Source organism: Actinoplanes sp. NPDC023936, assembly GCF_040639325.1.
Taxonomy (GTDB): Bacteria; Actinomycetota; Actinomycetes; order Mycobacteriales; family Micromonosporaceae; genus Actinoplanes.
This window is the reverse complement of sequence record NZ_JBEZZR010000001.1, coordinates 408271-523613: the sequence shown is the minus strand read 5'-3', so window position 1 is coordinate 523613 and position 115343 is coordinate 408271. Positions and strand designations below refer to the sequence as shown.

Sequence of the window (115343 nt, the reverse complement as noted above, 5' to 3'; positions counted from 1 at the left end):
CACCGTTGCTGAGTGTGACCTCGTGGCCGGGCAGCAAGGGGGCGAACTCCTCGCCGTGGATGCCGAGCACGTTCTTGAAGGCGCCCGGGTAGCCGCCGAGGCGGATCCGGTCCCGCTCGTCGACGATCCCGGAGAAGAAGGTGACGACGATGCTGCCGCCGTTTTCGACATATGCCGCTATTTGCTCGGCGTCCTTGTCACTGACCATGTAGAGGCACGGCACCACCACCAGTTTGTATTTGTCGAGGTCAGCGCCCGGGGCGACCACATCGGTGGTGACGCCGAGCTCGCGCAGCGCCCGGTGCGCGCGGTGCACCTGGTCGAGATAGGTGACCGCCTGTGACGGGCGGGCCTCACCCTCCGCCGACCACCAGGACTCCCAGCTGAACACCAGCGCGACGTCCGACTCGACCTCGGTGCCGGCCACCTCGCCGATCCGGTCGAGGATCTCGGAAAGGCGCAGCACCTCCCGCCAGGCGGCGGTGTCGGTGCCGGCGTGCGGCAGCAGCGCGGAGTGGAACTTCTCGGCGCCCTGCGCGGAGGCCCGCCACTGGAAGAAGCAGAGCGAGTCGGCGCCCCGGGCCACGTGGGTCAGCGAGTTGCGGATCATCTCGCCCGGCGCCTTGGTCAGGTTGTGCGGCTGCCAGTTCACCGCGCCGGCCGCCTGTTCCATCAGCATCCACGGTTTGCCGGCGGCCAGGCCACGGGTCAGGTCGGCGGCGAAGGAGAGCTCCGCGACCGGGTCGCCGAGGCGGTGGTCCAGGTAGTGGTCGTTCGCGACGACGTCCATCTCCGGCGCCCAGGACCAATAGTCGAGGTTGCGGATGTGCGCGGTGACCATGAAGTTCGTCGTTATCTTGATGTCCGAGTGGCGGCGCAGGATCTCCGCCTCGGCGCGGTAGTAGCCGAGCAGTTCGTCGGAACTGAACCGGTGGAAGTCGACGATCTGAGCCGGGTTGCGCAGCGAGAGCGCCAGCCGCGGCGGCTGGATCTCCGACCAGTCGCCGTACCGCTGGCTCCAGAACGACGTGCCCCAGGCCTCGTTCAACGTCTCGATCTTGCGGTACCGCTCGCGCAGCCAGGCCCGGAAGGCCTCGGCGCTGGCGTCGCAGTAGCAGAGCGCGTTGTGGCAGCCCAGCTCGTTCGAGACGTGCCAGAGCGCGACGGCGGGGTGGCTGCCGTAGCGCTGCGCGACGCGCTCGACCAGGGCGAACGCCTTCTCCCGGAAGACCGGCGAACTCGGGCACCAGGCCTGCCGTCCGCCGGGGAAGCGGATCGTCCCGTCGGCCGCGGCCGGCAGGATCTCCGGGTGCAGGGTGCTGAGCCACGGCGGCGGGCTGCTCGTCCCGGTACCGAGATTGACCTGGATCCCGTTCTCGTGCAGCAGGCCGATGACCTCGTCGAGGTCGTCGAACTCGTACCGGCCGGGGCTGGGCTCCAGGTTCGACCAGCCGAAGATGTTGACGGCCACCAGGTCGACGCCGGCCTGACGCATGAGCGCGACATCCTCGCGCCACACGCCGGGCGACCATTGTTCCGGGTTGTAGTCACAGCCGAGGCTGATCCCGGTCTTCCGCTTAAACATAAAACTCCTGGTCACAGGTGTGTGCACGTGCACACATTTCCGGGGACCTAAGTGTCCGTTACGGATGTGTGAACGTGCACACAGTAGGACTGGCCTGGCACTCGGTCAATAGGCCCGGCGCTACATTGATCGCATGTCGAGGCCTCCGAAGCGCGCCACGGTCCATGACATCGCCGCCGCGGCCGGTGTCTCCCGCGGCACCGTGAGCCGCGTGCTGAACGGCGGGTACGTCTCCGCCGAGGCCCGCGCCGCGATCGAGGCGGCCATTCTCGAAGTCGGCTACGTGCCGAACAACGCGGCCCGGACACTGAAGATGCGCCGCTCGCAGGCGGTCGCCTTCGTCGCGCTGGAGCCGCATTCACTCTTCCTCGACGACCCGAACATCGGCTCGATCATGCTCGGCGCGAACGCCGCGCTCTCCCTCGCCGACCACCAGATGGTCAGCCTGGTGGTGGAGTCCCAACGCGACACCGAGCGGGTCGCGCGGTACCTCAGCGGAGGTTTCGTCGACGGCGCCATCGTCGTGTCGGCCCGGACCCGGGACCCGATCATCAAGGTAATCTCCGACCTCAGTCTTCCGGCGGCCTTCGTCGGCCATCCACCCGAGTTGAGCGACAACATCCCATTCGTCGGGATAGACAACGTCGGCTCGGCCCGGGCGATCACGTCCCGCCTCGCCTCCAGCGGCCGCCGCCGGATCGGCATGATCGCCGCAGCGCTCGACCGGGACTCCGGCATCGACCGATTGACAGGCTTCAAAACCGCATTGGGTACGGGCTACGACCCCGCCCTCGTCGCCGACGTGCCGCACTACGACTACGGGTCGGGCGTCAAGGGGATGCGCCTGCTGCTCGAACGCGAACCGTCGATCGACGGCGTCTTCGCGGCGTCCGACGCCATCGCGGCCGGGGCCCTGGAGACGCTGCGGGAAGCCGGGCGCAGCGTGCCGGGCGACGTCGGTGTCGTGGGGTTCGACGACAGCACGTGGGCGGTGCGGTGCCAGCCGCAGCTGTCGACCGTGCACCAGCCGGCGAAGGAGCTGGGGTCGTGCGCGGCGCAGCTGGTGCTGCGGCAGCTGCGTGGGGAGACGCTGGAGCCGGGCGGGCAGATGCTGCCGACGCCGATCGTTTGGCGGGACTCGGCCTAGGGAGCGGCCAGCGCCTACGCCCATGGCGCACGCTCACGGCGTATGCCCATGGCGCACGCCCACGGCGTATGCCCATGGCGCACGCCCACGGCGCACGCCCACGGCGCACGCCCACGGCCCGCCCTCCCTAGGGGGCTCCCCCACTGGCCAGTGTGGCGCGGATTGTCGATCTTCGGCGGGCGGCCTGTGGACAACCCGCGGCTGTGGACAGCCGGCGGAGCCGCCCGCCCGCCGCTAGCCCCGGAAGCTCGACCGGAGACGGTCGGCCAGCGTCGTCGGCGGCGGAGGCGGGAGCGGGCGTTGCACGGCGGGCCGCTCCGACCTGCCGATCGGGCGATCGTAATTGGTCGCCGCGATCGTCTCGATGGCCTGCTCCTCGGTGAAGTGCTCGGAGCCGGGGATCGTCTCGACGAAGCCGACGAGCACACCGTTGCGCATGACCTGGGCCTGCAACCCGGCGGCGCCGACCTCCCACTCCGCCTCGCGGCCGTCGACGAGCACGACCCGGATGCCATAACCCGCACCACCGGCGCGCGGAAGCCGCACATGGGCGAAAACGTTGCGGTCCCGCAGGATCTGGACCATGCGGCGGGCCCGGTTCTCTTCCATGAAAACGACCGTAACCCGCGGATCTGAAGACACGCTGAAGATCGGCTCCACGGCCGCCGAGGCTCTCGTCACTATGAGCACACGTAACATGACTCGCGGCCATAACCCCAGGTCACATCGATGAATGTTACTACTATGTAATAGGAATGTCACCGGATTCCTTTTCTCGGTACCTTGACTTACTGTGCGGTAACCGAAGCGCTTCGGGCCCTGAAGTCCCCACGTGGATATCGGAGGCCACCGATGAGAGCGGCTACCGTCCTCGCCAGTCTCGTCACGTCCGCACTGAGCCTCGTCCTGCTCGCCGCGCCCGCCCAGGCAGCGAGCACCGTCGACTACGTCGCCCTCGGCGACTCCTACTCCTCCGGCGTCGGCGCACCCGGTCAATCCGGCACGTGCCTGCGCAGCAACAACAGCTACGCGGCGCAGTGGGCCGCGCGGAACTCGCCGGCGTCGTTCCAGTTCCTGGCGTGCGGCGGCGCCGTCACCGACGACATCGTGAACACCCAGGCACCGGCCATGCGCAGCGGCGCCGACCTGGTCAGCATCACGATCGGCGGCAACGACGCGGGCTTCGCGCCGACCCTTCTCACCTGCCTCACGTCAAGTGACTCGGCCTGCGCCGCCAAGGTCGATTCAGGCAAGGCGTACGTGCGGAACACGCTCCCCGGCAAACTGGACGCGGCCTACCAGGCGATCCGGGCGAAGGCTCCGGGAGCCCGGGTGGTCGTCCTCTCGTACCCGCTGATCTTCGACACCTCGTCGCTGCTCTGCGAGATGAGCGTCGCGAAGCGGCGGTCGCTGAACAGCGGCGCGCAGGCCCTCGACGACATGATCAGAAACCGCGCCGAGGCGAACGGATTCGTCTACTCCGAGGTGCGTGACGAGTTCAGCGGGCACGGGGTGTGCTCGGCACGGCCCTACCTCAACGGGCTCACCGTGATCCCGCCGCAGAATTCCTACCACCCCAACACCAACGGATATACGTACGGTTATCTGCCCGCCCTCACCTCCGCCGCCTAACACCCGTTGCCGGTCTTGGCGATCCGCTCCGGTCGTGATTCGCGGCGTTGATCGCGGCGTGATCGCGTCGCTGGTCACGGCGTGATCGCAGGGTGATCGCCAAGATCGGCTACTCAGTGGCAACGCCGGGGGAACCCGGGGCGCTTCCGAGTACCGGCAGCATCTATCCGCATGGCCCGACTGAACACGCTGCTCTTCCTCGTCATCGTCGCGCTCAGCGTGGTCGCTCTGATCGACTGCCTGATCACCGACCGGGCGCGCCTGCGGTCCTTCCCGCGCGGCGCCTGGATCGTGCTGATCCTGCTCTGCCCGGTGGCGGGGGCGATCGCCTGGTTCCACGCGGGCCGCGCAACATCACCGCGCGGCGCGCACCTGCCGCGGTACGGGGCAGCCAGCGCGCCCGGCCCGGACGCCTCGTTCGGCTCGGGCAGCTCGAACGACCTCGGCGGCTCGGGCGGCCGGGGCTACTCGGGCAGCCCGGGCAACTCGGGCAGCCGGGACACCTCGGGCAGCCGGGACACCTCGGGCGGCCGGGGCTACTCGGGCGGCCCCATCGGACCCGAGGACGACCCGGAGTTCGTCGAGCGACTGGCTGAGGCCCTTCGCAATCGGTGACGCGCCCCGCCCGCGTCGTCCGAGCCAGATCTTGGTAACTTCAGCCCACCGAGCGGCCCAGGCGTCACTCGGTGTGCCGGCATCCGGGGTAAAGCCGGCGCTTCGCGGAAAGCCGCGGACGCCCCGCGCCCCACAGAATGACGCAAAGCCGCCAACGCTCCGCCGCTGCAGTGACGCGTCGTGACAGCAGGGCGGCTCGGCGAGGTTTCCGAGATCCTGGGTGCGGCGATTCGTACTCGCATCAGACCAGCGAGCGCGGTAGTCGCGATAAATACGACAGATCCGTCGTCGGCGATACCGGACTCGAGATCTGCTAAGGCGAAGTGGCATTCCCTGTTTGTCAGCCGTAGCCCAGACCTGTGATCACGCCCCGATAACCGGCCTCGGCTACGGCTCGCGCCCGCCACGCGCCCGCCACGCGCCCGCCAGCCGTAGCTCAGGCATGTGATCACGCCCCGAAAACCGGGCTCCGCTACGGCTCGCAACCGCCAGCCGTCGCTCAGACACGTGATCACGCTCAGATAACCCGCCTGCGCTACGGCTCGCGACCGCCAGCCGTCGCTCAGGCATGTGATCACGGCCGGATTACCGGGCTGGGCTACGGCTCGCGCGCTGGCCGGTCGGGCGGCTACCAGCGAGGGCGGCTGCCCCCGGGCTGGCGGCCGGCGCGAGAGGGCTGCCGCGGGCTGGCGGCCGCGCGAGGGCGGCTGCGCGAGGGCGGCTGCGCGAGGGCGGCTGCCCTTGGGCTGGTGGCCGGCGCGCGAGGGCTGGCCCCGGGCCGGCGGCCGTGAGAGAGGCTGACCCCGGGCCGGCGGCCATGTGGGAGAGGGCTGACCTCGACCGGGTTACCAGCGGAACGGGCGGCCTCGGGTGGTGCTGGTGGCGGCTCGGCCGTGGCGGACGTAACGGTAGGTCATCACCACTGCGTACTGGCGGCCTCGGCGGGGCTCGGCCACCAGGGGGCCGCACTCCCGGGTGATCGCGCGGCGGGTGAAGGAGAGGTCGTCGCAGGTTCGGGGGCCGGCCACGGTGCGGCCGGTTCGGGTGTCCTGGAGGGCCACCTCGATGCGGCCTCGGCCGCCGGCCGGGGCGGTGAGCGCCGCCTGGACGTGGACGTCCTGGCCTAGTTGGTGGCATGGGCGCCGGCTGAGCGGGGCGCGGGTGCGCAGGTCGAAGACCAGGTCGGGTGAGCACTGCCATCGCCCCTGCGCCGCTGCTTTGCCCTCGGGCAGGGGCGACCGGCCGCCAGTCCTGGTCGAGGCGGGGCGCGTAGCCCGTACATGTGGCTTTTTGGTCTTGGGGGACGGATGCGCGACGCCCGTCGCGGCCTTGCGGGCAGGCGTGGGCCGGGTGGTTTTCGGGTGGGTCGGCGGTGGCTGCGCGGCAATGACCGAGGCGGCCGGGGAGGTCGGCGCGCTCAGCTGGGGTGCGGTGATCACCGTGGGTACCTCGGCGGGGGTGCTGCCGGAGCGGCCGAGGTGCCAGCCGGTCGCCGCGATGCCTGAGGCGAGCATGGCTCCGGCGATCACGACGGCGGTCGCGCCGGGGCGTGACCAGCGATGAGACCGCGTGGCATCGGCCTGCGGCCGGCGCGGGGACAGAGACCACCGGGGCCGCAAAAGCTCAGAAAAGCCCTGAGGACCAGAAAAGCGCTGAGGACCAGAAAAGCCCGGAAGCCCAGAAAAACCGGAAAAGCCCGGACGGCGAGGCCCGGCCGGGCGCGGGACGGCCTGACGGGGTACGGGCAACCGCGACGCCGAATCGAAGACGATCGACTCGCTCGGCGGGCTGCCGGGGCGGGAGAGCGCCGGCGTGTCCGCGAGATTGCGGGCCAGGAACCGCAGGTCGGTGACGAGGTCGGCGGCACTCGGGCGCTGGCGCGGCTTGGCCGCCAGGCACATCATGATGATCCGCCAGAGCGGGTCGGGAATGCCGGGGCGGCGCTCGGGCCGGCCCTCGGCGTGCAGGCGCATGAGCTCGGGGATGGAGTCGCTGCGGAACGGCGGCTGGCCGCTGACCAGCTCGTAGAGGAGCACACCGAGCGAGTAGACGTCGGTGGCCGGGCTCGGTGTGACGCCGTGGAACGCCTCCGGCGCCATGTAGTGCGGGGTGCCGACGACCGCGTTCGGCGTGGTCATGCTCGGCAGGGTGAGTATCCGGGCGATGCCGAAGTCGGTGAGCCGGGCCTCGGCGGACTCGCTGAGCAGGATGTTGTCCGGTTTCAGGTCGCGGTGGATGATGCCGAGGTCGTGCGCCTCGGCGAGGGCGGACGCCACCTGACCGGCGAGCCGGACCGCCTCGGCGGGCGGCACGGTGCCGCGCTTGTGCAGCAGGTCGCGCAGGTTGCCGCCGGCCACCAGGTCCATCACCAGGCCGAGGGTCTCCCCCACGCTGAACAGGTCACGGACCCGCACCACGTGGCGGTGCCGCAGCATCTGCAGGATGGTGCGCTCCTGGACGAACCGGGTGACGAGCTTCGGCTGCCGCAGCAGGCTGTCGTGCAGGAGTTTGATCGCGACGGGTTCGCCGGTGGAGCGGTCCTCGCCCCGCCAGACGGTGCCGGTGGCGCCCTGTCCGATCGGGCGGACCATGATGTAGGAATTCCCGACACACCGCCCGGCAAGGGGCGTGTCCGAGTCGTCGGGGTCGTTTGTCATTCCGGGCCCTTCCGACGACGACGGCAGCAATGCCCCGGAATGATGCTTTTTGTCCAGACGGTCTGGCAAGCCCAATGCGGAGTTTCGCACCGAAAGGTCGGTTTTGCGTTACTGCCGTGGCGGCTCCTCGTTCTGACGGATGGGCTGGGGACCACACAGCGACCGGATCGCGCCGAGCAACGTCGACCGGGTGAACGGCTTCTCCAGCAACATGCTGTTGTCGTCCAGGTGCAGCTGCGGGCCGAGCGACGCCGCCGAGTACCCGGACATGTAGAGCACCGGCAGATCCGGCTGGTGCGTGCGCAGCGCGCTGGCCAGCTCCGGGCCGGTCATCGTCGGCATCACCACGTCGGTGATCAGCAGGTCCGGGCGCGCTCCCGAGGCGACCTGCGTGACGGCCGTCAGCGCGTCCGTGGCGACCGCGATCTCGTACCCGGCCGGCGCGATCAGCCGTTGCACCAGCTGCGCCACGTCCGGCTGGTCCTCCACGATCAGGACCCGGCCGATCACCGCCTGCTTGGTCCGGCCCTCGCCGGACGGCGCCGGCCGTTCCTCGGCGGCCGGCAGGTAGATGTGCACCGTGGTGCCCATCCTCGGCTGCGACTCAAGCTCGATGTGGCCGCCCAGGTTGCTCACGATCCCGGCCGTGGTGGCCAGGCCCAGACCGGCCGCCGTCGGACGGGTGGTGAAGAACGGCTCCAGGGCCCGCTTGCGGACCTCCTCCTCCATGCCGACGCCGGTGTCCGTGACCACCAGATGCACCAGCTTGCCGGCCGGGGCGTTCTCGGCGGCGAACTGGCCGGGCTCGACCACCTCGTTGGTGGCGGTCACCCGGACCATGCCGCCGTGCAGCATCGCGTCCCGGGCGTTCGCGGCCAGGTTGACCAGCGCCTGCTCCAGGGGACCGCGCTCGGCCTTCACCGGCCAGACGTCCGGCCCGAACGTCAGGTCCAGGCCGATCCGCTCGCCGAGCGTGCGGCTGAACAGCGACTGCACGTCGGTGAGCAGGTCCGGGATCGGGATCACCTCGGGCCGGTTGCCCTCGCTGCGGCCGAACGCGAGCAGCTGGTGGGTCAGCGTCCGGCCGGTGGCGACCGCGTCCAGGATGTCCTTCGCCAGCTGGTGCGCCGGGGCGTCCTCCTCGGTCCCGGTCAGGATCATGTCGGCCGAGCCGGCCACCACCGTCATCAGGTTGTTGAAGTCGTGCGACAGGCCGCCGATCAGCTGGCCCAGGCTGTCCAGCCGGCGCAGGTGGTCGAGCTGCCGCTTGAGGCCCCGGGCGTCGATGTGGTCGGTCGTGTCGGTGATCATGCAGAGCACGCCGGCGAACTCGCCGTGGTCGTCGCGGATCGGCATCATGCTGATCCGCACGCTGCGCCGCGAGCCGTCGGCCCGCATCAGGCGGGTGGCGCCGACCGTGGATCGGCCGGTCTTGCACTCGGCGATCCGGCGGTCCAGCTCCTTCTGCCCGACGTTGTCCAGGAAGCCGCGCAGCGAGACCCCGATCAGCTCGGCGCGGGGCATGCCGAGCACCACGCCGATCGGCTCGTTCGCGTACGTGGCAACCCCGTCCGGGTCGAGCTGGAGCACACCCTCCGGGATCGTCTCGAGGACCCGGTGGTACCGCTCCTCGGCGGCCTTCAGCCGTTCCTGGGCCCGCGACGCCGAGACCGCGAGGCAGAGCTCACCGGCGATGTCCCGGGCCAGCTCCACCTCGGGTGTGGAGTAGAAGGCGTCCGGGCTGTGCCGGGTCAAAATCAGAAAGCCCGCGTACGTGTTGTCCACGATCACCGGGCACAGCACGGCGGCCGTGATGCTCAGCTCCGGAGCGGCCAGCTCGGCCGCCGAGTCACCGGCGAGCACGATCGGCCGGCGGCTCGCGGCCAGCGTGGTGGAGTACTTGTCGTCGGGCGTCTCCCCGACGCGGTCCAGGGCGCGGGCCAGCGGACCGGACCGCTCGTTGTCGAGGTGGTGGTAGGAGATCTCCTCGTACCGGCCGTCGTCGCGGAGCAGTTGCACACCCGCGCCGTCACCGATCATGTCGGCGGCGGCGCGGGCGGCCGTGGAGCGCACCTCGGCCGGATTGGCCCCGGCTCGGCTGAGAGCGAGGGCGAGGTCGGCGAGCGCGTACCGGAGGGGGTAAGCCATGACACCCATGTGGGTCATGATTCGCGTTTGGTTGGGGTTGTGCGGGCGGTTCGCGGGATTTTTATCCGAACAACGCACTCACTGATTCGCCGTTGTGGATGCGGCGCATCGCCTCGGCGAGCGCCGGGGCCACCGACAGGATGGTCAGCTTGTCGGTGCGGTTGTGCTGCGGGATCGGCACCGTGTTGGTGCAGACGATCTCCTCGATCTCCTTCTCCGCGGAGAGCCGCTGCACCGCGTCGGCCGCGAAGAGCCCGTGCGTGCAGGCCACCCGCACGCTGCGGACGTTGCGCTCGCGGAGCCGGGCCAGCAGCTCGAAGACCGTGCTGCCCTTGGCGATCTCGTCGTCCAGCACGATCACGTCCCGGTCGGCGACCTCACCGATCACCGAGCTGATCACCACCTTGTCGTCGGCGTACCGCTGCTTCGCGCCGGCCGCCACCTCGATGCCGAGCATCCGGGCGAACGCGGCCGCCTCCTTGGCGTTGCCGAGGTCCGGGGAGACCACCACGGCGTTGTCCAAGTTGTAGCGACGGAAGTGATCGGCCAGCTCGCGCAGCGCGTGCAGGTGGTCGACCGGGATGTTGAAGAAGCCGTGCACCTGGGGTGAGTGCAGGGTCATCGCGAGGACCCGGTCGGCGCCGGCGGTGGTGAGCAGGTCGGCGACGAGGCGGCCGCCTATCGAGATGCGCGGCGCGTCCTTCTTGTCGCTGCGGGCGTACGCGTAGTGCGGCAGGACCACGGTGATCCGGCCGGCCGACGCGCCCCGGGCGGCGTTGAGCATGAAGAGCAGCTCGGCGAGGTGCTCCTGGGTCGGCGGGGAGAGCGGCTGGATCAGGAACACGTCCTTCTCCCGGCAGTTGCCCTGCAGCTGGACCTCGATGCAGTCGTTGGCGAACCGGGAGATCCGGGCCGGCAGCAGCGGCACGGCCAGCTGCTCGCAGATCTCGGCAGCCAGTTCGGGATGAGCGGATCCGGTGAAAACGGCGATGTCACGCACGGGGACACCCTATTCACTGAGCCTTCTTCAACGTGGCGAGGGCCTCGCATGCCGGCGCCGGACGACGGCCCGCGGTTTCAGGCCCAATGCCAGGTTGAAGATTGCTCACAGCGGCGCGCGTTGATTAGTTTGGGCGTCATGAACGGACTGGCTGTGGCCTGCCGCCGAGTGGTGCACATCTATCGCGCCGAGGCCGGCGACGTGGTGGCGCTCGCCGGTGTCGATCTCTCCATCGCTCCGGGCGAGACACTCGCCCTGGTCGGGCCGTCGGGATCCGGCAAGTCGACGCTCATCGCCCTGCTCTCCGGGCTGATGCGCCCGTCCGCCGGGCGGATCAACGTGGGCACCTATGACATGGGCAAACTCTCCGACGGCGAGATCTCCCGGCTGCGCGGCACCGAGATCGGCGTCGTTCTTCAGGGCGCGGCGCGCAACCTCCTGCCGTACGCGTCGCTGCACCGCAACATCTGGCTGGCCCAGCGCCGCGCCGCGCACACCCGCGGCATCCAGCTCGACGACCCGGACCGCATCCTCGACCTGGTCGGGCTGCCCGGTCAGGGCCGCCGCCGGCTCGCCGACCTCACCCCGGGCGGGCGTCAGCGGGCCGCGCTCGCGGTCGGCATCGCGGCCGGGCCGGGGTTGCTGCTGGTCGACGAGCCGACCAGCCGCCTGGACACGGCCGGCCGCGACGAGGTGCTGGACGCGCTGGAGACGGTGAACCGGGAACGGCACACCACGATCGTGGTGGTCACCCACGACAACGAGGTGGGCGCCCGGCTCGGGCGGGCCGTGACGATCCGCGACGGCCGGGTCGGCGCCGAGGGCCGCGACGGCCAGGACTTCGCGGTGGTGGCCGGCGACGGGACCGTCCAGCTGCCGCCGGACGTGCTCGGCTCCTATCCGCCGGGCACGCTCTTCACCGTGCAGAACGTCGACGGCGAGGTCACGCTGATCCCGGGTTCTTGACCCACACGGCCACGCCGTCGGCCAGATGCAGCTCCCGGTCGCAGGCGGCGGCCGTCTCCGGGTCGTGGGTGGCCAGCACCACGGCGGCGCCGCGGGAGGCCTCGGCCCGCAGCAGGTCGATCACCTTCTGCCGGTTCGCCGCGTCCAGTTCGCTGGTGACCTCGTCGGCGAGCAGAACCTCGCCGTGCAGCGCCAGGCCGCGGGCGATCGCCGTACGCTGCTGCTGGCCGCCGGAGAGCTCGTCGATGAGCTGGTTCGCCTGCCCGGAGAGGCCGAGCGCATCGAGGGACTCGGCGGTGCGCCGCCGGGCGTCGGCCGGACTGCCGCCGGTGGCGATCACCGCCACCGCGATGTTCTCCGCGGCCGTGAGGATCGCGGCGAGCCCGTTCTCCTGCGGGATCAGCACCACGCCCCGGGCGACGGCCCGGTCCCGGTCACCGAGCGCCGTCCCGTCGACGGTCACCGTCCCGGCACGCGGCGCGAGCAGCCCGGCCATCGCGCTGAGCAGCGTGGTCTTGCCCGCGCCGGACGTGCCGGTGACCGCCAGCAGCTCACCCGGGCGCGCTGTCACGGTCACCGAGCCCAGCACCACGTTCCCGCCGTACCCGAGATCGGCCGCCTCGACGGTCAGCGTCGTCATGACATCCCCTTCTCTGCTCTCTTGCGCAGGGCCCGCCCACCGGCCAGCGCCACCACCACGTACACCAGGAAGACCACGCCGGCCGCGGCCAGCAGCACCGGCAGGGCTGGGCCGGACGGCATCGGCAGGTCCGGCGGGGTGAGGCCGGCCAGCGGCAGCGCCCAGCCGGTCAGCCACCAGGTCACCACGCCGACCAGCAGGCCCACCACGACCGCGAACCCGACGAGCACCGGATAGGTCCAGAGCGTCGCCCGCCGCACCACGCGCGCGGGCAGACCCTGCGCACGCAGGGCGGACAGATCACCGGCCCGCCGGTCCCGGTCCACCGCCACGGTCAGCACCAGCGCTCCGGCGCCGAGCATGGTGACGAGCACCGCGGCCAGCACGTGGAAGGTGAGCGCGAGCGCCGGACCCTGCCGGTCAAGACGTTCCTGGACCTGCGCCGCGCCGGTGTCGTCGACCACCGTGAGACCCTGTGCCTGGATCTGGTCGACGATGTCGGCGGGCGCGTCCGGCCCGAGCCACACCTGCGGTGCTTGCGCACCGTTGCCATCCACCGCCAGGCGGTCGGCGAGTTCCAGATCCATCAGTACGGCGTTCCGCCCGATCCGTGGCACCGCCGGAAGTGTCGCGACCGAGGCGACCGGAAGGGGATCCCCACCGAGGCTGGTGATCACGCCACCGGGTGCCCCGGCGCCGGCCTGCGCCAGCGGCAGCGGGTCCGGCGTCGCCCGGAACCGGGCCCAGGCGGTCCCCGCCGGAGCCGCCCGGACGCTGGTCCGGAGGACGAACCGGCCGTCTTCGCCGAGTTGCGCGTTCTGTGCCACCCACCAGTCAGCCGGGTCGAGGGTGATCCCGCTCAGCGCGCGGATCTCCACCTTGCCGACGGTCTCGGTCGCCTTGCCCAGCCCGGAGACGCCGATGCCGTTGATCCAGCAGCCCTCGGCGCAGAGCGAGAGCGGCTGCCGGTACCTGGCCGAGCCGTTCTTCAGCACCCCGATCTCCACGACCGTCTCACCGAATCCGGCCTGCGAGGAGACCGCGATCCCGAGCCGCATCCGCCGGTCCGCCGCGATCTCGCTGAGCGTCACGTCGACCACGATCTCGTCGCCGGTGAACGACGGCCGTTCCGGTGCCCGCGGGTGCAGCGACGCCGCCACGCCGGCGGCGGACGGCCCGCCCTCGGGCCAGGAGGCCACCGCGGCCAGGCGCGACGAGTCCACGGCGAGGCCGGGCACCCCGCCGCTGCCGCCGCTGGGCAGCTCGGTCACGGCCATCGCGAACCGGCCCTCCGGATCGACAGTGCGGACCGCGTCGAGCAGTTTGCGCCGGGGCACCCGATCGGCCGCCTCGATGGTGAGCACCCGGTCGGCGCCGGTGCCGAGCCACGCCTCGACCTGCCGGCCCTGTGCGGCCGCGTCGACCGCGCAGGTGGCGTACCCGGCCACCGCGGCGGCGGCCGCGAGCAGCGCGAAGAGCCGGCCGGCGCCGGGACGGCGGGAGAGCTGGAGACCGGCCAGTCCGGCGCCGAGGCGGCCGCGGTTCAGGGCCCGGCCGGCGTGCCGGCTGACGAGCGGGAGCACCGCCCGGGCCGCGAGCAGGGCGAGCGCCAGCATGATCAGTGCCGGGGCGAACGTGCCGAGGCCGTCGAGCGAGCCGTCCGAGAGGTAGAGCTGCACCCCGGCGGCCGCGGCCAGGACCAGCACCACCGCCTCGATCACCGGCACCGGGCGGCGGCTGCGGGTGGTGCGCTGCAACAGGGCGGAGACCGGGCTGAACAGCGGTTCCCGCTGGGCCAGCAGTGCGGCGGCCAGGGCGATCAGGGTGGCGGCCGGTGCGTAACGCAGCGAGGAGAGCGTCGGATCGGCCCCGGCGCCCGGGAAGAGCGCCGCCGACACCACGTTGACGAGCAACTGACCCAGCACACAGCCGGCCAGGGCGCCGGCCAGCACCGCGGCGAGACTCTCCCCGGTCGCCAGCCACCAGCGCGTCCACCAGCGCGCGCCGCGCAGCGCCACCACGGCGATCTCGTCGCGGCGGCTCTCGGCGCCGTGCCCCACGGTCAGGTAGATGCTGAAGCAGGCGAGGAGCACGAGCGGAACAGCCATCACGGGTACGAGCAGCCGCGCCTCCGCCCGGCCGCTCTCGATCCGATCGAACAGTCTCGGGATGCCGGTGTCCAGGTTGAGTCCCGGCACGGCCTCGGTGACCGCCTGCAGCCCGGCCAGGTCGGCGCGTACCGTGTCGAGCCGGTCGATGCTGAGCGTGCCCGGCTGGGCGATCGCGTCGATCGCCTCCACCGAGGTGGTCCGCTGCATCGCGATGAGCGAGGTCTTCGTCGTGAAGACCGGCTCGCCGGGTCCGATCAGCGGCCCGCTGACGAAGTAGCCGTGCGTACCCCAGTAGATGTCCGACGGGTCCGGCACCTGATAGATGCCGGCGATCGTGAACGTCTTGGGGTCGGCGCCCGGGATCCAGACCGGCGGCCGGTCGCCCTTGATCTGCGCCGCCCGCAGGACGAGCGCGTCACCCGGCGCCAGCTCGAGCCGTTCGGCGCTCTTGGCGCCGAGCAGCACGTCACCCTCGCCGGAGACGCAGCGGCCGGCAACCAGCACCAGGTGGTCACAGACGCTCTGCCGGAACACGAGCCGGGACGCGTAGAGGTCGGTCGGCTCCATCCCGACCGTCGGCATCTCCTCAGAGTAGACGTAGGAGAAGCCGGTCATCGCGTCCAGAGCCGCGCCGGCCGAGGCGACGTCGGCGGTCCCGCCACCGCCCTGCTCCTGCGCCTGGGCGTCCTTCACGGCCCGTAACTGGAGTCGCAGCTCGTCGATGTCGGCCGTCTCGATCTGGCCCTGGGCCACGGCCCGTTCCACCGCCAGCAGGTACGCCGGGGCGGCGACCGCCGAGGCGACGGCCAGCAGTGCCAGCAGTGCCAGGGTGACGGCCTGTCCACGCCGGGACCAGATCATCGCGAGCAACACGTTGATCATCGAGTGCTCGCTTTCCGCAGCCGGCGGGCCAGCGGCGTCACGGCGAAGAAGCCCACCAGGCCGAGCACTGCCAGGGCCACCACCGTGGCGACGGCGAGCACGGCCGGGGCCAGCGGATCAGGTGGTGGCAGCACCTGCCAGCCGTCCGCGAACGGTGGCAGGGCGTTCCCGATCAGCGGAATGGCCAGGACCGCGGCGAGCACGCCGGCGGCCAGACCGGCCACCAGCACGGCGGCCGTCACGGCGTAACTCGTGGAGACGGCGATGCGTACCGCGAGGCCCTGTGCCCGCAGCGCGCGCAGTTGCGCGCCCAGCGTCCGGTTGTCCACGGTGGCAGCCACCGCGATCGCCGCGGCCGCGAGCAGCAGCGCGGCCAGGCCGCCCAGCAGGGCGAACAGCACCACGGCGGCCGGGCCCTGCGAGCCGAGCCAGTCGGTCCGGCCGGCCACCGTCTGGTCACCGGTGACGGTGAGGCCGGCCGTGACGAGGTCGTCGATCAGGCCGGGCCGGGCGTCGCGGGCGAGCCACACCTCGAACTGACCACCCGAGTCGCTGTCGGCGGCGAGCCGGCGCACCGAGTCCAGGTCGACGAGGACACCCTCGTTGCCCACCGCGGGCAGGCCGGGCACCGTCCCGGCGATCCGGACCGGGACGGGCAGCCCGTACGACTTGAGCATCTGGTCGTTGTATCGCCAGGTTGCCGGCGCCGGGCCGGCCAGCACCACCGGCAGCGGCATCGGGGTGTCGGCGGCGTAGGCGGATGTGCCGATCAGCCTCAGCACGGCGGTGTTCTCGTCGGCGGCGATCCGCAGCGCGCCGCCGTCGATCGCGATGTTGAGGTTCGCCCCGTCGGTGCCGGGGCGCCAGCGGGCCACGTCACCGAGGATCGCGGGGTTCAGCTGGGTCAGTGCCCGGACGGTCACGCCCGACCCCTTCGGCAGCGGCTTGAGACGGCCGATCCGGTCCGGCGGCTGGGTGATCTGCCAGCGCACGATCCGGCACCCCGGCGCGACGGCGCAGCCCTCGGCCGCGGCGCCGACGGTCTGCTCCCCTGCCGCCAGGACTCCGAACACGGCGGTGACCGCGGTGCCGGTCGCCTCGTGCTGGAGGACCAGGCTGAGCCGCACCGGCACCGTGCCGTCACGCCGGACCGTGGCGGTCACCCGGTCGCTGGTGATCATCTGTGCGGCGGGCGGGGTCGGCGACAGCGCGGTGACCGGGCCGTACTCCGGGCGCCACATCGCCACCGCGGCGAGCCGGCCACTGTCCACCTCGAGGATCTCCAGGTCGTCGTCGTTGCGGTTGCGGACCACGGCCATCGCCTCCCGGCCGCCCGGGTCGGCGGTGCGGACCGCGTGCAGCAGCACGGTCCGGTTCGTCGCCTCCACGGTGAGGACCCGGTCCGCGCCGAGTTCGGCGGCGCTGCGCTCGGCGCGGGCCACCCCGTCCGCGTGCCAGGCGCCGGCCGCCGTCACGAAGAGCGCCACCGCGACCACCACCAGGGCGAGCACCCGGTCCGCGCCGGGCGCGCGGGAGAACTGAAGACCGGCCATGCCGAACCGCAGGCGCCCGGACCGCAGCGCGATCGACCCGGCCCGCCCGGCCAGCCGGCGCAGCAACCGGGCCAGCAGCAGGCCCAGCGCGAGCGCCACCAGTGCCGGGGCGACCGTCGCGAGGCCCTCGCCGCCGCCGTTGCGGGCCTGGTAGATCGCGGCGCCGGCGATCGCGAGCAGCAGCAGGTCGGCGAGCGCGGCCCGCCGGTCGCCACGGCCCGGGACGGCCCGCTGCAACAGCGCGGAGACCGGCCGGCCGAGCATCGCGGCCTCGACCGCGGCCAGCACGGCGAGGCTGCCGAGCAGCACCGCGACCACCGCGACCACGCTCATGGTCAGGGCGGCCTCCCGGTCCGGTACGGCCTGGACCGGCCCGGCCAGCATCCGGGCCACGAACCAGCCGGCCGGTGCGCCGATCGCCACCCCGGTCAGCAGCGGCACGAGATGCTGGCCCCAGGCCAGCCTCAGCATCCGGAACCGGGTGACGCCGCGCAGCTTGAGCAGCGCCGTGTCGGCGCGACGGTCACGCAGCGTGTACCAGCCAGCCAGCCCGACCGCGAACCAGGTGAGGATCAGCGTCTGCACGCCGGCCGAGCGGACACCGCTCAGGATCGTGGCGCGGTCCCGGGCGACCGTCTCGAGCAGTTGTCGCGCGCTGTGCTGAAGCCGGAACCGGGACGCGGTGACCCGGGTGTCGGCGGCGGCCAGCACGGCGGCCAGGTCGTAACCGCCGTCGCCACGGATCAGCCCGGATGCCAGCTCCACGTCGCAGACCAGCGTGGTGTTCCAGAGCGGGCGGGCCTGGAACGTCTCCAGCACGGTGAACGCCGGATCGATCTGGGTTCGTGTCCGGAACATCTCGCCGGCCCAGTACGGCTCGGTCACGCCGGTCAGCGCGTACAGCGCGACCACCCGGAGCACCAGCGGCGCGTTCGTGACCGAGCTCGTCATCGAGATCCGGTCGCCGGCCTTCACGCCGAGCCGCTGCGCCGCCTCGTGGCTGACCGCGACCTCACCCTTGCGACTCGGACAGGGGCCGTCGAGGCGTACGTTCGCGCAGAACCCCTCCCGGTGTGCCACCGCCATCGAGGTGGACTCCGAGCCCAAACGCACACCGAGAGTGACCGTGATTCCGGTCACCGGATCACCGAACTCGGGCGGGAGCAGACTTTTCACGTCGTCGGTGAAGCGCGCGAACGCCTCCTCCGGCAGCCCTTGGGTGTCGGCGCCGGAGCGCACCGAGACGACGCGCTCGATCGCGCGGGCCGCACCCAGGTCGGCCTCGGCGGCCCGGCCTGCGGCAGCGTACGCGTACCACGGGCCGGCCACGGCGACAGCCGCGGCCAGAGCAGCCAGCAACAGAATCGTCAACACCTGCGCGGTTCGTGCCCGAACCGCGCCGATGACGAGCATGAACATCGAACACCCCCGCTTCGAAAGGGGGACGTTACACAGCTCACATTTCTAGAGCCACCCACGTTTTCTCAAAAAGATCCAGAGACCGGCCGCGGAGATCACGATGAGTGCGGTACTCACGACGAAGCCGGACAGCCGCTCATAGCCCGGGTACGGCAGGTTCTGTCCGAAGTACCCGGTGAGCGCGGTCGGCACCGCGATGATCGCCGCCCAGGCGGCGAGTTTGCGGGTGACCTCGTTGAGCACGTTGCTCTGCTCGGCCAGGTCGGCGTCGAGCAGCTCGTTGATCCGGGTCAGCGAGTGCTCGATCAGCTCGAACGTCTGCTGGGCGTGGTCCTCGACGTCCCGGTAGTACGGCCGGAGCCGGTCACCGCCGGCCGGCTCGGTGGCCCCCGCGCTCCGGTCGGCGTCGTGCCCGATGTCCGCCTGGACGGCCCGGCGGACCACGTCGGGCATCGGGGCGACCGCGCGGCGCAGCGCGGACAGGGCCTTGCGCAGCGCGAACCCGTAGAGCCGGACCGACCGCGGCGCGCCGCCCTCCTCCAGCAGCGCGTCCTCGGCCGCGTCCATCGCCTCGTCGAGCGTCCGGGCGGCGGCCTGCTGGCTGTCCACGACGGTGTCGAGCAGGCCGTACACCAGGAAGTTGACCCCGCCGGCCGCGCTCAGCTCGGCGTCCGCGTCCCAGCGGCGCACCAGAGCGTCGACGTCACCGGGCGCCTTGTGGACGGTGATCAGCGCCCGTTCCGTGACGAACGCGCTGATCTCCACCTTGTGCGCCGCCGTCCGGTGCTCGAGCCGGACCGCGTAGACGTTCATGAACAGGTGCCTGTCGTACCGCTCCAGCTTCGGGCGTTCGTGCTGCTGCAGCGCGTCCTCGACGGCGAGCGGGTGCAGGTGGAAGGCGTCGGCGACGGCCTGGAGGGTGCCTTGATCCGGGTTGAGCAGGTCGATCCAGGCGACCGCGTCCGGTTCGGCCCGCAGCCGTCCGGCGGTCTCGGCGACCGGGAAGTTCTCCGCGACTACGTGACCGTGCGCATAGAGCCGAGTTCGGAAGGGGGTCTCACTCACCGCACCACAGTATGGTGAGCCGTGACCTGGATCGATCAGCTGCTGAGCACCTTCTACCACGCCAAGTGGCAGGTGACCGCGGATCAGGCCATCTACTGGCGGGAGATCGTCGGCAACGCGTTCGGCCTCGGCTCCGCGCTGTTCGGGCTGCGCCGCAGCTACTGGGCCTGGCCGGTCGGGATCGTCGGCAACCTGCTGCTCTTCACCGTGTTCCTGGGTCAGGCGCTCGGCAACGACCAGGGCACCCCGCTGTACGGTCAGGCCGCCCGGCAGGTGTTCTTCCTCGCCACCAGCGTCTACGGCTGGTGGGCCTGGCAGCGCAACCGGCGGCGCGACCACGGCACCGCGGTGATCCCGCGCTGGGCCGGGCACCGGCAGCGGATGGTGCTCGTCCCGGTGGCGCTGGCCGCGGTGGCGATCTGCTTCGTGGTGTTCCGGGAGATCGGCGCGGGCTTCCCGGTGCCGTGGTGGTACTACCTCGCCGACTCGTGGATCTTCGTGGGCTCGATCCTCGCCACCTACGCGATGGCCCGCGGCTGGGTGGAGTTCTGGCTCTGCTGGATCGCGGTGGACCTGGTCGGCGTTCCCGAGCTGATCCATTTCGGGTACTACCCGTCGGCGATCCTCTACGGGGTCTACGCGCTCTTCGTGATCTGGGGCTTCGTCGTCTGGTTGCGGATCTCGCGAACCGTGGCGGCGCCGGACCGGGCCGGGCAGCCCGCCACGGCGTAACCGGCCGGGCAGCCCACGGGCCCCTCCCGAGCAAGCCAGGGCCCCCTCCCGAGCCGGGCCGCAGCCGGCCGTACCGCCCGGCTGCGGCGTCGCTCTGATCAGACCGGCTCGAGGGTCTTCGGCTCGTCGGCAACCGCCTCGGTCCGGCCGCGGCGCAGCATCCAGAGGCTGGCGGGCACCCCGACCGCGACCAGCACCGCGGCCACGACCAGCGAGAACTGGTAACCCTCCAGGAAGCGGTGCAGCTCGGTGCCCTCGGCGGCGTTCGAGCGGTTGGTCAGGATCGCGCCGAGCACCGTCACGCCGAGCAGGCCGAACACCTCACGCGAGACGTTGAGCATGCCGGACGCGATCCCGGCGCGGCCGGCCGGCAGCGCGTCGACGACCACGGTGCTGAGCGGGATCAGCAGGCCGCCGCCGACGCCGTAGAGCGCGAACCAGGGCAGCAGGTCGGCGTAGGAGGTGCCCTCGCCGTACTGTGCGATGCCGGCGATCGCCGCGGCCATCACCGCGAGACCGAAAGCGGTCACCCGGGCGACGCCGAACCGGGCTTCGAAGCGGGGTGCGAGGACCGCGCCGACCGCCGTGATGATCGCCATCGGGACGAAGGCCGCACCGGCCCCGGTGGGCGAGAACCCGAGCACGTTCTGCAGGTAGATCGCCATGTAGAAGTAGATGCCGAACACGCCGAACGCCCACAGGCCCATCGCGAGCAGCCCGCCGGTGAACATCCGTGAGCGGAAGAACGAGAGCTCCACCATCGAGTCGGCGCTGCGGCTCTGCACGATCAGGAAGGCCACCGCGGCCGCCGCGGCGACACCGAACGATCCCAGGATCAGCGGTGCGGTCCAGCCCTCGGCGTCACCCTCGATCAACGCGTACGTGAGCGCGAAGAGCGAGAGAGACGAGGTGATCAGCCCGGCCGGGTCCAGGCGCCGCAGGGCGCCGGTGAGGTTCGCCTGCCGCTGCCCGGCCGGCACGCTGAACAGGGTGAGGCCCAGCGTCGCCACGCCGATCGGCAGGTTGATCAGGAAGATCCAGCCCCACGACACGTGCTCGCTGAGCACGCCGCCGGTGAACGGCCCGACCGCGAGCGCGAGCGCTCCCACCCCGCCCCAGACGCCGATCGCGGTGGCCCGCTCCTTCGGGTTCGGGAACAGCTCCTGCAGCAGAGCGAGCGAGGCCGGCGCCAGCAGCGCCGCGCCGACGCCCTGCACGGCACGAGCGCCGATCAGCAGGCCCTGGCTGTCCGCCAGGCCGGCCGCGACCGAGGCGACCGTGAAGATCACCAGCCCGCCGAGGAACGCGAGCCGGGTGCCGAGCACGTCGGCGACGCGCCCACCGGCCAGCAGCAGGCCGGCGAAGACCAGGATGTACGAGCTCGTGATCCATTCCAGTCCGGCGATGCTCAGTCCGAGATCGCGCTGAATGCTCGGCAGGGCGACGTTCACCACGTTGTTGTCGAGGTACGTCATGAACGTCCCCAGGGCGACCGCGACGAGCGCCCACCATCTCTTTTCCATCTGCCCACTCCCCCTGTGCCCACTTCGTATACACCGTCCATGTACAACGTACATGTACGTCGTACATGAGACCTGTACGTTGTATGGTTGTCAAGTGACGGGTGATCGACTGACCAAGGCGACGGTGGCCGAGTGCGCCCTGCGCCTCGCCGACGCGGAAGGCGTGGAGGCGGTCACGATCCGCCGGCTCGCCAAGGAGCAGGGCGTCACCCCGATGGCGCTGTACTGGCATTTCAAGAACAAGGACGAGCTGCTGCTCGGGATCGTCGACCACGCGCTCTCCGGCGTCCGCGCCGACCCGGCCGCCGGCGATCCGTGGCAGAAACGGCTGCGGACCGTGTTCGAGACGGTCGTCGGCGTGATGCGGAAGCACCCGTCGCTGCCGACCCTGCTGTACGCGGTCGACAAGACCCAGACGGAGAGTTTCACCCGGGCCACCAACGACACGCTCGCGCTGCTGTCCGACGCGGGGTTCACTGTCGAAGAGGGTTACTGGGTCGCCACCCACCTGCTGAACGCGGCGATGGGCCTGGTCGCCGGCGAGCCGGGCTGGTGCCCGCCGGGCATGGCGTCCGAGGAGGCCGCCGAGTGGCGGCGGCAGAAACGGCTGAGGATGTCGCTGCTGCCGGTCGACCGCTTCCCGAAGATGATCGAGTACGCCGCGTCGGTCGACGACGAGCCCGACGTGGACCGGTACTACGCGTTCTGCGTCGATCTGATCATCAGCGGCGTCGAGGCGATGGCCGCCTCCCGCTGACCGGTCGTCATCCTCGTTCGGCCGGCCGGTTGAAGCCGATCATGCGCCTCAGCAGATCGTGGCGCCAGACGGCGCTCAGCAGCAGGAACCATGGTGGCAGCGCCAGGCCGGCGACGCCGAACGCGGCAACGTCCGGGAAGAGCCCGAAGTAGTCGGAGAGCACGGGCGTGGCGAGGATGGCGCAGAAGACAGCGATGAGGGCGCCGACGAGGATCGCGGGACGCTTGTCGTGCCGCACCGGGGTCCAGCTCGCGAACAGGCGGGCCGGGGGTTTCAGGAAGAGGATCAGCAGGAACGCGGTGAACGAGGTGAACACGGTCAGGCCGGTCTGTGCGACGACCGTGGCAGCCTGCTCGGTGAAGGTGGCATTGGTGCTCAGCAACCCGGTGAATTCCTCGAAGCGGCCGACCAGGTGGTCGGGGACGTGCTTGCCGGGCAATCCCAGGACGAACTCGTAGAGCACCGCGTAGACGGCGACTCCGAACAGCGCGGTCACGATGGCTGCGGGAACCACGAACCGGGCCAGTGACCCGATCAGGTCGGCGTTCGGCGGCTCCGGTTTCGCCCAGGCGGTGAGCAGCATCGTGGGCAGGCCGACGGTGAACAGCACCAGTGCCACCTGTGCGGGTTCGTAGGGAAAGCCGAGTCCCAGGATGGCGACGCCGATGATGACCAGGATGGAAGTGCTGACCCGGGCCAGGTAGAGGTACATCGACGTGGCGATCCCCGTGACGATGCGCCGTCCCTGCCGCTGGGCCGGCGCGAGCGCGTGGAAGGAGTCGTCGAGCAGCACGACGTCGGCGATGTCGCAGGCGACGCTGTTGCCGCTGCCCAGAGCAACGCCGACGTGGGCCTTCTTCAGCGACGGGATGTCGTTGACCCCGTCACCGATCATCGCGGTGTACCGCCCCTGCCGGCGGAGGGCGCCGAGCATGCGTTCCTTCGTCCTCGGAGCGACGCGGCCGAACACCGTGCCCCGGGCGACCGCGTCGTCGAACGCCGCCGGTGTCATCGCCTCCAACTCGGGACCGGTGACCGGCTCGCCGCCGCCCAGTCCGATCAGGCGGGCCAGAGCCGCCACCGTCCGTGGGTCGTCGCCGGAGATGACTTTGATGTCGACGCCCTCGGTACGCAGGCCGGCCAGGGTGTCGGTGACTCCGTCGCGGAGTTCGTCGCGCAGCGCCACCAAGGCCAGCGGCGTCAACGCGGGTAGCGCCGGCGTGCCGGCGGAGTCGCGGAAACCGGCGTCGGGGTCGACGGTGGCGGCGAACAGCAGCACTCGCAGGCCCTGGCGGGTCAGGTCGTCCAGGATGGCGTACATCCGCATGTTCGCCCCGGCCGGGAACGCGTCTGCCAGCGCCTCCACCGCGCCCAGAACAAAGCCGCCGTCCGGACCGCCGGCCGCGCTCCATCGGCGCTCCGGCGAGAACGGGACCTCCTCGTGCAACGGCGGCTGCGAACCGGGCAGTGCCTCGGTCAACGCGACGACGGTGTGGCTACGGGTTGTCATGCTCTCGGCCACGGTTCCCAGCAGCCCGCGTACCGTCGCCGGGTCGTGCCCGTCGAGTGGCTCCACGCGTTCCAGGCGCATCCGGCCGGTCGTCAGGGTTCCGGTCTTGTCGGTGCAGAGCACGTCGACGCCGCACAGCGCCTCGACGGCACTGACCTGCTGGATCAGCGCACCCTGACGGGCGATGGCGGCCGCGCCGACCGCGTAGGAGATGGTGATGAGGAAGAACAGCCCGTACGGCACGAGCCCGGACAGCACGGCCGCGGTCTGCACAACCTCGACCAGGGCCAGTCCCTTGAGTGCGGCATTGGCCAGCACAGCGGCGCTCATCAGCGCCACGGTCAGCATGATCAGCCGGACGATCGCGTCGATACGCCACTGCATTGGCGTGGGTTCGGGCTGCCACGACTTGGCGGTCGCGGCCAGCGCGCCTACGTTGCTGCCGGCGCCGACCACTTCGGCCGTCTGGTACGCCGACCCGCCCAGCACCACCGTGCCCGAATGCAGCCGGTCACCGGTCCCCTTCAGCACCGGATCGGTTTCGCCGGTCAGCGAGGATTCATCGACCTCGAGCCGGTCGCCGGCGGTCACCGGCCCGTCCACCGCGATCTGGTCACCGGCGGCCACGCGGAGCAGGTCGCCGCGGACGAGTTCCTCGGGTGCCACCTCCTGCTCGATGCCGTCACGGACCACCCGGCAGGGTGCGCGGTGCAGCAGTTTGAGCCGGTCGAGCTTCTGCTTGGCGCGGATCTCCTGAATCGAGCCGATCAATGAGTTGAGCACCCCGAGGCCGACGCTGACCACGGCGTCCTTCGTGCGCCCCATCGCCAGCAGGCTGAGCCCGATCACGTACAGGAAGTTGTTGAAGAGGGTGAACAGGTTCGCTCGCAGGATGGACAGATATCGGCGGGAGGCCGCCGACCGGACGGTGTTCGTCTCGCCGCGTGCCCGCGCCGCCGCGACCTGGTCAGACGTCAGCCCGGCCGCGGGCGCGGTGTCAGCGTGAAGGACTGTCATCGCCCCGTCCGTTCGATCGCCACCCCTTGACGACGAGCGTAGGCGTTCGGCAGTCAGCGCCACCCGCAACCGCACAATCCGGGTCGGTGCGGACCGCCGGGTCGGCTGCACCTTCGCGCCGGCCGCTATCCAGCATCAATGCGCGGCTCGATCGACATTGCCGCGCCTGGGAGCACTGACCCCGCTGGCTAATTAAGAAAGCCCGCTACCAGCAGATATTCGGCCTCGGCCCCGCGCCCTCGCGTGCCCCGCCGACCCCGCGCCGGCGTCCTGCGGCTGGCACCTCGCACCCGGCACCTCGCACCTGGCACCTCGCACCTGGCACCTCCCGCCTCGCCGATCTTGGAACCCGCCGCCCCGGCCGTAGCCCACACATGTGATCAAGCCCGGGTAACCGCTCGGGCCTACGGCTGGCGCCACCCGGCCGTAGCCCACACATGTGATCAAGCCCGGGTAACCGCTCGGACCTACGGCTGGCGCCGCCCGGCCGTAGCCCACACATGTGATCAAGCTCGGGTAGCCGCTCGGGCCTACGGCCGGCGCCGCCCGGCCGTAGCCGAGGCGAGGCGTTACCCGTGCAAGTCGTCCCCGATCACGGTGCGGCCGGCGGGTCCACCTCGTCCCGGAATACCGCACGCGAGCGGATCATGGGGTCGCGCTGCGCTCGCGCAACGCCTCTTCGACGGCCTCGCGCACGCGCTCGTCCTCCCGGTCCTTGCGCTTGGCGCGCCGCCGCCGGCTCGTCACGACGCCGGCGATCAGCAGGGCGATCAGTACGACCAGGAGCGCGGTCAGCGTCCACGGAAGCGCCCAGACATGCGCGGTGGCGGTCACCGGGTCCAGCGACGTCGTCGAGCCGGACGCGTCGGTGAGCAGGGGTGTCAGTTCCGCGGTGGCGGTGAGGACGACGGCCGGGGAGACGTCGTGCAGCGGCACGGTGACGTTCCAGGACTCGCCGGGCAGCAACTCCGGCGGCGAGTCGACGGTGCCGGCGTCGGTGCGCAGCCAGCCGAACGGGCCGGCCACCGAGATCTGCTGGCGGGCGGACTCGACGGCGTTGCCGGTGTTGCGGATCGTGTACGAGACGGTGGCGTCGCCCGTTCCGAACGGGTTCGCCGAACCGGTGTAGTCGACTGTGAAGTCCTCGACGGCCAGTCCGGGCACGAGATCGCCGCCGACCCGCAGCTTGATCTTGATGCCGAGGCGGCGTTCGACGTTGATCGTCTGATCGGACGCCTGCGACAGCGAGGTCACGATGCCGCCCACGTAGTCGCCGGGCGTCGCGTTCGAGGGTACGTCCACGCTGAACGGGACCGACGCCTCCTTGCCCGCCGGCACGGTGACGGTCGACGCGCCGGCATGCACCCAGGCGCCGATGGCGACCGACTTCTTGTCGGCGGTGAGCAGGTCGAGCTGCCCTTCGCCGGTGGTGTACCCGTCGGCGGCGTAGACCGCGAGCGTGAGCGGCGCCGACCCGTGGTTCGCCACCACCAGGGCGTCCGTCGCCGCGGCGCCGGCGTTGACCGCGTAGCTGTAGCTGGACCGGTCGTCGCCGTAGCTGTTCGAGGCGGTCCGGACCGTCCAGGTGACATCACCCTCGGCGGCGAGGGCGGGCGCCGGGCTCAGCACGGACACGAGAGCGGCGACAACGGACAGGGCGGCAAGACGCATCGGAATTCCTTAAACGAGACCAGCCCCGGCGAACGAGACGAGGCCCAGCGAACGAGACGAGGCCCAGCGAACGAGACGAAGCTCGACAAACGAGACGAAGCCCGGCAGGGCGGGAGGACCCGCCCTGCCGGATAACGAATCAGCTGCTCAGCGCAGTGATCGTGAGGGTGGTGCGGTAGTTGCCCTTGGCGACGTCGGCCGGGACCTTCAGGTCCAGGTCCGCGCTGAGCAGGGCGGTGCCACGGGCGTGGCCCTGCTCCGCGTAGCCGAGGCCACGCGACTCGGCGAGGCCCTTGCCGTCGGTGCCGAAACCGGACTCGACGGCGGTGCCGGCCTTCGCGCCCGCGCCGGCGGCGGCGACGTACGGGGTCCAGCCCAGGTACGAGCCGGAGAACGTCTTGCCGGCGTCCTTGAAGTCGCCGACGCTTGCCGACAGCGACCACGGGGAGAGCGAGCGCCGGCTGTCCGACACCTTGATCGGGTTGATCGAGCCGGTGGCGGCGAAGTAGTCGCCGTCCTTCTCGACCGCGGTGCCGAGGTCCACCAGGCCGTTGTAGCCGTCGATCGTCCAGCCGAACTCACCCGGCTTGGCGTTCGGGACGTTCACCTGGATGTCCTGGTTGTCACCGTGGTACGGGTGAACCGTCACCTTGTCGACTACCGAGCCGACGCCGCGGGTGTCCGCGGAGTTGCTGCACGAGCTGCCCAGCTCGACCGCGGCGTTCGGGGCCGCGCAGGTGCCGCTGCGGATGTTCTCCACGACCAGCTTGTCGCTGCGGACACCGACCTTGATGTACGACCGGACGTGCTCCTGGTTCTGCACGGAGCTGTACCAGTAGTCGTTCGGCTTCAACGGGTCCGGCCCGTTGGTGCCGCTCGCGTCCGGCTTGGTGATGTCGTAGTACTTCGAGCCGGAGGCGGAGTTGGCCGTCACGTAGAGCACGCCGCCGGGACCGGCGAACACGTCCTCGGCGCCGGGCTTCTCGTCCGGGTTCGCCTTCGCACCGTTCTTGATCAGGTAGCTGCGGGCGTAGACGTGGTCGTGGCCCTGCAGCACCAGGTCGACGCCGAGGTCGGAGAAGGTCTTCGGGAAGTCGTTCCGGCGGACCTTCGCGTCCGAGTCCTTGGCGTGCGCGGCAGCCGAGTAGATCGAGTGGTGGTAGACCAGGACGGTCCACTTCGCCTCGCCACCGTGCTGCTTCACGACGTCGGTCACGTACTGCACGTGCGCCGCGTCACCGCCACCGCCCTGCGAGGTGGCGTAGCTGTTGCTGTTCAGATCGATGAACAGCGTGTCCTTGTAGATGTACCAGTAGTCGCCACCGGACGTGTTGGACGCCGGGTTGCCGTTGGAGTAGTAGGCGCCCGAGCGGTCCGTGTTCGGGGTGAACAGGTGCTGCTCGTACGCCTTGCCGCCGACGTCGTGGTTGCCGATGGTGGCCGCCCACGGGTACTGGCGCAGCTTGTCGGAGGCCAGGAAGGCGCTCCACTGCGCCTCGGTGTTGGCGGTCTCGACCTGGTCGCCGCCGGAGACCAGGATCTCCGCGTTCGGGTTGGCGGCGAGCGACACGTCCAGGGTGTCGGTCCAGCCGGCCTGGTCCTTGGCGAGGTTGCCGGACGCGCCGATCTGCGGGTCGCCGTAGAACAGGAAGTCGTAGTCGCCTTCGAAGTCCTGCGTCTTGAAGGCGTACGCCGCCGACCAGCCGTCCGCCGAGCCCACCCGGTACGAGTAGGCGGTGTTCTCCTTGAGCCCGGTGATCGTGGCGTGCCGGTTGTAGCCGCCGCTCGTGGCGATGTTGGCGGCGCCGACGCCGGCGAAGGTCACGGCGGCCGCCGGGAACTCACCGTTGACGATGTCGGCGGTGGGTGCCAGCTGGACCGACTGGGCGGTGTCGGCCGAGGAGTACCAGCTCACGATGCGCTGGGCCTCGTTGGCGCCGACGCCGAGGACGATGCTGCTCAGCGTGACGGGGTCGGCGGCGAGGGCCGGGGTGGCCAGTCCGCTGCCGAGGGCGACCGCTAATCCGAGGACCGCGGCCGTGGCGCCAGCGGCGGCACGGCGACGGCGGGACAGGTGGGTTCTCATCGGTTTCCGTTTCCTGCTTGATGAGAGAGAACGCTTCCCAATGGGAAAGATGGGAGGCGCGGATCAAGCTCGTCCTGCCCCGTGAACCACCGGTGAACAAGATCAAGATCCCCGGTGCTCAGGAGCCGAAGATCCGCTGGAAGAACCAGATGAGCCCCATCACAGCCACCCCGGCGCAGATCACGTTCGTCACCCATCGACCGGTTCGCGGCGTCCGCCGGCGCAGCATCGCCAGCACCGGGAAGACCAGCAGGATCAGTCCGATCTGCACGGTCTCGATGCCGACGTTGAAGACCAGCAGCGACCAGAGCAGCGTCCACGACCAGGCCTCGTCGATGCCGAGCGCGCCGGCGAAGCCCAAGCCGTGCACCAGACCGAAAAGGAACACCACGGCCAGCCGGATCCACCCCGCGCGGTCGAGACCCAGCGGGCCCGCTTGCGCTTCGATCAATTGCCGGGGGGTACGGGCCAGGTGCCAGCCCGCCACGACGGCGATGGAGAGCGCGATGATCGGTTCGACCACCCGGGCCGGCGCCTCGACCAGGCCGAGCGCCGCCAGCACGAACGTCACCGAGTGCGCCACCGTGAACGCGGTCGCGGCCAGCACGATCTCCCGCAGCCGCCGCGACCCGGCGATCAGCGCCAGCAGGAAGAGGATGTGGTCGATGCCGAGGAGCAGGTGCTCGGCGCCGAGCACGAAGAACTCCCCGAACCGCTGCTGCCAGCTCTGCGCCGTGGAGAAGACCTGGCGGCCGGCGTCGAGCGCGGCGCTGCCGGTCCGGCCGTCGATCTCGTACGTGACGATGGTCTTGGTGTCGCGGACGTAGGTCTCCGCATCCGGGAAGAGCCCGCTGCGGATCTCGTGCTCGCCGGTGCGCTCCCCGCACGTCCAGTCGAGGTCCAGCGTCGCGTAGGGGACCCCTTCCCGCGTACCCATGCGGAACGGCCCGGCGGGAGACGGCGCGCACGCCTGGCCGCCCGCCGTGACCGAGAAGCGCTCGGTGACGTAGCCGACCGCCGCCGCGGTGTGCGCGTTGAGCGCGGCCGCCTGCGCGGTGGCGTCACCGGCTTCGAAGGCCGCGTTGCCCTCCTGGAAGAGCTGGTCGTCGTCGCGGTAGTCGGCGGCCGAGACGACGAAGAGGTCGTACTCGAGCTCCAGCGCGGTCCGGACGTGACCGCTGTCACCGGGACGGACGTCCGCGTAGACGGTCGAGGAGAAACCGTGCGCGAGCGCGGGGCTCGCGATCGAGAGGGCGGCGCCGCTCAGCAGGAGAACGGCGAGGATACGGCGTATTCGCAGTGGCACGGCGGGACACGCTGCACCCGCCGGGTTAACAAGATCAAGATGTTGGGCGAACCGCTGGCGACAACATGATCGCGCCCTTGGCGGACCGGCATCCCGCACGTGTAGGAAAGGACCCGTGCTCCGCCTGCTCGCTGCCTCCCTCGCCGCCGCCGTCCTGCTCACCGGCTGCTCGTCAGCCGACGACTGGTCCGACTCCCGGCCGGTGCCGGCCCCGATCGGCGCCCTCGGCGCGGGCTTCTCCGACCCCTCGTCACCGCCCGCGCCCGAGGCGACCATCACACCTCGCCCCGGCTCCTGGGACGGCGTCCACCCGCCCGAGGACTACCGCGTCGTGCTGCTGACGCTCGGCGCCGACGCGCCCGCGAAGGCCGTGGCCGACGCGGTCCGGTCCTGGGCCACGGCGGAGAAGGTGTCGCTGCGCACCGTCGAGGCCGACGCGGCGCATCCGGTCGACGGCATCGTCGAGGCCATCACGATGAAGCCGGACCTGGTGATCAGCGCCGGGAACGACCTGGTCGACGCGCTGGCCCTGGTCACGGCCAGTCACCTCGACCAGCAGTTCCTGATCGTCGGGGCGGAGATCGCCGAGCCGACCGGCAACGTCACAGCGGCCGACTGGACCGGCGCCGGTTTCCGGGGCGAGGGCCTCGGGTCGCCGTCCGCGTACGACCCGGCGTCGTTCACCCCCGCCCGGTGCGCCTCGGCGGTCCGCGCCGGAGTGGCCGCCGTGCTGCACGGCCTCACCGGGATCGTGGTCTGGGTCGGTTGACCTTCGAGTTGGCGACCGGCGGGTGCTCCGCTTAGCCTCGGATCAGCGGAACAGGAGCACCCACATGACCATGCGATCGGCACTCGAGCCACTACGGCTGCGACGGGTCTTCGGGTCCTTCCCGACCGGTGTGACGGTCCTCGCCGCGATGGTCGACGGGTCGCCCGCCGGCCTCGCGGCGAACTCGTTCGTCTCGGTGTCGCTCGACCCGCCGATGGTGTCGGTCTGCGTGGCGCACACCTCCACCACCTGGCCGGTGCTGCGGCGGGCCCCGCGGCTGGGCGTCAGCGTGCTCGGCGCGCACCAGGAGAACGCCGGCCGCCGGCTCAGCGCCCGGGACACCGACCGGTTCGCCGAGCTGGACTGGCACGCCGGCCCGGACGGCGCCGTCCTGCTCGACGGCTCCAGCGCCTGGCTGGACTGCAGCGTCGAGCGCGAGATCCCGGCCGGCGACCACGACATCGTGTTGCTGCGCGTGCACGACCTGGACGCCGACCCCGACGTGCCACCGCTGGTGTTCCACGGAAGCCGGTACCGCCGACTGGACTGACCCTGTTGGCTGAACCCGCCGCCCGGTAGTGCGCCGATGCGGCCGCGTGTCACGGTCGGTCGCCGGTTACCGTGGAGTGCCGTGGCTCTGCGTGATTCTGCAGGGCCCGGGGCGTCCGGGGGTTCCGTGAAGCCCGACGTTTACCGTGGATGCCGGCACGCTGGGTGACTACGGTTCGTGCTGACGGGCGGTCCGGCCTGGTTGTCGGCGGGGCCCTCGGCGGCGATGGTGCGCCCCGGGAACGGTGCCGGTTCGGGAGCACTGACCCTGCTGGCTGATTGAGGAATCCGTCTACTTGCGGAAACGTGGGTATGACCGCCGGTGACCAGTCGCCAGGCCGTCCCCCTAGGCCAATAGATCTTCGTTGACGGCCCGGCGGAGCGTAGGCCAGAGCGGCTACCCGAGCTTGATCACATGCCAGAGCTACGGCCGGGCGACGCCAGCCGTAGACCAGAACGGCTACCCCAGCTTGATCACATGCCAGAGCTACGGCCGGGACGGCGCGCTCCAAGATCGGGGAGACGGAGGTGCAGGTGCGAGATGCCAGCCTTAGGAGGCCAGCGCGGGGTAGTCGGGACACTCGGGGCACGAGGCCCAGGCGGCGCGGATGCCGCCTCACGACAGCCGCGTAGGCCGAATATCTGCTGGTAGCGGAGTTTTCTCAATTAGCCAGCGAGGTCAGCACTGACGATCAGCCGGACCAGCCGGACCCCACCGCTGCGGCAACGACGCTGAGCACCAGCCGGACCAGCTGGACCCGCTGGTCGTGAGTGCTGTCCTCGGCTGGCGTGGATCGTGGAAAGGCGTGGTCCGGCTGGCGCTCAGTGCTGTCCCGACTGGCCGGTGAGAACTCTGACAGCCAGCCGAGCAAGATGAGCTGGTCACCAGTGCTGCCGGGTGCCTGTTCCGAGAGCACTGAGCGCCAGCCCGCCCGCACCGCTCCACGATCGACAACTGGGGGCGCCCATCGCACATCCGGCAAGTCGACGACTCCTCGATTAGCCAGCAAGGTCTGGGCTGATCGCCGGCCCGGTCCTCACACGAGCGGGCCGCACCCGAGCGGGCCTCACACGAGCGGGCCTCACACGAGCGGCCCGCCCGCGACCGGGCCTTACGGGACGGGCGCCATCGCGGGCACCGCGGCCAGGAACTCACGCGCCAGCGTGACGTCTCCCGCCACCTCGGCGCCGATCCGGTCCGGGTCGCGGCGGGCGCCGGCCAGCCGGCAGAACTCGACGACGTCGACTGTCACGGTGGCGGCCGGGCGAGCCACCACGGGGACCGTGTCCGGCAGGGAGAGCGGCACCGTCCACGTCCCGCCGCCGTCACCGGTCAGGTCGAGCCGGACCAGTTGATCGTGGTGTGCCGTCAGGCGGCGGGTCAGGACGCCGGGCAGCGACCGGACCGCGAGGTCGGTCATCGGGTGCAGATGCTCCGGGAGCGGCGGCACGGTCGGCCGCCCCACCGCGGCGGCGATGTCCTCCCGGTGTATCCACGTCTCGAAGGCCCGGGCCAGCAACGCGTCGGTCACCGGGAACGGGCGGCCCATCGTCACCGTCGCGGGCGCCGGGTGCTCCCGCAGCGCACGGCACACCGCGTCGGCCTGCGCGCGCCACGAGCGCCGGGTCTCCTCGGCGGGACGTCCCCGCTCGCGGCGCAGGACGGCGGCGGTGCGGGCGGCCAGTCTCTGGCCCGGCTCGACCGGTGGCTCGACCGGCAGTCCCAGCCCGGCGGCGATCAGGGAGTCGGTGGCGGCCAGGTGCGCGACCAGGTCGTGCACGGTCATCTCCTCGTACGCTGCGGTCCGCCGCCAGCGCTCGGCGTCGAGGCCGGAGAGCAGCAGGTCCAGCGCCGCGACCTGGGCGGCGTACGGCGCGGCGAACGCCGGTGCGGCCGCCGCCGGTCGTCGCACCCGCCGGGCGGACGAGAGCAGCCGGGCCGTCGAGCCGGGTGACTGCCGCAGGTCGTCACCGGCCAGGCCGGCCGCGACCTCCCGCAGCTCACCGGCCTCGGCCGCGCAGGCCGGACAGGAGACCAGGTGTGCCTCGACGACCTCCGCCTCGGCCGTGGAGCAGGCGTCCAGCGCCCATGCCCCGATGAGAGGAAGGACCGTCTCATGGCTGTCCGTGCCGGTCATTTCTCCTCCCCCTCCTGGTGGTGGGCGCCTCCCAGCGCCACGGCCAGCCGGCGCAGTCCCTCACGCAGCTGGGATTTCGCGGTGCCCTCGGGCAGGCCGAGCACTGTCGCGACCTCACGGTAGGTGTGGCCCTCCAGATATGCCAGGGTGATCGCGCGGCTCAGGTGTTCGGGCAGGGTCCGCAGCGCGTGGCCGAGCCGCTCGGCCGCGTCGGCGTCGGAGACCTGGTCACCGACCGGGTCGCCGCGGCTGACCGCGCCGGCGTACAGCCGGCCGTCCAGGGACCTCCGGCGGTGCGTCTCCTCCCGGCGCACCAGATCCACCGCGCGGCGGTGTGCCATCATCGCCAGCCAGCCGCGCAGGCTGCCCCGGTCCGGCTCGTAGTCGAACGGGCGCTGCCAGAAGGCGAGGAAGACCTCCTGGGTGACGTCCTCGGCGGCACGGCCGTCGCGTGTCACCCGGGCGGCGATCGTGTGGACAAGGGACTCGAATCGCTCGTACAGATCGATGAACGCCGTTTCGTCACCGAACACGAGCCGATCGCGCAGCCTCGCGTCGTCGCTGGCCGCACCGGTGGAACGCTGCTGTTGCAAGGCGCTCACCCCCACGTCGGCCTCACTCTAGGCTCGTGCGGCCGACGGTGTCATCCGGCGCTGACGCATGTTCTCTCCAGCGCGGCACGGGCGGTCTCCACGTCGTGCAGATATCCGGGCTCGGCCGTCCTGCTGTCGAGCCGCAGACGGAGGTAGCCGAGCGACAGGACCACGGCCGCCATCGGCTCGCGCACCTCGGCGGGCGCGGCCGGCCGGAGCGTGTCGAGCCGCTCCTGCACCCGGCGCAGCTCGGTGCGGTCGGCCGCGGTCAGCGTCGTGACGTCATCGGCGTGGGTGAGGCGGGCCAGGGTGCGTACCGCCTCGGCGGCGTCCCGGCAGGAGCCGGGCCGGAACTGTTCCACCGCCGGCAGCACCAGCCGCGGCTCGGCCGGGGCGGTCCACCTGACGACGGCCAGGGCGGCAGATGCGATCACGACAGCCGCGCCCGCCAGGAGAATGGGTCGCTTCACTTCGGGTTTCCTTCCCGGGGCGCCACCGCGGTGGCGCCCCAAGTCGTCCGGCCGTGGTCAGTTCTGGTTCACCGCGATCACGTTGGGCAGCGCGACGTAGGGGAACGTGCCGCGGAACGCCCGCGCGTTGGTGTCCACCGCGTCGCCGAGTCCGTCGACCGCCGCCGGGTGGTTCGGCAGCAGCACGCCCTCGGCCACCCGCAGCGTGACGTCGGTGACGTCATCGGCCAGCCGGCGCCCGTTCGGGAACCCGGCGTTGTCGCCGCCGAGCACGCCCAGCCGGTTCGGCGTCGCGGACGGCGGGACCGACATGTTCAGCCGCAGCTGCTCGCTCGGCACGAACGTGGCCGGATCGACGTCACGGTTGAGCCGCTGCGAGTTCAGGTCGACCGCTACCGGCCCGCAGGCCTTGCACAGCCCGGTGAGGAACACCTCGACCAGGTCCTGCCGGGGTGTGGCCGGCGCCGGGATCTTGTAGATCGCCTCGACCAGGCGCGGCACCTCGGGGTTGGTGACGAACTGCGCGAACTTGCCGTCGTTGCGGGGCGCTGTCGCGTTGAACTCGTCCTTGCGCCCGACCGGGATGACCACCTCGTTGACCAGCGGCATGCCCAGGCGGGACACCTGCTGCCAGCCGCCGTACCGGTTGCGGTTGTTGAGGGTGTCGACGACCTCGATGCGCTGGCGTGACGTGGTGGACCAGACGCCGACCACCGGGTTGCGGGTCGCGTCGCCGCCGAGCGCCAGCACGCTCTTCGGCACCTGGATGGCGAGGGTGTTGGCGTTGTAGCCGCCGACCGTGTCCTGGCCGACCTCGGAGAAGTCCCCGCCGTAGAGCAGGTCGAAGATCCGCAGGTCGAGGAAGAACGGGTCGTCGGCCTGCCCGGCGAAGGTCTGCCCGCCGCCCGGCAGCGGGGTGATCGCCGCGTTGGCGAGGCTCGCGTAGTTCGGCATTGACGCGTTGCCGACCCGGGACGGGGCGACGCGGCCGTTGTTGATCAGGGTGGTGCTGCCCGACTCGGTGATCGCCTCGAGTTTGTAGGTCTGACGGTAGTTGAGGTCGGGGTCGTCGAGCGTGGTGACCACCCCGGTGTTGTAGAGGAACGTGTTCTTGCTGCGGTAGTTGTCGGTGAACGTCCACCGGTAGATCAGGTCGGCGCGGGCGTCACCGTCGTTGTCGATGTTGATGTCGTAGGCGGCGTCGCTGGCGAACGGGTAGAAGTTCGGGCCGCCGTTGGGCTCCTCGAACGGCACCCAGTTGGCGAGCATCGTGACAGTGTTCGGGGCGTCCGGGCTGACGAACGCGTACACGTCGGTGTTGTCCAGCTGAGGCTCGCCGGCGACCAGCGGCGCCTCCCGGTGGCTGGACGCCTGCGTGACGGCCGGCGCCAGCGACGCCACGCACGCCGCGGCGGTGAGCGCCGCGGCGATGCCGAGCGCCGTCCTGCTTGAGCGTTGAAGCATGAGGTCCTCCTCCACTTCAGCCGGTGCGGCCCGGGTGGGCCGCGGTGGCTGTCGGACCTCATTCGCGTACCGGCCGCGGCCGGATGTGCCGAGTCACGTTGGCGACATCGGGCCATCCGGAACGCCGCCTGCCGCGAACCCCCTCATCGACGACATCCGCTGTCCTCTGGGAGGTTCACATGCGCCGCGTGATGACGCTCATCGCGGTCTCGGTGCTCGGCGTCGCGCTGGTGGTCGCGGCCGGCGCCCTGCTCGCGCCGTCCGGGGATCCGGCGCCGGCCCGGCCGGCCGCCGCCCGGGGCACCGATCCGATCACCGCGGCCCAGCACCGGCTCCAGCGCCTGCCGCGGGACTGGACCACCTGGGCCGAGCTGGGCATGGCGTACGTGCAGCGGGCCCGCTCCACCGGGAACCCGGCCGACTACCCGCTCGCGGAGCAGTCGCTGGACCGGTCGCTCGAGATCCGGCCGGACCGGAACGCGGCGGCGCTCACCGGCATGGGCGCGCTGGCCGCCGCCCGGCACGACTTCCCGGCCGCGCTGCGCCACGGCCGGGCCGCTATCGCTGTCGATCCCTATCAGGCCGCCGCGATCGGTGTGGTCGCCGACGCCCTGACCGAGCTGGGCCGCTATCGGGAGGCGTTCGAGGCGATCCAGCGGATGGTGGACCTGCGACCGGACACTGCCGCGTACGCGCGGGCCTCGTACTCCTGGGAACTGCGCGGCGACCCCGGCCGCGCGACAGGCGCGATGCGCCGCGCCCTGGACGCCGCGTCCGCCACCCCGGACATCCTGTTCGCGCGGTACCACCTCGGCGAACTCGCGTTCGGGACCGGCGACCTCGCCGCCGCGGCGGCGGAGTTCGAGCAGGGGCTGCGGCTGGCGCCGGAGAACGCGCCGCTACGGGTGGGCCGGGCCCGGGTCCACGCGGCTCGCGGGGACACCGCGACAGCGGTCAGCGAATACCGCGCGGTCGTCGCGGCCGACCCGAGCCCGGCCTACGCCACCGAACTGGGTGACCTGCTCAGCGCGCTCGGGCAGGACACCGCCGCCGCCGAGCAGTACACCCTCGCCGAGGCGGGCTGGGCCACTCAGCGCGGCGGCGGCGTCCCGCCCGAGCCGGACGCCGTGCTGTTCGCCGCCGACCACGGCGACCGGGCTGCCCTCGGCCGCGCGCGGCAGCTGTACGCCGCCCGCCCCAGCATCGCCGCCGCCGACGCGCTGGCCTGGGCGTTGCGCGCCGCGGGCCGGCCGGCCGAAGCCCTGCGCCGGGCCGACGAGGCGCTCCGGCTGGGCAGCCGCGACGCGCTCCTGCACTACCACCGCGGAATGATCCTCGCCGATCTCGGCCGGGACGAGCCGGCCCGTGCCGCGCTGACCACGGCGCTGCGCCTGAACCCGCATTTCTCGGTCCGCCACGTGCCGCTGGCGAAGGCCGCGCTCACCTCAGGGAGAAGGTAGACATGTCAGACATCGCGATCAGCTTCCGCAGCAGCCTGACCCGCCGGGACCGGTGGTCGCTGGGCGGGATGACGAGTGTCATCGTGCTGTTGCACCTGCTCGGGTTCGGGATGCTGTTCGGCGTCGTCGTGCCGCGGCACCTGCCGCTCGGCGGCGATCATCCGGTGTTCACCGTGGGCGTCGGCGTGCTGGCGTACACGTTCGGCCTGCGGCACGCCTTCGACGCCGACCACATCGCCGCTGTCGACAACACCACCCGCAAGCTCATCCAGGACAACGCGCGGGCCGGCGGCGGCCGGCAGCCGCTCTCGGTCGGTTTCTGGTTCTCGCTCGGGCACAGCACCATCGTGTTCACGCTGGCGATCCTGCTGCCGCTGGGCGTGCGGGCGTTCGCCGGCCAGGTCCAGGACGACGGCAGCGGCCTGCACTCGGTCACCGGTGTCATCGGCGCCTCGGTGTCCGGCGTATTCCTCTGGATCCTCGCCCTGCTCAACCTGGCCGTCCTGGCCGGCGTGCTCAAGGTGTTCCGCGGCATGCGCCGGGGCCACTACGACGAGCAGGCGCTGGAGGACCACCTCGGCCGGCGCGGCCTGCTGAGCAGACTGCTGCGCGGCCTGACCCGGTCGGTACGCAAGCCGTGGCACATCTACCCGATCGGCCTGCTCTTCGGCCTCGGCTTCGACACCGCCACCGAGGTCGGCCTGCTCCTGCTGGCCGGCGGCGCGGCCGCGTTCCACCTGCCGTTCGCCGCGATCCTGGTGCTGCCGGTGCTGTTCACCGCCGGCATGTGCCTGATGGACACCATCGACGGCGTGTTCATGAACGCCGCGTACGGCTGGGCGTTCGCCCGGCCGATCCGCAAGGTCTTCTACAACCTCACCATCACCACGATCTCGGTGGCCGTGGCGCTGATCATCGGCACCATCCAGCTGAGCGGCGTGGTCGCCGGCCAGGCGAACATCACCTCAGGCCCGCTGGCCGCCATCGCCGCCGTCCCGCTGGACTACGCCGGGTACGGCATCGTCGCCCTCTTCGCCCTGTCCTGGGTGGCCGCGATCCTGGTCTGGCGACTGGCCCGGATCGAGCAACGCTGGCCCGCCCCGGCCGACCGGCACGATGAGGGCCGGGCATCCACGGGGGAGAATGCCCGGCCCTCATAGATCAAAGCACATGGGACGGCCGGCCGCCACGCGGCACGCCCAGCGGCTTTACCGGTGCGTCGGTGACATGGAGAATCGGTCCCCGCCGCCCACGCCGACCGCCGGGGACAGTCATGCCGTTCGATGGTTTCATCTCCTACAGCCATGCCGCCGACGGACGGCTCGCGCCCGCTGTCCAGCGCGGCCTGCACCGGCTGGCGAAACCCTGGCACCGGCGCCGCGCACTGTGGATCTTCCGGGACCAGACCGGGCTGGCGGTGACGCCCAAACTGTGGACCTCGATCCAGGAGGCGCTGGACGGCTCGAAGCACTTCGTGCTGCTCGCCTCCCCGGAGGCGGCCGGCTCGCCGTGGGTGAACCGGGAGATCGAGCACTGGCTGGCGACCAAGTCACCGGACCGGATCCTCCCGGTGGTCACCGACGGCGAGTGGACCTGGGACCCGGCGGCCCGGGACTTCACCGCCGGCTCGACGGCGGTGCCGGCGGCCCTGCGCGGCGTGTTCGCCGAGGAGCCGCTCTACCTGGACCTGCGGTGGGCTCGCGACGACCTGCACCTGAGCCTGCAGCACATCCGGTTCCGCGACGCCATCGCGCAGCTCGCGGCGCCGATGCACGGGGTGAGCAAGGACGAGCTGGAGGGCGAGGACGTCCGGCAGCACCGGCGGGCCCGGCGGTTGTCGGCGGCCGCGGCGGCGGCGCTGGTGGCGCTGGCCCTCGTCACGTCGCTGACCGGGCTCGTCGCGGTGCGCAACGCCGACCGGGCCAACGCCGCGGCGACCGAGGCCCGCGCGCAGCAGCGCGAGGCGTCGCAGCAGCGCAGCACCGCCGAGCGCGCCACCGAGGAGTCGCAGCGGCAGCAGGCCAACGCCCGGGCGCAGGAGGAACGGGCCCGAGCGGCGACCGGCGAGACCCGGCGGCAGGAGGCGCTCGCGGTCCAGCAGCAGACCCTGGCCGCCACCGCCACCGCGGAGGCCGAGCGGCAGCAGATCCTGGCCGAGAACGCCGCCACCGAGGTGAGACTGCAGCAGGCGCTGGCCGAGGAGGCCGCCGCCGAGGCGAAGCGGGAGCAGGCCAACGCCGCGCGGTACCGGCAGGACGCCGCACAGGAGAAAGCCGGCGCCGAACGGGAGAAGGCGAACGCCGCGCGGCAGCAGGACCTGGCGGAGGACGCCGCCGCCGAGGCCGAGCGGCAGAAGGCCAACGCCGAGCGGCAGGCGGCGAACGCCCGCCGGCAGCAGGCGCTCGCGAACCAGGCGACCGCCCGGGCCGAGGAGCAGGAACAGATCGCCGAGCAGCACCGCGAGCTGGCCCGGCAGGCCGAGGAGGAGCGCAAGCGGCAGGAGAAACTGGCCCGCGAGGCGGCCGAGGAGGCCCGCCGGCAGCGGGAGGCGGCGGCGGCGCAGCAACGCCTCATGATCAATCAGCGGTTGCTGGACCGGGCCCGCGCGATGATCCGGGACGATCCGAGGAAGGCCCTCATGCTGGGCGTTGCCGCGCAGCGCCTGACGGACGACGAACAGACCCGCGAGCAGCTCAGCCACCTCGCGATGGCGACCAGCCACGCCGGCGCGATCAGCGAGGTGATCGATGTCGCGGCGGTCGGCGAGCGGCTGACCGCGACCTCCGCCGCCGACCGGACGATCTCCCTGTGGGACACGCGCGACCCGGCGAAACCGGTCCGGCTGAGCCGGCTTCCGGCGCCGTCCGCCGGTTCGCCGATCTCGCTGGAGGCCGGCCCGGAGCAGACCCTCGCGGTCTTCGACGGAGGCTCCGAGGCGACGGTGTGGAGCATTTCCCGACCCACCCATCCGGTACGGGGACAGAGGCTCACCGACCCCGCCGGAATCGTGGCCGTCACGTTCAGCCCGGACGGGCACACCGTCGCCACCAGCAACGCGGACCGGAGCACCGTTCTGTGGGACGTCACGGGCGCGCAGCCGGTCCGGCTCGCCACGCTGCCGGACGCGTACCCGCTGCGGTTCGGCCCGGACGGGCGGACGGCCTTGACCAGCGGCGACGCGGTCACCGTCTGGGACCTGGCCGACCCGGCCGCCCCGGTGCGACGCTCCACGATCAGCGTCGGCTGGGGTGACGAGGTCGTCGACGCGAAGATCGCGTTCCACCCGGAGCTCCCGATCGTCGCGGTCCAGGGACCGTCGGGTTACGTGTACCTCTGGGATTTGATCGATCCGGCCAAGCCGCGGCAGGGCGCCTCGGAGCGCGCGGTGCGGGGCGACACCGCCCTCAGCACCCTCGGGTTCAGCCCGGACGGGAACATGCTGGCCTTCGGGGACTCGGACGGGCGCACCGCGGTCTGGAGCTTCGACTACGACAACGAGTGGCCGACGCTGCTCGCGCTGATCGCCGACCTGACCGCCCGCGGCGGCCCGGTCCGGGCGATGACCTTCAGCCCGGACTCCCGGACCTTGACCACCGCGGGCGACCACCGCACGGCGACGATCTGGTACGTCAAGGGCCGGTACGCCCCGGAGCCGATCACCACGCTTCCCGGCCCGATCCCCGCGCGGGTGATGGGACTCGCGTTCGGCCCGGACAACCGCACGCTCGTCACCGCGGGCCGGGACGGGACCGGGGTGACCTGGGACCTGACCGACCCGGCCGCCCCGGTCCGGCACGGCGACCGGACGCTGCGCACCGGCAAGGTCGAGGGGATGGCCCTCAGCGAGGACGGCCGCACCCTGGTCGTGGCCGGCCCGGACAACGTGGTGACGGTGCTGGACACCACCCGGCCGGCCGAGCCGGTGCCGCTGGCCGAGTTCGCCGATCCCGGCGCGGGCCCCGCCGACCTCGTATGGGCGATGGCGCTCAGCGCGGACGGCCGTACCCTTGCCGTCGGTCACGGCAAGGGCAAGATGACCCTGTGGGACCTGACCGACCGGAAACAGCCCGCCAAGTTCACCGAGCTTCCGCTGCGCGACATGCTGTCCTCGGTCGCGTTCACGCCGGACGGGCGCACGATGGCCGCCGGTGAGGGATCCAACGTGTCGATGTGGGACGTCACCGATCGGGCCGCCCCGGTGCGGCTCACCTCGATACCGCTCGCCGACTACATCGGTTACCACGCGAACTCCCTGGAGTTCAGTGCCGACGGGCGCACGATGGCGGCGGCCACCACCGACACCGGGACCGTCATGTTGTGGGACGTCGCCGACCTGGCCCAGCCACGCCGGATCGCCACCCTGACCGGCCACGTCGGCTACGCCCTCTCGGCGTCGTTCAGCCCGGACGGGCGCACCCTGACCACGGCGGGCATGGACAACGCCCTGATGCTGTGGGACATCAGCGATCCGAGCACCCCGGTCCGGTACGCCATGATCAAGGGCCCGGACACGCAGACCTTCCACACGGCGCTCAGCCCGGACGGGCGCACCGTGGCGGCCGGCGGCCACTACGGGCTGCCGACCAAGAACGTCACGCTCTGGGACGTCACCGTGCCACCGGAACTCGCCGCCGACCCGGCCGGCGGCGCCTGCGCCCTCAGCGGCCGGGGGCTCAACGCCGGCGAGTGGGCCCGCTACATCCCCGAACTCCCCTACCGGGCCACCTGTTGAGCGGATCGGGGGCGGATGTGCGATTCGGTGTCACCGGCCACCGGGCGCTCCCGCCGGTCGTCGCCGGTCATGCGGCGGACCACTGGCGCCGGGTGCTGCCCGCCGGTGGCGGCCTGCACGGGGTGTCGAGCCTCGCGGACGGCGCGGACCAGCTCTTCGCCGCCTGCGTGCTGGCGGCCGGCGGCACCCTCGAGGCGGTCCTGCCGTGTGCGGACTACGCCTGCTCGCTGCCCGAGGACGACAGCCGGGCCCGGTTCCACGACCTCCTGCGCGCGTCGGCGACGGTGGTCACGATGCCGTACGCCGAGCCGTCCGAGCAGGCGTTCCTCGCGGCCGGCCAGGCGCTGGTGGACCGCTGCGACCACCTGTTCGCGGTCTGGGACGGCCTGCCGGCCCGCGGACTGGGCGGGACGGCGGACGTGGTCGCGTACGCCCGGGCCCGCGGGCGGCCGGTGACAGTGCTCTGGATCGACGGCGTGATCCGCGATTAGAGCCGTCCCTAGCCGACGCTGACCACGGGGGCGGCCGGCACCTCCAGCTCGGTGAAGATCCGTCGGGCCTGGTCGAGGTGGGGCCCGGCGCCGTCGGCATCGCCGGAGTCGCGCAACGCCGCGGCCACGCCGTCGTGGGCGCGCGCCTGCTCGTACCGATCGCCGATCTCCTCGGCCAGGGCCAGCGCCTGATCGTGCTGGGCCCGCGCCTCGGCCGTCTCCCCGGCGGCGAGCAGCACCTGCCCGAGGTCGTTGAGCGCCTCGGCCTCGCTCGCCCGGTCGCCGATCCGCCGGTGCAGGACGAGCGCGCGGCGCAGGTGACCGGCGGCCTCGGCGAGGCGGCCCCGGCGGGCGTCGATCCCGGCCAGATCGGTGAGCGCGTACGCCTCCGCGGTCCGATCACCGGCACTCCGGACCGCGGCGAGGCTCTGCTCCAGGCGGGCCGCGGCCCGGTCCAGCGGCGCGGCGCGCTGCGGCAGCCGGGCGAGCAGCGACAGCACGTACGCCTCACTGAACCGGTCGCCGAGCGTGACGTACAGATCCAGCGCCGCCGCGAACCGCCGCGCCGCCTGCGTCTGGTCGCCCAGCCGCGCGTCCACCAGCCCGAGCCGGACCAGCGCGTCGGCCTGGCCGGCGGCGTCGCCCAGCCGCTCGTACACCGTCCAGGCCCGCCGGTAGTGGTCCGCGGCTCGCCGGTAGTCACCCAGCCGCCAGTCGACGCTGCCCAGGTTGCGCAGCACCGGCGCCTCGGCCGCGGGCTCGCCGAGGTCGGTGTAGAGGACCAGCGCCTGCCGGTAGGTGGCGGCGGCCTCGTGCAGCCGGCCCTGCCGCCGGTGCAGCCGGCCCAGGTTGGAGAGCGCCCGCGCCTGCGCGTCACGGTCGCCGAGGGCCCGGGCCGCGCACACCGCGGACGTCGTGACGGCTGCCGCCTCGGCGACCGGGCCGCCCGCGTCGAGGTAGCGGAACAGGGTCCCGGCCAGCGCGACGGTGTGCCGGTAGAAGCCGTGCGCCGCGCCGTACGCGCAGAGCGCGGCGAGGTTGGGCCGTTCCGCCTCGATCCAGGCCCGGGCGGTGTCCGGGTCGCCGGTCGCCGGGATGCCGTCCGGGTACAGCGTGGCCATGGCCGCGCCCGCACCGGTGAGGTAGTGGTCGAACAGCCGGGTGAGCGCGGCCCGCCGGTCCGGTTCGGCGTCGTGCCGGGCGGCGAGCTCGGCGGCGTACGCGCGGAGCAGGTCGTGCATCCCGTACCGGCTGCCCGGCCCGGCCTGGACCAGGCTGGCCCGGGTCAGCACGCCGAGCAGCCGCCGCGCCTCGCCGGCCCGGGTGCCCGCGTCGATCAGCGCGGCCACGGCGTCGACGTGCGCGGTCTCCCCCGGATGCAGTCCGAGCAGCCGGAACGCGCGGGCCGCGTCGGCGGGCAGGTTCTGGTAGGACCAGGAGAACACCGCCCGGACCTCGGCGCGCGGGTCGCCGCCGGCGTCCAGCAGGTCGAGCCGTACCTGGTGGTCGCCGAGTTCGGCGACGAGCTCGGCGAGCGGCACGTCGGCCCGCTCGGCGGCCAGCTCGGCGGCGATCCGCAGGGCCAGCGGCAGCCGGGCGCACGCCGCGGCCAGGTCGGCGGCGGCCGCCGGCTCCCGGTCCACCCGGGCGCCGATCAGCTTGCGCAGCAGCCCGACCGCGTCCGGCAGCGGGAGCAGATCCAGGTTGACCCGCTCGGCGCCGTGCACGGCCACCATGCCGGGCAGCGAGTCCCGGCTGGTGATCAGCACGAGGCACGAACCGGTGCCGGGCAGCAGCGGCCGAACCTGCTCCACCGAGGACGCGTTGTCCAGCAGCACGAGCATCCGGCGGCCGGTGACCTCGGACCGGTACCGGCCGGCGCGTTCGTCGGTGCCCGGCGGGATCTCCGGCCCGCGCACGCCGAGCGCGGTGAGGAACCCGGCGAGGGCGTCCGCGACCGCGACCGGCTGCTCGGCGTCGTAGCCGCGCAGGTTCACGTAGAGCTGCCCGTCCGGGAACGCGTGCCGGACGTGGTGCGCCCACCGGACGGCCAGCGCGGACTTGCCGACCCCTGCCGTACCGGAGAGAAGCGCGACGGTCAGCGGCGGCTCGCCGCCGCCGGGCGGCGCGAGCAGGCGGTCCAGAGCGGCCATTTCTCCGGTACGGCCGGTGAACGCCCGCACATCGGCCGGGAGCTGCGTGGGTACCGTCGTCGCGGCCCCCGCCCCGGCCGGCCGGTTCTCCCCGATCGGCCGGTGCTCCGCGGCCGGCACCGCGATGGGCCCGTCCCCCGCCGGCGCGGCGAGTTCGGGATCGGCCACCAGGATCTGCTCGTGCAACCGGCGCAGCGCGGCGCCCGGATCGCTGCCCAGCTCGTCGGCGAGGCGGTGGCGGATCCGCCGATACTGCTCGTCCGCGTCGGCCTGACGCCCGCACCGGTACAGCGCGAGCATCGCCTGCCCGGCCAGCCGCTCGTCCAGCGGATGCTCGGCGACCGCGGCGGTCAGCCCCGGCAGCAGCTCACCGTGCCGGCCCAGCCGCAGCAGCACGTCGTTGCGGTCCAGCTCGGCGGCGAACCGCTCGCCGAGCAGCGTGCGCCGCATACCGTCCAGCCACGGCGTGTCCAGACCGGCGAACGGCTCACCGCGCCAGAGGCCCAGCGCCTGCCCGATCACGTCGGCGGCGGCCCGGTCCGACCGGGCCGCCCGGCCCTCGGTCAGCAGCCTGCGGAACCGGTGCAGGTCCACGGCCTGCGGATCCGTGGTGAGAAGGTAGCCGCCCGGCTCCCGCCGGATCTCCGCACCGTCCACACCGGAGATCGCTCGCCGCAGCCGGGACAGATAGCTGTAGAGCGCGCCGGCGGCCCGCTGCGGTGCCCGATCGCCCCAGACCCGGTCCATCAGCTGGTCCACCGTCACCGGCCGGCCGGCCTCCACGAGCAGCACGCTCAGCACACACCGCTGCCGGGCATGCCCCAGATCGACCGGCGCCCCGCCGATCCGGGCCTCCACCACGCCGAGCACACCGAACTCCGCCGCCAACTGACCTCCGCACGCCCATCACCGAAAACCCGCGACCAGGGGATTCAAGAAATCCACAAGAGCCGCTACGAGTCTCCCACGTTTCGCACAAGGTCCTGCAGCGAGTATTGACACCGTTGCAGGGGGCACAGGTCGCTCTCGCCCGGTTACGCACCGCGTTACGGGGGAATCGGGACGCCACAGCCACCACGGCGCGAGCGACCTGCCCTGCGACAAAAGCCAGCAGTCGCGCTGTCCGAACAGCCGGGCCACCTCTCGCTGAGACGATCGTTCCGGACGGGTCAGCGCAGTTCAGGGGTGCCGAGTTCCGGGTGCTGGCGCCGGAAGACCGCCAATCGCGGAAACTGCTGATTCGTGACGGCCTGATTGGCGAGGTCCACATGCTCGCCGAGCAAGTCCTCGGGGCCGTCCGGGTCGTATCCCAGCGGCCAGGCGCCGCTGACGATGATGTGCGCCTCCGTAGTGAATTCGCCGAACCACGGAGCACGGGCGTTCGTCGCATCTGACGCGAGTTCGACGAGGGTGTCCGGATCCTCGATCGTGCGCTCGACCACCGCTCGCCCGTGCGAGATGATCCAGTCCTGAACATGAGGCAGATCTTCTTCCTCGACCACACCGAGCAACAGGCAGATCGCGTCAGTCACCGGCCACGTGTATAGGCGAGATCTCACCTTCTCCCACAGCTGGACGAAGTCGACGACCTCGGTTGCGCTCAGCACACGGAGACGGCGAAACAGGAGACGCGAGGTGAGTTCGGTGTCGTTTCCGCTCTCCTGCCGGCACGCGGCGACGAGTTCCCATAGCGTGCTCTCGTCCACAGTGCTGCTGCCCCCTTTCCCGCCGGCGGGTGGCCTACTGGTCGCCGGTCGGCAGCAGCACGGTGAGCACCCGCCCGTTGCCGGGGTCGGCCACGGTGTAGGCGATCGCCACTGCCCGGTCGCCGTCGCTCCAGACCATGCAGCTGTAGCCCGGATCGCGGGCCCCGCCCTCGGGGTAACGCGTGTCGACTTCCCAGTTCGGGCCTAGCTCGGCCGCGAAATGGGCTGTCATCGCATCCCACATGGTTGACGCGGGAAGTTCGTACCATGTGGCGTCCCAGGACGCCTCGTAGTGCTGCTCCAGCCGAGACCGCAGATGGTCCCGCGTGTTCTGGGCACGAGCCAGTCCCGCGCCGGTCAGCGGGTTATCGCTGCCGCGCTCGATCGTGCCGGGCAGGGCGGCCGGCTGCGGTGGTGGTGGCGGCGGCTCGGCCGTGCAGGACGACACCGTCAGCAGCAGGGCCAGCGCCAGGCCACGTGCGGTACGCCGCAGGACTTGGGGCGCGGCCCTCAACATCAGATTCATCCGACGGGATGATAGTCAGCAGCTTGGAGAGGAGACCAGCCACGGCGCCGGCCGAATTTCATCGCTTACGTGGTGTGACGGGTGACTGACCCCTCGGCAGCCGTCCGGATTTGCCGAGTATCGGATGTACGTTGCGGTGGAGTCCCAAAAGGAGTTCGCCGCGTGGGGTTGGTGCTGGTGAGCGAGGAGCCCGGGGTGATGCGGCCGCCCCTCGCGGCTGGCTGACGACCTCGATCGTCACCTGGTGTGCCGGCATCCGGGGCAAAGCCGGCGCTTTCCGGAAAGCCGCGGAGGTGGGAGGCCCCACAGAATGCCGCACACCCCGTAATGCTCCCCGTGGACAGTCACCCATCGTGACGCGGAGAGGGCTCGATAGGCCGCCCGGACGCCGACGCGGTCCGACTGCACGACGGACCCCACCCCGGCGAGCAGCCGCGTGCCCCACGAGCGGGAATTCGGGCGGTCGACGATACGGGCGTCCACCTGTTCGCTTCCTTCGACGGGCCAGACGCAGTGCCGGGATCATGCAGCCGCCGTCCGATGTGGAGCCCGGTCGCAGTGCACCGGTGGGCACCCGATAAAAGCGGCGCGGAAAGTGTCGGGTGATCAGGCCCACGCCGCCGCACTATGGGGGCATGGACGACACGACATGCGTACGACCTTGATTCTGCGAGTGAGTGGCCGCAATGCGCGGTTCCAGCAGTGGGAAGCGCTCCTCGGCAATCGGACCAAGCGGCAGCGACGTGGTGAGTTCCTCGTGCAGGGCGTGCGCTCGATCACCATGGCCGTCGAACACGGCTGGCAGATCCGGGAGCTGCTCTACGACGACGGCGCTCAACTGTCCGGCTGGGCGCGCGAGGCGCTGGGCACAGTCCGGGCCGAGAAGATCGCTGTCTCCCGGGAACTGATGCACGAGCTGGGAGGTAGGGCGGACACGGTTCCCGAGCTGCTGGCCGTGGTCGCCATGCCGGAGGACGACCTGCGCCGTATCCCCGTCGGGCCGGCCATGCTCACCGTCGTGTTCGATCGGCCCACCAGCCCCGGAAACATCGGGACCCTGGTTCGGTCGGCCGACGCCTTCGGCGCCTCCGGCGTCATCATCACCGGCCACGCCGCCGACGTGTACGACCCGAAGGCGGTCCGGGCGAGCACCGGCTCGCTGTTCGCGCTGCCTGTGGTCCGGGCGCACTCCCACCAGGCTGTGCTGTCCTGGGTGGCAGACGTCCGCGCCACCGGCGTCGCCATGAGGATCGTGGGAACCGATGAGCGCGGCAGCCTGGACGCCGCCGAGCACGACTTCACACAACCCACCCTGACGTTGATCGGCAACGAGACCACCGGCCTCAGCTCCGGCTGGCACGCGGCATGTGACCAGCTCGTCCGCATCCCCATGTCCGGGTCCGCCAGCTCCCTCAACGCGGCGACCGCCGCAGCTGTCGTGCTCTACGAATCGGCACGTCAGAGGGCCGCCGCCGGCCGCGGAGTGGTCACCCCGGCCCGCTCCCCAGAGCCATGACAAAAGGCCCACCACAATGGATTATCGCGGCAGGTGGCCGAGGATGCTGTCCAGCCCGAACTCGAACCGCTCGTCGAACGTCCCCACGTCGAGGAACGGCATGACCCGGCGCAGCATCGGGAAGTCCCCTGCTTCCACGGCGGCACTGAGGCGGTTCTCCTCGGGGCCGGGAGCGGCCTGCTCCTCCTGGGTGAGCCCCAGCACGAAGTAGATCAGCGTCCACGCGGTCCACGCCGCGTCCCGATCGGGCAGCCCGGTGTCCACGCAGGCACCGATCAGGGTTTCAGCGAGGCCCAGGGTATTCGGCTCGGCGGGATAGGTACCGACGATCAGCGCGGCCCCGTCGCGGTGGGCCAGCGCCGCGCCACGCAGCCGCCGGCCGATCTCCCGTACCCGTTGGCCGGGGTTTTCGGAAAGCCCGTCGAGGGATACCTCCCCGGTGATGGCGTCGGCCATCAACTCCAGCATCCGAGCCTTCGTCTTGACGTGCCACAGCACCGTGTTCATCCGCACGCCCAAGCGGTCGGCCACGGCCCGGGTGGACAGACCCTCCAGGCCCTCGTCGTCGAGCAACTGGATAGCGGCGCGCACGACGACGGACGTGCTGAGCCTCGCACCCTCTTGCCTTTTGGTCATTGACCAAGTTTACTTGCCTCCGTTCCTTGGTCAGCGACCAAGAACGTGATCGGAGGAAACACCATGAACAACCACGTCGTCATCGCCGGCGCCGGGCCCGTCGGGCTCTGGCTCGCCGCCGAACTGCAGCTCGCCGGAATCAGGGCCACCGTGCTCGAACAGCGCACCGAACGCGACGACCGTTCCCGCGCGCTGACCGTGCACCCCCGCACCCTGGAAGTCCTCGCCTCCCGCCGGATTCAGCAGCCGTTCCTGGACGAGGGCGTGCCGCTGCCCGGCGGCCACTTCGGCGTCCTCGACTCCCGGCTCGATTTCCGGCGGCTGGACAGCGCCTTCCCGTACACCTTGGCCCTGCCCCAGGCCCGTACCGAAGAACTGCTCGAAGCCCACGCAACCCGCGCCGGCGCCCGGATCCGGCGCGGCCACCGCGTCACCGGCTTCACCGGACACCCCGGCTCGGTCACCGTGACCGTCGAAGGCCCGGACGGCCGGTACGAGCTCGAAGCCGCCTACCTGGTCGGCTGCGACGGGGCCCGCAGCGCCGTACGGGAAGCCGCCGGCATCGACTACCCCGGCACCGCGTCGACCGTGCTCGGCTGGCTCGGCGACGTCGTGCTGGACCGGCCGCCCGCGCCCGGGTTCAGCTACTTCGGCCCGCACGGCACCCTCATGGCCGTACCGATGCCCGGCGGCATCCACCGCCTCGTCGGCATCACCCCCGCGGACATCACCACCGAGTGGCCCGGCGACCTCACCCTCGCCGAGCTGCGCGCCAAGACCATCGCGATGGCCGGCGACGACTTCGGCATGCGCGACCCGGTGTGGCTGTCCCGCTACGGCAACGCCACCCGGCTGGCCGCCGAATACCGCAAGGGCCGGGTCCTGCTTGCCGGGGACGCCGCTCACCAGCACTTCCCGGCCGGTGGCGTGGGCATGAACGCCGGCATCCAGGACGCCGCCAACCTGGGCTGGAAGCTCGCTGCCACGCTGCGCGGATGGGCTCCCGCCGGCCTGCTCGACACCTACCACGCCGAACGGCACCCGGTCGGCGTCAGCCTCACCGAGACCAGCCGCGCACAGGTCGCCCTGATGACCGCGTTCAGCCCGCCGGGGCTGAGCCTGCGCGGTCTGCTCAGCGAACTGATCACCGCCCTGCCTGACCTCAACGATCGGCTCGCGAACCGGGTCAGCGCCCTCGACGTCACCTACCCGTCCGCCGGACGCGACGCCCACCCGCTCACCGGAACCCGCATCGGAGATCCGGAACTGCTGGCGCTGTCGCGTGCCGATGCGTACCTGATGGTGGATCTCACCGCCGGCGCCGAGCTGTCCGCCGTGGCCGGGCCGCACCTGCGGGTCCACCACCGGGATCCCGGATCCTTCGGCGACGCCACCGCGATCCTGATCCGACCCGACGGACATGTCGCCTGGGCCACCGGCGACACCGACGCGGCCACCCGTTACGCCAGGGAGTTCCCGGCATGACCATCACCCGGCTTGACCCGCCCGGCCTGCACGCCGTGCCCGGACTGATCAGCCAGATCGTCACGGTCACCGAGCAGACCCTGATCCACCTCTCCGGTCAGGTCGCCTGGGACGAGCACGGCACACCCGTCTCCCCCGGCGACCACGCCGGACAGGCCGCGCAGATCGCCCGCAACATCGACATCGCACTGGCCGCCGCCGGAGCCACCCGCACCGACATCGTCAAAGAGACGATCTACGTCGTCGCATACACCACCGACCTGCTGCGACCCATCCTCGGCGCACTGCGCGACGGCCATCAACCGCCACCGGCGAGCACCTTCATCGGCGTGGCTGCCCTGTTCGCCCCCGACTTCCTGATCGAAGTCGACATCGTCGCCGCCGTCACCCGGCCGGCGCCCGGAGTCGTTGACTGATCCGGTCCATCGCGGCCCGGAGCTCGGGTGGCTCGACGTGGCTCAGGTCGGTGTCGAAGGTGACGAACAGACCCGCGATCCCGGCCCAGGACCAGCCGCCGATGGTGAGCCTGCTGCGGCGGGCGTCGACGGGCTCGACGACCGAGCCACCCGGAGCCCAGCGAGCGGCGACAGCGGCGGGCAGGTCGAGGACGGCCGAGCCGACGCACTGCCACTGCCCGGGGGTGTCGCCGCGGTCCGGGTTCTGCACGACCAGCCGAGTCAGGTCCTCGCGGGCGAGTTGCTGTGGGGTGAAGACCGCGCCGCCGCCGGAGGTACGGGGAAGGATCCGGTCGACTCGGTAGGTGTGCCAGGTTCGCTCGCGGTGGTCGCGGGCGATCAGGTACCAGCGCCCGGCCCAGACGACCAGGTGATGCGGCTCCACCTCCCGGGGCGGGCGGAAACCCGGCTGGCCGGGATCGGGAACGGCGCCGCCGGGGTCGCGATAGTCGAAACTCAACACCCGGGCGGTGCGGATCGCGGCGCCCACCGTCCGCAGCGTGACCACGTCCACCGGCGCGGCGGAGAACTCCCAGTAGTTGCGCAGCGAGGTGACCTCGAACGCTTCGCTCGCCGCACGCAGCCGGGCCGGCATGACCTGACGGAGGGTGGTGAGCGCCCGGGCGACGGCATCATCGATTCCGGACACCGTCGCCGGCGCGGTCTGCAGCGCCAACGCGATGGCGATCGCCTGGTCGTCGTCGAGCACCAGAGCCGGCAACCGACCCCCGGCGCCGAGCCGGTAACCGCCGCCGGCCCCCATCACGGCGTTGACCGGATAGCCCAGCTCGCGGAGGGTGTCGACATCTCGCCGCAGAGTCCGGGCCGACACCTCCAGCCGCTCGGCGAGTTCGGCTCCGCGCCACTCGACGCGCGCCTCGAGCAGAGAAAGCAGGCGCAGGATCCGCGCGGAGGTGTCGGCCACGGAATCCACGATTCCAGACATGGCGGTCAGCCGGTGACCGCCATGGTTGCCACTCTGCGGTCATGAGCACTCACCTTCCCTCCACGGGGACGTCCGTGTCCCCTCCACCGCCCGTCACGGACAGACGGGCGTCGATCGCTTTGCTGGTCGTTCTGTTCGCCTCGTTCATGGACCTGCTCGACGTCACCATCGTCACGGTCGCCGCGCCGGACATCGCCGCCGACCTGAACGCGAGCGAGGCGCAACTCCAGTGGACGGTGGCCGCGTACACCCTGGCTCTCGGGTCCGGCCTGATCACTGGCGGGCGCATCGGTGACGCGTACGGTCGCCGCCGGGTCTTCCTCGTTTCTCTGGCTCTCTTCGCCGTCGCCTCCGCGGCCTGTGCGATGGCCCCGACCGCGGGTGCGCTGATCGCCCTGCGAGCAGTGCAGGGCCTGGCGGGCGGATTCATGGTCCCGCAGGTCTTCGGGATCATCCGGTCCTCGTTCCCGCCGGCCGCGATGGCCAAGGCGTTCGGGGCCTACGGCGCGGTACAGGGCCTGGCCGCAGTCGCCGGCCCGCTGCTCGGGGGCGCCCTGGTCGACGCGGATCTGTGGGGCCTCGGCTGGCGCACGATCTTCTGGATCAACATCCCCGTCGCCCTTGTCGCCCTGGCTCTGGGTAGCCGGGTGCTGCCCGAGTCCACCGCCGGCGGAACGACCCGCCTGGACGTCATCGGCGCGGTTCTGTCCGCGGCTGCGGTCGTGCTGGTGTTGCTGCCGCTGGTCCAGGGACGGGACTGGGGCTGGCCCTGGTGGGGGTGGGCTCTGCTGGTGTCCGGCCTGGTCCTGCTCGGCGGCTTCGTGGCGTACGAGCGGCGGGTAGCAGGCCGGGGCGGGCAGCCGATCCTGGATCCGGCACTGCTGACCGTACGCCCGTTCACCGCCGGACTGGCGGCATCGGTGCTGTTCTTCGGCGCGCTGGCGTCGTTCTTCCTGGTCCTGTCGATCTACCTGCAGTCCGGGACGGGTCGCTCGGCCTGGGCGACCGGCCTGGTGATCCTGCCGTACGCGATCGGCTCGATGCTCACCGCAGGCGCCGGGGTGGCCCTCGCGGCCAAGGCCGGCAGGGTCCTACTGGTAACCGGCTCGCTGACGCTCGCTGCGTCCCAGGCCTTGCTCTGGCTCCTGGTCCGCGACGGCGGCACACCCGGTTACTGGCCCATGGCCGGCGCCCTGTTCCTCGGCGGACTGGGACTCGGACTCGCTGCCCCGATCCTGGTCAACGTCGTGCTGGCCGGGGTACCCGGTCACCACGCCGGGGCCGCGGGCGGGGTTCTCTCCACCGTCACGCAGATCGGCGGGGCGGCCGGGATCGCCGTGCTCGGCACCGTCTTCTTCAACGCCCTCGGCACCCCGGCCGCCACCGCGGACGCCCCCGCGCTGTTCGGGCATGGTCTCGCCCAGGTCATGCCATGGCAGGTGGCCGCCTACCTACTGGCCACCCTCGCGATGCTCGCCCTGCCCCGCACCAGCGCCACCCAGAATCCAGGGACCTCCTCGAGCTGACACCCTGTCCGTCGCGTCTCACCCGGCGATGCCCGGTTGTTCGTGATCTCCGGGTGGTGTTGTTGCACCTGCCGTAGCGGCATGTGGTCTCCTCGAGGCACCTCAGCAGGAAAGGCTCCGCCTGTGACGTACTCCTTCGCCATGCCTCCCCGGCAGGTCAAGATCGGTGATGCTGCCGCCTTCGCGGGGACCACGCCGCGCGCTGTTCGCCACTACCACCAGATCGGCCTGCTGCCGGAGCCCGAGCGGGGCGTGGACGGCCGCCGCCGCTATGGCTACGACGACATGATCCGCCTGCTGTGGATCCGCAAGATGGCGGAGGCCGGCATCAGCCTTGACGACGTGCGGGCCGCCTTCGAGGAAACCCGGGACATCGGGGACGTGCTGGGCCGGCTGGAGGAGACCCTGGCTGCGCAGGAGGCCGACATCAAACGCCAACGCGCGGCCATCCAGCGCCTCCAAGCCGTGGGCAGCCCGCTGGGACTGCTCTCCGAACTGGTCACCGACCGGCTCGGCCACCTGCCCCCGGGCACACTGCGCCCCGCCGACCTGGACGCGCTGCTGGTCACGGAACGCGTCTTCGGCCCGTTGGGCGCCGCGATCCAGGCCAGCGTGTTCATCGTGCTGGCCACCCACCCTGACCTGCGGGCGGAGCAGGACCGTCTGGACGCGGCCGAGGCGGCCCTGGACGACAGTGTGAAGCCCGAGGACCCGCGCGTGGAAGAACTCGCCGTACAGCGATGTGCCCACCAGATGGCCCTGGACCGGGCCGTCGAGGCAGCCGGGCTGGACGCGGCCGAGGAGAAGCTCTTCGAGATCTACGACGCCGACCTGGCAGAGGGGAAGGACACTCAGATGAGCGCCTTCGAATCAGTCACCAAGATGCCCTACGACTTGTCTCCCGCCCGGAAACGCTGCATGGAACGCACGGCACAGCTCCTCGCAATGGACGGAAGTACGGCCACAACGCGCGGAGATTGATCAACGGATGAACCGATCAATGAAGCCGGAACGACAAGCCGCCGGTGTCGCAAATCGGCTCTGGGCACTTACCGTGATTGATCACGGCGGACGTCCCCAGACTTGGTCACGGCGGATCACCCGCGCGGTGAGCATCAGCAGTTGAGGCCGACGGTCGCTGCGGGCTGGCATGCGGCGCAACAACGGGCGCTGAAGTACATACCGAGTCCGCGGCGGATTGCTTCAGGAGACCTGGATGCCGGTACGCAGTTGCTCGAACGCCCGGTTTGCCGCTGCGGTCGCCGCGGGGCACAGGGTCGCGGCCGACTCACCCCCGCGAAGCCGCTGCCAGTTGACGCGAGCGAGGACGCGTTGCACCGCGAGGATCTGCGCGGACGCGAGCCGGGGCCGTCACCTCGCCGCATGTTGGCCTGGCCGGTGGAGCGCGCCTTTTGGCCGGACGATGCCGGGCCTTCAGCTCCTTGCCGGTGCCGGCGAAACGGAACGCGCACTCGCGGGCCCGGGGCCGGAACGGACCGCTCGGCCAGCAGGTCGCACGCTGGGCGGGCGGCGTTGCTCAGCATCTTCCGGCGCCGGCCCATAGAGTCGGTGGATGAGCAGCGAACAGGCGCTTTATCCGGCCGCTCGCGCTGAGGTGGCTGACCCGGACAGCGTGCTGCTGCCGGGTCATGACGTCCCGTTGGGCCGGTTCACTACGGTGCGCAGACTGTTGCCGCACCGGCAGCGGCGGATGATCGGCGCGTGGTGTTTCGTGGATCATTTCGGTCCGGACGACGTGTCGCAGCAACCGGGTATGCAGGTGCCACCGCATCCGCACACCGGGTTGCAGACGGTGACGTGGCTGGTGGAGGGTGTGATCGAGCACCGCGACAGCCTGGGCAGCCACCAGTTCATCGCTCCCGGGCAGCTGAATCTGATGACGTCGGGACACGGGATCGCGCATTCGGAGTTCACCCCGTCTGACCGTCCGCCCGCTATGCACGGATTGCAGTTGTGGGTGGCGCTGCCGACGCAGGCGCGGCAGGGTCCCGCGCGATTCGAGCATCACGCGAGCATGCCGGTGTGGCAGTGCGGCGATGCGAGGGTCACGGTGATCGTCGGGGAGGTCGGCGACGCCCGGTCGCCCGCGCAGGTGCACACACCGCTGGTGGGCGCCGAGGTGGTCTTCGAGGGCGCGGCTGCGCAGAGTCTGCCGCTGAATCCGACGTTCGAGTACGGCATGGTGGCGATGTCCGGTTCGGCGACGATCGCCGGTACGGAGCTCAAGCCGGGGTCGCTGTTGTATCTGGGCGCCGGCCGCGACGAGGTGACGGTGGACGCCGCGGATGAGGCCCGGCTGTTCCTGCTCGGCGGTGAGCCCTTCGACGAGCCTCTGGTGATGTGGTGGAACTTCGTCGGGCGTTCCCACGAGGAGATCGTGCGGGCTCGCGAGGATTGGATGGCCGGGCAGCGATTCGGCACGGTCGCCGGGTGCGCGGCGCCGCCACTGCCCGCACCGGAGATGCCGACCGTGCGGCTCAAGGCCCGCGACCGGTTCGGCACCTTCACCTGAGCCACGACAGGGAGACAGCGCAGTGACTGAGGGCGACAAGCGACACGTCATCGCGACCGCGACGGTGGTCGGTGAGGACAAACCGTACGCCGTGCGTATCGACACCGGCGGGCACGCGTTGCGTGGCGACGAACCAGTCGCGCACGGCGGGACGGACAGTGGTCCGGCGCCGTTCGGGCTGGTCCTGTCCGGGCTCGGCGCATGCACTGCGATCACCTTGCGGATGTACGCCGAGCGCAAGAACTGGCCGTTGACCGACGTGCAGGTGGAGCTGCGCTACGTCAAAGCCGACCGGGACACCGGGTGGATCGAGCGGTCGATCACGGTGGCCGGCGTTGACGAGCAGCAGCGGGAGCGGCTGGCCGAGGTGGCGGAGAAGACGCCGGTCACCAAGGTTGTCCGGGCAGGCAGCGAGATCCGCACGACCGTCACGGCACGCTGACGGCTGCGGCCCGGCCCGCGACGGTCGTCGCAGTCACCGCTACCGGGAACCCGTTCACCCACCGGGCACCTCAGCCCATGTCCGAGGGCCGGCCAAACCCGAGAAGCCTGTTCCCCGCAGAACCTCGGCACGACGCCCGGCGGCGAGCAAGCGCGGGAGCGCAAGACCACCCGACGACAGTCCAAACAGGGTCTTCTTACTACCCCGCTGCTCCCTTGCCAGTGCGCGCCGGGCACTGGCCGTCCCACGCCGACTTCTGGGATCTCCTGTGAGAGTTCGCACGGAAACCACTTGCTCAATGGTCAAGGATCGTTGACCATTGAGCGCATGCCTGCGGATGATCTGCCCGAGACGTTCCACGTCACCACCGACGAGCAGCTGCGCGCCGTCTCCAACCTCACGCGTCACCGGATCATGGCCGTGCTCCGCTTCGAGCCGGCAACGATTACGCAGATCGCCGAGCGGGTGGGTCTGGCGAAGGGCAGCTCCAGCTATCACATGCGATTGCTCGAACGGGCCGGCTTGGTGAAGGTGGTCCGGACGCGGAAGGTGCGGGGGGTCATCGAGCGGTACTACGCGATGGCCGCGCGGTCCATCGCGCTGCCGGATCCGGGCGAGGGTGGCCCCGACGTGCTGATGCGGCATGCGGTGGCAGACCTGGAGGCCGCGCCTGCGGACGGGGAGCGGCACGTGCGGATGGCGCATCTGCGGCTCACCGAGGAACAGTTCGCGGAGCTGGGGGCGCGGCTGCATGCGCTGGCCGACGAGTACCGCGAGCTGTCCGACCCGGCGCTGCCCGACACGTCGCTCGTCTTCGCCCTGTTCCACCCGCAGCGGCGCGGTCAGGCCGAGGGAAGCGCCGAATGAGCGCGGACGTTCGGACGTTGCCGGCCGGGTTCGGACGACTGTGGACGGCGCAGACGATCTCCTCGCTCGGTGACGGGGTGACGCATGCCGCGCTGCCGCTGCTCGCGTTGACGCTGACCCGGGACCCGATGGCACTCGCCGTCGTCACAGCCGCCGGGACGCTGCCGTGGCTGCTGTTCGGGGTGCTCGGCGGTGCGCTGGTGGACCGCTGGGACCGCCGGCGCACGATGTGGGTCGCGGACGCGGCGCGTGCGCTGCTGCTGGCGATACCGGCGGGGGCGGCGGTGCTCGACATGCTGAGCATTCCGCTGCTCGCGGCGGTCGCGTTCCTGCTCGGCCTTGGCGGCCTGTTCTTCGACACGGCCGCCACGGCCTACCTGCCGGACCTGCTGGGCCGCGAACCCGCACTCCTCGAGCGAGCCAACTCCCGCCTCCGTGGAGCCCAGACCGCCATGTCCGGGTTCGTGGGGCCGCCCGCCGGCAGTGCCCTGCTCGCGCTCGGGCGGGCGGTTCCACTGCTCGCCGACGCGGTGTCGTTCGCACTCTCCGCACTGCTCGTCCGGTCGCTTCCCGCCGTGCCCCGGCCCGCGACGCCGGCCCGGGAGTCGCTGCTGCGGCAGGCGCGGGCCGGTGCCTCGTACGTCTTGCAAGACCGGGTGCTGCTCGGGCTCGCGCTGCGCCCGGCGGTCGGGAACATCGCCTTCACCGCCGTCGGGACCGTCCTTGCCCTCTTCGCCCACGACCGCCTCGGCATCGACACCTACGGCTTCGGCCTGCTCCTGACGGCCGAGGCCACCGGCGGCCTGCTCGGCGCGGGCATCGCCTCCACCCTCAGCCGGCGACTCGGCGCCGGCACCGCACTGACCGTCACAGCCGCCGTCGAGGGACTCGCCATCCTGGGCCTTGCCGCCGCCCCGAACCCGTACGTCGCCGGCCTCGCGCTCGCCGTCTGCGGCGCGGGCATGGGCGCCACGATGGTGATAGCACCCTCCCTGCGACAGGCGATCGTCCCCGCCCACCTCATGGGCCGGGTCGCCTCCACCTCCCGCATGCTCGCCATGTGCGCCGCCCCGTTCGGCGCCTTCCTCGGCGGCTGGCTGGCCTCCACCTTGGACGTGCGCACCCCGCTCTACACCGCAGCCGGCCTTCTCCTCACCATGACCGCCGTCACCGCGACCATGACCAGCAACCGCCGAGTCGAAGCCGCGCTGCGGGCCGCCACGCCGGCCGTCGGTCCGGATCAGCCGGAAGCTGAGGATTCCGTCCGGGAAGCCGCACCAGCACTGGCGTGACGCGTTCATCGCCTCACCCTGACTTCGACGATCGGCGGCGTGTTCACCATGCCGAAGAGTGAATGGGACCCCAAATGATGAGTGATCGAAATGCCGCGCCGACGTCGGCACATCTCGTGGAGAAGGCGCTGGAATTGTTGTGTGGCAAGTACATTTTTGCCGACCGGGCTCAGGAGGCGGCTGACGGCATCCGCCGGCGACTGGCCGCCGGTGAGTATGACCGGTTGGACGAGGAAGCCCTCGGCCGGCGGCTGACAGCGGAACTGTTCGAGCTCTGTCAGGACAAGCATTTGCGGGTACGGCCACGCACGGAGGACGTCCGCGACGCGCTCACCGAGTCCGAGATGGAGGCGGTCTGGCGAGAGCAGCAGCGACTCACCAACTACGGCATTGCGCGGGTGGAGCGGCTGGACGGCAACGTCGGCCTGCTGGACCTGCGGTTCGTCACCTCAGCTGGCGTCGGGGGCCGCGCGATCGCCGCGGCCATGGAGTTGGTGTCACACACGAATGCGCTGATCATCGATCTTCGTAAGAACCGGGGTGGATCTCCCGACGGTGCCGTGTTCTGGACGAGCTACTTCTTCCCGGACGGGGAAACCCATCTCAACAGCATCTACGAGGGTGCAACCGGTCAGACCCGTCAGTTCTGGAGCCATGCGTGGCTGCCCGGCGAGCGGTACCTCGACCGGCCCGTGTACCTGCTGACCAGCGAATCCACCTTCTCGGCCGCCGAGGAGATCTGCTACAACCTGCAGGCGCAGAGACGAGCGACCCTGGTCGGGGAGCCCACCAAGGGCGGTGCTCACCCCACGGACGCCTTCCCGATCACACCGACCCTCGAAATCACGGTTCCGGTGGCCCGCTCCATCAACCCGGTCACCGGCACCAACTGGGAGGGCGTCGGCGTGACGCCCAACGTGGCGGTAGCCGCGCGGGATGCCTTCGACGTCGCCTACCGGATGGCCCTGCAGCACACCCTGGCCAATACCACCGCCCCGGCCATCCTGGCCGAGGCACGATCAGCGCTGGAATGACAGCGCCCGCTCGATCACTGCTGCCAGAGCACTGTCCAGGTCTCGGCCCGTTCCTGGAAGACCGTCCGGCTGGAGGGCCGGCCTCCCGTCGGGGCCGGTGAGGCCCTTGGTAGGGAGCAGGGCTCGCAGGCATCACCGAGGCGACGGCTCTAATCCTGGCTTCAGGTTGAGCGGGGAGAATGAGCGGCAAAGGCATCGACTGTGAGGGGGCGGGCCGGCGTGCGAATCCTGATCGCGGATGATGACGCGGCCATCCGTGAGTCGCTGGAGCGGGTGCTGCAGGTCGAGGGCTACGACACCAGCACCGTCGCCAACGGTCTCGCCGTGCTCGACGGGGTCGATGGGGCGGGCGGTGACACGCTGGATCTGCTGATCCTCGACGTGATGATGCCCCGCCTCGGCGGGTTGGAGACCTGCCGGCGGTTGCGGGCCGCGGGCCGGGATCTGCCGGTGCTGATGCTGACCGCCCGTGATCAGGTCTCCGACCGGGTCACGGGGCTGGACGCAGGCGCCGACGACTACCTGCCCAAGCCGTTCGCCACCGAGGAGTTGCTGGCACGGGTGCGGGCCCTGCTGCGCCGGCGCACGACCGCCGACGGGGAGTCGCAGATCCTGTCGTTCGCCGACGTCCGGCTCGACCCCGACAGGTTCGAGGCGTGGCGGGGCCGGCGGCCGTTGCGCCTGACCCGGACCGAGTTCTCCCTCCTGCAGGTTCTCTTGCGCAACGCGACCCGGGTCTTGCCCCGCGACGCGCTGTTCGAGGCGATATGGGGCTTCGACATGAGCGCCACCGCCAACAACCTCCAGGTATACGTGAGCTACCTGCGCCGCAAGATGGAGGCCGAGGGTGAGCCGCGATTGATCTACACGCTGCGCGGCCTGGGATACACGTTGCGGGAGACTCCTCCGTGAGCACGCACGCCCACCGGGAACCGCGCCGACTGACCGGATGGTGGCGGCGGCGGTCCCTGCGGACCAGGATGACGGTCATCGCGGCGACGGCCATCGCGGTCAGCGTGTTCGTGGCCTTCCAGGTGGCCAGCGAGCTGCTGGACTGGGAGTTGCAGAAGACCGCCGAGAATCAGCTACGCGCCGACTCCCGCGTCCTGGCGACGAACGCGGAGCGCGCCGGTCTGGCGCAAGTTCAGCTACCGCCGTATCCGGGAGCCGGTCGGCTGGTGCGGTTGATCCTGCCCGACGGCTCGACCCGGACGCCGGTCGGCCAACCCGAGCTGCCCCCGGTCAGCGAGCACGCAGGGCGCGTGGCGCAGGGCGCGTCAGCCGACCTGATGGAGTCGAAGGACAGCGACGACGACGGCTACCGCATCTACACGCTGCGGGCGGGCGACGGCGCGGTACAGGTGGCCGACGTCGCCGACGACAGCTCGATCAACCGGTTCGGGCTGGGCATGCTGCTGATCGGGCTGCTCTGCGTGGTCGGCGGCGCCGTTGTCGGACGGACCGTGGCGCGGACCGGACTGGCACCGATGGACCGGCTGACCGCCGCCGCGGTACGTGTCGCGAACACCCGGAATCTCGACGCCGGCATCCCGGATGAGGGCGGTGGGGAGATCCGGCGGCTGATCCAGGCGATCAACGACATGCTCGCCGCGCTCCGGGACTCCCGGCGGGCCCAGCGGCTGCTCGCCGAGGACGCCGCCCACGAACTCAAGACCCCGCTCACCAGCCTGCGCCTCAACATCGAGCTGCTGGTCCGGCTCGACCGGCGCGGCACCCTCGACACTGCCCTCTCGGCGGAAAGCCGCACCCGGCTGCTCAACGATCTCGGCGCCCAGGTGGCCGAGTTGAGCGCCCTTGCCGCCGAGCTGAGCGACCTGGCGCGCGGTGACGTCAGCGACGAGAGCACCGAACTGCTCGACCTCGCCGACGTGGTGGTGGCCGCCGCGGCCCAGGTGTGTTCCCGCGTGCCCGACCTCGAGGTCGCGCTCGACGTGACCTCCGTGTGGGTGAGCGGGCGTCCCGCTGCGCTCCAGCGAGCAGTCCTCAACCTCATCGACAACGCGGGCAAGTGGTCCCCCGCGGACCAGCCGGTCCAGGTCCGGCTCCATGCTGAGGGAGCGTCGGCGGTGCTCGAGGTCGACGACGCCGGACCGGGCATCGACGACGCCGACGTACCGCGGGTGTTCGACCGGTTCTACCGTGCCGACAGCGCCCGGGCGTTGCCGGGATCCGGCCTGGGGCTGTCGATCGTGCAGCGGGTCGTTCACGCCCACGGCGGCCGGGCCGCCGTCGCCCGTTCCGCACGCGGTGGCGCGCTGCTTCGGGTCGACCTTCCGGCGGCGGCCCCGACCGCCCCGATCACCCGGCTCACCGCCGGGGAGGACACGACGGTGCGCTGACCCGTCCCGGCCGCACGGCTCAGGAACCCAAAGGGCGGCGACCGACGGCCCATGAAAGATCCGGGACGGGTCTGGGTCCCCGTCCCGGATCTCGTCCGTGCCGCCGCGCTCACCGTTGCAGCGCGAGCTCCTCATCGTCGGCGAGCGGCTGTGGCCCGTCCGGCGGCTCCGCCGTCGGCCGGGACAGCCGACTCGGCCACCAGATCCGCCGACCGATCAGCAGGGTGAGGGCGGGCACCAGGACCGACCGCACCAGCAGAGCGTCGAGCAGCACGCCGAAAGCGACCAGGAATCCGACCTCGATCAGCATCACCAGCGGAAGTGTGGTGAGGACCGCGAACGTGGCCGCCAGGACCAGGCCTGCCGAGGTGATGACGCCACCGGTGGCCGAGAGGGCCTTGAGCATGCCCTGTCCGGTGCCGAGACGCACGGTCTCCTCCCGGGCCCGGCTGGCCAGGAAGATGTTGTAGTCGACGCCGAGCGCCACCAGGAACATGAATGCCAGCAGCGGCACCGAATAGTCGATGCCCTTGAACCCGAGGACCGTGTCGAAGATGAACACGCTGCCACCGAAGGCCGCGGCGAACGAGACGATCACGGTGGCCATCAGGACCAGCGGGGCCACGATCGCGCGCAGCAGCAGCCCGAGGACGATCAGGACGACGGCGAGCACCAGCGGGATCACCAACTTCTCGTCGCGGCTGGTGGTCACCTCGGTGTCGAGGTTCTCCGCACTCGGCCCACCGACGATCGCCTCCGCCCCGCTCACCGCGTGCACGGCGGTGCGTACCCGCTTGATCGTGTCGTACTCTGCGACGGTGTCCGGCGCGTCCGTCGGGAACACGGAGATGTCAGCCCAGCCACCGCTGGTCTGACCCGGGATGGCCACGGCCACACCGGGAGTGCCCTTGACGATGTCGAGCACCCGCTCCTGGTACGCCGGCCGGGTGAAGATCGTCATCGGCTGGCCGCCGAGCTCCGGGAAGTGCTGGCGGAGAACAGTGAAGCCGGTGACCGACTCCGGCGCGGACAGGAACTGGTCCTGTTCCCGCAAGGCGCCGGTGTTGCCCGCCAGTCCGATGGCGAGCACGCCGAGGACTCCGAACGAGCCGAGCGTCGCCACCCATCGGCTGCGGCTGATGGTGGCGCCGAGCCGTCCCCACAGCCCCGGCTTCTCCTCCACGGCCGTACTGAACCGCGGGATGCCCGGCCAGAAGATCCGCCGGCCGAGCACAACGAGCACCGCCGGGAACAGCGTCAGCATGGCCACCAGCGCGCACAGGATGCCGGCCGCACCGATCGGGCCCAACCCGCTGGTGCTGTTCAGGTCCGCGACGAGCAGGCAGAGCAGGCCGGCGACCACGGTGGCCGCGGACGCGACGATGGCCGGCGCCGCACCGCGTAACGCGTGGACCATTGCGACCCGGACGTTCTCGTGGTGGTGCAGTGTCTCCCGATATCGAGCGATGAGCAGCAGCGCGTAGTCCGTGCCGACGCCGAACACCAGGATCGTCAGCAGCGCCGAGTTCTGGTCGTTGACCACGATGCCGAAGCCCTTGACGAGCAGGTAGACGGTCGCCATCGCAGTCAGTGCGGCCACGCCGACGACCACGAGCGGGATGAACCACAACACCGGGCTGCGGTAGGTGAGGATGAGCAGGACCGTGACGACGACGACGGTGGTGAGGAAGACCTGCAGGTCGATGCCGTCGAAGACGGCGTCCAGGTCGCCATCGACCGCGGCCGGGCCTGTCACTTCGAGTTCCAGACCTGTGGGCCGGTCCTTCGCGGCGTCACGCAACGGGCCGACGATGGTCTCCGGTTCGCCGTAGGTCGTGCTCACGTCGAGGGTGAACATCATCGCCTTGCCGTCGGTGGAGAGCCTCGTCGGTGGGCCATCGTCGTCCTCGCCGGCCGCCGCCTTCGGCGGGTACCGCTCGGCAAGGGTGTCGTAATGGCGCTCGACCGTCGCGCGGTCGGCGTCGGTCATGCCGCCGGCGCGGTGGTACACGAAGACGAACGTGTTGTCCTCGCCGCCAGGGAGACTGTCCTCCAGGACCGCCACCTTGGTGGACTCGGCACTGGCCGGCAGGGTGTCCACGGCTCTGTCGGTGGTGACCGAGCTCAACTTTCCGCTCAACGGCACCATGACCGCCGCCAGCGCCACCCACAAACCGATCACCAACCACGGCACCCACCGGCCTGCCAGCCGACCGGGCGGCGCTTCCCTGGACGGCGCTGCGTTGACTGCCATCAATAGCCTCCTACATGCGAGTTACGTCGCTCATCTGAGGCCGAATTCGTACCGAGCGAATCTGAGACGACCGTTAGAACGGCGTTCAGCCCGGGTGTTCCGCAGTAGGGGCGCCCAGCCGCGTACCACGGCGCGGGTGTCGAACGGCGCCGCTCACCTGACGTGGCAAACGGCGTCAGCGTCGCCGGGCCGACCACGCTCGGACCGCTCCCACGGCGATCACCGCGATGATCAGCAGCGGGCACAGGAGCAGGGTGTTCAGGCCGGTGGCGCGGGGTTGGACCTCGGTGGCGGTGGTGCTCGTCGCGTCGGCTCGCACCTCGGAACCGGCGGGGTATTCGGTCGTGGATTCGAAGGTCACCTGGCCCCCGCCGGTCGTCGGTGGTGGCTCGGTGTCGTGCAACCGTGCTGCTGCGCGCTGGCACCGTAGCGGCGGCGCGGACTGTTCGTTGGGAACCTATTCGGTGAATCCGGGGAACGAGCGTATCTTGTCGAAACGGCAGGCGGCCAAGTCGTCGAAGCTGATCAAATAGCGTCCGTAGTAGACGTCGGAGTCCGTGTCGCACTGGACGAGCGGCACCCATTCCTGCGTGACCCGGAACTCCTCCTCCTCGAGCCAGTCCCACGTGTCAGGCTGCGGAATGCCGAGTCCTGTCTTCAACCGGACATCGAGGCGTTCACCCGCGATCTGCCTTTCGGGGGAGTCACTGCCTCCAATGTCCCAGGTATAGCCGCCGAGGCAGAGTCTTCCCAGACCAATCTTCGCCGGCCAGAGCTCGTGGACCAGTGCGATGAGTTCCTCGGCCTGGGTCAGCTCACCGGCCAACTGCCGCGCGATGTCAGACGCGCATTCAAGCGGATCGTCGTCCTCCTCATCAGGATCGAGCCAGTTCGGCAACTGCGGCTCGACCATGGCAAAAAGCCGGCGCTCCGGGCCAGGGACCGGGATATCGCGGCCGGACGACGACTGCGTGGCCACCGCCGTCTCGGTACCTGCGGGGACGTACAGGATCCGCACGTAGTCGTCGTCATACCCGTTGAACAAATCCTCGAAGGCAGTGTCCACGAAGAGGAGCAGCGAACCGTCCACCGGCAACGGAAGCTTCTCGATCTTCGGAAGCGCCGCGCAGTCGACGGAAGCGATGAACGGCAACGGATACTCACCGTTGGACGGCCACTCCGTGCCCACCGGTAGCCGGGGCAGCCCACCCCTCTGCCCAACGACATCTCCGCCGCAGTCGTCGCGGACGCTCAACCAGACCGCGAATCGAAGGTGATCGGCGAATTTGTCGACCTGAGCCGCCGGGATGCCCCGCTTCAATGCCTCGCGGCGCAACTGTCCGTAGTAGTCCATGGCGAAGCATCATCGCAGTTGGATGGTCCGGTTCCGCAACATGCCGTCAGCCTGTGGTTTAACCCAGTTCGGCGGGGCTTGGTGTCCTTCTTGTGATGGCTCGGCCGCTGGTGCGCACCGCCACAATCGTCACCGTGCGGTGGACACTCGCCGGTAGCTCGCACAGGGAACAAGACCCCCTACGGAGTCCGGCCATCCAGCCGGACATGACCGGACGCCGCCGCTCGCCGCGCCGGTGCCGGGCCGGCACGTACCCGGACTACTGGTCGTTGCCGGGCTCGAGGACGGTGTCGAGCAGGCCGATGAGTTGTTCGCGCTGCTCGGGCGGCAGCCGGCCTATCGCGGGCGCGAGCGCGCGCCGGCCCTCGGCGAACAGCCGTTGGATCAGTTCCTGGCCGGCGGGGGTGAGGTACACGTCAACGGCCCGGGCGTCGTGCGGGTTCCGGTCGCGGGCGACCAGCCCGCGGCGTTCAGCGCGATCGATCAGCCCGGACATCGACGATTTGTCGACGCCTAGGTAGGCGGCCAGCTCGGTGAGCCGGGGGCGCCGGTCACGCAGGATGCCGAGCACCCGGATCTGCGTGAGCGAGAGGTCGTTCTCGGCGCCGAGGCGAGTGAGCATGCCCGTCACCTGGAATGTCGTGCGCACCAGGGCGTCGACGAGCGCATCCACGGAGTCCTCGGGGGTCATGCGCTGATGCTACTTGACATGGTTGGGATTACCAACGAAACTCGAATTAGTTGGGAATACAAACCACCTTTGGAGGGCGCCATGCACGCCGCAGTCCTGTCCTCGTTCGACGCGCCGCCGGTCTACCGCGACCATCCGGAGCCGGTCGCCACCGGTGCCGACGAGATGGTCGTGGAGGTGCTCGCGGCCGGTCTGCACCACCTCACCCGGGCCAAGGCCACCGGCTCGCACTACAGCGGCACCGGCGCGCTGCCGCTGATACCCGGAGCCGACGGCGTCGTACGGGACCCGTCCGGGCAGCTGCGCTACGCGGTCCTCGACGACACGAGCGCCGGCACGTTCGCCGACCGCACCGTCATCGATGCCCGCCGCAGCGTGGTGCTGCCGCAGGACTCCGACCCGGTGCTGATCGCCGCCGCGATGAACCCGGGAATGTCGTCCTGGGTCGCGTTGCGCCGCCGCGTCGCGTTCACTCCTGGTCAGCGTGTCCTGATCATCGGCGCCACCGGCAACGCCGGACGGATGGCGGTGCAGGTCGCGAAGCTGTTCGGCGCCGGGCACGTGATCGCCGCCGGCCGGGACGCGGCCCGGCTGGCTACCCTGCCCGCACTGGGCGCCGACCAGACCTGCACCTTCGACCGGATCGACGAGGCGGCGGACGTGGACGTCGTTCTCGACTACGTCTGGGGCGAACCCGCAGCCACCGCCATGATCCCGCTCCTCACCGCCCGCAGCGACCGCACCGCGCCGCTGGCCTGGATCCAGATCGGGTCCATGGGCGGCGCGACCGCACCCGTCCCGTCGGTCGCGCTGCGATCGGCGCGGCTGCAGATCCTGGGCAGCGGCATCGGTTCGGTGCCGGCCCGCGACTTCATCGCGGAACTGCCGGAGCTCGCTGCGGCGGTGGCGCAGGGATCCATCGACGTACGGGCCCGGGCGGTGCCGTTGGCCGACATCGCCCAGGCGTGGACCGCCGGCACTGACGACCGCATCGTGCTCGTGCCCGGACGTTGAGAGGAGTGCCGGGCATGACCGGACCACGCACGATCGTCGTCACCGGCGCGAGCTCGGGCATCGGACTCGCCGCCGCGGAACAGTTCGCCGCCCGGGGCGACCGGGTCGTCCTGGTCGGCCGCGACAAGCGCCGGCTGGCCGCCGCCGTCGACCGGGTCCGGGCCGCGGGCGGCGGGACCGAGCCGGGACACGTCCGCGTCGACTTCGAACGGTTCGCCGACGTTCAGGCGCTCGCGGAGCACCTGCTGTCCACCTACCCGCAGATCGATGTCCTGGCCAACAACGCCGGCATGCTCGCCATGGCGCGCCGGCTCACCGTGGACGGCAACGAGGCCACCATCCAGGCCAACCATCTCGGGCCCTTCCTGCTCAGCGCGCTGCTACGAGACAGGCTGCGCGGGGGCCGGATCGTGAACACCTCGGTGCGGCCGGCCCGCAACGCACGGCTCGACCCGGACGACCTGAACGGCGAGGCGCGACGCTACAACGGCGTCACGGCGTACCAGAGCTCCAAGGCCGCCAATGTGCTCTTCACGATGGAGGCAGCCCGGCGCTGGCCCGACATCCTGAGCCTGAGCCTGCACCCTGGACTGGTCCGGACCGATATCGGCCGCGCCACGGCGCTGCGGTTCGTCTTCCGCTACGCGCCGTTCATGAGCGACCCGCACGCGTCGGCCCGGCGCCTGGTCCGACTCGCGACGGCGCCGGCCGGCGAGCTGACCAACGGGGCCCTCTACGGCGCCGACCGGCTCATCCGGCCCAATCCCCGCCTCTTCGCCACGGACCGCGCGGCGCGGCTCTGGACAGCGTCCGAAGAGGCCGTCGCGGTCAGTCAGTAACAAACCATCTAACTCGGAGGCTCCCATGCGAAGAAGGACTGGTATCAAGCTGGCCGCGGCCGTGACCCTGACGGCCATGCTGGGTTCGACGGTGCAATCACCTCTGGCACAGGCGGCCGACCGGAACCCGCCGAGCGCGCGGCCGGTCACCGCCGGCAGCGGCATCCCCGCGCTGCCGGCTCTACGGCACCGCGACAGTGCTGGCCTGGCAACGGCTGCACCCCCGGTTGACCCACCGCACCGCCTGGATCGGCCACGCCGGTGTCCTGCCGGTCATCGAGGGCACCGTCATCCTGCTGCGCGTCCAACGGCTGCCGTCGGGCGCCACCGCCAAACCGGTGTGGTTGTGGTCCTCAATCCCGGACGCCGACACCACCACCGTCGACCTGCTCTGGCAGACATTCCTGCGCCGTTTCGACATCGAGCACACCTTCCGCATGCTCAAGCAAACCTTCGGCTGGACCAGCCCGAAACTTCGCGACCCGGACGCCGCTGACCGGTGGACCTTGCTGCTGCTGGCCGCCTACACCCAGCTCAGGCTCGCTCGAACGCTGGTCGCTGACCTGCGCCGCCCCTGGGAACGCCCCGCCCCACCACAACGGCTCACCCCGGCCCGCGTCCGGCGCGCATTTCGCACCTGCACGCTCAAGCGGGCACTCCTGCCAGTGCACCGAAACCCTCCCGGCCAGGCCCGGGGCGACCACCCGGACGTCGCAACAGCCGACCAGCCACCCGCCACGACGTCCACATCGTCACCAGGACAAACCAACCGAACGGCGCAACCAAAAAGAAGACCTCGACCACACCACGGCCCCGCCGCACAGGTTAAAACTCAAGCTAGCCGAAGGCCGCCAAGTTGTCGTCATCGACAAGCAGTCTTGCTCCCTTGCAGGAGTGCGGTTCATCGCTGCCGACCGATCAGATCAGTCGATCTTGCCTGATCTCGCCAACGTCATCGGCGGACCGATCACCGGGCTGGCGAATGTAGCGGGCCTCCCTGGAACCGAGTCCCCCGACGATGTACTAGCGGTCAATCTTGTCGCCCCCCGTTCGACTTACTCGCCTACTGCTTCCGCACATGACTGCAGGCGCGATCGCGCAGGCCGTCCTCGTGCTACACCACGTCGAGAACCCGATCTAACCACGATGAAAAAGACTCAGTGGTCAAAAGCCGGCGATGATGCGAATCACCGCGCGGACTCTGGTGCCGATCACCGGTCCGACGGGCGATACGGCAAGAAATAGCCACAGCCCCGCCGACAGCGAACAGCCAGAGGCGCGAGTCCAGCTGACCTGACGGAAGCGCTCAACCCGGCAGCGGCGTAGCCCTGAGCCCGCGGATGCTGAATATGTGCTTTTGCTTGGATCAGCATCTATTCCTGTGGCGAGCCGGAACGGGTGATCCACGGTGTACGGCGAATGGCCGGCGCCCTCGGGGCGCCGGCCATTCGTTTCAGATCACAGGGTCAACCACGAGCGCAGGACGGCTTCTTGCCGCCTCCGCCGCCCCAGCACTCCATGTCGTCCCAGCTGTCGAACTTGACGTAGAACTGGGCGTCCTTGAGCTTGTCCTCGAAGTACCAGCGGATGTAGACGACGGTGCCCGCATCGGCGTCCTTCATCTGGGACTTACTGGTCTTTCCGGCCTTCACAGTGACCTTAGGCGAGCATTTCGCCTTCGTATACGTTTTGCCGCTGTACGGGTTGAGCAGACTGCATTTGGTCTTCTTCGACCCACCCGTGTACTTGATGACCGCGGCCCACATGGTGACCTTGCTCCGGTTGTAGAGCACGCCGCAGATGACCTTTACGGTGCACTCGCTGAGACCGCCGTAGTCGTAGCAGTCGTTGGGGCCGGCGGAACAGTAGTCGTACGCGTTGGCGCTGCCGCCCTTTACCGGGTCGGTCTGCAGGAAGCGTCCGGTTGCCGGGTCGTAGACCCGGGCTCCCATCAGCACGGTGCCGCCGAGGGCGTCGTGTGAGCGTTGCTGGCTGCCGAGCCAGCTGTAGCGCTGTGTCGCGGAACCCTCGGCTCGTACGCCGAATTCGTCGTGAGCAAGCACGTCGACCGCCGAGGTGGCCGGGTCGAGAACCACCTTGACGTCGCCGTGCAGGTCGGTCAGGTGCAGGCGAAGTGAGCCTGCTGCGTCTGTGCTCGCCGCGAACTCTCCGTTGACCCCGTTCACATTGCGGGTGATGGCGCCGCTGCCGACGTTCTCCTCGATCCAGTCGGGCCGATCCCCGTCGCCGCGGTAGTGGTTCACTGTGATCTGGGTGGAGGTCCAGGCATCATCGCTCCGGGACTCTGCAACTGCGTACACGTTGCGCTGCTCCGGGTCGAGTGTCCAGGTCAGCCTGTTGTCGCCCTGGGTCTGCCGGTGCACTCGGTCGTCCGCGTAGTACTCCAGGTTCAATCCTTCCGGCGTTGCGACGGTACGCCCGAGGGCGTCGTACTCGTAGCCGGCGTCGACCAGTCGGTCGGCGCTGTCGTAGGTGTGCTTCTCGACGGTGTCCGGAACCGCCGGGCAATCTTCGTCCGGAGCTCCGACGGCCGTAGTCTTGCCGACCCGGTTGCTGTTCTGGCCGGCGCCATCAGCGAACTCGTACGTGCGGCGGGTGCAGATGCTGCCGTTGACGTCGTCGACCTGAACGAGGCGGCCCAGCGCGTCGTTGGTGAAGGCGCGCGTGGTCAGGCTGGACTGCTTGAGCCACTGCCCCTCGTAGTCGATGCTGAGCTCCTCGGCCAGGATGACCGCGCCGTCGGCTGTCTCGTACGAGCGCGCCACCGGCATGCCGACCGAGTCAACCGTGGTGTTCTGAACAACGCCACCCGGCATGACCTGGGTGACCAGGTTGCCTTCGGCGTCGTAGGCGGCGGAGAAGGTGCCCGCCACACTGTCGGTGACCGAGGTCAAGACGCCACGTGCGTCCTTTGACGTGTCGTACGCGTACGTGGTGCTACTGCCGATGGAGTCCCGTACGAGTGTGAGCCGGTCGAGGTTGTCGTACTGGTACGACGTCATCGCGCCGGTGGCATCACTGTAGGACGTGATCCGGCCGAGGGCGTCGTAGCCGGTGAGTACCGCTCCGTTGGTGTCGGTGGCGGAGGTCATCCGGCTGGCCGCAGCACTCGTGCCGGTGGCGAGCGAGGTCACCAGTCCAGTGGCCGGGTCGTAGGTGGTGGTCTCGGCGGCTGCCGGAGTGCCGACGCCGCCGGATGTGGTGACGGAGATTTCCCGGTCCAGGGAGTCGTATTTCCACTCGGTGACCCGGACGATCCCGTTGGCTGCCTCGGTCGCGGAGGCGGTCAGGCCGCTCGTGGTGTAGGTCGTCGTGGTGGTGACCAGTTCGTCCGGTTGCGATTCGCCGCCGGCAATCGTCGACTTCGGGCCGGTTCGGCATTCGAGGTCGGCCCATTCGGGGCGTCCGCCGCACGGTGCGGCGCCAGTCGCGGTGTAGTAGGAGGTGACGGTGGTGCCGGCGTCATTGCCGTTGGAGGCCGGCATGCGGGTCTCGACGAGCTGGCCCTGGGTGTTGTAGTAACTCTTCTCGCTGATCGGCGAGCCGGTCGGGTCGCTGATCGTCTCGGTCGCCACGCCGAGGGTCCAGTCGTACTTGGTGTCGGCATGACGGACTTCGCCGTCCGCGGCGTAGCCGGCGGTCTGCACGCCGCTGGTCACACGGGTCGAGCGGTGCGCGACTCGTGCGGTGCCGTCAGTGGGCCGGCCCTGATCGTAGGTGAACACGGTGTGGGTGCGGCCGGGCACTTCGGTACCGGCGGGCAGCGCTGGCAGTCCGCCGGAGCTGGGCATGTTCTTGGCCAGCGTGACCAGGTGCACGGCTCCGGTCATCTCCAGCAGGCGCACGCCATCTGCGCTGTAGGACTTGACGGTGGACAGCATCACTGCCCGCTGTGCGCTCGGCAGCGGCTCGAGGCCTAGTTCGACCAGCTGGCTCTGGGCGTCCGCACCGGAGCCGAGTGCCAGCGTCCGATTGCCCGCCGTCAGGGTACGGATGGCCCCGCCGGTGCTGTTGTAGTCGGTGGCGGAGATATGTCCGCCGGGCTCAGCGAGGTTGACCTGGAAACCGTTGCGGTCCAGGTAGTGGACGGTGGCACGGGTGTATGCGCCACTGGACAGGGCGCCGCGACCGGTGTTGCTCGCCGGTACCGCGTCAGCGGGGAAGATCGCCACCGCGGTCTGCGGCGGCTGCTGCTGGCCCCAGGCGGCGACGTCGGTGCTGCGCACGTCATACGGGCCGCCTTCGGTGCGTGCGGTGGGCACGTCGTAGACGATGGACGTGCTTGCGGTGCCGTCGACCACATTGGCCGTACCAGCTCGCAGGGTGGGCTGCGAAGCCGCGAGCAGCGTTCCGGCGCCGGCGACGCGGGCGCCTGCGGGGCCGTAGGTGAACGTCCAGGGCAGCTGCCCCGGATCGGCATACCCGGTGACGCGTCCGGCCGTGTCGTAGGCGTAGGTGACCTTCAGGGCAGGGCTCGATCGCGGATCCCACACCTCGCGCAGGTTGCCCGTCTGGTCGTACGCGTACTGGGTGATCGTGGTGCGGGTGGCGGCCGCGGCATTCGGTGCGGTCAGCCACCGGTGGATGCGGCTGGCCCGGCCGGTGTAGTCACCGGTCTGCGCCGTAGTGGCCGTCGTGGTGGCGGCGTACTCGATCTCCAGGACGCGGCAGCCCACGGTCGACGGGGTGCTCAGGCACGTCGCTGATGAGGAGGCGCTGGTGGGCGCGGCGACCTTGCGCAGGCGAGGGCGGGCAATCCCGTCAGCGCCGATGAACGCGTCGTGTTGGAAGGCGTATGTCGAGTGCTGACCCGGCGTCGAGGACGAGACCATGACATGGACGTTCGGTGCACCGGCGACCTTGGCGAACGTCGCCTGGTCGCCGCTCTTGCTGTTGGTGACGGTGAATCGGTCGCCGGTGGCGTCGTAGCTGAGAACCATGTCGGCTGAGCCTGGCTCCGACTCCCACCCACCGGTGCTGCGTTGCGCGAACGCAAGTGTCGATCCGCCGGAGGAGACCATCTCCACGGTCGTCGCGGTCGGTTTGCGAAGCCATGTCGCCTGGACGTTGCCAGGGGCGTATCCCCAGCCCCACTGCGGACCGAAGATCGATGCTGGTCCGCTCTGCGCGCCGAGGGTGGCATCCCGTGAGGACGCCACGCGGGTCAGGCCCATACCGAAGACGTCGGCGTCGTCGCCGCTGATCAGATATTCCCCGGTCAGCAGATTCACCGAACCTGGTCCGACCGCTTCGCTGGTGGCCTTGCCCGCTGATCGGTCGACGACGATACGCACCGCTGCCGACGCGGACTCGCCGGTGGCCGAGGTCACCACCGAACGAATCTTCAGGATCGGGCTGTCGGTGACGGTGTCGGTCGCTTTCCAGACCAGCTCGGGTGCCGCTCCGGCGGTCATCGCTACCGGCCAGGTGACCGCGGCGCCGTTCGAGCGCCGTTTCACGTGGGCAGCCGGAACATCAGTCCAGGGGTCCATGTCCGAGCGTCGATACTGGTAGCGGACGCCGGTGGAGTTGGTCGGCGCCGACACCGTCAGCACCACCTCGCCGGCCGTGCGGTCGCCGTCCTTCGGTGAAGTGACGCCGCTGGAGCCGACCGCGAACTGATAGCTGGTGACGCCGGAGAGGTTGCCGGCTCGGTCGCGGCTGCGCACATAGAGGGTGTGCGGGCCGTCGGTCGGTGGGGTGATCGACACGGTCGTGGAGCCGCCGAGCGCGGTCGGGTTGACCGTGGTGGCCGGCGGGTTGGTGTCGAGTCCGTAGAGGTAGGACGAGACGTCGGGAACGCCGCCGGGCGCGAGCGTGAACGAACCCGCCTGGCCGGCCGCCTTCGACCAGGCTCCCGCCGGGAAGTCCGTGGAGGAGACGACGGGCGTAGCCGATGGCGCGGTGGCGTCGATGGTGAATTCGCAGTAGGAGGACCATGGCGACCATACCGACGCGTCACTGATCCGCGCCCGCCACCGGTAGGAACCGGCTTCGGCGAAGGCGCCGGCTGGGACGGCAGCGCTCAACGCCGAGCCGGACGCGGCCTGCGCGCTCGTTGCGGTGCCGATCACCGTTCCCGCCGTGGTTGACCACTCGAATTGAGCGCTCACCTTGGATCCGTCGGTGTCGGTGCCGACTGCCTTGAGCGTCGGCGTCTTCGACGAGATGTAGGGGCGTCCAGTGCCGGTCGTGCACGGCGAGCTCGGCGACGTCGATCGGGCGCCGAGCACCGGGTAGGAGTTGTAGTTGACGACTGCGTACGGCACTTGGGCAGCGTCTACGGCATTGCGTGACCGGAACTGCTTGAAAGATGCGGCGTCGGTTTCCGAGGTGGCACGGATGCCCATGTCGGCGCGGGTGTCACCGGCTGTCGCCGCCCGCTGGAAGAAGCTGGTCGCCGTGATCGGCGCCCAGCCGTCATTGCACGACGAGTTATATCCCTTGGTGGTGGTCGACGTGGCTTCCTTGGTGTTCCACGCCGGCTGGTTACTCCAGAGCACACCGTCGTTGATGGGTCCAGTCGTCCAGATCTCCCACGACTTGGCGGTGCACGAGGGCGACCACCAGTTCCAGAAGTAGGCGGTCGCTGAGGTGATCTGCTTGCCGACGAGTGCGCTGGTGTTCCAGCGGATCAGAGACCGGGTCACGCCATCGGCGAGGTAGCCGAGCTGTAGGTCGTTGTTGCCGCCGTTAGCGGCGGTGTCGCCCTTCTTGACATACGTGTCGAAGACGGTCGCCACCGGGTTGATCTGCGGGTCGATGGTGATCGGGAACTCACGTGCCGGATCGGTGAGCCACTGCTGGTCCGGGCTGAGGGTCAGGTCCACACCGCGCTGTAGGCCCTGCCGCGCGGCACGCTTCGCTGTGGCGGTTCCGACCGCTCGACGGTTGATCGGCTCGCCGTGGGCGTCGCGGCGGGCGTCCCACATCTCCGGGGCGGGGGTCCGGGCCACGACCCGGCCTTTGGCGTCCTTGAAGGCGATGTTGCCGTACTCGTCGCTGTGCACCGCGGCGGCGTTCGGGCCGGTGATCGGCATCTTCAGCTGTGATACCTGGTCGACTGCGGCGGGCGTCTTGACGACGGCGAACGTCTCCACACCCTCGCGGGTCGCCTCGACGACTACGTCGACACCGGGCAGCGCCTCCACATAGGTGGCCTTGTTGGCCTCCAGGACAGGCTCCGGCAGCGGTCCCGTCCAGCCGACCGACAGCCGGTCTGCGCCCAGGCCAACCGCCGCGAGTTCGTGGGTGCCTTGACCTTTCGCCCCGGACACTTCGAGGTCGAAGGGGTGCGCCACCGGCGCGATGGTGCCGTCGACATCGCGGCTCAGGGACAGGTCGACCGGCAGCCAACCGTCCCCGCGGCGCATCCGCACGATGCCTGTATGGATCGTGGCCTGCACCTGCCCGGACGGCAGCGCAAAGTACTCCGACGTTTCCGAGGTCAACCCGGTGATCTTCACCTTGTTGCCGGTCAGCCGGGCAGTGATCAGTGCGGAGGTCTGATCGGCGCGTTCCACGACAGGAGCAGGCGACGGCGGGGCGGTGGGGGATGCCGTCGCGGCTTGCAGTGTCACCTGATCGGTCAGTGTGACGATGAGTCCTGCTACCAGCGCAGCCGCGATGGAACGGCCGGCATGGTTCCGGCGTCGGACCCGCCCCCGTGAACTTCTCTCCAATGTGTCTCCAGACCTAAGTGGATCTTGGAGGGTAGCGATGCATTGATCAACTACGGCTCATCCATCCAGGCCTTCAGAGAGGCCGCACAGGCAAACACAATGACCCCTTCGGCTGCCTTAGAATTGGAAGATCATCTTTACGCTGAGGCCACGCCAAGGCCCTCAAATGAAAGTCGGTAGCACCGTGCGTACATGGCTCCGCGGAGCAGGAGTGGTGCTCGGCGCACTACTCCTCGGCATCATCGGCGCCACCGCCGGATCCTGGGTCGGCAGTCTCGACCCCCGCCCGCTACCGACCGACGCCGAGGCACTACGCCTGACGCAGGAGATCCTGCCCGGAGTCATCCCGGCAGGCGAGCGAGACCGCCGCGACTACCTGTACGGCTCACCCCTCGGTGACGAGCAAGCCGGAACCGGGTTCGTGTCGATCTCTTACGAACGCGAGGAAGGCAAGCCGGGCCCCAGCCCGGACGAGTGCCGACTCGACGACCAGGCCCGCACCGGCGCAACTCGCAGCGGCTGGGTGGACTTCCGGACCGTGACCGGCTACTCCTGCGACAATTGGAGCGCCAAGCGTGGCGACCTCGCCATCGCCTACACCCATGACACGATCGGCTCGGTGGTGACCTTCTACCGCCCCACCGCTGGAGCCACCCTCGGCATGCTGATCGGCGCCGTGGCGGGAGCACTCGTCGGAGCCGCCGCAACGTACTTTCTCGGCCGCCGCCGGCCGCGGGCAACTTTAGTGATCCTCGCCGTCCCAGCGCTGTTACTCATCCCGGTCACCGGGCTCTACATCGCAGGACTGATCAGCAACATGTACGAGGGCCCTCTACCAGCTTTCTGGACGACCTGGTACGACCTGGCACGACTGTTCTTTCCGCCCAGCGACTACTGAAGAGGCCGCGGCATTGTCCCGCTGGTCATAGCAGCGTGCGCCAGTAGTCCCAGAGAGCGGACGCCGATGAGTGCGGTGGGTATCAGCAGCCACAGTAGCGGCACGGCGCTGTGCCCGCGTAGCAGCAGATCGGTGACCCGGCGCGGGCCCGGCAGGTGACCGCGTGCGGCGTTGTACAGCGTGGGGTACCAGAAGGTCACGATTATCACCACCCAGACGACCATGCAGTACGGGCTTGCTGACCCAGCCTCCGAGGATCGGACCCTTCGGCGAGCCGCAGACCGCTCCTGCCGCCGAGTAGGGGTCAGCCAGCGCGGCCGGGACTCGAGCAACACCACAGGCGAGTCAAACCAGGGCGACGCTGTTGACCGCCGCCGAACGGCGTACGGCACCAAACAGCGCCATCCGGCGCAGTACCTGACCACTTCGCAAAGCAGGTGGTGGTCACGGGAGCAACGATAGGAGCGGTCACCGCCGTACGAGAACCTTGAAAGCACTCCGGCGCTGTCGAACGCTGCCCGACGTTCCCGTCAGCGAGCCTCCTCGGAGGAGGCATGTTGGGGAGTCAAGGCGCTGCTCCCAATCTGCTCCCACAAGCATGACAAAACGCTCGGCCTAGTGGTTCACAAGGCCGAGCGTTTTCGCAGCTAGGAATACTTGTGGGCGATACTGGGATCGAACCAGTGACCTCTCCGGTGTGAACGGAGCGCTCTCCCGCTGAGCTAATCGCCCTCAACGAGATGGAACTCTACTAGACGGGTTCCCTCTCGCGCGAACCAGGGGTCAGCGTGCCGCGAACCAGAATCAGACGCGAACCGGCCCCGGACCCGGGTCAGCGCGTCCCCAGCCAGTCCAGCGCGACCTGCACCAGGTCCACCCCGAAGCTGACCCGGACGCTCGCCCACACCACCGCCCAGATGAAGATCAGGCCGACCAGGCCGACGAGGGCGCGGATCGGCAGGGTCTGCCGGCCGATCCAGTGGGTCCAGTTCTGCACGTGGCGCTTGGTGAACGCGAGGACACCGCGGGCCCAGTGGAACTCGATGGCGAGGATCGCCAGGCCGAGGATGACGATCGCCCAGCCGGGGCCGGGGAACGGGATCAACACGATGCCGACGGCCACGACCAGGCCACCGAGGATCCCTACACCGATCTTGAGAGCGAGCCGCCCCGTCGAGTTGGACCGGATACGGTCGAGCACACGCACGTCTGAAGCCCTGTCGTCCGTTTTTGGACCCATTTCATCCCCCAGTGTCCCGGAGCCCCGTCACCACCCGGGAGAAATGGACGTTACCGGAGTAAGTCAACTGCTGGACCACCCGACGCCGGGCGGAACCGAGTACCTGGGCAGAACAGGACAAGATATCGCTTTGCGTCCTGCGCGGTGGCGTTTTCGGAACCGTCTTCCCACTACTGGGTGAGATCAGCGTATGGCGGAGCGTAACGACAGGGATCACCTGAGTATGGGAAACGCGGGGTTCACCAGCCTCGCAGCGGTGCCGGGGGGAGTTCGTCCATGAGTACCATTCGTCCAACGACCGTCGAGGTCGAAACCTCGCTGCGGCTCGTAGCGCCTGACGCGACGGCACTGCCCGTGCGCGCCAGTCTGCGGTACGACCCAGCCGACCCGTACGCGGTCCACGTGTTGTTCCACGCAGAATCAGCCGGTGGGGAAGCCGTGAGCTGGTCCTTCGCGCGGGAACTGCTCGTGACCGGGCTCGATGAGCCCGCAGGGATCGGCGACGTCCGGGTGTGGCCGTGGGCTACACCGCGGGGCGATTTCGTCGCCCTGGCCTTGTCGTCGCCGGACGGCAACGCCTTGTTCGAGGTGCCGCGCAGCGTCCTGGTCCGGTTCCTGCGGCGCACCTACGTGGTGGTGCCGCGGGGGCGCGAGTCGGATCACCTGGACGTCGACGCGGCCGTCAACAGGCTGCTGGCGGGTCGATAGAGGAGCACCAGCACAGCGATCAAAGGGCGACCCGCCCGGACACTGCCGGTCCGTGGCGGGTCTCCCTTTATCCATATAAAAAGGCGTATTTCCGAAAAGAAATCGGAATCGAACATATAGCTAATACCGAGCCGGAAAACGGACAAATACCGCACTCAGATCACTAAAGAGTGCGTAGACGGTCATTGACAGTTACCGTCGGCGCGATGCCCGCAATGACTTCCGCCGATACGGCGCACGCGTACACCCTGCCCGACTGGGCGGGGATCAGCGGCTGCGCCCTTCCGGTGACCGCAGGCGCCGTCACCGGACTCCTCGCACATCACGCCCTCCTGCTGACCGTTACCGGTCCGCTCGTCGCCGAAGTGGACTTCACCGTCCACCGCTGCGAGCCCGGAACGCTGCTCTGGATCCGTCCGGGACAGGCGCTTCGGGTCGAACCGGGCAAGCACGAGACCACGACGATCGTCTTCCGGCCCGGCCTGTTCGGCCCGGACGATCTCCCCGGTCTGGCGCCCGACGATCCCGGCGGACCGGCCCGCCGCCCGGTTCCGCTGACCGACCGGGCCGAGTTCGACAGCCTGGTCCGCGACGCGGCCGGGCCGCCCGGCACGACGGCGGCCGCCCTGCTCCGGCATCAGCTCGCGGCGCTGCTGCTGCGGCTGAGCCTCCTCGACCCGGCACCGGAATCGCCGGGGCATGTGGAGAGCCGGACCTTCGAGCGGTTCCGCCGCCGGCTCGAAGTGGGGTATCCGCAGACCCGCCGGGTGGAGGACTACGCGGCCGAGCTGGGCTGCTCCGTGCGTACCCTGACGCGCGCCAGCCTCGCGATCACCGGCCGGACCGCCAAGCAGGTGGTGGACGACCGCGTCGCGCTGCAGGCGCGGCGGCTGCTCGCCGCGACCTCGCTGTCGGTCGCCGAGGTGGGGCGCAACCTGGGGTTCGGGGAGCCGACCAACTTCGGCCGGTTCTTCCACCGGGAGACCGGCCTGAGCCCCGGCCAGTTCCGCGGGCGCTACGTCGACGAGCAGTCCGGCGGCGGGATACCCGGTCAGCGACGCCCCTCTGACTGACGGTGTTCATCAGCCCGTAATTCCCATAAACCCCTGGGGTATATGCGGCCGGGGGTGCATGGGCGGGGCATGATAGTCAGGTGCAGATCTCCGCGCGCGGTGACTACGCGGTCCGGGCCGCCCTCAGTTTGGCGCAGGCCTATCCCGCTCTGATGTCCGCTCAGGCCATTGCCCAAGAACAAGAGATGCCTCGGAAGTTCCTCGAGGCCGTGCTCGCCGACCTTCGCCGCGCCGGCGTGGTGCGGGCACAGCGTGGCGCCGAAGGTGGCTACACGCTGTCGCATCCGCCACGGGACGTCGCGGTCGGCCAGATCATCCGGGCCGTCGACGGGCCGCTCGCCGGCGTGCGCGGCCTGCGTCCGGAGGAGACTCAGTACACCGGAGCCGCCGAGAACCTGCCGAACCTCTGGGTCGCGGTCCGGGCGGCGGTCCGCGAGGTCCTCGACGAGGTCAGCCTCGCCGAGCTCCTCAGCGGCCGGATGCCGGCGCACGTCCGGAAACTGACCACCCGCCCGGACGCCTGGCAACCACGCTGACGTTTGTGAATCCGGCCCGGCGGGAATCGTCCGCCCATCCGCACAACGAGATGGGAGACCGATCCGATGGGACTCGTGTTCCGCAGCCGCAAGAAGTTCGGCCCGCTGATCCTGAACTTCACCGAGAACGGCTACTCGTCGTGGAGCCTCAAGATCGGCCGCTGGTCCTGGAACTCCAAGACCCGCGCGCACCGCGTGGACCTGCCCGGCCCGATGTCGTGGAAGCAGGACAAGTCACGCAGCCGGTGACGGCAGCGATATCTCGACGTCGCCACCCAGGCGGCCGTGTTCCGGCCGCCGGGTGACCGCCCCGGCATCGACGAGCGCGTGCAGGACCCGGGTCGCGTCGGCGGCCCGGTAGACCGTCTCGGTCATCGTGAACGTGCGCAGTTCGGTCACCGTCGCGGTGCCCACGCCGGACAGGTGTGCCAGCAGCTCGCGGCGCAGCGGTCCGGGGTGCGGCGTGAGCGAGATGTCGATCAGGTGTCGTTCCGGGTCGCCGGGGTCGCGTAGCCGTACCCCGGCGAATTCGTCGACCGCCCAGAGCGCCTCCTTGAAGCTCTCCAGACTCTTCCCGGACGTGGTAGCGAAGATCAGCACCTCGCCGGGCTCCTCGCCGGTCGCCAGCTCGGCCGCGGTGACCAGCGGGAATCCGATCCGGCGATAGGGCTCGACCGCGACGCCGGGTGCGAGCGCCAGCAGGACCTCGGCGGGCTTGCCGGCGGCCACGGCCGCGACGGTGGACGCGGCGGGCGGTTCGCTCGCGCTCGCCGCGTCGAGAAAGGCCAGCAGGGGTACGTGTGCCGCCCCGGCCGCCTTCAACGCGACAGCGAGCCGCGCGTCGGTGCCACCGCCCACCGGCAGAACCGCGAGCCCGGACGCCGTTCCCGCGGCGCGCTGAGCCGCCACGAGCCGTTCACCCACTCCGGTGACGTCGTCGCCGAGCGCCACCATGGACAGTTCCCGGCCACGGGCCAGGTCGGGCAGATCGGCGAGAATCCGCACCGCGGTCTCGGCCGCATCACCGCCGTCCGCGTCGGCGTAGCCGTGCACATAGGTTGCCCGCCGGGCCCGGTGCAGCGCACCGGCCGCCCAGGCTTGCAGGTGGCGGACCAGGAGTTCGCGTTTCACAGTGCCGATCGGGGACATACCGCGTTTCTACCCTGTCCACTGAGCAGCTCGAAACTTGTACCTACGGTATTCAACCGAGCACTATGAGACACATGGCCCCTCCGCTCGCCGAACTCACCGCCCAGGCGCAGACGCTCTCGTCCGCCGGCGACCTCGCGGGCGCCCGGGCACTGCTGGACCGGGTGCTGCGCGACGCCAACGCCGACCCCCGCCGCGCCACCGCCGACCTCGCCATCGCCGCCGCCCTGCACGCGCGGGTGCTCATCGCGCTCGGCGACCCGCAGGCCGCCCGGCTCTGGGCGGCGTTCGCGCACGCCGCCGAGGAGCGGCTGCACGGTCCCCGCGACGAGCGCACGATCGCGGCGGCCGCGACCCACGCGGCAGTGCTCCAGCGGATCGGCCAGCACGGGCGGGCCGCGCTCGTCTATCACGACCTGGTCGGCGAGCTCGCCCGGCTGGACGGCCCGCAGGCGCCCCGGGTGCTCGCCGCCGAGGCGGACCTGGCGATCGCCGAGCACGCGGCCGGCCACTGCGGGCCGGCCCGCGCCCGGCTCGCCCGGGCCTGGCGGCTGCATCGGGAGGCGCACGGCGAGGCCGCGCCCGCCGGCATCAAGATGCTGGCCCGGCTCGGCGCCATGGAACGCGAGTGCGGCCGCGACGCCGAGGCCGCCGAGCATCTCGCGCTCGCGCAGGAGCTGAGCTCGCGGCACCTGCCGTCCGACCATCCGCTGGCCGAGCAGGCCGCGCGGCTGTCCACCGCCAAACCCTCCGGCCGGCACGCCTGCGGCGCGGCCGAGCAGCCCGGCGGGCAGAACGGCGGCACACCGTTCCGGCCGTTCCCCCGCCGGCCCACGGTCAGCGACCCGGGGCCGGCGACGCCGCCGCCCTATCCCGCCGAGGCGCCCGGCATGCCCGCCCCGGACGACCGGCCCACCGACCCCAACGGGACCGTCTACCAGCAGCCGCTCTATCTCAGCGACGTGCACCGGCTGCCCGGCGACCTGACCGGGCGGCACGCGCGGGCGGACACGCCGCCACCCCTGCCCGGGCGCCGCGCCCCGGACTACGACGAGGACGGGAAACCGGCGCCGGTGGGCACGGCTCCGCCGGTACCCCCGGAGGAGCCGCAGCGGAACCGCTCAGCGCACCCCCTGCTGCTCGCCGCCGTCCTGGCCGGCGGTGTCGCCGCCGCGGCCGCCGTGGTGATCCTGACCCTGCCGGACGCGGACGGCGCCACCGGGCAGCAGGCCGCGCCCGCCGCCTCCGCACCGGCGCCGGCCTTGCCCTCCCCCGCCGCATCCGCTCCCGCCGCACCCGCCCCCGCCGAGAAGACCACCGCCGCCGGCGAGCCCGGCGCGCCGCAGAACCTGCGGCTGCGCGACAACGGGGACAGCGTCGCGCTGGAGTGGGTGTACCCGGCGGGCGCCGGCGGGCCGGTGCACGTGGCCGCCGGCAAGGACGGCGCCGAGCCGAAGAAGTTCCAGGAGTTGCCGGCCGGGGCCGCCGACTACATGGTCTACAGCCTCAGCGGCACGGCGAACTACTGCTTCCGGGTCGCCGTCGAGTACAGCGCCGACCGGATCGCCGACTCCGCAGCGGTCTGCACGAACCGGTGAGTCGCAACCCTTTCGCAACCGGGCGAAACCCGTCCTGCCACCGAGCCGCCGCAGTGTTGGACGTCACGGCTACCAAGGGAAAGTAGGGCCAGTGACGACGGAAACGGCGAGCTGGGTCCCCGCCCTCGACGCGCTGGAACGCGCCGTCGAGGAGCTCGAGGGCCGTCCCATGTCGCAGTTCCGCGCCGTCCGGGCCCCCGCCGCGGAGCTCGAACGGCAGGCCCGCGAGCTGGGCGCCGACGAGCTGGCGCAGCGTGCCCTGCTGCTGCACGCCGCGGTCCTGCTCCGCGAGGGTCGCACCGGCGAGGGCGGCCAGCTCGCCCACCAGGTGCGCGCCTGGGCGGAGCAGAACAACGCGCCCTACGTGCTGGCCCGGGCACACCGGGAGCTCTCCATCTTCTACCGGGCCGTCGGTGACTTCTCCGAGGGCCTGACCCACGCCGTGCAGAGCGTCGCCATGCTGCCCGAGGACGTGCCGGGCAACGTGCGCGCGCGGCACCTGCTGTCGCTCTCCGTCGCGCTGGAGGAGGGCGGCTCGCCGATGGACGGCGAGCGCCGGGCCCGGGAAGCCCTCGCCCTGGCGGCGACCGCCGGTGACACCGAGCTGACCCTGCTCGTGCTGAACAACCTGGCGTACAGCGCGTTCGAGCTGGCCGACGAGCCGTCCGCGCGGCTGCTGGTCGAGCAGATGCGGGAGATCCAGCAGCGGACCGGGCACCGGTTCGGCGCCAACGAGGTCGACACGATGGCCCGGGTCGAGCTGATGGGCGACCGATACGACGCCGTCGAGGAGCTGCTGCTGCCGGTGCTCGCCGACCAGGTCGCCGCGAACGAGGGCGACGCCGTCGCTGAATGCCTGCTCACGCTCGCCCTGGCCCGCCGCCGCAGCGGCCGGTACGACGCCGCGCAGGAGGCGCTCGACGCGGCCCGCGAGCTCTGCGCCGAACGGGAGCTGGCCGCGGTCAGCGCCCGGGTCCGCGAGGAGCAGGCCGCGCTGTACGCGGCGACCGGGCGGTTCGCCGAGGCGTACGAGGAGCACCGCGCCTTCCACGCCGAGTCCGCCGCGCTGCACTCGGCGCAGCGGGACGCCCGGGCCCGCGCGCTGCAGGCGGTCTTCGAGGCGAACGAGGCACGCCGGGTCAGCGAGCACTTCCGCGAGATGGCCCACCGGGACGCGCTGACCGGCCTCTACAACCGCCGCTACATCAACGAACGGGTGCCGGCCCTGCTCCTGGAAGCCGCCGCCCGGCGCCGCCCGCTCTCCCTCGCCATCGTCGACCTGGACCACTTCAAGCGGGTCAACGACACGTTCTCGCACACCACGGGCGACACGGTCCTGCAGCACATCGCCGAGCTCCTGGAGGAGGCCGCCGGCCCGTCCGGCATGGCGGCCCGGATGGGTGGCGAGGAGTTCCTGCTCATCTATCCGGGGGTCGAGGCGGACGAGGCGGAAGAGCGCTGCGAGCGGCTCCGGCTGCGGATCCGCGCGCACGCCTGGGAGCCGATCACCGGCACCCTCCCGGTCACCACGAGCGTGGGTGTGACGACCACCCCGGACGGCCGGGGGACGTTCTCGGCGCTGCTCTCCCAGGCGGACCGCAACCTCTACGCCGCGAAGCGCAGCGGCCGCGACCGGGTGAGGACCGACGCCTGCGGGTAGCAGACACCCGTGCCGATCTTCCGCAGCCGCCTGGTCACCGTTTCCGGCCTCCGCACCCACGACCGTTTCTGCACAGCCGGGGCGGGTCTGCCGGTGGTGCTGGTGCACGGTCTCGCGGTCTCCCACCGCTATCTCATGCCGACCGCCCGCGCCCTGGCCGGCCGGCATCCGGTGCTGGTGCCGGACCTGCCCGGCTTCGGCCGCAGCGACAAGCCGCCGGCCGCCTGGGACGTCACCCGGCACGCCGCGCACCTGGGCGCCTGGCTGGACGCGCTCGGGCTCGGGCCGGTCTGCCTGGCCGGTCACTCGTTCGGGGCCGAGGTGGTCGCGCGCCTCGCCGCCGAGCGGCCCGCCCTGGTGGCGGGGCTCGTGCTGGCCGGGCCCACCACCGATCCGCTGGCCCGTTCCCGGATCGGCCTGGTCCGCCGGTTCCTGGTGGACATGCTCGTGGAAGCGCCCTCCCAGGCCCCGATGATCCTCCGGGATGTGGCGGTGGCGGGCCCGCGGCGGGTGCTCGCGACAGTCGGTCACTCGGTCCGGAACCGGATCGAGGACGATCTGCGGCGACTGCGGGTGCGTCCGCTGGTCCTCGGGGGCGGGCTGGATCCGATCGCGCCCCTGGGGTGGCGGGCGAGCGTCGCCGGTGCGACCGGCGGCGTGGCGGTCACGATTCCCCTCGCGGCGCACAATGTGATGACGACGTCGGGGCGGCGCAGCGCGGATGCCATCGCGGGATATGTGGCATCTTTCTCCGGTACGGGCGGGTCGGTTTCCAACCGCAGGTCTGGCAGTCCCGGGGTTGTCCGGTTCTGACGGGTGCGGGCCGGCGCGGCTCGCCGCCGGGACCGGCGCGGGGCCGGGCCGGTTCGCCACGCTGGCTGCCCGCGCACGCTGAGCGAGTCGGTCACGGTGCGCTGCTGGTCGCCCTCGCGGGGGCTTTGTCACTCTCCGTGATGGGTTGGGTGGTGCGTTTGCGCTCCGCGGAATTCTGTAAGGGCTCTGGGACCTGCAGGTTTCCGCGAAGCGCAAGCTTCACCTCGGAGCCGGGGACGCCGGGTGACGGGACGCCGGGTGACTCGTGGCGGGTGACTCGTGGCGGGTGGCGATTACTTGCCGGTGGGGGCGCCTGCCAGTTCGGCGACTATGTCGATGTGGCCGGTGTGGCGGGCGTACTCCTGGAGCAGGTGGAAGAGGACGCGCTCCAAGGAGGCCGGGCCGGCGCCGTCCCAGCGGGGGCCCGGCTCGCCGACGGCGTCCAAGGGGGTGCCGCGTGCCACTGTCGCGGTGTGTTCGCCCTGGGCGCGCAGCTGGGCGGTCAGGTCCGCCAGGGACTCCGCGGGGTCCACGTGCCAGCGGTCGTCGCGGCGGTCGGCCCACGGGTCGGGGATGGCGCCGCCCTGGAAACCCCACTCCATCCAGCGGCGTTCCACGTGGCGCAGGTGCTTCACGAGCTCCAGCGGGGTCCAGCCGGAAGGCAGGCGGCTGGTGCGCAGCTCGGCGGATGGCAGCGACGCCACCTTCGCCAGCAGTGTCTCCCGGTAGTAGTCCAGGTAGCGGACGAAGACCTCGGCCCGGTCGGTGGCGGGGGCTGTCGGTTCGGGGAACGCGATGCTCATCCGCCGAGTATGTCCAGATCCACCCGGACCGGGTAGTGGTCGGACGCGTGATCCGTCACGTCGCCGCGGATGACGTGCGGGTCGCCGGCGCGGGCCGCCAGCGGGGGGCTGGCCAGCAGGTAGTCGAGGCGCATCGGGCCGAACTCCCGGCCGCCCAGGCCCGCGGTGGGCACGGTGGCGCCGGCGTCGCGGCCCAGATCTGCGAAGCCGGCCTCCAGGAAGGCGCTGACCGCGCGGGTGTCCGCCGCGCCGGACGACGGGCTCACGTGGCGGGGGCGGTAGCGGGGGCGCAGCTCCGCCAGCGCCGCCGCGTGGTCCTCCCCCGGCGCCAGGCCGTTGAGGTCACCGGCGATCAGGACCAGACCGGCGCGGGAGGCATGGCGGGCGGCCAGCCAGCGGGCCTCGCGCATCCGGCGGTACGGGGAGAACGGGTTGAGGTGGGTGCTCACCACGGTCAGCGGGCCGGCTCCGGTCGGCACCGTGACGGCGGCCGCCGCGTGGTGCAGGCGCCAGCGGACGCTCGACCGGCGCGTGATCCGCAGCGGCGGGCGGACCAGCACCGCGACCGGCTGACCGAACGCCGAGCGGGACAGGTGCGGCGTCATGCCGGTGGCATCGGCGAAAGCAGCGAGCCGCTGTCCCCCGTACCCGTCGAAATCGCGAAGCTCTTGGACCGCCAGGATGTCCGGGCGCTCGGCCTTGACCACCTCGATGATCGCCGGAAGGCGATCCCCTCCGCCGGTGCGGATGTTCCAGGTCAGGAACCGCAGCATCAGCGGGCCGGCTCGAGGCGATCGGAACCGGTCACGGCGACAGCTTCCGACGCCGCCTCGGTGGCCGACGCGGGGTGCGCGTTCGGGCGGATCGTGAACCAGAGGACGGTGATCCAGGCGGTGGTGAGGATCGCGGCGCCGAGCATGTCGGTGGGGTGGTGCATGCCCCGGTACATGCGGGAGAGCGCCACGCCGAGCGGCATGATCACCGCGAGGGCCGGGAAGATCCAGCGCCACGGCTGGCGGATCCGGGCCATCGTGATGATCGCGATGGCGGCCCAGAGGCACATCGTCGCGGCGATGTGGCCGGACGGGAACGACGAGGTCGGCATCTGGCCGTCGAGCTGCTCGACGGGCGGGCGCGGACGGCCGACCGCGGCCGACGCGCAGAGGAACAGGGTGAGCTCGCCGACCATGGTGAGCACCAGGAACAGCACCGGACGCCACTGCCGCCAGAGCGCCAGCGCGAGCGGGCAGAAGATCAGCGAGATGAAGAGGATCGCGTGCGTGTCACCGGCCTTGCTCCACGCCCAGCTCCACTTGTCGAGGCGCTCGGTGCGGAACGTCTGCAGCCACTCGACGAACCCGGTGTCGAAGCCCGGCGTCCACCGGGTGACCGTGTATCCGACCAGGTAGAGCAGGCCGAAGACGAACACCCAGCCGACCAGGATCTCGGCGGCCTTGGCCCACGGGTGCGGCAGGACCGGACCCTCGGCGGGCGCCAGGCGCAGGTCGGGGCCGGCCTCCGGCTCCAGGCCGTCGGTGAGCGTCTGGCCGGCGTGATCGGGATTCCGGCGCCCGGCCTCGCGGCGCCACATGCGGAACGCGTACGCGGTCGCGCTGATCCACGCCACGCCGAGCAGCCACCCGGCGAGGACGTCGGAGAGGAAGTGCACGCCGAGGGCGATCCGGGTGAACCCGATCGCCGCGACCAGCACCGCCGCGGCGCCGACGAAGAACGGCCGCCACCGGCGCCGCACGGCCGGCAGGAAGACCAGCACGATCATCCCGTAGACCACCATCGAGCCGAGCGCGTGCCCGCTCGGGAAGCTGTTGCCCGGCGCCTGCGCGACCGGCACCTCGACCACCGGGCGCAGCCGGCCGACGAGCGCCTTGAGCGACGGGTCCAGGATCAGCGCGCCCGCGCCGGTGACCACCAGGTAGAGCGCCGGGCGCGGCCGGCGCCGGATGATCAGCATCAGGACCAGCAGCGCGACCAGCGGGATCATGAAGCCGCGCCCGCCGGCCGAGGAGATCTGCCGCAGCACGGCGACCACCGTCTCGGAGCCGGACGCCCAGCGGTTCAGGCCGTCCGCCACCGAGCGGTCCAGGCTCTGCAGCGGTCCCCAGTGGAACCGGACCAGCAGCAACAGCACGCCGAAGCCCAGGCCGACCGCCAGCACCGCGATCAAGCCGAGCACGCTGCGCTCGGCGAAGTGCCGGACCGGCGCCCAGCCGGTGCGCTCTACCACTCGGGTGTCATCCATCTGCGCCACGCGCCGTTCTTACCCGGACGACTCAACCGGTACACCGGGTTCCCGTTGTGCCGGGATGTCCGGTTCCGGCTCCCACTGGTCCTCCTGCGCGGGCCGGGCGCCCACCCGGCTCGCCTCCAGCTGCGCGGCGAACGCCAGGCCCAGGAAGAACGCGATACCCGTCAGGTTCGCCCAGAGCAGCAACGCCATGATCGCGGTCAGCGGCCCGTACGTCGCGCCGAAGCTGTCACTCACCCGGATGTACCCGGCCAGGAGCAGGCTCGCGATCCACCAGAGCACCGTCGCCACCACGGCGCCGAACAGCAGCCAGGACAGCGCCGGCTGCTTGCGCCGCGCCGAGTACCGGAACAGCGCGCCGACCGCGAACACGATCAGCGCCAGGCTGACCGGCCAGCGCACCACGTCCCACGCCACCCGGACCCCGCCGGGCAGGCCGAGCTCGCGTTCCGCCGACTCGCCGGCCGCCCGGCCGGCGACGAGCAGCAGGAAGCCGAAGAGCGCGGGCAGCCCGGCGGTGAACGCCAGAAGCGCGGCTCGCGCGTACTTGGCGATCGCCGGGCGGTCCCGCTCCACCCCGTAGATCCGGTTGGCGCCGCGCTCCACCTGCGCCATCGCCGTCGTCAGCGCGGCCAGGCCGGTGATCATGCCGAGCGTGAGCGCGACCTCACCGGCCTCCTCGGTCTTGTCGCCGTCGTCGAGCAGCTGACGGACCACGTCCTCGCTGGCGCCCGGGGTCAGCCCGATGATGGTGTCCGCGACGATCTGACCGCCGGACTCCACCCCGAGGTCGGTGGCGAGGCCGGAGAGCGCGATCAGGAACGGCACGATCGCCAGGCACAGTTGCAGCGCGAACGCCCGGGAGTGGCTGAAGCCGTCGCCGTACCGGAACCGGATGAACGCGTCCCGCAGCAGCGGCCAGCGACCGTAGTGCCGCAGCGCCACGAACGCGTCGTCGGCGGAGAGCTCGTCCCCGGACATGGTGCGGGTCTCGGGGACCGGTTCGGTACTGCTCAAAGTTTTTCCGCCCGCTCGGCCACGGCGCCGGCGTCGTACGCCAGGTCGGGGTCGGCATCCGGCTGCGGCACACAGAGCAGCAGCGCTTTCGGCCGTACGTGAATCTTCATGACCTTCCCCGGTGCGATCAGATCTCCATCCAGCTGCCGGGGCTGTGCCCGGTTGCTGTAGATCTCCACACGCGATGCGGTGTATGTCTCCATCAGCGGCACCCGGTCCTGCCGGCGCAGCACCGCCCAGGCGAGCGCCGCCCAGTGCGCCAGGTTCCCGGGGCTGAGGATCGCCACGTTCAGCTTGCCGTCGTCCGGTTCGGCCTTGCTGAGCAGCCGCACCCCGCCCTGCAACCGGCCCACGTTGCCGACGATCACGGCGCGCGGGTGGCGGGGCATCGGCGCGCCGCCGTCCAGCCGGATCCGGGCGCGCATCGGGCGGTCCAGCAGGTGTCTGGCGGCGCCGCCGACGTACGCCAGCCAGCCGATCCGCCGTTTCGCGGTCTCCGACGTGTCCTCCAGCATCTTGGCGTCGAAGCCCATGCCGGCCATCACCACGAAACACCTGTCGTCGATCACGCCCACGTCGATCCGGCGGCGGCCGCCCTCCAGCGCCACCTCCAGCCCGGTGGCCGCGTCGGTGCCGAGTCCCAGGTTGGCGGCGAGCAGGTTGCCGGTGCCGGCCGGGAGGACGGCCAGAGCGGTGTCGGTCCCGGCCAGGGCGGTGACGACCGCTGTCACCGTACCGTCGCCGCCGCAGGCGAAGACCAGCTCGGCGCCGTCCGCGATCGCCTGCTTGGCCTGCCCCCGGCCGGGGTCCTCGGGTGTGGTCTCGTACCACTTCGGCGCGGGCCAGCCGGCCTTCGCCAAGGCCTCGCCGACGGCGGCACGCAGATGATCGAGATCGGCCACCTTGACAGGGTTAACCACCACAGCGGAACGGGGTCCAGTCACAGGGCTCAGTCTGCCGGACGCCCGGCACCCCGGCGACCCGTGCGGTGCGGCAGGCACACTGCAGGAGTGACCGAGCTGACTTATCCACACGTCGGGGCGACCCGTTCCGGGCCGCTGCCCGCCGGGTACCGCCACCTGCGCTACCGCACCCGGATCGGCGCCGGCCGGGAGGTCTTCGCCCGGGCCGGCGAGGCGATCGTCACCTTCCGGATGCACCGGGCCACCGGAGCGCGAATCGTCACCGACGCCGGGCGGGCCGCGCCCGGCGTGCGGCTCACCGTGGGCCTGGGCCCGCTGCGCGCGCCCTGCGAGGTGGTCTGGGTCTCCGAGCACGGCTTCGGGTACGGGACCCGCCAGGGTCACCCGGCGACCGGCGAGGAAGCCTTCCAGGTCGAGATCGACGACCGCGACCAGGTGTGGTTCACGGTCACCGCGTTCAGCCGGCCGGCCGGGACCCTGATGCGGCTCGGCGGCCCGGTGGCGGTGGCCTTCCAGCACCTGTACGCGCGCCTGTGCGGCCGGGCGTTACGGCGGGTGAGTACCGTTACGTCGTGAGTACGACATCGGTCACCTGGTGGGGACACAGCACCGTCTGGCTCGCCGACTCCGGCGTCACCCTGCTCACCGACCCGGTGCTCACCGACCGGCTCGCGCATCTGCGCCGGATGGCCGGCCCGTCGCCGGTGCTGCCCGGCGCGCCGGACGCCGTGCTGCTGTCGCATCTGCACGCCGACCACTTCCACGTCGCCTCGCTCAAAGCCGTGCCCGGTTCACCCCTTCTCGTGGTTCCGCGCGGCGCCGGGTCCTTCACCGCGAAAGCGCTGGGCCGCGAGGCGGCCCAGCGCGTGGTCGAGGTCGCGCCGGGCGAGGAGACGACGATTGCGGGGGTACGGGTCCGCGCCGTCCCCGCCCGGCACGACGGTGGCCGCGGCCCGTGGTCGCGACAACGAGCCGTCGCCCTCGGTTACCTCATCGAGGGCAGCGCCCGTACCTGGTACGCGGGCGACACCGGGCTCTTCGACGAGATGTCCGCGATCGGCCCGCTGGACCTGGCGCTGATCCCGGTCGGCGGCTGGGGTCCGACCCTCGGCGCGCACGGCCACCTCGACGCCGTGGACGCGGCCGAGGCGCTGCGCCGGGTCAAGGCGTCCTGGGCGGTGCCGGTGCACTACGGCACACTGTGGCCGGCCGGGATGGGCCGGATCCGGCGGCACATGTTCGACGAGCCCGGCGCGCGGTTCGCCGAGCACGCCGCCCGCACCGCGCCGGAGACCCGGGTCCGGGTGCTGGCCCACGGCGAGACGCTGACCGTGGAGCCGGCGGGTGGCTGAGGTGATCGCGGAACTCACCACCATCGCCTCGCTCTTCGCGATCGTGGCGTTCGGCGCCATCGTGCCGATCGTCCCGACCGGCGCGGCGGTGAGCGGCGCCGCCGCCCTCGCCTTCCACACCCAGCCGCTCACCATCGTGCTGGTCCTGATCGCCGGGGCGGCCGGGGCGTACGCCGGCGACCTGGTGATGTACGCGATGTGCCGGCTCGGCGGCGAGTCCCTGGCCCGGCGGCTGCGCTGGCTGCGCGACGAGCAGCGGCTCGCCTCGGTCAAGCACCGCCTGCAGGAGAAGCAGGTGCCGGTCCTGCTGGTGTCCCGGCTGATACCGGGCGGCCGGGTGCCGGTGCTGCTCGCCGCCGCGTTCATCGGTCTGCCCTGGCGGACGTTCGTGGTGGCGAACGCCCCGGCGTGCGCGCTCTGGTCGGTCGTCTACGCCGCGATCGGGCTGGCCGGCGGCTCGATCTTCCCCGAGCCGTGGCAGGGCGTCGTCGCCGCGGTCGTGCTGATCCTGATCGTCAATCAGGCGATGACCTGGCTCTCCCGGCGGCGTGCGGTCAGTACAACAGATGCGTCCGGGTTAGCGTCGCCGCCTTCTCCACCACCGTGATCCCGCCCGGCATCGTCTTGTTCAGATGCGACAGCACCGCGATCGAGACGTCCGTGTCGTCGTCGGTGACCCGGCCGACCGAGTTGATGATCCAGCGGCCGTTCTCGGTGGACCGGGAGAGCCAGCCGTTCTTCACTGTCGCCTCCTCCCCCGCCTTCGCGACCGCGGGGACGCCCCAGTCCTGATCCTCGGCGACCGTGCTCATCAGCGTGTCCGCGTACTTGCGGGACGCCGCCGTCAGCTCGCCCTTCTCGTCGACGAGCGCGTCGAGCAGCTTCACCTGGTCCTTCACCGTGGTCCGGGTGAGGCCCCACGAGCTGCTCACCCGGGTCTGGGTGAGACCGAGCCGCTTGTTGCAGGCGCTGATCGCGCTCGCCCGGCCCAGCTTGCTGAAGAGCGACGTGGTGGCGGCGTTGTCGCTGTACCGGATCATCTTCTTGGCGAGCGCGTCCTCGCTCGACGTGACCTTGCGGCCCTTGTCCTGCGCGGTGAGCAGCAGACACGCGAGAACCTGCACCTTCACGACGCTGGCCGTCTCGTACTTCTCGTCGCCGCGGTAGGAGTACGTCTCGCCGGTGGTCTTGTCGAGCACCGCCACGGAGAACTCGGGGACGGTGGCCGCGTACTTCTTGAGCGCCGCGTTCAGCGCCTTGACCCGCTTCGCCCGCTCCTGCGCGGCCAGTTCCTCCGGGCTCGGGCCGGTCGGCGTCGGCGAGGCGGACGGGGAGGCGGGGGCCTGCTGGAACACGCCGGCCAGCGGCGCCGCGCCGGCGGCGGAATCCTCGCCGGTCATGCCCCTGGCCACCAGCACCGCGCCGCCCAGGATGCCGACGGCGGCCACCATCAGGATGAGATTCCGGGTACGTCGCACCCATGCATAGTGCCGTGTCCCGGGCCCTCGATGCCGCCCGGAAGCCTGTGGAATCGGGAAAAGTGCCCGACTTTCGACCGTGTGGCAACGCGCCCGTACCCTCCGTCACCGATCCCGGGTGCGGGGCAGGCGCATGATGGGAGGCATGGCAATCCTCTCGGCCCTCACCCGCGCCGCGCTGGCGGCTCCCGCAGCCGCCGCCGACCTGACCCGGTCCGCGATCGGCCAGGTGATCGAGACGGCGGCGACGGCCGCGACCATTCCGGTACGCGCGGTCGGCCTGATCAGCCAGGCAGAGTTGCTGATGAACCGGGTCAATCTGGCCGCCGCCGAGGCCGAGAACCTGATCGGCCGGGTCAGCACCGCCGTCGCCCAGGCCGAGGAGCTGATCACCAAGGTCACCCTCGTGGCGAACAGCGCCGAGACCACCGTCGGTGACGCCCGCGCGATCGCCACCGCCGCCGCCCTCACGATCGAGGAGGCCGCCACCATCTCGTCGGCCGCCGGCGACCTGGTCCGCCGGGCCTCGGTCACCGCCGAGGCCGCGGGAGTCGTGGTCGGTGACGCGGCGGCCGCGATCGGCGAGGTGGGCGCGATCACGACGGCGGCCAGGTCGGCCGTCGGGGAGGTCTCGTCCATCACGACGGCGGCCCAGTCCGCGATCGGGGAGGTCTCGTCCATCACCGCGGCGGCCCACTCCGCGGTCGGGGAGGTCTCGGCGATCACGGCGGCGGCGTCGGGGACGATGGCCGATGTCGCCGGGCTCACCGACTCGGCGCGGGGGATCGTGACGTCCGCGTCCGGGGTGGCGGATCAGGCGCAGGCCGTCGTCGCCCGGGCGGACGCCGTGGCGGGCGAGGTGGACGTGCTGCTCAACGGCTACGCCCCGACGCTGCGGCAGGCGGCCCCGCTTGCCGCCCGGTTCGTCGCCGAGCTGACACCGGACGAGGTGACCGCCGCGATCCGGATGGTCGACCAGCTCCCCCAGCTGCGGGACCACCTGGTCAACGACGTGATGCCGCTGCTCGGCAAGCTCGACCAGGTCGGGCCGGATCTGCACAAACTGCTCGAAGTGACCGAGGACCTGCACTTGGCGATCGCCGGGTTGCCGGGCTTGAAGCTCCTCCGCCGCCGAGGCGAGGACCGCGTCCACGACGCCTGACGGTGGTGGGCCGCGCTCTCGGGCGGAGCGTGCCCTGGCGGTGCCGTCGAGAAGCTCGGCCCGAACAAATCGCGATTTATCGCATTTGTCGCCTAGCCGGTCGGCTCGCCAGGACGAGCACCCGGCATTGGCGTCATCCGAGCCGTAGCCGGCGCAGGTTGAACGGCTTGATCACAGGGCTGAGCTACGGCCCGGCGGTCCGGGCCGTAGTCCACGCAGCCAAAACGCCGGCGGAACCTGCGCCGGCTACGGCTCGCATCCTCGAGCCGTCGCCCACGCAGCCAAAACGCCGCCGGAACCTGCCCCGACTACGGCTCGCACCGCCGAGCCGTCGCCCACGCAGCCAAAACGCCAGCGAAACCTGCGCCAGCTACGGCTCGCATCCCCGAGCCGTCGCCCACGCACCCAAAACGCCAGCGAGACCTGCGCCAGCTACGGCTCGCACCCCCGAGCCGTCGCCCACGCAGCCAAAACGCCAGGGAGACCTGCGTCGGCTACGGCTCGCGTCTCTTCGGGCCGAGGGGGCGCGGGGGCGACACGGGGCGCGGCGATGACACGGGGCGCGGGTGGGGTGGGGGTGCGGGGGCGCCGGGGCCGGCGGCTTCGGGCGCCGGCGGGAGGGGCGTCAGGGGTGGAGGGGGCGGGACTGGGTGGGTGCGGTGGGGGACTGGTGGGACGCGTACCCGGAAAAGGTCCGGCGCCCCCGTGCGGGGACGCCGGACGATGGTGGGGATTGTCAGTAGACCGAGACTCCGTAGGCGTTCAGGGCCTCGACCACCGGCTGGAAGTAGGTGGTGCCGCCGGTGGAGCAGTTGCCGGAGCCGCCTGAGGTCAGGCCGTGGGCGGTGCTGCCGGAGTAGAGCGGACCGCCGCTGTCGCCCGGCTGGGCGCAGACGGTGGTGCGGATCAGGCCGGAGACGGAACCCTCGGCGTAGTTGACGGTGCTGTTGAGGGCGGTCACGCGGCCGGAACGGGTGCCGGTGGTGGAGCCGCGGCGGTAGACCGTGGCGCCGACGGCGGGGGTGGATGCGGACGCGATGTCGATGTTGGTGCCGACGCCGCCGGTCTTGGTGATCGACGTGTTGGTGTAGCGGACGATGCCGTAGTCGTTGCCGGGGAAGCTGCTGCCGGCCGTGGTGCCGAGGGTGGTGGAGCCGTTGTTCCAGCTCGAGGAACCACGCGTGCAGTGACCCGCGGTCAGGAAGTAGTAGGTGCCGGCGCTGTTGCGGACGTTGAAGCCGAGCGAGCAGCGGCCGCCGCCGGAGTAGATCGCGTCGCCCCCGGAGATCTTGATGGTCATCTTGCCGGCGACGGATTCGATGCGGGCGGTGTCGCCGAGCTTCGCGACGGTGGCCTTGACCGCGGCGAGTTTCGCGCCGGTGACGGTCTCGTCGACGCTGACCACGACCTGGTTGCTGACCGGGTCGATGGCGAACGCGGTGCCGGGGGTCTTCAGGGTGGACTTCAGCGTGCTGTCGGCGGCGGCCAGGGTGGCGCCGCTGCGAGCGACGTAGCGCACGGTGGCACCGGCCGCGCGGGCCTCGGCGGCGGTGGCGGCGTCGGTCACGTTGACCACGAGTTTGCCTGCTGAGTCCAGGTAGGACCCGGCGTCACGGGTGCCGAGCTTGGAGTCGAGAGCGACGGCGAGGGATGAGGCGTCAGCGGCGGGGGCGGCAGAGGCGGGGCCGGGCATGGCGGCCAGTCCGCTGCCGACGAGCACGCCCACGGCCAAGCCGACGATCGGCCGGCGCAGCTTCGGGTTGAGCACGGTTCCTCCCAGGGGGACGGGTAGGTCTGGTGCACCGGTCAGGCGCACCCGTGCTCGCTAGTATTTAAATCGATCAATGCGCTGGCAAGGGTGCCGACTCGATCACCTAAAGGTGATCAACTCGTGCATGAGCAGGCGAAACGACCGCTCCATACCGTCGGCCTATGACCCTTTCGGGATGAATGACCGATGAATAATGTGAGCGGTCGTCTCAGCGCGGCAACAACATCGACACACGGATGTCACCGATCCACGACGGTGATCGGCGCGTCGTCGGCGAGCCGGTAGCCCAGTCCGTACACCGTGGTGATCAGCTCCGGGTCGTCCAGCTTGGTGCGCAGGCGGCTCACGTGGACGTCGACCGTCCGGTTCGTGGTGTGCCGGTGACCCCAGACGTGGGTGAGCAGCTGCGACCGGCTGAACACCTGACGCGGGTGCCGGGAGAGGAAGAGCAGCAGGTCGTACTCCAGGCGGCTGAGCTCGAGCAGCCGGCCGTTCCGGAACGCGGTCCGCGCCCTCGGGTCGAGCTGGATCTCGCCGTCCGTGCGCGGCGCCGGCACTGCCGGGTCGAGCTCGACGGCGGCCGACGCGCCGGCCGCGTCGACCAGCTCGCGAAGCGCGGCGAGCACCCGCTCCCGGCCGCCTGCGCCGCCGCTGATGCTGATCGTCACGGTGACGGGAGGCTCCTCGGCGCTCTCCTCGGCGGGAAGCGACGGCAGCGGCGGCACCGGTCGCAGCAGGACCGGGCGGGGGTATGCGGCGTGCGGATGAGCGACGGCCAGAGCGGACATCTCGGCTCCTCAGGGTGTGATCGGACCAACAGGTGGCGCCAACGATTGCGGGCAGCGCAGAGCAAGGATACATTTCCTATCTGTTAGATAGGTATCCCGCATCGCAGTGGCGGGCGTCTCAACACCACCGAGGGGGACCTCATGACCGTCAGCTCGCTCGTGGACGCCGATCTTTTCCGCACCCTGCTCCGCCGGCACGCCGCCGCCGTCGTGGTGATCACCGCGCCCGGCGACCGGAAGCAGGGCGACGAGCAGCCGGCCGGCTTCACCGCGACCTCGTTCACCTCGGTCTCCCTGGACCCGCCGCTGGTCTCCTTCTGCCTGGCGCACAGCGCGTCGGCCTGGCCCGCCGTGGCGGCCGCCGACGTCGTCGCCGTGCACGTGCTCACCGAGGAGCAGGAGCACGTGGCGCGGACCTTCTCCACCCGGGGCATCGACCGGTTCGCCGCGCACGGCGACTGGGAGACCGGCCCCGGCGGCGTTCCGCTGCTCGGCGGTGTCCTCGCTCGCCTGGTCTGCCGGGTGGTCCGGCGGGTCGAGGCCGGCGACCACACGATCGTGCTGGCCTCCCCGGTGGCCGGCGCGGTGCACGACAACCTCGCGGCGACGCCGCTGGTCTACCACGACGGCACCTATCACAACTTGCGGAAAGCCGCCTGAAAGGACATATCGTGACGGGCATCCTGGTGATCTCCGGCAATCCCCGCGCCGGTTCACGCACCTCCACCCTGGCCACCGCCGTCGGCGCGGCGATCGCCACCCGGATCGGCTCTCCGGAACCGCACGTGATCGAGGTCGGCGATCTCGGCGCCGGGCTGCTGACGCCGGGCGACGACGCGACGAAGGCCGCGCTCGCCGCCATCGCCGACGCGAACCTGCTGGTCGTCGCCACCCCCACCTACAAGGGCAGCTACACCGGCGTGCTCAAGGTCCTGCTGGACCAGCTGCCGGCGCAGGCCCTCGCCGGCAAACTCGCCGTTCCGGTGGTGACCGCCGGCGTGGCGCCGCAGGCCACCGCCGCGGAGGCCCTGCTCCGCCAGCTGCTGGTCGAGCTCGGCGCCATCGCGGTCCGGCCCGGCCTGCCGGTGGTCGAGGCCGACCTCGCCGAGACCGCGGAGATCGCCCAGAAGTACGCGGCGGCGCTCGACTGGTGAGGCCCCTCGACTGGTGAAACCTCAGCCCACGGTGAGCGTGTAGGACCGCGTCGCCGTGCCGCCGGCGTCGTCGGTGAACCGCAGGGTGAAGGTGAACGCGTCGCCCGTCGTCACGTCGGCCCAGCCCTCGATCACGCCGGTCGCCGGGTCCAGGTTCGCCCAGTCCGGCAGCGCGCCGGACTCCAGCGACCAGGTGCCGGCCCGGCCGTCCGCCACGGTCAGCTCCGCGTGGTAGTAAACGTCGGCGGACGCCTCGGGCAGTGACGTCTCCACGATCCGCGGCGCGCTGGTCACCACCGGGATCACCACGCGGCGGGTCACCGACTGCGGCACGTAATCGGTGAACCGCACGGTCACCGTCCGGTCGCCGGCCGCGGTCGGCGTGCCGGAGACGACCCCGGTGGAGGAGAGCTTCAAACCCGCCGGCAGGGTGCCTGCCGCGAGCTGCCAGGCGCCGCGCCGGCCGCTGCCGAGCGCGAGCTTCGCCGTGTACGGGACACCCACGGTGGCCCTGGCCGTCCGCGAGGTCGTGATCGCCGGCGCCTTCGGCGGGGCCGGCACGAAGAGCAGCCGGTCGGGTGACCCGGCGCGCGAGGTCACCCTGCCCTTGGTGGCGTCCGCGACCAGCCGGTTGCGAACCTGCGCCGGGGTGAGCCCGGGGCTCGCGTCGAGCAGCAGCGCGGCGGCGCCGGCCACGTGCGGCGCGGCCATCGAGGTGCCGCTCCAGGTCGCCTTCGCGGTGTTGCTCGCCGCGGTGGCCGAGGTGATGTCCACGCCCGGCGCGAATAGGTCCACGGCGCTGCCCCAGTTGGAGAACGACGCCCGCTTGTCCTTCCGGTCGGACGCGGCCACGGTGATCGCCTCGGGCACGCCGGCCGGGCTGCCCAGCGCCGCCTCGCTGTTCTCGTTGCCGGCCGCCGCCACGAACGTCACGCCGGACTCGATCGCCTCGCTAACCGCCCAGTCCAGCGCCGGGCTCCAGCCGCCGCCGAGGCTCATGTTGGCCACCGCCGGGTGGACCGCGTTCGCGGTGACCCAGTCGATGCCGTCGATCACGTCGGAGAGGGTGCCCGAGCCTTCACAGTCCAGCACCCGGACGCTGACCAGCTTGACCTTCTTGGCGACCCCGTACGTGCTGCCGCCGATCGTGCCGGCCACGTGGGTTCCGTGGCCGTTGCAGTCGTCCGCCCGGCCGTCCCGGCCGACGAAGTCGTAGCCGTACGAGGCCCGCCCGCCGAACTGCCGGTGGCTGGTCCGGATGCCGGTGTCGATCACGTAGGCGTGCACCGTGTTGCCGTCCGCGGACGGCTTGTAGGACTTCGACAGGGTCCGCCCGCGCTGGTCGGACCGGTCCAGGCCCCAGGTGGGGTTCTTCTGGGCGCCGGTGAGACGCAGCACCCGGTCCGGCTCGACGAAGCGGACGGCCGGGTCCGCGGCGAGACGCCTGGCCTCGGCGGCGGTCATCTGCGCGGCGAACCCGGGGTAGCCGGCGAACCGGTGCAGGATCCGGCCGGGCGCGCTGCCCAGCGTGCTGACCTGACCCTGGTGCTGGAGCGTCACCACGTACCGGCCGGTGGCCGCTGCCTGAGCCGGGTCCGGCGCGACGATCGAGGTGGCGGCGGCGAGAACGGCCGCGGTCAGGGTCCACTTACGCATGCCCCGCGAGATCGGACGAATCCGGCGGGGGTTGAGCGATCATTGGTTGCGGACGGCTAGCAGAGCGAGTCGTACCCGGTTCGGGCTGCCGGTCTTGGTCATCAGCGCGGTGATGTGGGTCTTCACGGTGGTCACCCCGATGTGCATCCGCTCGGCGATCTCGGCGTTGCTCAGGCCCTCCCCGACCAGGCCGAGCACCTCCTGCTCGCGCGCGGTCAGCCCGGCGATCCGGCGCGGTTGTTCCGGCTTCGCGTCGACCGCCCGCCGCACCAGCCGGCGCAGCACCTCCTGGCTGTACGGGCTCTCCCCCGCCGCGGCCTGCCGGATCCCGTTCAGCAACTCGGCCGGCGGGGCGTCCTTGAGCAGGAACCCGCACGCGCCGGCCTGCAACGCCGGGTAGAGATGGTCGTCGTCGCCGAACGTGGTCAGCACCAGCACCCGGGCGGCCGGGCGCTCGCCGACGATCCGGCTGGTCGCGGTGATCCCGTCCACGCCGGGCATCCGCAGATCCATCACGATCACGTCGGGCGCCAGCCGGGCGGCCAGCTCGGTCGCGGCCCGGCCGTCGCCGGCCTCACCGACCACCTCCAGGCCGGGCTCCGCGTCGCAGAGCATCCGCAGACCGGCCCGGACGAGTTGCTGGTCGTCGACGAGCAGCACCCTGATCATGAGTTCTCTCCCGGTAGCACCGTCGCAACCCGCCAGCCGTGCTCGTGCGGCCCGGCCCGCAGCACACCGCCGAGCACCTCCACCCGCTCCCGCATCCCGGTCAGGCCGTGGCCGCCGCTGGGCGGCATCTCGATCGTGCCGGAACCGCCGTCGTCCACCACCTCCCAGTGCAGGGCAGTGTCGATCACATGCACGTTGAGCTGGGCTTTCGCCGAGGCGCCCGCGTGTTTGGCGACGTTGGTCAGGGCCTCCTGGGTGAGCCGGAGGACAGCCAGGCCGCGGACCGCGTCAAGGGCGCCGACCGCCGGATCGATCTCGGCCTCGACGATCACGCCGGCGCGCCGGGCGGTCTCCACGGCGCCGTCGAGCGCGGCGGGCAGGGCGGACGGGTCGATCGCGGTGAGGGCGGCGTCACCGCGTACCCCCTCGGGGTGGCGAAGCACGGCGACCAGCCGGCGCAGATCCGCCAGGGCCGCGGTCCCGGTCCGGTGGACGTCGTCGAAGACGGCGTCCACCTCGGGTTCCAGATCCGGCAGCACGTGCCGCGCCACACCCACCCGGAGGACCATCGACGCGACGTGGTGGGCGACCACGTCGTGCAGTTCCCGGGCGATCGCGCTGCGCTCGTCCGCGCGGGCCGCCCGCTGCTCGGAGAGAGCCCGGCGCTCGGCCTGCACGCTCAGCTCGCGGGTGGTCCGCACGACAGTGCCGATGAGCACCGGGAGCCCGAGGTTGATGCAGAGACCGACCAGGTTCTCGGTGAGCGAGCCGGTCCGGTGGAAGATCAGATAGACGCCCGCGACCAGGCCGACGCTGCCCCAGAGATAGCGGGCACGCGGCGCCCAGAGCGCCACCTCGCCCAGCGACCACGCCGTGCCGACCTGGTTGATCGTGACATCGTCGAGCACCCGCAACGCCACCGCGAAGAGCGCCGTCTGCACCAGCAGGTTGACCATCGGACGGCGGTGCAGCAGCAGGCCCGAGGCGAACGCCGCGACCGCGAGCGCCCACTGCGGACCGGCCACCGGCACCCCGGTCTCCCGGGGCGCCAGCAGCAGGTAGACCACGCCCGAGGTGTTCAGCAGCAGCATCCGGGTGAACGTGTCCCGCACGTCGAAGAAACGCCCCGGCCGGCCCATGGCTGCTCAGCTTAGAGGCTTGCGAACGACGAGGCCGACCGCGACGGCGGTCACCGCGGCCAGGGCCGCGAACGCGATCAGGGTGAGCCCGTCCGGCCGCAGCAGCGGTTGCGCCCGCAGCGCCTGCCAGGTCAGGAGCAGCACGAGTACGGCGTAAGCGCCGCCCCCGACGAACACGAGCCGGGTCCGCTTCACCGGGTCGGCGACCAGCCGGCCCAGCAGCAGGGCGAGGAGCGGCAACGCCTGCAGCGCGTGCAACCCGACGAAGTGGCCGATCCGCAGGTCGCCGCCGGTGGTGCTCCACCCGGTCACCGGCATGCCCGGCCCGCCGTCCGGCACTCCCACCGCGTGCGCGCCGGGAGCGGTCGTAGTGCCGCCCTGCATGGTCATCAGGAACGCGACGGCCATGCCGAGCAGCGCGACCAGCAGGCCGAGACGGATCGCCCAGGCGATCGCCCGGTCCGGGATCCGCTGCCGCAGCGCGGTGATCGCGATCAGCAGATGTGCGAAGAAGAGGACCATGATGGACGTGCCCATGGCCGACCAGAGCATCGCGTCCAGCGGCGTCGCCACGTTGTAGTGGCTGGTCCGGCCCCGGATCACCTGGAACACGATGATCGCCAGCTCGGCCACGGCGACGCCGACGATCACGACGCCGGCCCACTCGGCGGGCCGGCTGCGGCGCGGCAGGATCGACAGCGTCCAGGCGAGCGTCCCGGCGTAGACCACGAACGAGACGGCGAACTTGAACGGCTTGAGCCAGATCGGCACGCCGGTCAGGATCCGGGGATCGGTGAAGATCCCGACGGCGGCGACGACAGCGAGGACCGCCGACGCGGCGGTGAGAGCCAGCAGCGCCCGGTTCCAGCGCGCCTGGGTACGCAGAGCTTCCGGCGGCGGTGCGGGTAGATCGATCGTTGTCATATCCGCAGCGTCCCGCCGCGGGACCGCCGGATCGCCCGACCGGGGGCCGCCGTTGCGGCCAGTCGTCGGAGGCCTTCTCCTCCCCTGGTAGGAGACCGCCATACTGGCCCGGTGATCCCCCACACCGACTTCCCCGCCGACGACTCCGGGCGGCGCAGCAGCAACTCCTTCGGCCGGTCCGTCGTCGCCGACGCGCTGCGCGCCGCCGACCCGGCCGCCGCGGCGGCCGCCGAGCGCGAGACCGACTGGCGGCGCGGCTACCTGCGCCACTTCCGGGCGCTCGTCGAGGCGGGGCTCGCCGCCGACGGGTCGGCCGCGTACGAGATCGCCGAAGCCGGACTGGCCTCGGTGCAGGCGCGGATGCGGTTCCGCCGCGACGACGGGGAGTTCACGCTGGCGCAGGCGCTGATGGCGCAGCCGGACCGGCCGCTGGAGACGGTCACCGTGGCCGGCACCGGGGCCGCCGAGAAGGAGCTGGCCGTGCCGTACCACGGCGACCTGCTCCGGGGTGACTCCCTCAAACGGCAGCTCGACGTCTGGGTGACACGCGGCGTGATCGAGGAGTCGGCCGCCGCCGCGGTGCGGGAGGTGCTCGCCAACCCGGACTGGCTGGACCTGAGCGACCAGCGCCTGGTCACGTTCGGCGCGGGCTCGGAGATGGGGCCGCTCGCGTCCGTCCTGAGCTGGGGCGGCACGGTCCTCGCCGTCGACCTGCCCCGCCCGGACCTGTGGGAGCGCACCGCCGCCCTCGCGTCGCAGTCGGCCGGCCGGCTGCTCGCCCCGCTCGCCGCCACCACCGGGCCGGTCGCCGACCCGGTGGACGTCGCCGACGCTCACCCGATCCCGCAACCGGTCGCCGGCGTGCCCGGCGCCGACCTGCTCAGCGACCTGAGCGCTGTCGCGCAGTGGCTGCTCGGCTTCGACGAGCGGCTCATCCTCGGCAACTACGTCTACGCGCCGGGCGGGGCGTACCCCAAGCTCGCCGCCGCGCTGGACGCGCTCGCTGTGCACCTGCGCGAGGAGCGGCCGGACACCGCGCTCGCCTTCCTCGCCACGCCGACCGACGTCTACGGCGTGCCGGGCGAGGCGGTCGCACAGAGCCGGGCGCGGTTCGCCGCCCGGTCCCGGCGGGCCCGGACCGGCGCGCTGCTCTCCGGCGGGCGGCTGATGCGCCCCAACTACCTCGCCGACCTCGAACCCGGCATCAGCGACAGCCTGGTGCCACAGCAGGGGCCGAACTACGCCCTCGCAAAACGCATCCACCGCTGGCGGGCGACTGTCGCGCGCCGGGACGGGGTGGTCAGCTTCACGGTGGCGCCGCCGACGCGTACCCGGTCGGTGGTCAGCAACCGGCTGCTGGCCGCCGCCTACGCGGGCGCGCACCTCTTCGACGTGGAGATCTTCGAGCCGGCGGCCGCGAGCCGCCTGATGGCCGCGCTGATGGTGCACCAGATCCGTCGCCCCCGGCCGGCCGATCCGGCCGCGTGGCGGGACGAGGCGACCGGAGCGGCACACGGCGGGCTGTGGCGCGCCGCCTACCACCCGAGGACGGCGCTGCCGCTGGCCGCGGTCCGCGGGTTCCTGCCCCGGTGAGCGTCGCGGGGCTGGTTCTGGCCGCCGGGGCCGGCCGCCGGTACGGGATGCCGAAGGCGCTCGTCGCCTACCAGGGCCGGCTCCTGGTGCAGCGCGCCGCGGACACCCTGCGGGAGGCCGGCTGCGACCGGGTCCTGATCGTCCTGGGCGCGGCGGCCGAGCGGGTGCGCGCTCTCGTTCTTCCGGACACCGGGGTCGGCCCGGACTGGGCTGTTCCGGACACCGTGGTCAACCCCGACTGGGCTGTTCCGGACACCGGGGTCAACCCGGACTGGGCTCTTCCGGACACCGTGGTCAACCCCGACTGGGCGACGGGCATGGGCTCCTCGCTGCGGATCGGGCTCACCACGCTCGCCGGTACCGACGCGATCGCCGCCGTGGTGCTGCTCGTCGACATGCCCGGGGTGACCGCCGAGGCGGTCCGCCGGATCATCGCCCACGCGACCGAGGACGCCCTGGTGATGGGGGGTTACGGGGACCGCCGGGGGCATCCGGTGCTGCTCGGCCGCGACCACTGGGACGGGGTGGCCGCGAGCGCGACCGGGGATCGCGGGGCGCGGGACTATCTGCGTACCCATGAGGTCCTGGTCGTTCCGGTCGGTGACGTGGCCGACGACGAAGATCTCGACGAGCCGGGCAACTTTCCGAGCAACCTTCCGAGCAACCTTTCCGTGCCGAACGACCACTGACCCTTCGACAACACCCTCGAAGGAAGGCTGGATCGTGTTCGACAATCTGCGGAAGCGGTGGCGTGCCGGCGTGGTGGCGGTGGCCGCCCTCGGTCTGGGTCTCGGCGCTGTGGTCTACACCCAGGGCGCCTCGGCCGCGTCCTGGCCGAGCGCTACCGGCACGGTCAAGGTCAGCGCCAGCAAGGCGGTCTCCGGGACGCTCGACGGCGGCCTGAAGCGGTACGTCGGCAGCGGCGCGCTCGGCGGCGACTCGCAGGAGGAGGGCCAGGACCCGCTCTTCGTGCTCGCCGACGGCGCGGTGCTGAAGAACGTCATCATCGGCTCGCCGGCCGCCGACGGCATCCACTGCAAGGGCTCCTGCACGATCCAGAACGTCTGGTGGGAGAACGTCGGCGAGGACGCGGCCACGTTCAAGGGCGGCTCCAGCGCGAAGTACACGGTCACCGGCGGCGGCGCCAAGTCGGCCGACGACAAGGTGTTCCAGCACAACGGCGGCGGCACCCTGACGATCAGCGGCTTCCAGGTCAGCGACTTCGGCAAGCTCTACCGGTCCTGCGGCAACTGCTCGACGCAGTACAAGCGCTCGGTCGTGGTGAAGAACGTGACGGTCACGGCGCCCGGCAAGAGCATCGTCGGCATCAACACCAACTACGGCGACACCGCCACGCTCTCCGGCATCACGATCACCGGTGACAGCAAGAAGAAGATCTCGATCTGCGACCGCTTCACCGGCAACAAGACCGGCAAGGAGCCGACCAAGACCGGCAGCGGCCCGGACGGCACCTACTGCAAGTACACGACCTCGAACATCACCTACAAGTAGGTCGCCAGCTCGCCCAGCGTGCTGATCCGGTGCGACTCCTCGGCCGGTCCGGTCCCGGACCGGCCGAGGTGCACCGCCCGCAGCCCGGCCGCTACCCCGAGATCGTCGGGAGTGAACACCTGTGCGATGTGGCTCAACCCGATCCGCTCCAGCTTGCCGCGCTGCTGAGCGGCGCTGCCGTTGGTCGGCACCGCGACCGCCAGGCCGGCCCCGGCAGCCGAGGCCACCGCAGCGACCGCGTCGCCGTACGCCGCGAGATCACCCCACCGGGGTACGGGCGCGCAGGCGGCGCAGCATGCGGGCGTCCCCGAAGCCCACGGCACGGGCCGCCGCCTCCACCGTGGAGCCGTGCCCGATCAGATGCTCGGCGCGCTCCAGCCGGAGCTGCTGCTGGTAGCGCAGCGGCGTCTGCCCGGTGGCCGTGGTGAAGAGGCGGGTCAGCGTCCGCTCGCTCACCCCCGCCGCCGCGGCCAGCTCGGTCAGCCGCAGCGGCTCGGTGAAGCCGGCGTCGATCCGGTCCTGCACCCGGTGCACCACGTCGCTCAGATGCGACCGGTGCCGCAGCATCGCGCTCTCCTGCTGGTCGTCGCCGTTGCGCCGGGCGTAGACCACCATCTCCCGGGCCACCTGCGCGGCCACCGCCGGGCCGTGCCGCAGCGCCACCAGGTGCAGCGCCAGGTCGATGCCGCTGGCGATGCCGGCCGAGGTGACCACCCGGTCGTCGGCGACGTAGAGGACGTCACGCAGCACGGTCGCCGCCGGGTAGACGCGGGCCAGCCTCTCCTGCAGGTCGTGATGCGTGGTGCAGCGGCGGCCGGCCAGCAGGCCGGCCCGGCCGAGCGCGTCGGCGCCGGCGCAGACGCTCGCGACAGTGCCGCCGGCGGCGTGATGCGCGGCGATCCGGTCCAGGGTCTCCGCGCCGAACCAGCCGTACCCGTCCCGCCAGCCGGGCACCACGACCAGATCCGCGATGTCCAGCTCCGGCCACTCCAGCGACGCCTGCAGCGCGACGCCCTGCCAGGTCGGCACGGACGGCTGCTCGGCCACGTACGACAGCTCGTAGCCGGGCGCCGTGGAGAAGACCTGCGCCGGGCCGGCCAGGTCGAGCAGATGCACCTGCGGGGTCAGGACGAACACCACCCGGCTCACGATCCGGTCACCCCCCGATGATCTCCTTGACGGTCTTGACGGTGGCGAACCGGCCCTCCAGGACATACCTGGTCCGGGACACCACGTCCTCGGCGGAGAGCGTACGCGGGTCGGCCAGCAGCTCCGCCACGCTCTGGTCGGCGGGAGCGTCCCAGTGCGGGATCGGGAAGGTGGCGGTGGCGTCGACGGCGTAGGTGACGTCGTACCCGAGGTCGGACGCGACCCGGGCGGTGGTCTCCACGCACTGCTCGGTGCGCAGCCCGCAGACGGTCACCGAGCGCACCCCGGCGACGGTCAGCCGATGCTGCAGGTCGGTGCCGGTGAACGCGTTGTGCACGTATTTCACCAGCAGCGGCTCGCCGTCCGCGGGCCTGAGCTCGTCCACCACCCGGACGAACCCGTTGACCGGGTCGAACACGCCGCCCGTCCCGGGCTCCGCGTGCACCGCCCAGACCACCAGGTCACCGGCGGCCCGCGCGGCGTCCACCAGCAGCCCGACGTTCGCCACCACGCCGGGGTTGTCGACCGTCTGCCAGAGCGGCCGGGCCCGGAACGATTCCTGTACGTCGATCACGATCAGCGCGTTTGTCATGCCCTCGATTCAACGTGCCGCAGGCAGCGGCGAGTAGACACCATCGGGACCGGTGGCGGACCGATCCGGTCAGGCCCGGCGGTGCTGGCGGGCCGCCGATCGGGCACGCGCGTGCTCCAGCAGGCGGTCGATCTCGGACGCCGTGACCGGGCCCGGCTCGACCACGCTGCCCCACCCCTGCACGCCGTAGGCCGGGTGCGGGACGAGCCGGTCCGGGGCCGCGAAGTCAATTTCCGGCCGCCGCCCGGCCAGTTCCTCCGGGCCGAAGCCGAACACCCGCCGGAACTCGTCGCGGCCCAGCTCCAGGTTGAGCCGGTAGGCGCCGGGCCGGTCCAGCCGGGACTCCTCGTCGAAGCCCGGCACGTCGTGCCCGACGATCGTGGCGAACGGGCGCATCCGGTCCTCGCCGGCGAAGAAAAAGCGGTCGCCCCAGGTGTACTCCGGCATGCCGGAATCGGGCTCGATCCGGGTCATCGACACACCCGGCAACTCCAGGATCCGTGCGGCCAGCCCGGCCGCGAGGTCGCCGCCAGCCATCTCAGCATCAACCATGACCTTCACCGTATCGTTGAATCACCCGGTGAACGTTGGTCCACCGCTACGCTCAGGGAGGGTGTGCTGAAGTCTCAAACCAGGATGCACCGGCCCGCGGACCTGGCCCGGGCGCACGGGCTCTCCGCGCAGGCCGTGCGCAACTACGAGCGTGACGGGTTCCTCCCGCCGGCCCGGCGATCCGCCACCGGCTACCGGCTCTACACCGACCAGCATGTGCGCGCGCTGAGCGCGTTCGTCGCGCTTGCCCGGGGGTACGGGCACAGCGCCGCCGCCGAGATCATGCGAGCCGTCAACCGGGGCGACCGATCCTCGGCGTACGCCGCGATCGACCGTGCCCACATCCTCCTGCAGCGTGACCGGGAGACGCTGGCCTCGGTGTCAGCAGCCTCGGTGTCAGCGGCCTCGGTGTCAGCAGCCTCGGTGTCGGCGGCGGTCGGCGTGCTCTCGTCCGCTCCGGCGAGCCGAACCCACCGCGGGCCGGTCACCGTCGGCGTCCTCGCGCACCGGCTCGGGGTCACCCCTGCCACGCTGCGCAAATGGGAGCGGGCCGGGATCCTCTCGCCGGCCCGCGACCGGTTGGCCCGGGTCTACTCCGCCGCGGACGTCCGGGACGCCGACCTGGCCCATCTGCTGCGCCGGGGCGGCTATCTGCTCGACCACATCGCGTCGGTGGTGCGGCAGGTCCGCTCGGCCGGCGGGCCGGAGCCGCTCGCCGCGTCACTGGCCGGCTGGCAGGAGCGGATCGACGACCGGGCACGGCGGATGCTGACCGGCGCCGCCCAGCTGAGTTCCTACCTGGAGCTCGTTGATCAGGCGGGACTTTCTGATCACCCCGAAACAGACGCTGCCCCGCCCGTGGGGGTTACGGGCGGGGCAGCGGTCGGTGGCGATCAGCGCGGGAAATCGCGGTAGTTGCCGGTGTAGTAGTCACCGACCTGATCGCGGTACTCGGGCGTCTCGAAGGTGTCCTTGTCGTACTCCGGAGAGCTCTTGATCTGCTCCTTCGTACGGTCCACGTAGACCTTGCGCTCGTCGTGATCGATGGTCTGCACCGTGCCGGCCGGAAGAATCACCTTCCGCCCGAAGATCCACGGTCCGGTGTCGACCACCAGGTAAGCGCTGCCGACGTCGTAGCTGGCCTGGTCGATGGAGCCGATGTGACCGTCGGTCGCCTCGACCTTGAACCCGACCAGATCCACGCCGACCCGCCCGGTCTCGTCGACGCTCTCGATGCCGTCGGGGTGGATGCCGGCGGGTTCGGTAGTGCTGCCCGCCAGAGCCGGATCGCGCCACGTCCACGGGGTGAACGGCGTCGGTTGCATCACGGCCTCCTCACATCGATGAATGTGCCGCTGACCATTCGGTACCCGTGCCGTCCGCCGATGAAACGCCCGCCCCAGCGAATGGCCCAGCGAATAGCCCGGCGATCGACCCGGCGAATGGCCCAGCGATCGACCCGGCGATCGACTCAGCGATTGATGTCCCCACCGGAGAGTGCGGCCAGGTCAGCGCGATCCGGCAGGCCCTCGCAGTCACCCGGAACGGTGACAGCGAACGCGCCGGCCGCGATCGCCGTGCGCAGCCGGTCCGGAACCGCCGCGCCCGCCAGCCGCTCCGCTAGGTAACCCGCCACGAACGCGTCCCCGGCACCGACCGGATCCACCGCGGTCACCGCGAGGGCCGGCAGCGAGTGCCGCTCCCCGCCGATCGACGCGACACAACCCCGTGCGCCGTCCTTGACGATCACCTCGGACGGACCGAGCTTCGCCAGGCCGTCGACCGGATCCGCGGAGTCGGTGAAGATGGCCGCCTCGTCCGGTCCGGCGAACACCACGTCGGCCCGGCTCACCAGGTCGCGCAGCACCGGCGCCGCGTCGAAACGGGACCACAGCTTGCTCCGGTAGTTGACGTCCACCGAGACCGTCACGCCGGCCGCCCGGGCCGTCTCCACGGCCGAGAAGACCGCCGCCCGGCAGGAGTCGCTCAACGCCGGTGTGATGCCGGTGACGTGCAGGATCTCCGCGGCCCGGAGCTCGGCCTCGGGCACGTCGGCCGGGGTGAGGCGGGAACCGGCACTGCCCGCCCGGTGGTAGTCGGCGTGGATGAACTGGCCGGACCGCCGGTAACGGATCATCAGGCCGGTGAAGGACTCGTCGGGGACGGCTATCACCCGTACCCCCGAAGAGCGCAAGCGGGCCGCGATGAGCGCGCCCGTCGCGTCCGGGCCGAGCCGGCCCAGCCAGGTGGCGTCACCACCGAGACGTGCGACACCGATCGCCACATTGCTCTCCGCCCCGGCCAAGCCGAGGGCGAACGAACGGGCGTGGTCGAGCGTGCCGATCCCGTCCGCGACGAAGATCCCCATGGACTCGCCGAACGTGAGGAGCCCGGTCTTGAGCGGCCCGGTCTTGAGCGGCCCCGTCTTGAGTGGCCCGGTCATGAGCGCGCGTACCGCACGGCGTCGACCGCGTGGCGAGCACGGACGGCCAGCTCCGTGAGGCTGCCGCCGCTCGCCGCGTCACCGATCAGCGGGCCACCGACGCCGACCGCCACCGCTCCCGCCGCCAGCCACTTCGGGATGTCGTCGAGGGCGACGCCGCCGGTCGGCAGGACCCGGACGTCAGGCAGCGGCCCGCGCAGATCCTTCAGGTACGCCGGACCCAGCCCACCGGCCGGGAACAGCTTGATCAGCGGCGCGCCGGCCCGGTGCGCGGCGTAGACCTCGGTCGGGCTGAACGTGCCCGGATAGAGCGGCACGCCGGCCGTGATCGGCACCGACACCGGCGACACCAGGAAGGTGGCGCCCGCGTCCACCGCCGCCTTGGCGTCGTCCTCGGTCAGCACCGTGCCGGCGCCGATCCGCACGGTGTCCGGCAGCTGGCGGCAGAGGCCGGCGATCGCCTCCAGGGCGCCCTGCGAGGTGAGGGTGATCTCGAGAGCCGTGATGCCGGCGGCGACGAGCACGTCGGCGACCGCGGCGAACATGGTGGCGCTCGGCGCCCGCAGGATGGCGACGAGACCGGAGTCGGCGATGGCGGCGGAGACAGGATCGAGGGGAACCGAACCGTTGAACGAAGTCACACGCCGATCCTGCCCGATGCCACCGCCGGGGAGAAAGGCGCTCTCAGCCCCGGTCCGACTCCGGCGTGCCGACCAGCCTGCGGCGGAACCCGTTCATCGCCACCGGTTCCGGCGCGGCCGGCGGCCGGTCGGTGATCTCCAGTTCCTCGCGCACCGCCGCCTCGAACTGCTGCATCACGAGCGGGACCTGGGCGAGCAGCTCCCGGAAGTGCGTGCGGGGCTCGACGCCCACCACACCGGCCGGGTTCATCTCGCTGTGCAGCCGTTCCAGCTGGAGGTGGACGGCGAGGGCGGCCGAGCGCACCGGGCCGGAGGCGAGGAGCCGGACCGGCATCAGGGCGGGGCCGACCTCATCGAGATAGTTGAGGACGGTCGGCGGTTTCTCACCGGCGTCGTACGCCGCGCGGAGCCGGTAGGTGGCCCGGTCGAACGCCGTCAGCAGCTGGACATAGGCGGCTCTGCGCTCGTCGTACCACTGGCGGGTGCGGCGGCGCCGGTGACGCAGCGCGTTGTTGCGGGCGGCGGCGAGGTGCGCGGCCGCGGCCCCGGCAAGGGCGAACACGACGGCGACCAGGGGAAGGCCCCACCACGGGATCTGAGACACGCGCTAACGGTATCGACCCGGGGCCCGGCCCGCTGTCAACCACACCCCTATCGGTGGCGGACCCGCGCGAGCGCCGCATCGATCGCCCGCGCCGCCTCCTCGGTCACCCCCGCCGCGCCGAGCAGCGCCCCGCGCCGGGTGATCTCCGCCACCCGGCCCGCACCGAGCCGCTCCGCGGCCGCCGCCCGCGCCCGGTCCCGCCGCGCGGCCTCCGCCGGGTAGACCGCGGCCTGCGGCAACGCCGCGTCGAGCAGCACCGCCGTCTCGTCCTCACCCACCCGCACCAGCAGCACCACGAGGTTGCGCAGGGCGGCCGCCCGGAGGGTGTCGTTACCGGCCCGCCGCCACAGTCGCAACACGTCCCGGAACGCGGCGAGGGCCACGGCCGGGTCGCCGTGCCGGCTGCGGATCGCCACCGCGGCCGAGCCCGACGCCGCCTGGAACAGCCGGTCGTCGACGGTCCCGGCCAGTGTCTCCGCCTCGGCGAGCAGGTTCAGCGCCGCCGCCGGGTCGAGATCGCCGAGGGCCTCGCCGAGCCCGTACCGCGCCTCGGCCCGCGCGCCCGGATTACCGGTGCCGTCGGCCAGCTCGACCGCCGCGCTCGCCACCTCGACCGCTTCCGCGCTCCGGCCGGACCAGGCCAGGACCAGCGCCTCACCGGTCATGCCGGAGACCCGGGCGACCGGTTCGCCGTCCATGGCCCGGTAGTGGGCGAGCGCCGTCGCGGCGTCGCACTCGACGAGCGCGACGTCACCGAGCACCTCGTGGGCGGGCGCGCCGGGCGGATCCGCGGCGGTGGCGAACCGGCGGGCCTCGGCCAGGTCACCGCGACCCCAGGCGTGCGTGGCCGCGGCGGCGAGGGCGTCCGCGCGGACAGCGGCGGGAACTCCCGGCGCGTCGGCTTCGACGGCCCGGCCCCAGGCCAGCACCTCGTACTGCTGGCACCGGTAGCCGTACCGGTACATCGCCGCCGCCAGCCGGATCCGCACCGGAGCGTCCCCCCGGGAGTAGGCGAGCCTCAGGTCGGGCAGGAGAGCGTCGATCTCCCGTACCGCGGAAGCCTGATCAGCCCCCCGCATGCGGGAGTCGAGCTCCTCGGCCGCGGCGGCCATGGCCGCCGCGTGCCGCTGCAGGATGCCGGTGAACTCGGCGGCGGCGTGCCGCACCGGCCCCGCCGCCAGCCCGGCGCCCGCCTGCTCCAGCGCGTAGGCCCGCACGGTCTCCAGCAGCCGGAACCGCCCGGCCCCGTGCCGCACCACCAGCGACCGGTCCACCAGCCCGGCCAGCAGCCCGGCGATCCGGGCCCGGGGCAGCCACTCGTCCGCGGTCACCGCCTCCGCCGCCGCCACCGTGAACCCACCGGCGAACACCGCGAGCCGCCGCAGCAGTTTCGCCGACGCTTCGTCGAGCAGCGCGAACGACCACTCCACCACGGCCCGCAACGTCCGATGCCGCGGATCAGCGCCCCGGCGGCCCCGGTCCAGCAGGTCCAGCCGGTCGTCCAGCCGGGCCACCAGCTCATCCACCCCGAGCGCCCCGGCCTGCACCGCCGCCAGCTCGATGGCGAGCGGCAGCAGATCCAGCCGCGCCACGATCTCCCCCACCGCGGCCGACGACGGCACCCGGGCCCGCTCACAGAACAACCGCCCGGCCGCCTCCGGACTCAACGGCCCGAGCCGCAGCACGCGCTCGCCGTCCACCCGCAGGCTCTCCTGACTGGTCACCACCACGCGCACCCCGCGCAGCGCCTCGGCCAGCTCGGCCGCGGCCCCCAGCACATGCTCACAGTTGTCCAGCACCACCACCGGATGCCGGGCCGCGGCCTCCGCGATCACCGCGAGCGGCACGTCGTGCGGCGTCATCCGAGCACCCACCCCGACCGCGACCGCCTGCAGGAAATCCGCCTCCCGCACATCGGCCGCATCCACCCACGCCACGCCGGGCCACGCCCGCACGGTCTCCGCCACCAGCCGCGTCTTGCCCACCCCACCCGGCCCGACGACGCTGACCGGACCCGAGCCCGGACCCGGACCGGGCCTCGGCGCAGACTCGGGCTCGGGCTCGGCCAGGAGTCGCTCCAGCTGCTGCCGCTCACTCTCCCGGCCCAGAAAAGACGAATACCGCAGGGGTACGCGCAATGCCAGGTCCCGTGGCACCCCCGCGACCCGGGTGGTGGGTTGCGCCCGTGCCGCCGGTTCCGGGCGGAGCTGCCGATCACGCAGCAGTGCCTGCTGCGCTCCGCGAACCCGCTCGGACGGATCGAGCCCCAGCCGCTCGATCACCGCGGCACAGTGCCGGCGCAGCGTTTCCAGAGCCTCGCTGCGGCTACCGGCGGCGGCCAGAGCGGTGGCCATCTCGACCGCGCCGTCCTCCCAGCAGGGGTCGGCGTCCGCGGTCTCCCGCAGCCGGTCAGCGGCGATCGTGGGGTCGAGGGTGCGGACATGTCGCACTAAAGCGGCACGATAGAGGGTGGTCAGGCGGGCAGCGATGCCTCGGAAGGGCTCCCCGGGGAATTCGGGCAGTGGCACTCCCCGCCACAGCGAAACCGCCTCCGCCTCGGCTCCCCCACCGTTGCCGCGGCCGCCGCCGTCGTTGCCGTCGCTCCGGGCGCCGTCGCTCCGGGCGCTGTCACTGCGGGGGGCCGTCACTGCGGGGGCCGTCGCTGCGGGGGCCGTCGCTGCGGGGGCCGTCGCTCCGGCTGTTGCGGAGTAGCGACTCGAAGCGAAGTGCGTCGACGGCCTCGCGGGGGACGTGCAGGCAGTAGCCGGCCGGTTCGTGCGTGATCAAGGTGGCCGAGCCGAGCCGGGCCCGCAGGCGCGCCACATGGGACTGCAGAGTGTTGCGAGCCGACCGGGGTGGATCCTCCGGCCAGAGCGCGTCGATCAGCTCGGACACCCCGACGGGCTGCCCGGCCCGCAGCGCCAGCAACGCCAGCACCGCACGCTGAGACGCGCCGGCCACCGAGACCAGACCATCGTCGCCCTCCACTTCGAAGGGACCCAGCACCCGGACGAACACGCCCCCGACCGTAGGCCGCCCCACCACGTCCGGCGCAACCCACAAAGAGCCAAAACGCTGAAACCCGACTCACTACCCGCACGTCGGTGTCACAAGCGCCCCCACCCCGGGCCAAGCCGCGAGCCGTCGCCCAGACAGGCAACCACGCCGTTTAGCCTGCACCAGCTACGGCTCGCGGCGGTCGGCCGTAGCCCAGCCAGGCAATCCCGCCGTTTAGCCTGCACCAGCTACGGCTCGAGCCCGCGAGCCGTCGCCCAGACAGGCAACCACGCCGTTTAGCCTGCGCCAGCTACGGCTCGCGGCGGTCGGCCGTAGCCCAGCCAGGCAATCCCGCCGTTTAGCCTGCACCAACTACGGCTCACAACCGCGAGCCGTCGCCCAGACAGGCAACCACGCCGTTTAGCCTGCACCAACTACGGCTCACAACCGCGAGCCGTCGCCC

95 protein-coding genes, 1 tRNA gene and 2 pseudogenes (1 of these 98 running past the window's edge) are annotated in these 115343 nt (G+C 71.4%); 45 read left to right on the top strand and 53 right to left on the bottom strand.

All coding sequences use genetic code 11. From position 1 onward, the window contains the following. On the bottom strand, nucleotides 1–1585 hold the 5' portion of the coding sequence (locus tag AB0F72_RS02250) for a beta-galactosidase (protein ID WP_360423719.1). 383 nt of this gene lie to the left of the window's left edge; 1585 of the gene's 1968 nt are visible here — the first part of the coding sequence; the start codon lies at nucleotides 1583–1585; its stop codon lies beyond the left edge, outside the window. Nucleotides 1586–1718: 133 nt separating this feature from the next. On the opposite strand from AB0F72_RS02250, the gene AB0F72_RS02245 reads away from it, so the two are divergent. Then, nucleotides 1719–2732, top strand: coding sequence for a LacI family DNA-binding transcriptional regulator (locus AB0F72_RS02245; RefSeq protein WP_360423716.1), 1014 nt, complete (start codon nucleotides 1719–1721; stop codon nucleotides 2730–2732). 234 nt (nucleotides 2733–2966) lie between these two features. Here the strand turns inward: AB0F72_RS02245 and AB0F72_RS02240 are convergent, their stop codons facing one another. Then, nucleotides 2967–3392, bottom strand: a complete 426-nt coding sequence (locus AB0F72_RS02240; RefSeq protein WP_360423713.1) for a hypothetical protein — start codon at nucleotides 3390–3392, stop codon at nucleotides 2967–2969. A 192-nt stretch (nucleotides 3393–3584) separates the two neighbouring features. Between AB0F72_RS02240 and AB0F72_RS02235 the strand changes: the two genes are divergently transcribed. Together AB0F72_RS02235 and AB0F72_RS02230 are read left to right on the top strand one after the other, a co-directional pair. Then, nucleotides 3585–4364: an SGNH/GDSL hydrolase family protein gene (locus tag AB0F72_RS02235; RefSeq protein WP_360423710.1), complete on the top strand. Its 780-nt coding sequence runs from the start codon at nucleotides 3585–3587 to the stop codon at nucleotides 4362–4364. Nucleotides 4365–4535: 171 nt separating this feature from the next. Beyond that, entirely contained in the window at nucleotides 4536–4979 is a 444-nt protein-coding gene (locus AB0F72_RS02230; RefSeq protein WP_360423707.1) for a PLD nuclease N-terminal domain-containing protein, read from the top strand. An 845-nt stretch (nucleotides 4980–5824) separates the two neighbouring features. Here AB0F72_RS02230 and AB0F72_RS02225 read toward each other — a convergent pair. From AB0F72_RS02225 to AB0F72_RS02215, 3 genes are all read right to left on the bottom strand, one after another. Next, entirely contained in the window at nucleotides 5825–7636 is a 1812-nt protein-coding gene (locus AB0F72_RS02225; protein ID WP_360423704.1) for a protein kinase, read from the bottom strand. 108 nt (nucleotides 7637–7744) lie between these two features. Next, a complete protein-coding gene (locus tag AB0F72_RS02220; protein WP_360423701.1) occupies nucleotides 7745–9784 on the bottom strand; it encodes a response regulator in 2040 nt (679 codons plus the stop codon). 61 nt (nucleotides 9785–9845) lie between these two features. Continuing rightward, nucleotides 9846–10784, bottom strand: coding sequence for a ribose-phosphate pyrophosphokinase (locus tag AB0F72_RS02215; RefSeq protein ID WP_360423699.1), 939 nt, complete (start codon nucleotides 10782–10784; stop codon nucleotides 9846–9848). A 138-nt stretch (nucleotides 10785–10922) separates the two neighbouring features. On the opposite strand from AB0F72_RS02215, the gene AB0F72_RS02210 reads away from it, so the two are divergent. Beyond that, complete coding sequence (locus AB0F72_RS02210; protein ID WP_360423696.1) at nucleotides 10923–11750, top strand: ATP-binding cassette domain-containing protein; 828 nt, start codon at nucleotides 10923–10925, stop codon at nucleotides 11748–11750. Here the strand turns inward: AB0F72_RS02210 and AB0F72_RS02205 are convergent. From AB0F72_RS02205 to AB0F72_RS02190, 4 genes are read right to left on the bottom strand one after another with little or no spacing between them, the layout of a single operon-like run. After that, the gene (locus AB0F72_RS02205) at nucleotides 11728–12390 is read right to left on the bottom strand and encodes an ATP-binding cassette domain-containing protein (RefSeq protein WP_360423693.1); all 663 of its coding nucleotides are present in this window, start codon (nucleotides 12388–12390) and stop codon (nucleotides 11728–11730) included. The two genes, AB0F72_RS02210 and AB0F72_RS02205, sit on opposite strands and share 23 nt — an antisense overlap. Next, nucleotides 12387–15383: an FtsX-like permease family protein gene (locus AB0F72_RS02200; protein ID WP_360423690.1), complete on the bottom strand. Its 2997-nt coding sequence runs from the start codon at nucleotides 15381–15383 to the stop codon at nucleotides 12387–12389. The genes AB0F72_RS02205 and AB0F72_RS02200 overlap by 4 nt, the downstream gene beginning before the upstream one ends. Next, a complete protein-coding gene (locus tag AB0F72_RS02195; RefSeq protein ID WP_360423688.1) occupies nucleotides 15380–18355 on the bottom strand; it encodes an FtsX-like permease family protein in 2976 nt (991 codons plus the stop codon). The genes AB0F72_RS02200 and AB0F72_RS02195 overlap by 4 nt, the downstream gene beginning before the upstream one ends. A gap of 45 nt (nucleotides 18356–18400) precedes the next feature. Further along, a complete protein-coding gene (locus tag AB0F72_RS02190; protein ID WP_360423685.1) occupies nucleotides 18401–19420 on the bottom strand; it encodes a magnesium transporter CorA family protein in 1020 nt (339 codons plus the stop codon). Between the two features lie 21 nt (nucleotides 19421–19441). On the opposite strand from AB0F72_RS02190, the gene AB0F72_RS02185 reads away from it, so the two are divergent. After that, nucleotides 19442–20152 (top strand): nicotinamide mononucleotide transporter family protein, encoded by a 711-nt coding sequence (locus tag AB0F72_RS02185; RefSeq protein ID WP_360423682.1) that lies wholly within the window; start codon nucleotides 19442–19444, stop codon nucleotides 20150–20152. 98 nt (nucleotides 20153–20250) lie between these two features. Here the strand turns inward: AB0F72_RS02185 and AB0F72_RS02180 are convergent, their stop codons facing one another. Continuing rightward, a complete protein-coding gene (locus tag AB0F72_RS02180; RefSeq protein ID WP_360423679.1) occupies nucleotides 20251–21675 on the bottom strand; it encodes a DHA2 family efflux MFS transporter permease subunit in 1425 nt (474 codons plus the stop codon). A 94-nt stretch (nucleotides 21676–21769) separates the two neighbouring features. On the opposite strand from AB0F72_RS02180, the gene AB0F72_RS02175 reads away from it, so the two are divergent. Then, nucleotides 21770–22432 carry a TetR family transcriptional regulator gene (locus AB0F72_RS02175; RefSeq protein ID WP_360423676.1) on the top strand — a complete coding sequence of 221 codons (663 nt, stop codon included), beginning with the start codon at nucleotides 21770–21772 and terminating at the stop codon, nucleotides 22430–22432. A gap of 7 nt (nucleotides 22433–22439) precedes the next feature. Here the strand turns inward: AB0F72_RS02175 and AB0F72_RS02170 are convergent, their stop codons facing one another. The 4 genes from AB0F72_RS02170 to AB0F72_RS02155 all read right to left on the bottom strand — a co-directional run bounded on the left by AB0F72_RS02170 (nucleotide 22440) and on the right by AB0F72_RS02155 (nucleotide 30022). Next, complete coding sequence (locus AB0F72_RS02170) at nucleotides 22440–24959, bottom strand: HAD-IC family P-type ATPase (RefSeq protein WP_360423673.1); 2520 nt, start codon at nucleotides 24957–24959, stop codon at nucleotides 22440–22442. A gap of 645 nt (nucleotides 24960–25604) precedes the next feature. Then, nucleotides 25605–26630: a DUF916 domain-containing protein gene (locus AB0F72_RS02165; protein ID WP_360423669.1), complete on the bottom strand. Its 1026-nt coding sequence runs from the start codon at nucleotides 26628–26630 to the stop codon at nucleotides 25605–25607. Nucleotides 26631–26769: 139 nt separating this feature from the next. Beyond that, nucleotides 26770–28716 (bottom strand): metallophosphoesterase family protein, encoded by a 1947-nt coding sequence (locus tag AB0F72_RS02160; protein ID WP_360423666.1) that lies wholly within the window; start codon nucleotides 28714–28716, stop codon nucleotides 26770–26772. 118 nt (nucleotides 28717–28834) lie between these two features. Further along, a complete protein-coding gene (locus AB0F72_RS02155; protein WP_360423663.1) occupies nucleotides 28835–30022 on the bottom strand; it encodes a HupE/UreJ family protein in 1188 nt (395 codons plus the stop codon). A gap of 115 nt (nucleotides 30023–30137) precedes the next feature. Between AB0F72_RS02155 and AB0F72_RS02150 the strand changes: the two genes are divergently transcribed. Together AB0F72_RS02150 and AB0F72_RS02145 are read left to right on the top strand one after the other, a co-directional pair. Then, the gene (locus AB0F72_RS02150) at nucleotides 30138–30791 is read left to right on the top strand and encodes a hypothetical protein (RefSeq protein ID WP_360423660.1); all 654 of its coding nucleotides are present in this window, start codon (nucleotides 30138–30140) and stop codon (nucleotides 30789–30791) included. A 64-nt stretch (nucleotides 30792–30855) separates the two neighbouring features. Beyond that, on the top strand, nucleotides 30856–31341 hold the full coding sequence (locus AB0F72_RS02145; protein ID WP_360423657.1) for a flavin reductase family protein: 486 nt from the start codon (nucleotides 30856–30858) through the stop codon (nucleotides 31339–31341). 1111 nt (nucleotides 31342–32452) lie between these two features. Here AB0F72_RS02145 and AB0F72_RS02140 read toward each other — a convergent pair. Genes AB0F72_RS02140 through AB0F72_RS02125 form a run of 4 tightly spaced genes read right to left on the bottom strand, consistent with a single transcriptional unit; the run spans nucleotide 32453 to nucleotide 36005 of the window. Next, nucleotides 32453–33478, bottom strand: coding sequence for a maleylpyruvate isomerase family mycothiol-dependent enzyme (locus tag AB0F72_RS02140; protein ID WP_360423654.1), 1026 nt, complete (start codon nucleotides 33476–33478; stop codon nucleotides 32453–32455). After that, on the bottom strand, nucleotides 33475–34071 hold the full coding sequence (locus AB0F72_RS02135; RefSeq protein ID WP_360423649.1) for a sigma-70 family RNA polymerase sigma factor: 597 nt from the start codon (nucleotides 34069–34071) through the stop codon (nucleotides 33475–33477). Before AB0F72_RS02135 ends, AB0F72_RS02140 begins: the two co-directional genes overlap by 4 nt. A gap of 50 nt (nucleotides 34072–34121) precedes the next feature. Continuing rightward, a complete protein-coding gene (locus AB0F72_RS02130) occupies nucleotides 34122–34541 on the bottom strand; it encodes a hypothetical protein (protein ID WP_360423646.1) in 420 nt (139 codons plus the stop codon). Between the two features lie 57 nt (nucleotides 34542–34598). Beyond that, nucleotides 34599–36005: a DUF4331 domain-containing protein gene (locus tag AB0F72_RS02125; protein ID WP_360423643.1), complete on the bottom strand. Its 1407-nt coding sequence runs from the start codon at nucleotides 36003–36005 to the stop codon at nucleotides 34599–34601. A gap of 179 nt (nucleotides 36006–36184) precedes the next feature. On the opposite strand from AB0F72_RS02125, the gene AB0F72_RS02120 reads away from it, so the two are divergent. From AB0F72_RS02120 to AB0F72_RS02105, 4 genes are all read left to right on the top strand, one after another. Next, nucleotides 36185–37465: a tetratricopeptide repeat protein gene (locus tag AB0F72_RS02120; RefSeq protein WP_360423638.1), complete on the top strand. Its 1281-nt coding sequence runs from the start codon at nucleotides 36185–36187 to the stop codon at nucleotides 37463–37465. A 2-nt stretch (nucleotides 37466–37467) separates the two neighbouring features. Continuing rightward, a complete protein-coding gene (locus tag AB0F72_RS02115) occupies nucleotides 37468–38625 on the top strand; it encodes a HoxN/HupN/NixA family nickel/cobalt transporter (protein WP_360423635.1) in 1158 nt (385 codons plus the stop codon). Nucleotides 38626–38738: 113 nt separating this feature from the next. Continuing rightward, nucleotides 38739–42197 carry a TIR domain-containing protein gene (locus AB0F72_RS02110; RefSeq protein WP_360423632.1) on the top strand — a complete coding sequence of 1153 codons (3459 nt, stop codon included), beginning with the start codon at nucleotides 38739–38741 and terminating at the stop codon, nucleotides 42195–42197. Between the two features lie 17 nt (nucleotides 42198–42214). After that, nucleotides 42215–42688 (top strand): hypothetical protein, encoded by a 474-nt coding sequence (locus tag AB0F72_RS02105; RefSeq protein ID WP_360423630.1) that lies wholly within the window; start codon nucleotides 42215–42217, stop codon nucleotides 42686–42688. A gap of 8 nt (nucleotides 42689–42696) precedes the next feature. Here AB0F72_RS02105 and AB0F72_RS02100 read toward each other — a convergent pair whose 3' ends face one another. The 3 genes from AB0F72_RS02100 to AB0F72_RS02090 form a co-directional block, all read right to left on the bottom strand. Beyond that, nucleotides 42697–45729: a BTAD domain-containing putative transcriptional regulator gene (locus tag AB0F72_RS02100; RefSeq protein ID WP_360423627.1), complete on the bottom strand. Its 3033-nt coding sequence runs from the start codon at nucleotides 45727–45729 to the stop codon at nucleotides 42697–42699. Nucleotides 45730–46010: 281 nt separating this feature from the next. Then, nucleotides 46011–46547 carry a DUF4240 domain-containing protein gene (locus AB0F72_RS02095; RefSeq protein ID WP_360423624.1) on the bottom strand — a complete coding sequence of 179 codons (537 nt, stop codon included), beginning with the start codon at nucleotides 46545–46547 and terminating at the stop codon, nucleotides 46011–46013. Between the two features lie 34 nt (nucleotides 46548–46581). After that, nucleotides 46582–47073: a hypothetical protein gene (locus AB0F72_RS02090; RefSeq protein WP_360423621.1), complete on the bottom strand. Its 492-nt coding sequence runs from the start codon at nucleotides 47071–47073 to the stop codon at nucleotides 46582–46584. 649 nt (nucleotides 47074–47722) lie between these two features. Here AB0F72_RS02090 and AB0F72_RS02085 point away from each other — a divergent pair. Continuing rightward, on the top strand, nucleotides 47723–48589 hold the full coding sequence (locus AB0F72_RS02085) for a TrmH family RNA methyltransferase (protein WP_360423618.1): 867 nt from the start codon (nucleotides 47723–47725) through the stop codon (nucleotides 48587–48589). A 21-nt stretch (nucleotides 48590–48610) separates the two neighbouring features. Here AB0F72_RS02085 and AB0F72_RS02080 read toward each other — a convergent pair whose 3' ends face one another. Further along, nucleotides 48611–49225: a TetR/AcrR family transcriptional regulator C-terminal domain-containing protein gene (locus AB0F72_RS02080; protein ID WP_360423615.1), complete on the bottom strand. Its 615-nt coding sequence runs from the start codon at nucleotides 49223–49225 to the stop codon at nucleotides 48611–48613. 63 nt (nucleotides 49226–49288) lie between these two features. Here AB0F72_RS02080 and AB0F72_RS02075 point away from each other — a divergent pair, with 63 nt between their 5' ends. After that, nucleotides 49289–50710 (top strand): FAD-dependent monooxygenase, encoded by a 1422-nt coding sequence (locus AB0F72_RS02075; RefSeq protein ID WP_360423612.1) that lies wholly within the window; start codon nucleotides 49289–49291, stop codon nucleotides 50708–50710. After that, on the top strand, nucleotides 50707–51126 hold the full coding sequence (locus tag AB0F72_RS02070) for a RidA family protein (RefSeq protein WP_360423609.1): 420 nt from the start codon (nucleotides 50707–50709) through the stop codon (nucleotides 51124–51126). The genes AB0F72_RS02075 and AB0F72_RS02070 overlap by 4 nt, the downstream gene beginning before the upstream one ends. Here AB0F72_RS02070 and AB0F72_RS02065 read toward each other — a convergent pair. After that, complete coding sequence (locus tag AB0F72_RS02065) at nucleotides 51095–52090, bottom strand: WYL domain-containing protein (protein ID WP_360423606.1); 996 nt, start codon at nucleotides 52088–52090, stop codon at nucleotides 51095–51097. The two genes, AB0F72_RS02070 and AB0F72_RS02065, sit on opposite strands and share 32 nt — an antisense overlap. Before the next feature lie 140 nt (nucleotides 52091–52230). Here AB0F72_RS02065 and AB0F72_RS02060 point away from each other — a divergent pair, with 140 nt between their 5' ends. The 9 genes from AB0F72_RS02060 (at nucleotide 52231) to AB0F72_RS02020 (ending at nucleotide 62165) form a co-directional block, all read left to right on the top strand. Continuing rightward, entirely contained in the window at nucleotides 52231–53637 is a 1407-nt protein-coding gene (locus AB0F72_RS02060; RefSeq protein ID WP_360423603.1) for an MFS transporter, read from the top strand. A gap of 123 nt (nucleotides 53638–53760) precedes the next feature. Beyond that, nucleotides 53761–54618 carry a MerR family transcriptional regulator gene (locus AB0F72_RS02055; RefSeq protein ID WP_360423600.1) on the top strand — a complete coding sequence of 286 codons (858 nt, stop codon included), beginning with the start codon at nucleotides 53761–53763 and terminating at the stop codon, nucleotides 54616–54618. 592 nt (nucleotides 54619–55210) lie between these two features. Continuing rightward, nucleotides 55211–56170, top strand: coding sequence for a pirin family protein (locus tag AB0F72_RS02050; RefSeq protein ID WP_360423597.1), 960 nt, complete (start codon nucleotides 55211–55213; stop codon nucleotides 56168–56170). A gap of 22 nt (nucleotides 56171–56192) precedes the next feature. Continuing rightward, complete coding sequence (locus AB0F72_RS02045) at nucleotides 56193–56612, top strand: OsmC family protein (RefSeq protein ID WP_360423594.1); 420 nt, start codon at nucleotides 56193–56195, stop codon at nucleotides 56610–56612. A gap of 327 nt (nucleotides 56613–56939) precedes the next feature. Then, a complete protein-coding gene (locus AB0F72_RS02040; protein WP_360423591.1) occupies nucleotides 56940–57479 on the top strand; it encodes a helix-turn-helix domain-containing protein in 540 nt (179 codons plus the stop codon). Then, nucleotides 57476–58771 carry an MFS transporter gene (locus tag AB0F72_RS02035; protein ID WP_360423588.1) on the top strand — a complete coding sequence of 432 codons (1296 nt, stop codon included), beginning with the start codon at nucleotides 57476–57478 and terminating at the stop codon, nucleotides 58769–58771. Before AB0F72_RS02040 ends, AB0F72_RS02035 begins: the two co-directional genes overlap by 4 nt. Nucleotides 58772–58887: 116 nt before the next feature. Beyond that, a complete protein-coding gene (locus AB0F72_RS02030; RefSeq protein WP_360423586.1) occupies nucleotides 58888–59805 on the top strand; it encodes a S41 family peptidase in 918 nt (305 codons plus the stop codon). Nucleotides 59806–60024: 219 nt separating this feature from the next. After that, nucleotides 60025–60717 (top strand): response regulator transcription factor, encoded by a 693-nt coding sequence (locus AB0F72_RS02025; RefSeq protein ID WP_360423583.1) that lies wholly within the window; start codon nucleotides 60025–60027, stop codon nucleotides 60715–60717. Then, nucleotides 60714–62165 (top strand): HAMP domain-containing sensor histidine kinase, encoded by a 1452-nt coding sequence (locus tag AB0F72_RS02020; protein ID WP_360423580.1) that lies wholly within the window; start codon nucleotides 60714–60716, stop codon nucleotides 62163–62165. Before AB0F72_RS02025 ends, AB0F72_RS02020 begins: the two co-directional genes overlap by 4 nt. A 109-nt stretch (nucleotides 62166–62274) precedes the next feature. Here AB0F72_RS02020 and AB0F72_RS02015 read toward each other — a convergent pair whose 3' ends face one another. The 4 genes from AB0F72_RS02015 to AB0F72_RS02000 all read right to left on the bottom strand — a co-directional run bounded on the left by AB0F72_RS02015 (nucleotide 62275) and on the right by AB0F72_RS02000 (nucleotide 66464). After that, nucleotides 62275–64419, bottom strand: coding sequence for an MMPL family transporter (locus AB0F72_RS02015; RefSeq protein WP_360423577.1), 2145 nt, complete (start codon nucleotides 64417–64419; stop codon nucleotides 62275–62277). A 175-nt stretch (nucleotides 64420–64594) separates the two neighbouring features. After that, complete coding sequence (locus tag AB0F72_RS02010) at nucleotides 64595–64780, bottom strand: hypothetical protein (RefSeq protein WP_360423574.1); 186 nt, start codon at nucleotides 64778–64780, stop codon at nucleotides 64595–64597. 96 nt (nucleotides 64781–64876) lie between these two features. After that, nucleotides 64877–65773 carry a DUF1963 domain-containing protein gene (locus AB0F72_RS02005; RefSeq protein WP_360423572.1) on the bottom strand — a complete coding sequence of 299 codons (897 nt, stop codon included), beginning with the start codon at nucleotides 65771–65773 and terminating at the stop codon, nucleotides 64877–64879. A 259-nt stretch (nucleotides 65774–66032) separates the two neighbouring features. Further along, nucleotides 66033–66464, bottom strand: coding sequence for a MarR family transcriptional regulator (locus tag AB0F72_RS02000; protein ID WP_360423570.1), 432 nt, complete (start codon nucleotides 66462–66464; stop codon nucleotides 66033–66035). Nucleotides 66465–66545: 81 nt separating this feature from the next. On the opposite strand from AB0F72_RS02000, the gene AB0F72_RS01995 reads away from it, so the two are divergent. From AB0F72_RS01995 to AB0F72_RS01985, 3 genes and pseudogenes are all read left to right on the top strand, one after another. After that, a complete protein-coding gene (locus AB0F72_RS01995; RefSeq protein WP_360423567.1) occupies nucleotides 66546–67478 on the top strand; it encodes a zinc-binding alcohol dehydrogenase family protein in 933 nt (310 codons plus the stop codon). Between the two features lie 14 nt (nucleotides 67479–67492). Then, nucleotides 67493–68317 carry an SDR family NAD(P)-dependent oxidoreductase gene (locus AB0F72_RS01990; RefSeq protein WP_360423564.1) on the top strand — a complete coding sequence of 275 codons (825 nt, stop codon included), beginning with the start codon at nucleotides 67493–67495 and terminating at the stop codon, nucleotides 68315–68317. 176 nt (nucleotides 68318–68493) lie between these two features. After that, nucleotides 68494–69146, top strand: a pseudogene (locus AB0F72_RS01985) (transposase); the annotation flags it as partial. Between the two features lie 637 nt (nucleotides 69147–69783). On the opposite strand, the gene AB0F72_RS01980 reads toward AB0F72_RS01985, so the two are convergent. Further along, nucleotides 69784–75861, bottom strand: coding sequence for an RHS repeat-associated core domain-containing protein (locus tag AB0F72_RS01980; protein WP_360423561.1), 6078 nt, complete (start codon nucleotides 75859–75861; stop codon nucleotides 69784–69786). 343 nt (nucleotides 75862–76204) lie between these two features. Here AB0F72_RS01980 and AB0F72_RS01975 point away from each other — a divergent pair, with 343 nt between their 5' ends. After that, nucleotides 76205–76918: a hypothetical protein gene (locus AB0F72_RS01975; RefSeq protein WP_360423558.1), complete on the top strand. Its 714-nt coding sequence runs from the start codon at nucleotides 76205–76207 to the stop codon at nucleotides 76916–76918. 660 nt (nucleotides 76919–77578) lie between these two features. Here the strand turns inward: AB0F72_RS01975 and AB0F72_RS01970 are convergent. Further along, nucleotides 77579–77650 (bottom strand) — tRNA-Val (locus AB0F72_RS01970). A 100-nt stretch (nucleotides 77651–77750) separates the two neighbouring features. Then, entirely contained in the window at nucleotides 77751–78158 is a 408-nt protein-coding gene (locus AB0F72_RS01965) for a TIGR02611 family protein (RefSeq protein WP_360423555.1), read from the bottom strand. Between the two features lie 276 nt (nucleotides 78159–78434). On the opposite strand from AB0F72_RS01965, the gene AB0F72_RS01960 reads away from it, so the two are divergent. From AB0F72_RS01960 to AB0F72_RS01945, 4 genes are all read left to right on the top strand, one after another. Then, nucleotides 78435–78866 (top strand): SsgA family sporulation/cell division regulator, encoded by a 432-nt coding sequence (locus AB0F72_RS01960; protein WP_014446635.1) that lies wholly within the window; start codon nucleotides 78435–78437, stop codon nucleotides 78864–78866. A 206-nt stretch (nucleotides 78867–79072) separates the two neighbouring features. After that, the gene (locus AB0F72_RS01955; RefSeq protein WP_360423553.1) at nucleotides 79073–79939 is read left to right on the top strand and encodes an AraC family transcriptional regulator; all 867 of its coding nucleotides are present in this window, start codon (nucleotides 79073–79075) and stop codon (nucleotides 79937–79939) included. 80 nt (nucleotides 79940–80019) lie between these two features. Next, nucleotides 80020–80475, top strand: coding sequence for an Rrf2 family transcriptional regulator (locus tag AB0F72_RS01950; RefSeq protein ID WP_127542632.1), 456 nt, complete (start codon nucleotides 80020–80022; stop codon nucleotides 80473–80475). A 66-nt stretch (nucleotides 80476–80541) separates the two neighbouring features. Then, complete coding sequence (locus AB0F72_RS01945; protein WP_360423549.1) at nucleotides 80542–80724, top strand: DUF4236 domain-containing protein; 183 nt, start codon at nucleotides 80542–80544, stop codon at nucleotides 80722–80724. On the opposite strand, the gene AB0F72_RS01940 is transcribed toward AB0F72_RS01945, so the two are convergent. Beyond that, nucleotides 80710–81624: a hypothetical protein gene (locus AB0F72_RS01940; protein WP_360423547.1), complete on the bottom strand. Its 915-nt coding sequence runs from the start codon at nucleotides 81622–81624 to the stop codon at nucleotides 80710–80712. The two genes, AB0F72_RS01945 and AB0F72_RS01940, sit on opposite strands and share 15 nt — an antisense overlap. A 74-nt stretch (nucleotides 81625–81698) precedes the next feature. Here AB0F72_RS01940 and AB0F72_RS01935 point away from each other — a divergent pair, with 74 nt between their 5' ends. From AB0F72_RS01935 to AB0F72_RS01925, 3 genes are all read left to right on the top strand, one after another. Next, a complete protein-coding gene (locus AB0F72_RS01935; protein ID WP_360423544.1) occupies nucleotides 81699–83222 on the top strand; it encodes a fibronectin type III domain-containing protein in 1524 nt (507 codons plus the stop codon). Between the two features lie 91 nt (nucleotides 83223–83313). Continuing rightward, entirely contained in the window at nucleotides 83314–84882 is a 1569-nt protein-coding gene (locus AB0F72_RS01930) for a GGDEF domain-containing protein (protein ID WP_360423541.1), read from the top strand. 9 nt (nucleotides 84883–84891) lie between these two features. Next, nucleotides 84892–85695, top strand: coding sequence for an alpha/beta fold hydrolase (locus tag AB0F72_RS01925; RefSeq protein WP_360423538.1), 804 nt, complete (start codon nucleotides 84892–84894; stop codon nucleotides 85693–85695). A gap of 293 nt (nucleotides 85696–85988) precedes the next feature. Here AB0F72_RS01925 and AB0F72_RS01920 read toward each other — a convergent pair whose 3' ends face one another. The 5 genes from AB0F72_RS01920 to AB0F72_RS01900 are packed head-to-tail and all read right to left on the bottom strand — an operon-like array spanning nucleotide 85989 to nucleotide 90725. Continuing rightward, complete coding sequence (locus AB0F72_RS01920) at nucleotides 85989–86498, bottom strand: DinB family protein (protein WP_360423536.1); 510 nt, start codon at nucleotides 86496–86498, stop codon at nucleotides 85989–85991. After that, nucleotides 86495–87271 (bottom strand): endonuclease/exonuclease/phosphatase family protein, encoded by a 777-nt coding sequence (locus tag AB0F72_RS01915; RefSeq protein WP_360423533.1) that lies wholly within the window; start codon nucleotides 87269–87271, stop codon nucleotides 86495–86497. The genes AB0F72_RS01920 and AB0F72_RS01915 overlap by 4 nt, the downstream gene beginning before the upstream one ends. Beyond that, nucleotides 87271–88758: a phosphatase PAP2 family protein gene (locus tag AB0F72_RS01910; RefSeq protein WP_360423827.1), complete on the bottom strand. Its 1488-nt coding sequence runs from the start codon at nucleotides 88756–88758 to the stop codon at nucleotides 87271–87273. The genes AB0F72_RS01915 and AB0F72_RS01910 overlap by 1 nt, the downstream gene beginning before the upstream one ends. An 18-nt stretch (nucleotides 88759–88776) precedes the next feature. Further along, nucleotides 88777–89781: a YihY/virulence factor BrkB family protein gene (locus AB0F72_RS01905; protein ID WP_360423531.1), complete on the bottom strand. Its 1005-nt coding sequence runs from the start codon at nucleotides 89779–89781 to the stop codon at nucleotides 88777–88779. Further along, a complete protein-coding gene (locus AB0F72_RS01900) occupies nucleotides 89778–90725 on the bottom strand; it encodes a diacylglycerol kinase family protein (protein ID WP_360423528.1) in 948 nt (315 codons plus the stop codon). The genes AB0F72_RS01905 and AB0F72_RS01900 overlap by 4 nt, the downstream gene beginning before the upstream one ends. Before the next feature lie 66 nt (nucleotides 90726–90791). Between AB0F72_RS01900 and AB0F72_RS01895 the strand changes: the two genes are divergently transcribed. The 3 genes from AB0F72_RS01895 to AB0F72_RS01885 are packed head-to-tail and all read left to right on the top strand — an operon-like array spanning nucleotide 90792 to nucleotide 92663. After that, nucleotides 90792–91280 carry a DUF1990 domain-containing protein gene (locus AB0F72_RS01895; RefSeq protein WP_360423525.1) on the top strand — a complete coding sequence of 163 codons (489 nt, stop codon included), beginning with the start codon at nucleotides 90792–90794 and terminating at the stop codon, nucleotides 91278–91280. After that, nucleotides 91277–92056, top strand: a complete 780-nt coding sequence (locus AB0F72_RS01890; protein WP_360423522.1) for an MBL fold metallo-hydrolase — start codon at nucleotides 91277–91279, stop codon at nucleotides 92054–92056. The genes AB0F72_RS01895 and AB0F72_RS01890 overlap by 4 nt, the downstream gene beginning before the upstream one ends. After that, nucleotides 92049–92663 (top strand): VTT domain-containing protein, encoded by a 615-nt coding sequence (locus AB0F72_RS01885; RefSeq protein WP_360423519.1) that lies wholly within the window; start codon nucleotides 92049–92051, stop codon nucleotides 92661–92663. Before AB0F72_RS01890 ends, AB0F72_RS01885 begins: the two co-directional genes overlap by 8 nt. On the opposite strand, the gene AB0F72_RS01880 is transcribed toward AB0F72_RS01885, so the two are convergent. Continuing rightward, nucleotides 92611–93507, bottom strand: coding sequence for a serine hydrolase (locus AB0F72_RS01880; protein WP_360423824.1), 897 nt, complete (start codon nucleotides 93505–93507; stop codon nucleotides 92611–92613). The genes AB0F72_RS01885 and AB0F72_RS01880 overlap by 53 nt on opposite strands. A gap of 172 nt (nucleotides 93508–93679) precedes the next feature. On the opposite strand from AB0F72_RS01880, the gene AB0F72_RS01875 reads away from it, so the two are divergent. Beyond that, a complete protein-coding gene (locus AB0F72_RS01875; protein WP_360423516.1) occupies nucleotides 93680–94696 on the top strand; it encodes a hypothetical protein in 1017 nt (338 codons plus the stop codon). A gap of 736 nt (nucleotides 94697–95432) precedes the next feature. Here the strand turns inward: AB0F72_RS01875 and AB0F72_RS01870 are convergent. Beyond that, nucleotides 95433–96464: a S1 family peptidase gene (locus tag AB0F72_RS01870; RefSeq protein WP_360423513.1), complete on the bottom strand. Its 1032-nt coding sequence runs from the start codon at nucleotides 96462–96464 to the stop codon at nucleotides 95433–95435. Between the two features lie 242 nt (nucleotides 96465–96706). After that, nucleotides 96707–97255 (bottom strand): winged helix-turn-helix domain-containing protein, encoded by a 549-nt coding sequence (locus AB0F72_RS01865; protein ID WP_360423510.1) that lies wholly within the window; start codon nucleotides 97253–97255, stop codon nucleotides 96707–96709. Nucleotides 97256–97396: 141 nt separating this feature from the next. Between AB0F72_RS01865 and AB0F72_RS01860 the strand changes: the two genes are divergently transcribed. Further along, nucleotides 97397–97915: a flavin reductase family protein gene (locus tag AB0F72_RS01860; RefSeq protein ID WP_360423506.1), complete on the top strand. Its 519-nt coding sequence runs from the start codon at nucleotides 97397–97399 to the stop codon at nucleotides 97913–97915. Nucleotides 97916–97926: 11 nt separating this feature from the next. Beyond that, nucleotides 97927–98409 (top strand): NAD(P)H-dependent oxidoreductase, encoded by a 483-nt coding sequence (locus AB0F72_RS01855; RefSeq protein WP_360423502.1) that lies wholly within the window; start codon nucleotides 97927–97929, stop codon nucleotides 98407–98409. 21 nt (nucleotides 98410–98430) lie between these two features. Here the strand turns inward: AB0F72_RS01855 and AB0F72_RS01850 are convergent, their stop codons facing one another. Genes AB0F72_RS01850 through AB0F72_RS01835 form a run of 4 tightly spaced genes read right to left on the bottom strand, consistent with a single transcriptional unit; the run spans nucleotide 98431 to nucleotide 102797 of the window. After that, nucleotides 98431–100065 (bottom strand): S8 family peptidase, encoded by a 1635-nt coding sequence (locus AB0F72_RS01850; protein ID WP_360423499.1) that lies wholly within the window; start codon nucleotides 100063–100065, stop codon nucleotides 98431–98433. Between the two features lie 39 nt (nucleotides 100066–100104). Further along, complete coding sequence (locus AB0F72_RS01845; protein WP_360423496.1) at nucleotides 100105–100734, bottom strand: response regulator transcription factor; 630 nt, start codon at nucleotides 100732–100734, stop codon at nucleotides 100105–100107. Next, the gene (locus AB0F72_RS01840; RefSeq protein ID WP_360423493.1) at nucleotides 100731–101873 is read right to left on the bottom strand and encodes a histidine kinase; all 1143 of its coding nucleotides are present in this window, start codon (nucleotides 101871–101873) and stop codon (nucleotides 100731–100733) included. Before AB0F72_RS01840 ends, AB0F72_RS01845 begins: the two co-directional genes overlap by 4 nt. A gap of 6 nt (nucleotides 101874–101879) precedes the next feature. Next, on the bottom strand, nucleotides 101880–102797 hold the full coding sequence (locus AB0F72_RS01835) for a hypothetical protein (protein ID WP_360423490.1): 918 nt from the start codon (nucleotides 102795–102797) through the stop codon (nucleotides 101880–101882). A gap of 111 nt (nucleotides 102798–102908) precedes the next feature. Between AB0F72_RS01835 and AB0F72_RS01830 the strand changes: the two genes are divergently transcribed. Genes AB0F72_RS01830 through AB0F72_RS01820 form a run of 3 tightly spaced genes read left to right on the top strand, consistent with a single transcriptional unit; the run spans nucleotide 102909 to nucleotide 105902 of the window. After that, the gene (locus tag AB0F72_RS01830) at nucleotides 102909–104390 is read left to right on the top strand and encodes a hypothetical protein (protein WP_360423488.1); all 1482 of its coding nucleotides are present in this window, start codon (nucleotides 102909–102911) and stop codon (nucleotides 104388–104390) included. Then, on the top strand, nucleotides 104387–105079 hold the full coding sequence (locus AB0F72_RS01825) for a nucleotidyltransferase family protein (RefSeq protein WP_360423485.1): 693 nt from the start codon (nucleotides 104387–104389) through the stop codon (nucleotides 105077–105079). The genes AB0F72_RS01830 and AB0F72_RS01825 overlap by 4 nt, the downstream gene beginning before the upstream one ends. Before the next feature lie 34 nt (nucleotides 105080–105113). Beyond that, entirely contained in the window at nucleotides 105114–105902 is a 789-nt protein-coding gene (locus AB0F72_RS01820) for a pectate lyase (protein ID WP_360423482.1), read from the top strand. On the opposite strand, the gene AB0F72_RS01815 is transcribed toward AB0F72_RS01820, so the two are convergent. The 4 genes and pseudogenes from AB0F72_RS01815 to AB0F72_RS01800 all read right to left on the bottom strand — a co-directional run. Next, nucleotides 105893–106129 (bottom strand): hypothetical protein, encoded by a 237-nt coding sequence (locus AB0F72_RS01815; protein WP_360423479.1) that lies wholly within the window; start codon nucleotides 106127–106129, stop codon nucleotides 105893–105895. The genes AB0F72_RS01820 and AB0F72_RS01815 overlap by 10 nt on opposite strands. 31 nt (nucleotides 106130–106160) lie before the next feature. After that, nucleotides 106161–107051, bottom strand: coding sequence for a DJ-1/PfpI family protein (locus tag AB0F72_RS01810; RefSeq protein ID WP_360423477.1), 891 nt, complete (start codon nucleotides 107049–107051; stop codon nucleotides 106161–106163). A gap of 7 nt (nucleotides 107052–107058) precedes the next feature. After that, on the bottom strand, nucleotides 107059–107643 hold the full coding sequence (locus AB0F72_RS01805) for an isochorismatase family protein (RefSeq protein ID WP_360423474.1): 585 nt from the start codon (nucleotides 107641–107643) through the stop codon (nucleotides 107059–107061). A gap of 69 nt (nucleotides 107644–107712) precedes the next feature. Further along, a pseudogene (locus AB0F72_RS01800) lies at nucleotides 107713–108150 on the bottom strand (DUF6194 family protein); the annotation flags it as partial. Nucleotides 108151–108279: 129 nt separating this feature from the next. On the opposite strand from AB0F72_RS01800, the gene AB0F72_RS01795 reads away from it, so the two are divergent. Beyond that, nucleotides 108280–109110: a MerR family transcriptional regulator gene (locus AB0F72_RS01795; protein WP_360423821.1), complete on the top strand. Its 831-nt coding sequence runs from the start codon at nucleotides 108280–108282 to the stop codon at nucleotides 109108–109110. Here the strand turns inward: AB0F72_RS01795 and AB0F72_RS01790 are convergent. From AB0F72_RS01790 to AB0F72_RS01765, 6 genes are all read right to left on the bottom strand, one after another. Continuing rightward, the gene (locus tag AB0F72_RS01790) at nucleotides 109089–109520 is read right to left on the bottom strand and encodes a PRC-barrel domain-containing protein (protein WP_360423471.1); all 432 of its coding nucleotides are present in this window, start codon (nucleotides 109518–109520) and stop codon (nucleotides 109089–109091) included. The genes AB0F72_RS01795 and AB0F72_RS01790 overlap by 22 nt on opposite strands. Nucleotides 109521–109666: 146 nt before the next feature. Beyond that, nucleotides 109667–110638 (bottom strand): sugar kinase, encoded by a 972-nt coding sequence (locus tag AB0F72_RS01785; RefSeq protein WP_360423468.1) that lies wholly within the window; start codon nucleotides 110636–110638, stop codon nucleotides 109667–109669. Beyond that, on the bottom strand, nucleotides 110635–111279 hold the full coding sequence (locus tag AB0F72_RS01780; RefSeq protein WP_360423465.1) for a bifunctional 4-hydroxy-2-oxoglutarate aldolase/2-dehydro-3-deoxy-phosphogluconate aldolase: 645 nt from the start codon (nucleotides 111277–111279) through the stop codon (nucleotides 110635–110637). Before AB0F72_RS01780 ends, AB0F72_RS01785 begins: the two co-directional genes overlap by 4 nt. A gap of 43 nt (nucleotides 111280–111322) precedes the next feature. Beyond that, nucleotides 111323–111883: a hypothetical protein gene (locus AB0F72_RS01775; RefSeq protein ID WP_360423462.1), complete on the bottom strand. Its 561-nt coding sequence runs from the start codon at nucleotides 111881–111883 to the stop codon at nucleotides 111323–111325. A gap of 47 nt (nucleotides 111884–111930) precedes the next feature. Then, a complete protein-coding gene (locus tag AB0F72_RS01770; RefSeq protein ID WP_360423459.1) occupies nucleotides 111931–114531 on the bottom strand; it encodes a BTAD domain-containing putative transcriptional regulator in 2601 nt (866 codons plus the stop codon). After that, nucleotides 114512–114901 (bottom strand): winged helix-turn-helix domain-containing protein, encoded by a 390-nt coding sequence (locus tag AB0F72_RS01765; protein ID WP_360423456.1) that lies wholly within the window; start codon nucleotides 114899–114901, stop codon nucleotides 114512–114514. The genes AB0F72_RS01770 and AB0F72_RS01765 overlap by 20 nt, the downstream gene beginning before the upstream one ends. Nucleotides 114902–115343 lie beyond the last annotated feature (442 nt).

Bases quoted from the DNA above. Each gene is read 5' to 3' on its own strand.
- AB0F72_RS02245 (WP_360423716.1), top strand. From the start codon at position 1,719: ATGTCGAGGCCTCCGAAGCGCGCCACGGTCCATGACATCGCCGCCGCG.
- AB0F72_RS02235 (WP_360423710.1), top strand. From the start codon at position 3,585: ATGAGAGCGGCTACCGTCCTCGCCAGTCTCGTCACGTCCGCACTGAGC.
- AB0F72_RS02230 (WP_360423707.1), top strand. From the start codon at position 4,536: ATGGCCCGACTGAACACGCTGCTCTTCCTCGTCATCGTCGCGCTCAGC.
- AB0F72_RS02225 (WP_360423704.1), bottom strand. From the start codon at position 7,636: ATGACAAACGACCCCGACGACTCGGACACGCCCCTTGCCGGGCGGTGT.
- AB0F72_RS02220 (WP_360423701.1), bottom strand. From the start codon at position 9,784: ATGGCTTACCCCCTCCGGTACGCGCTCGCCGACCTCGCCCTCGCTCTC.
- AB0F72_RS02210 (WP_360423696.1), top strand. From the start codon at position 10,923: ATGAACGGACTGGCTGTGGCCTGCCGCCGAGTGGTGCACATCTATCGC.
- AB0F72_RS02205 (WP_360423693.1), bottom strand. From the start codon at position 12,390: ATGACGACGCTGACCGTCGAGGCGGCCGATCTCGGGTACGGCGGGAAC.
- AB0F72_RS02200 (WP_360423690.1), bottom strand. From the start codon at position 15,383: ATGATCAACGTGTTGCTCGCGATGATCTGGTCCCGGCGTGGACAGGCC.
- AB0F72_RS02195 (WP_360423688.1), bottom strand. From the start codon at position 18,355: ATGTTCATGCTCGTCATCGGCGCGGTTCGGGCACGAACCGCGCAGGTG.
- AB0F72_RS02180 (WP_360423679.1), bottom strand. From the start codon at position 21,675: ATGGAAAAGAGATGGTGGGCGCTCGTCGCGGTCGCCCTGGGGACGTTC.
- AB0F72_RS02170 (WP_360423673.1), bottom strand. From the start codon at position 24,959: ATGACAGTCCTTCACGCTGACACCGCGCCCGCGGCCGGGCTGACGTCT.
- AB0F72_RS02165 (WP_360423669.1), bottom strand. From the start codon at position 26,630: ATGCGTCTTGCCGCCCTGTCCGTTGTCGCCGCTCTCGTGTCCGTGCTG.
- AB0F72_RS02160 (WP_360423666.1), bottom strand. From the start codon at position 28,716: ATGAGAACCCACCTGTCCCGCCGTCGCCGTGCCGCCGCTGGCGCCACG.
- AB0F72_RS02145 (WP_360423657.1), top strand. From the start codon at position 30,856: ATGACCATGCGATCGGCACTCGAGCCACTACGGCTGCGACGGGTCTTC.
- AB0F72_RS02140 (WP_360423654.1), bottom strand. From the start codon at position 33,478: ATGACCGGCACGGACAGCCATGAGACGGTCCTTCCTCTCATCGGGGCA.
- AB0F72_RS02125 (WP_360423643.1), bottom strand. From the start codon at position 36,005: ATGCTTCAACGCTCAAGCAGGACGGCGCTCGGCATCGCCGCGGCGCTC.
- AB0F72_RS02120 (WP_360423638.1), top strand. From the start codon at position 36,185: ATGCGCCGCGTGATGACGCTCATCGCGGTCTCGGTGCTCGGCGTCGCG.
- AB0F72_RS02115 (WP_360423635.1), top strand. From the start codon at position 37,468: ATGTCAGACATCGCGATCAGCTTCCGCAGCAGCCTGACCCGCCGGGAC.
- AB0F72_RS02110 (WP_360423632.1), top strand. From the start codon at position 38,739: ATGCCGTTCGATGGTTTCATCTCCTACAGCCATGCCGCCGACGGACGG.
- AB0F72_RS02090 (WP_360423621.1), bottom strand. From the start codon at position 47,073: ATGAATCTGATGTTGAGGGCCGCGCCCCAAGTCCTGCGGCGTACCGCA.
- AB0F72_RS02085 (WP_360423618.1), top strand. From the start codon at position 47,723: ATGCGTACGACCTTGATTCTGCGAGTGAGTGGCCGCAATGCGCGGTTC.
- AB0F72_RS02080 (WP_360423615.1), bottom strand. From the start codon at position 49,225: ATGACCAAAAGGCAAGAGGGTGCGAGGCTCAGCACGTCCGTCGTCGTG.
- AB0F72_RS02075 (WP_360423612.1), top strand. From the start codon at position 49,289: ATGAACAACCACGTCGTCATCGCCGGCGCCGGGCCCGTCGGGCTCTGG.
- AB0F72_RS02070 (WP_360423609.1), top strand. From the start codon at position 50,707: ATGACCATCACCCGGCTTGACCCGCCCGGCCTGCACGCCGTGCCCGGA.
- AB0F72_RS02050 (WP_360423597.1), top strand. From the start codon at position 55,211: ATGAGCAGCGAACAGGCGCTTTATCCGGCCGCTCGCGCTGAGGTGGCT.
- AB0F72_RS02040 (WP_360423591.1), top strand. From the start codon at position 56,940: ATGCCTGCGGATGATCTGCCCGAGACGTTCCACGTCACCACCGACGAG.
- AB0F72_RS02035 (WP_360423588.1), top strand. From the start codon at position 57,476: ATGAGCGCGGACGTTCGGACGTTGCCGGCCGGGTTCGGACGACTGTGG.
- AB0F72_RS02015 (WP_360423577.1), bottom strand. From the start codon at position 64,419: ATGGCAGTCAACGCAGCGCCGTCCAGGGAAGCGCCGCCCGGTCGGCTG.
- AB0F72_RS02005 (WP_360423572.1), bottom strand. From the start codon at position 65,773: ATGGACTACTACGGACAGTTGCGCCGCGAGGCATTGAAGCGGGGCATC.
- AB0F72_RS02000 (WP_360423570.1), bottom strand. From the start codon at position 66,464: ATGACCCCCGAGGACTCCGTGGATGCGCTCGTCGACGCCCTGGTGCGC.
- AB0F72_RS01995 (WP_360423567.1), top strand. From the start codon at position 66,546: ATGCACGCCGCAGTCCTGTCCTCGTTCGACGCGCCGCCGGTCTACCGC.
- AB0F72_RS01990 (WP_360423564.1), top strand. From the start codon at position 67,493: ATGACCGGACCACGCACGATCGTCGTCACCGGCGCGAGCTCGGGCATC.
- AB0F72_RS01965 (WP_360423555.1), bottom strand. From the start codon at position 78,158: ATGGGTCCAAAAACGGACGACAGGGCTTCAGACGTGCGTGTGCTCGAC.
- AB0F72_RS01960 (WP_014446635.1), top strand. From the start codon at position 78,435: ATGAGTACCATTCGTCCAACGACCGTCGAGGTCGAAACCTCGCTGCGG.
- AB0F72_RS01955 (WP_360423553.1), top strand. From the start codon at position 79,073: ATGCCCGCAATGACTTCCGCCGATACGGCGCACGCGTACACCCTGCCC.
- AB0F72_RS01945 (WP_360423549.1), top strand. From the start codon at position 80,542: ATGGGACTCGTGTTCCGCAGCCGCAAGAAGTTCGGCCCGCTGATCCTG.
- AB0F72_RS01940 (WP_360423547.1), bottom strand. From the start codon at position 81,624: ATGTCCCCGATCGGCACTGTGAAACGCGAACTCCTGGTCCGCCACCTG.
- AB0F72_RS01935 (WP_360423544.1), top strand. From the start codon at position 81,699: ATGGCCCCTCCGCTCGCCGAACTCACCGCCCAGGCGCAGACGCTCTCG.
- AB0F72_RS01920 (WP_360423536.1), bottom strand. From the start codon at position 86,498: ATGAGCATCGCGTTCCCCGAACCGACAGCCCCCGCCACCGACCGGGCC.
- AB0F72_RS01915 (WP_360423533.1), bottom strand. From the start codon at position 87,271: ATGCTGCGGTTCCTGACCTGGAACATCCGCACCGGCGGAGGGGATCGC.
- AB0F72_RS01910 (WP_360423827.1), bottom strand. From the start codon at position 88,758: ATGGATGACACCCGAGTGGTAGAGCGCACCGGCTGGGCGCCGGTCCGG.
- AB0F72_RS01880 (WP_360423824.1), bottom strand. From the start codon at position 93,507: ATGGTGGCCGCCGTCGGCATCCTGGGCGGCGCGGTGCTGGTGGCCAGG.
- AB0F72_RS01875 (WP_360423516.1), top strand. From the start codon at position 93,680: ATGGCAATCCTCTCGGCCCTCACCCGCGCCGCGCTGGCGGCTCCCGCA.
- AB0F72_RS01865 (WP_360423510.1), bottom strand. From the start codon at position 97,255: ATGTCCGCTCTGGCCGTCGCTCATCCGCACGCCGCATACCCCCGCCCG.
- AB0F72_RS01860 (WP_360423506.1), top strand. From the start codon at position 97,397: ATGACCGTCAGCTCGCTCGTGGACGCCGATCTTTTCCGCACCCTGCTC.
- AB0F72_RS01850 (WP_360423499.1), bottom strand. From the start codon at position 100,065: ATGCGTAAGTGGACCCTGACCGCGGCCGTTCTCGCCGCCGCCACCTCG.
- AB0F72_RS01845 (WP_360423496.1), bottom strand. From the start codon at position 100,734: ATGATCAGGGTGCTGCTCGTCGACGACCAGCAACTCGTCCGGGCCGGT.
- AB0F72_RS01840 (WP_360423493.1), bottom strand. From the start codon at position 101,873: ATGGGCCGGCCGGGGCGTTTCTTCGACGTGCGGGACACGTTCACCCGG.
- AB0F72_RS01835 (WP_360423490.1), bottom strand. From the start codon at position 102,797: ATGACAACGATCGATCTACCCGCACCGCCGCCGGAAGCTCTGCGTACC.
- AB0F72_RS01805 (WP_360423474.1), bottom strand. From the start codon at position 107,643: ATGACAAACGCGCTGATCGTGATCGACGTACAGGAATCGTTCCGGGCC.
- AB0F72_RS01795 (WP_360423821.1), top strand. From the start codon at position 108,280: ATGCACCGGCCCGCGGACCTGGCCCGGGCGCACGGGCTCTCCGCGCAG.
- AB0F72_RS01790 (WP_360423471.1), bottom strand. From the start codon at position 109,520: ATGCAACCGACGCCGTTCACCCCGTGGACGTGGCGCGATCCGGCTCTG.
- AB0F72_RS01785 (WP_360423468.1), bottom strand. From the start codon at position 110,638: ATGACCGGGCCACTCAAGACGGGGCCGCTCAAGACCGGGCCGCTCAAG.